General features: G+C 69.6%; 103 protein-coding genes and 2 pseudogenes. 64 read left to right on the plus strand and 41 right to left on the minus strand.

The window, feature by feature from the left end:
* Window positions 1-1,153: 1,153 nt before the first annotated feature.
* Both ACZ79I_RS00005 and ACZ79I_RS00010 read left to right on the plus strand, forming a co-directional pair.
* Window positions 1,154-1,858: a hypothetical protein gene (locus tag ACZ79I_RS00005; RefSeq protein WP_471492872.1), complete on the plus strand. Its 705-nt coding sequence runs from the start codon at window positions 1,154-1,156 to the stop codon at window positions 1,856-1,858.
* A complete protein-coding gene (locus ACZ79I_RS00010; RefSeq protein WP_471492874.1) occupies window positions 1,855-2,301 on the plus strand; it encodes a helix-turn-helix domain-containing protein in 447 nt (148 codons plus the stop codon). The genes ACZ79I_RS00005 and ACZ79I_RS00010 overlap by 4 nt, the downstream gene beginning before the upstream one ends.
* 219 nt (window positions 2,302-2,520) lie before the next feature.
* Here ACZ79I_RS00010 and ACZ79I_RS00015 read toward each other — a convergent pair whose 3' ends face one another.
* From ACZ79I_RS00015 to tpg (ACZ79I_RS00045), 7 genes are all read right to left on the minus strand, one after another.
* Entirely contained in the window at window positions 2,521-2,805 is a 285-nt protein-coding gene (locus tag ACZ79I_RS00015; protein WP_471492876.1) for an endonuclease domain-containing protein, read from the minus strand.
* A 678-nt stretch (window positions 2,806-3,483) separates the two neighbouring features.
* Window positions 3,484-3,855, minus strand: coding sequence for a toxin Doc (locus tag ACZ79I_RS00020; RefSeq protein ID WP_471492878.1), 372 nt, complete (start codon window positions 3,853-3,855; stop codon window positions 3,484-3,486).
* A gap of 2 nt (window positions 3,856-3,857) precedes the next feature.
* Window positions 3,858-4,109, minus strand: a complete 252-nt coding sequence (locus ACZ79I_RS00025) for a YlcI/YnfO family protein (RefSeq protein WP_471492880.1) — start codon at window positions 4,107-4,109, stop codon at window positions 3,858-3,860.
* 300 nt (window positions 4,110-4,409) lie between these two features.
* The gene (locus tag ACZ79I_RS00030; RefSeq protein ID WP_471493042.1) at window positions 4,410-4,619 is read right to left on the minus strand and encodes a hypothetical protein; all 210 of its coding nucleotides are present in this window, start codon (window positions 4,617-4,619) and stop codon (window positions 4,410-4,412) included.
* Between the two features lie 758 nt (window positions 4,620-5,377).
* Complete coding sequence (locus ACZ79I_RS00035) at window positions 5,378-5,776, minus strand: hypothetical protein (RefSeq protein ID WP_471492882.1); 399 nt, start codon at window positions 5,774-5,776, stop codon at window positions 5,378-5,380.
* Window positions 5,719-6,399, minus strand: a complete 681-nt coding sequence (locus tag ACZ79I_RS00040) for a hypothetical protein (RefSeq protein ID WP_471492884.1) — start codon at window positions 6,397-6,399, stop codon at window positions 5,719-5,721. The genes ACZ79I_RS00035 and ACZ79I_RS00040 overlap by 58 nt, the downstream gene beginning before the upstream one ends.
* A 153-nt stretch (window positions 6,400-6,552) precedes the next feature.
* Window positions 6,553-7,149, minus strand: a complete 597-nt coding sequence (gene tpg, locus ACZ79I_RS00045) for a telomere-protecting terminal protein Tpg (RefSeq protein WP_471492886.1) — start codon at window positions 7,147-7,149, stop codon at window positions 6,553-6,555.
* A 279-nt stretch (window positions 7,150-7,428) separates the two neighbouring features.
* Between tpg (ACZ79I_RS00045) and ACZ79I_RS00050 the strand changes: the two genes are divergently transcribed.
* Entirely contained in the window at window positions 7,429-7,734 is a 306-nt protein-coding gene (locus ACZ79I_RS00050; protein ID WP_471492888.1) for a hypothetical protein, read from the plus strand.
* Here the strand turns inward: ACZ79I_RS00050 and ACZ79I_RS00055 are convergent.
* Both ACZ79I_RS00055 and ACZ79I_RS00060 read right to left on the minus strand, forming a co-directional pair.
* Window positions 7,727-8,155 (minus strand): GNAT family N-acetyltransferase, encoded by a 429-nt coding sequence (locus ACZ79I_RS00055; protein WP_471492890.1) that lies wholly within the window; start codon window positions 8,153-8,155, stop codon window positions 7,727-7,729. The genes ACZ79I_RS00050 and ACZ79I_RS00055 overlap by 8 nt on opposite strands.
* A 99-nt stretch (window positions 8,156-8,254) precedes the next feature.
* Complete coding sequence (locus ACZ79I_RS00060; protein WP_471492892.1) at window positions 8,255-9,247, minus strand: hypothetical protein; 993 nt, start codon at window positions 9,245-9,247, stop codon at window positions 8,255-8,257.
* A 298-nt stretch (window positions 9,248-9,545) separates the two neighbouring features.
* On the opposite strand from ACZ79I_RS00060, the gene ACZ79I_RS00065 reads away from it, so the two are divergent.
* Window positions 9,546-9,815 (plus strand): hypothetical protein, encoded by a 270-nt coding sequence (locus ACZ79I_RS00065; protein WP_471492894.1) that lies wholly within the window; start codon window positions 9,546-9,548, stop codon window positions 9,813-9,815.
* A 71-nt stretch (window positions 9,816-9,886) separates the two neighbouring features.
* On the opposite strand, the gene ACZ79I_RS00070 is transcribed toward ACZ79I_RS00065, so the two are convergent.
* From ACZ79I_RS00070 to ACZ79I_RS00090, 5 genes are all read right to left on the minus strand, one after another.
* Window positions 9,887-10,183, minus strand: coding sequence for a hypothetical protein (locus tag ACZ79I_RS00070; protein ID WP_471492896.1), 297 nt, complete (start codon window positions 10,181-10,183; stop codon window positions 9,887-9,889).
* Between the two features lie 172 nt (window positions 10,184-10,355).
* Window positions 10,356-11,315 carry a helix-turn-helix domain-containing protein gene (locus tag ACZ79I_RS00075; protein WP_471492898.1) on the minus strand — a complete coding sequence of 320 codons (960 nt, stop codon included), beginning with the start codon at window positions 11,313-11,315 and terminating at the stop codon, window positions 10,356-10,358.
* Window positions 11,302-11,811: a hypothetical protein gene (locus tag ACZ79I_RS00080; RefSeq protein WP_471492900.1), complete on the minus strand. Its 510-nt coding sequence runs from the start codon at window positions 11,809-11,811 to the stop codon at window positions 11,302-11,304. The genes ACZ79I_RS00075 and ACZ79I_RS00080 overlap by 14 nt, the downstream gene beginning before the upstream one ends.
* An 888-nt stretch (window positions 11,812-12,699) precedes the next feature.
* Window positions 12,700-13,371 carry a hypothetical protein gene (locus ACZ79I_RS00085; RefSeq protein ID WP_471492902.1) on the minus strand — a complete coding sequence of 224 codons (672 nt, stop codon included), beginning with the start codon at window positions 13,369-13,371 and terminating at the stop codon, window positions 12,700-12,702.
* Complete coding sequence (locus tag ACZ79I_RS00090; RefSeq protein WP_471492903.1) at window positions 13,368-13,973, minus strand: sigma-70 family RNA polymerase sigma factor; 606 nt, start codon at window positions 13,971-13,973, stop codon at window positions 13,368-13,370. The genes ACZ79I_RS00085 and ACZ79I_RS00090 overlap by 4 nt, the downstream gene beginning before the upstream one ends.
* 490 nt (window positions 13,974-14,463) lie before the next feature.
* Between ACZ79I_RS00090 and ACZ79I_RS00095 the strand changes: the two genes are divergently transcribed.
* Entirely contained in the window at window positions 14,464-14,931 is a 468-nt protein-coding gene (locus ACZ79I_RS00095) for a hypothetical protein (RefSeq protein WP_471492905.1), read from the plus strand.
* Between the two features lie 99 nt (window positions 14,932-15,030).
* Window positions 15,031-16,332 (plus strand): ATP-binding protein, encoded by a 1,302-nt coding sequence (locus tag ACZ79I_RS00100; RefSeq protein WP_471492907.1) that lies wholly within the window; start codon window positions 15,031-15,033, stop codon window positions 16,330-16,332.
* Window positions 16,333-16,397: 65 nt separating this feature from the next.
* On the opposite strand, the gene ACZ79I_RS00105 is transcribed toward ACZ79I_RS00100, so the two are convergent.
* The 5 genes from ACZ79I_RS00105 to tap all read right to left on the minus strand — a co-directional run bounded on the left by ACZ79I_RS00105 (window position 16,398) and on the right by tap (window position 22,259).
* A complete protein-coding gene (locus ACZ79I_RS00105) occupies window positions 16,398-17,216 on the minus strand; it encodes a helix-turn-helix domain-containing protein (protein WP_471492908.1) in 819 nt (272 codons plus the stop codon).
* A 45-nt stretch (window positions 17,217-17,261) separates the two neighbouring features.
* The gene (locus tag ACZ79I_RS00110; RefSeq protein ID WP_471492910.1) at window positions 17,262-17,501 is read right to left on the minus strand and encodes a hypothetical protein; all 240 of its coding nucleotides are present in this window, start codon (window positions 17,499-17,501) and stop codon (window positions 17,262-17,264) included.
* A 957-nt stretch (window positions 17,502-18,458) separates the two neighbouring features.
* Window positions 18,459-19,304 (minus strand): hypothetical protein, encoded by an 846-nt coding sequence (locus ACZ79I_RS00115; RefSeq protein ID WP_471492912.1) that lies wholly within the window; start codon window positions 19,302-19,304, stop codon window positions 18,459-18,461.
* A gap of 201 nt (window positions 19,305-19,505) precedes the next feature.
* Window positions 19,506-20,063, minus strand: coding sequence for a telomere-protecting terminal protein Tpg (gene tpg, locus ACZ79I_RS00120; RefSeq protein WP_471492914.1), 558 nt, complete (start codon window positions 20,061-20,063; stop codon window positions 19,506-19,508).
* A gap of 6 nt (window positions 20,064-20,069) precedes the next feature.
* On the minus strand, window positions 20,070-22,259 hold the full coding sequence (gene tap, locus ACZ79I_RS00125; protein WP_471492915.1) for a telomere-associated protein Tap: 2,190 nt from the start codon (window positions 22,257-22,259) through the stop codon (window positions 20,070-20,072).
* A gap of 122 nt (window positions 22,260-22,381) precedes the next feature.
* Here tap and ACZ79I_RS00130 point away from each other — a divergent pair, with 122 nt between their 5' ends.
* A complete protein-coding gene (locus ACZ79I_RS00130) occupies window positions 22,382-24,211 on the plus strand; it encodes a zeta toxin family protein (RefSeq protein WP_471492917.1) in 1,830 nt (609 codons plus the stop codon).
* Here the strand turns inward: ACZ79I_RS00130 and ACZ79I_RS00135 are convergent.
* A complete protein-coding gene (locus ACZ79I_RS00135; protein WP_471492919.1) occupies window positions 24,181-24,453 on the minus strand; it encodes a hypothetical protein in 273 nt (90 codons plus the stop codon). The genes ACZ79I_RS00130 and ACZ79I_RS00135 overlap by 31 nt on opposite strands.
* Before the next feature lie 30 nt (window positions 24,454-24,483).
* Complete coding sequence (locus tag ACZ79I_RS00140) at window positions 24,484-25,428, minus strand: ETEC_3214 domain-containing protein (RefSeq protein ID WP_471492921.1); 945 nt, start codon at window positions 25,426-25,428, stop codon at window positions 24,484-24,486.
* A gap of 115 nt (window positions 25,429-25,543) precedes the next feature.
* Here ACZ79I_RS00140 and ACZ79I_RS00145 point away from each other — a divergent pair, with 115 nt between their 5' ends.
* The 5 genes from ACZ79I_RS00145 to ACZ79I_RS00165 all read left to right on the plus strand — a co-directional run bounded on the left by ACZ79I_RS00145 (window position 25,544) and on the right by ACZ79I_RS00165 (window position 31,668).
* Complete coding sequence (locus ACZ79I_RS00145) at window positions 25,544-28,219, plus strand: ATP/GTP-binding protein (protein WP_471493044.1); 2,676 nt, start codon at window positions 25,544-25,546, stop codon at window positions 28,217-28,219.
* Between the two features lie 58 nt (window positions 28,220-28,277).
* Window positions 28,278-28,640: a hypothetical protein gene (locus tag ACZ79I_RS00150; protein WP_471492922.1), complete on the plus strand. Its 363-nt coding sequence runs from the start codon at window positions 28,278-28,280 to the stop codon at window positions 28,638-28,640.
* Window positions 28,641-28,880: 240 nt separating this feature from the next.
* Window positions 28,881-29,459, plus strand: a complete 579-nt coding sequence (locus tag ACZ79I_RS00155; protein ID WP_471492924.1) for a hypothetical protein — start codon at window positions 28,881-28,883, stop codon at window positions 29,457-29,459.
* A 172-nt stretch (window positions 29,460-29,631) separates the two neighbouring features.
* Window positions 29,632-30,756, plus strand: a complete 1,125-nt coding sequence (locus tag ACZ79I_RS00160; RefSeq protein ID WP_471492926.1) for a helix-turn-helix domain-containing protein — start codon at window positions 29,632-29,634, stop codon at window positions 30,754-30,756.
* Between the two features lie 66 nt (window positions 30,757-30,822).
* On the plus strand, window positions 30,823-31,668 hold the full coding sequence (locus tag ACZ79I_RS00165; RefSeq protein ID WP_471492928.1) for a hypothetical protein: 846 nt from the start codon (window positions 30,823-30,825) through the stop codon (window positions 31,666-31,668).
* A 139-nt stretch (window positions 31,669-31,807) separates the two neighbouring features.
* Here ACZ79I_RS00165 and ACZ79I_RS00170 read toward each other — a convergent pair whose 3' ends face one another.
* From ACZ79I_RS00170 to ACZ79I_RS00180, 3 genes are all read right to left on the minus strand, one after another.
* Window positions 31,808-32,167, minus strand: a complete 360-nt coding sequence (locus ACZ79I_RS00170) for a DUF742 domain-containing protein (protein ID WP_471493046.1) — start codon at window positions 32,165-32,167, stop codon at window positions 31,808-31,810.
* 290 nt (window positions 32,168-32,457) lie between these two features.
* Window positions 32,458-32,940 carry an RNA polymerase sigma factor gene (locus ACZ79I_RS00175; RefSeq protein ID WP_471492930.1) on the minus strand — a complete coding sequence of 161 codons (483 nt, stop codon included), beginning with the start codon at window positions 32,938-32,940 and terminating at the stop codon, window positions 32,458-32,460.
* A 348-nt stretch (window positions 32,941-33,288) separates the two neighbouring features.
* Complete coding sequence (locus ACZ79I_RS00180) at window positions 33,289-33,783, minus strand: hypothetical protein (RefSeq protein ID WP_471492932.1); 495 nt, start codon at window positions 33,781-33,783, stop codon at window positions 33,289-33,291.
* Between the two features lie 197 nt (window positions 33,784-33,980).
* On the opposite strand from ACZ79I_RS00180, the gene ACZ79I_RS00185 reads away from it, so the two are divergent.
* Window positions 33,981-34,976 carry a hypothetical protein gene (locus tag ACZ79I_RS00185; RefSeq protein ID WP_471492933.1) on the plus strand — a complete coding sequence of 332 codons (996 nt, stop codon included), beginning with the start codon at window positions 33,981-33,983 and terminating at the stop codon, window positions 34,974-34,976.
* 183 nt (window positions 34,977-35,159) lie between these two features.
* On the opposite strand, the gene ACZ79I_RS00190 is transcribed toward ACZ79I_RS00185, so the two are convergent.
* The 6 genes from ACZ79I_RS00190 to ACZ79I_RS00215 all read right to left on the minus strand — a co-directional run bounded on the left by ACZ79I_RS00190 (window position 35,160) and on the right by ACZ79I_RS00215 (window position 41,288).
* Window positions 35,160-35,873, minus strand: coding sequence for a hypothetical protein (locus ACZ79I_RS00190; RefSeq protein WP_471492935.1), 714 nt, complete (start codon window positions 35,871-35,873; stop codon window positions 35,160-35,162).
* Window positions 35,873-36,442, minus strand: coding sequence for an RNA polymerase sigma factor (locus tag ACZ79I_RS00195; RefSeq protein WP_471492937.1), 570 nt, complete (start codon window positions 36,440-36,442; stop codon window positions 35,873-35,875). Before ACZ79I_RS00195 ends, ACZ79I_RS00190 begins: the two co-directional genes overlap by 1 nt.
* Window positions 36,439-36,663 carry a hypothetical protein gene (locus ACZ79I_RS00200; RefSeq protein ID WP_181139273.1) on the minus strand — a complete coding sequence of 75 codons (225 nt, stop codon included), beginning with the start codon at window positions 36,661-36,663 and terminating at the stop codon, window positions 36,439-36,441. The genes ACZ79I_RS00195 and ACZ79I_RS00200 overlap by 4 nt, the downstream gene beginning before the upstream one ends.
* Window positions 36,664-36,988: 325 nt before the next feature.
* Window positions 36,989-37,660, minus strand: coding sequence for a hypothetical protein (locus ACZ79I_RS00205; RefSeq protein ID WP_471492939.1), 672 nt, complete (start codon window positions 37,658-37,660; stop codon window positions 36,989-36,991).
* Window positions 37,661-37,971: 311 nt separating this feature from the next.
* Window positions 37,972-40,152: a hypothetical protein gene (locus tag ACZ79I_RS00210; protein ID WP_471492940.1), complete on the minus strand. Its 2,181-nt coding sequence runs from the start codon at window positions 40,150-40,152 to the stop codon at window positions 37,972-37,974.
* A gap of 836 nt (window positions 40,153-40,988) precedes the next feature.
* Entirely contained in the window at window positions 40,989-41,288 is a 300-nt protein-coding gene (locus ACZ79I_RS00215; RefSeq protein WP_093545984.1) for a helix-turn-helix domain-containing protein, read from the minus strand.
* 114 nt (window positions 41,289-41,402) lie between these two features.
* Here ACZ79I_RS00215 and ACZ79I_RS00220 point away from each other — a divergent pair, with 114 nt between their 5' ends.
* Together ACZ79I_RS00220 and ACZ79I_RS00225 are read left to right on the plus strand one after the other, a co-directional pair.
* The gene (locus ACZ79I_RS00220; protein WP_471492942.1) at window positions 41,403-42,053 is read left to right on the plus strand and encodes an HAD family hydrolase; all 651 of its coding nucleotides are present in this window, start codon (window positions 41,403-41,405) and stop codon (window positions 42,051-42,053) included.
* A gap of 4 nt (window positions 42,054-42,057) precedes the next feature.
* Window positions 42,058-42,897: an NAD(P)-dependent oxidoreductase gene (locus ACZ79I_RS00225; RefSeq protein WP_471492944.1), complete on the plus strand. Its 840-nt coding sequence runs from the start codon at window positions 42,058-42,060 to the stop codon at window positions 42,895-42,897.
* Between the two features lie 7 nt (window positions 42,898-42,904).
* Here ACZ79I_RS00225 and ACZ79I_RS00230 read toward each other — a convergent pair whose 3' ends face one another.
* The 3 genes from ACZ79I_RS00230 to ACZ79I_RS00240 form a co-directional block, all read right to left on the minus strand.
* Window positions 42,905-43,474 carry a phosphotransferase-like protein gene (locus ACZ79I_RS00230; RefSeq protein ID WP_471492945.1) on the minus strand — a complete coding sequence of 190 codons (570 nt, stop codon included), beginning with the start codon at window positions 43,472-43,474 and terminating at the stop codon, window positions 42,905-42,907.
* Window positions 43,471-44,508, minus strand: a complete 1,038-nt coding sequence (locus tag ACZ79I_RS00235; protein ID WP_471492947.1) for an AAA family ATPase — start codon at window positions 44,506-44,508, stop codon at window positions 43,471-43,473. The genes ACZ79I_RS00230 and ACZ79I_RS00235 overlap by 4 nt, the downstream gene beginning before the upstream one ends.
* Before the next feature lie 179 nt (window positions 44,509-44,687).
* The gene (locus ACZ79I_RS00240) at window positions 44,688-45,479 is read right to left on the minus strand and encodes a GntR family transcriptional regulator (RefSeq protein ID WP_471492949.1); all 792 of its coding nucleotides are present in this window, start codon (window positions 45,477-45,479) and stop codon (window positions 44,688-44,690) included.
* Between the two features lie 426 nt (window positions 45,480-45,905).
* On the opposite strand from ACZ79I_RS00240, the gene ACZ79I_RS00245 reads away from it, so the two are divergent.
* From ACZ79I_RS00245 to ACZ79I_RS00300, 12 genes are all read left to right on the plus strand, one after another.
* Complete coding sequence (locus ACZ79I_RS00245) at window positions 45,906-46,514, plus strand: hypothetical protein (RefSeq protein ID WP_471492950.1); 609 nt, start codon at window positions 45,906-45,908, stop codon at window positions 46,512-46,514.
* A 159-nt stretch (window positions 46,515-46,673) separates the two neighbouring features.
* A complete protein-coding gene (locus ACZ79I_RS00250; RefSeq protein ID WP_471492952.1) occupies window positions 46,674-46,850 on the plus strand; it encodes a hypothetical protein in 177 nt (58 codons plus the stop codon).
* A gap of 82 nt (window positions 46,851-46,932) precedes the next feature.
* Window positions 46,933-47,118 (plus strand): hypothetical protein, encoded by a 186-nt coding sequence (locus ACZ79I_RS00255; RefSeq protein ID WP_471492954.1) that lies wholly within the window; start codon window positions 46,933-46,935, stop codon window positions 47,116-47,118.
* Between the two features lie 154 nt (window positions 47,119-47,272).
* Window positions 47,273-47,587, plus strand: a complete 315-nt coding sequence (locus tag ACZ79I_RS00260; protein WP_471492956.1) for a WhiB family transcriptional regulator — start codon at window positions 47,273-47,275, stop codon at window positions 47,585-47,587.
* A gap of 109 nt (window positions 47,588-47,696) precedes the next feature.
* Window positions 47,697-48,056, plus strand: a complete 360-nt coding sequence (locus tag ACZ79I_RS00265; protein WP_466360201.1) for a hypothetical protein — start codon at window positions 47,697-47,699, stop codon at window positions 48,054-48,056.
* Between the two features lie 241 nt (window positions 48,057-48,297).
* Complete coding sequence (locus ACZ79I_RS00270; RefSeq protein ID WP_471492958.1) at window positions 48,298-50,013, plus strand: DUF2637 domain-containing protein; 1,716 nt, start codon at window positions 48,298-48,300, stop codon at window positions 50,011-50,013.
* A gap of 114 nt (window positions 50,014-50,127) precedes the next feature.
* The gene (locus ACZ79I_RS00275; RefSeq protein ID WP_467207220.1) at window positions 50,128-50,607 is read left to right on the plus strand and encodes a hypothetical protein; all 480 of its coding nucleotides are present in this window, start codon (window positions 50,128-50,130) and stop codon (window positions 50,605-50,607) included.
* Window positions 50,604-50,912 carry a hypothetical protein gene (locus tag ACZ79I_RS00280; protein WP_471492960.1) on the plus strand — a complete coding sequence of 103 codons (309 nt, stop codon included), beginning with the start codon at window positions 50,604-50,606 and terminating at the stop codon, window positions 50,910-50,912. Before ACZ79I_RS00275 ends, ACZ79I_RS00280 begins: the two co-directional genes overlap by 4 nt.
* 128 nt (window positions 50,913-51,040) lie before the next feature.
* Window positions 51,041-53,242: an ATP/GTP-binding protein gene (locus ACZ79I_RS00285; protein WP_471492962.1), complete on the plus strand. Its 2,202-nt coding sequence runs from the start codon at window positions 51,041-51,043 to the stop codon at window positions 53,240-53,242.
* A 21-nt stretch (window positions 53,243-53,263) separates the two neighbouring features.
* Window positions 53,264-53,683: a conjugal transfer protein TraB gene (locus tag ACZ79I_RS00290; RefSeq protein ID WP_398791694.1), complete on the plus strand. Its 420-nt coding sequence runs from the start codon at window positions 53,264-53,266 to the stop codon at window positions 53,681-53,683.
* Between the two features lie 82 nt (window positions 53,684-53,765).
* Window positions 53,766-55,910, plus strand: coding sequence for a chromosome segregation protein ParM (locus ACZ79I_RS00295; protein WP_471492964.1), 2,145 nt, complete (start codon window positions 53,766-53,768; stop codon window positions 55,908-55,910).
* A gap of 83 nt (window positions 55,911-55,993) precedes the next feature.
* Complete coding sequence (locus ACZ79I_RS00300) at window positions 55,994-56,182, plus strand: hypothetical protein (RefSeq protein ID WP_471492966.1); 189 nt, start codon at window positions 55,994-55,996, stop codon at window positions 56,180-56,182.
* Window position 56,183: 1 nt separating this feature from the next.
* Here the strand turns inward: ACZ79I_RS00300 and ACZ79I_RS00305 are convergent, their stop codons facing one another.
* Window positions 56,184-56,345, minus strand: a complete 162-nt coding sequence (locus tag ACZ79I_RS00305; RefSeq protein WP_171053419.1) for a hypothetical protein — start codon at window positions 56,343-56,345, stop codon at window positions 56,184-56,186.
* Between the two features lie 216 nt (window positions 56,346-56,561).
* Between ACZ79I_RS00305 and ACZ79I_RS00310 the strand changes: the two genes are divergently transcribed.
* From ACZ79I_RS00310 to mobF, 26 genes and pseudogenes are all read left to right on the plus strand, one after another.
* The gene (locus ACZ79I_RS00310; protein WP_383685903.1) at window positions 56,562-57,056 is read left to right on the plus strand and encodes a hypothetical protein; all 495 of its coding nucleotides are present in this window, start codon (window positions 56,562-56,564) and stop codon (window positions 57,054-57,056) included.
* A 41-nt stretch (window positions 57,057-57,097) separates the two neighbouring features.
* A complete protein-coding gene (locus tag ACZ79I_RS00315) occupies window positions 57,098-57,889 on the plus strand; it encodes a hypothetical protein (RefSeq protein ID WP_471492968.1) in 792 nt (263 codons plus the stop codon).
* A 49-nt stretch (window positions 57,890-57,938) separates the two neighbouring features.
* Complete coding sequence (locus ACZ79I_RS00320; RefSeq protein WP_471492970.1) at window positions 57,939-58,190, plus strand: hypothetical protein; 252 nt, start codon at window positions 57,939-57,941, stop codon at window positions 58,188-58,190.
* A 256-nt stretch (window positions 58,191-58,446) separates the two neighbouring features.
* Window positions 58,447-58,905, plus strand: a complete 459-nt coding sequence (locus ACZ79I_RS00325; RefSeq protein WP_471492972.1) for an RRQRL motif-containing zinc-binding protein — start codon at window positions 58,447-58,449, stop codon at window positions 58,903-58,905.
* A gap of 19 nt (window positions 58,906-58,924) precedes the next feature.
* Complete coding sequence (locus tag ACZ79I_RS00330) at window positions 58,925-59,170, plus strand: hypothetical protein (RefSeq protein WP_471492974.1); 246 nt, start codon at window positions 58,925-58,927, stop codon at window positions 59,168-59,170.
* Complete coding sequence (locus tag ACZ79I_RS00335; RefSeq protein WP_471492976.1) at window positions 59,167-59,457, plus strand: hypothetical protein; 291 nt, start codon at window positions 59,167-59,169, stop codon at window positions 59,455-59,457. The genes ACZ79I_RS00330 and ACZ79I_RS00335 overlap by 4 nt, the downstream gene beginning before the upstream one ends.
* A gap of 120 nt (window positions 59,458-59,577) precedes the next feature.
* Window positions 59,578-60,195, plus strand: coding sequence for a hypothetical protein (locus ACZ79I_RS00340; protein WP_471492978.1), 618 nt, complete (start codon window positions 59,578-59,580; stop codon window positions 60,193-60,195).
* Window positions 60,192-60,448, plus strand: a pseudogene (locus tag ACZ79I_RS00345) (hypothetical protein). Before ACZ79I_RS00340 ends, ACZ79I_RS00345 begins: the two are co-directional and overlap by 4 nt.
* Window positions 60,445-60,576, plus strand: coding sequence for a hypothetical protein (locus tag ACZ79I_RS00350; protein WP_471492979.1), 132 nt, complete (start codon window positions 60,445-60,447; stop codon window positions 60,574-60,576). The pseudogene ACZ79I_RS00345 and the gene ACZ79I_RS00350 overlap by 4 nt, the downstream one beginning before the upstream one ends.
* A gap of 3 nt (window positions 60,577-60,579) precedes the next feature.
* Window positions 60,580-61,152: a hypothetical protein gene (locus tag ACZ79I_RS00355; RefSeq protein ID WP_471492980.1), complete on the plus strand. Its 573-nt coding sequence runs from the start codon at window positions 60,580-60,582 to the stop codon at window positions 61,150-61,152.
* A gap of 112 nt (window positions 61,153-61,264) precedes the next feature.
* Window positions 61,265-61,645 (plus strand): hypothetical protein, encoded by a 381-nt coding sequence (locus ACZ79I_RS00360; RefSeq protein WP_471492982.1) that lies wholly within the window; start codon window positions 61,265-61,267, stop codon window positions 61,643-61,645.
* A gap of 40 nt (window positions 61,646-61,685) precedes the next feature.
* Complete coding sequence (locus ACZ79I_RS00365) at window positions 61,686-61,982, plus strand: hypothetical protein (RefSeq protein WP_471492984.1); 297 nt, start codon at window positions 61,686-61,688, stop codon at window positions 61,980-61,982.
* A gap of 89 nt (window positions 61,983-62,071) precedes the next feature.
* Window positions 62,072-62,752, plus strand: a complete 681-nt coding sequence (locus tag ACZ79I_RS00370) for a GGDEF domain-containing protein (RefSeq protein WP_471492986.1) — start codon at window positions 62,072-62,074, stop codon at window positions 62,750-62,752.
* Window positions 62,749-63,210: an ASCH domain-containing protein gene (locus tag ACZ79I_RS00375; RefSeq protein WP_471492988.1), complete on the plus strand. Its 462-nt coding sequence runs from the start codon at window positions 62,749-62,751 to the stop codon at window positions 63,208-63,210. Before ACZ79I_RS00370 ends, ACZ79I_RS00375 begins: the two co-directional genes overlap by 4 nt.
* Complete coding sequence (locus tag ACZ79I_RS00380) at window positions 63,207-63,731, plus strand: WhiB family transcriptional regulator (protein WP_471492990.1); 525 nt, start codon at window positions 63,207-63,209, stop codon at window positions 63,729-63,731. The genes ACZ79I_RS00375 and ACZ79I_RS00380 overlap by 4 nt, the downstream gene beginning before the upstream one ends.
* A gap of 11 nt (window positions 63,732-63,742) precedes the next feature.
* The gene (locus tag ACZ79I_RS00385) at window positions 63,743-64,612 is read left to right on the plus strand and encodes an Lsr2 family DNA-binding protein (RefSeq protein WP_471492992.1); all 870 of its coding nucleotides are present in this window, start codon (window positions 63,743-63,745) and stop codon (window positions 64,610-64,612) included.
* A gap of 3 nt (window positions 64,613-64,615) precedes the next feature.
* Window positions 64,616-65,170, plus strand: a complete 555-nt coding sequence (locus ACZ79I_RS00390) for a hypothetical protein (protein WP_471492994.1) — start codon at window positions 64,616-64,618, stop codon at window positions 65,168-65,170.
* Between the two features lie 11 nt (window positions 65,171-65,181).
* Window positions 65,182-65,661, plus strand: a complete 480-nt coding sequence (locus ACZ79I_RS00395) for a hypothetical protein (protein WP_471492996.1) — start codon at window positions 65,182-65,184, stop codon at window positions 65,659-65,661.
* Entirely contained in the window at window positions 65,658-66,773 is a 1,116-nt protein-coding gene (dnaN, locus tag ACZ79I_RS00400; protein WP_471492997.1) for a DNA polymerase III subunit beta, read from the plus strand. The genes ACZ79I_RS00395 and dnaN overlap by 4 nt, the downstream gene beginning before the upstream one ends.
* Window positions 66,774-66,795: 22 nt before the next feature.
* Complete coding sequence (locus tag ACZ79I_RS00405; RefSeq protein WP_365800635.1) at window positions 66,796-66,969, plus strand: hypothetical protein; 174 nt, start codon at window positions 66,796-66,798, stop codon at window positions 66,967-66,969.
* 38 nt (window positions 66,970-67,007) lie between these two features.
* Window positions 67,008-67,253, plus strand: coding sequence for a hypothetical protein (locus ACZ79I_RS00410; RefSeq protein WP_471492999.1), 246 nt, complete (start codon window positions 67,008-67,010; stop codon window positions 67,251-67,253).
* A gap of 81 nt (window positions 67,254-67,334) precedes the next feature.
* Entirely contained in the window at window positions 67,335-67,658 is a 324-nt protein-coding gene (locus tag ACZ79I_RS00415) for a hypothetical protein (RefSeq protein WP_471493001.1), read from the plus strand.
* Entirely contained in the window at window positions 67,655-68,134 is a 480-nt protein-coding gene (locus tag ACZ79I_RS00420) for a hypothetical protein (RefSeq protein ID WP_471493003.1), read from the plus strand. The genes ACZ79I_RS00415 and ACZ79I_RS00420 overlap by 4 nt, the downstream gene beginning before the upstream one ends.
* 264 nt (window positions 68,135-68,398) lie before the next feature.
* On the plus strand, window positions 68,399-69,133 hold the full coding sequence (locus ACZ79I_RS00425; protein WP_471493005.1) for a nucleotide-binding protein: 735 nt from the start codon (window positions 68,399-68,401) through the stop codon (window positions 69,131-69,133).
* Window positions 69,133-70,236: a ParB/RepB/Spo0J family partition protein gene (locus ACZ79I_RS00430; RefSeq protein WP_471493007.1), complete on the plus strand. Its 1,104-nt coding sequence runs from the start codon at window positions 69,133-69,135 to the stop codon at window positions 70,234-70,236. The genes ACZ79I_RS00425 and ACZ79I_RS00430 overlap by 1 nt, the downstream gene beginning before the upstream one ends.
* Window positions 70,237-70,867: 631 nt before the next feature.
* On the plus strand, window positions 70,868-72,811 hold the full coding sequence (mobF, locus tag ACZ79I_RS00435) for a MobF family relaxase (protein WP_471493009.1): 1,944 nt from the start codon (window positions 70,868-70,870) through the stop codon (window positions 72,809-72,811).
* Between the two features lie 115 nt (window positions 72,812-72,926).
* Here the strand turns inward: mobF and ACZ79I_RS00440 are convergent, their stop codons facing one another.
* Both ACZ79I_RS00440 and ACZ79I_RS00445 read right to left on the minus strand, forming a co-directional pair.
* Window positions 72,927-74,522, minus strand: coding sequence for a PIN domain-containing protein (locus ACZ79I_RS00440; RefSeq protein ID WP_471493011.1), 1,596 nt, complete (start codon window positions 74,520-74,522; stop codon window positions 72,927-72,929).
* Between the two features lie 111 nt (window positions 74,523-74,633).
* Window positions 74,634-75,068, minus strand: coding sequence for a hypothetical protein (locus ACZ79I_RS00445; RefSeq protein ID WP_471493013.1), 435 nt, complete (start codon window positions 75,066-75,068; stop codon window positions 74,634-74,636).
* An 830-nt stretch (window positions 75,069-75,898) separates the two neighbouring features.
* Between ACZ79I_RS00445 and ACZ79I_RS00450 the strand changes: the two genes are divergently transcribed.
* The 6 genes from ACZ79I_RS00450 to ACZ79I_RS00475 all read left to right on the plus strand — a co-directional run bounded on the left by ACZ79I_RS00450 (window position 75,899) and on the right by ACZ79I_RS00475 (window position 80,139).
* Complete coding sequence (locus ACZ79I_RS00450; RefSeq protein ID WP_471493015.1) at window positions 75,899-77,266, plus strand: replication-relaxation family protein; 1,368 nt, start codon at window positions 75,899-75,901, stop codon at window positions 77,264-77,266.
* Between the two features lie 90 nt (window positions 77,267-77,356).
* Window positions 77,357-77,629, plus strand: coding sequence for a hypothetical protein (locus ACZ79I_RS00455; protein ID WP_471493017.1), 273 nt, complete (start codon window positions 77,357-77,359; stop codon window positions 77,627-77,629).
* 163 nt (window positions 77,630-77,792) lie between these two features.
* Window positions 77,793-78,029: a hypothetical protein gene (locus ACZ79I_RS00460; RefSeq protein ID WP_471493019.1), complete on the plus strand. Its 237-nt coding sequence runs from the start codon at window positions 77,793-77,795 to the stop codon at window positions 78,027-78,029.
* Entirely contained in the window at window positions 78,026-78,613 is a 588-nt protein-coding gene (locus tag ACZ79I_RS00465; RefSeq protein ID WP_471493021.1) for an RNA polymerase sigma factor, read from the plus strand. Before ACZ79I_RS00460 ends, ACZ79I_RS00465 begins: the two co-directional genes overlap by 4 nt.
* Window positions 78,610-79,815, plus strand: a complete 1,206-nt coding sequence (locus ACZ79I_RS00470; protein ID WP_471493023.1) for a hypothetical protein — start codon at window positions 78,610-78,612, stop codon at window positions 79,813-79,815. The genes ACZ79I_RS00465 and ACZ79I_RS00470 overlap by 4 nt, the downstream gene beginning before the upstream one ends.
* A 153-nt stretch (window positions 79,816-79,968) precedes the next feature.
* Entirely contained in the window at window positions 79,969-80,139 is a 171-nt protein-coding gene (locus ACZ79I_RS00475) for a DUF6207 family protein (protein WP_471493025.1), read from the plus strand.
* 57 nt (window positions 80,140-80,196) lie between these two features.
* Here the strand turns inward: ACZ79I_RS00475 and ACZ79I_RS00480 are convergent, their stop codons facing one another.
* On the minus strand, window positions 80,197-81,405 hold the full coding sequence (locus ACZ79I_RS00480) for an ATP-dependent DNA ligase (RefSeq protein ID WP_471493027.1): 1,209 nt from the start codon (window positions 81,403-81,405) through the stop codon (window positions 80,197-80,199).
* A gap of 275 nt (window positions 81,406-81,680) precedes the next feature.
* Between ACZ79I_RS00480 and ACZ79I_RS00485 the strand changes: the two genes are divergently transcribed.
* From ACZ79I_RS00485 to ACZ79I_RS00500, 4 genes are all read left to right on the plus strand, one after another.
* Entirely contained in the window at window positions 81,681-82,256 is a 576-nt protein-coding gene (locus tag ACZ79I_RS00485; RefSeq protein WP_471493029.1) for an RNA polymerase sigma factor, read from the plus strand.
* Window positions 82,257-82,471: 215 nt separating this feature from the next.
* On the plus strand, window positions 82,472-82,684 hold the full coding sequence (locus ACZ79I_RS00490; protein WP_210978120.1) for a helix-turn-helix domain-containing protein: 213 nt from the start codon (window positions 82,472-82,474) through the stop codon (window positions 82,682-82,684).
* A gap of 233 nt (window positions 82,685-82,917) precedes the next feature.
* Window positions 82,918-83,751, plus strand: a complete 834-nt coding sequence (locus ACZ79I_RS00495) for a hypothetical protein (RefSeq protein WP_471493031.1) — start codon at window positions 82,918-82,920, stop codon at window positions 83,749-83,751.
* Window positions 83,752-83,890: 139 nt separating this feature from the next.
* Entirely contained in the window at window positions 83,891-85,036 is a 1,146-nt protein-coding gene (locus ACZ79I_RS00500; RefSeq protein ID WP_471493033.1) for a hypothetical protein, read from the plus strand.
* 342 nt (window positions 85,037-85,378) lie between these two features.
* On the opposite strand, the gene ACZ79I_RS00505 is transcribed toward ACZ79I_RS00500, so the two are convergent.
* Complete coding sequence (locus ACZ79I_RS00505; RefSeq protein WP_471493035.1) at window positions 85,379-85,561, minus strand: hypothetical protein; 183 nt, start codon at window positions 85,559-85,561, stop codon at window positions 85,379-85,381.
* Window positions 85,562-85,916: 355 nt separating this feature from the next.
* Here ACZ79I_RS00505 and ACZ79I_RS00510 point away from each other — a divergent pair, with 355 nt between their 5' ends.
* On the plus strand, window positions 85,917-86,444 hold the full coding sequence (locus ACZ79I_RS00510) for a hypothetical protein (protein WP_471493037.1): 528 nt from the start codon (window positions 85,917-85,919) through the stop codon (window positions 86,442-86,444).
* Between the two features lie 427 nt (window positions 86,445-86,871).
* Here the strand turns inward: ACZ79I_RS00510 and ACZ79I_RS00515 are convergent.
* The 3 genes and pseudogenes from ACZ79I_RS00515 to ACZ79I_RS00525 form a co-directional block, all read right to left on the minus strand.
* A pseudogene (locus tag ACZ79I_RS00515) lies at window positions 86,872-87,057 on the minus strand (hypothetical protein); the annotation flags it as partial.
* A 7-nt stretch (window positions 87,058-87,064) separates the two neighbouring features.
* Window positions 87,065-87,406, minus strand: a complete 342-nt coding sequence (locus ACZ79I_RS00520) for a PadR family transcriptional regulator (protein WP_471493038.1) — start codon at window positions 87,404-87,406, stop codon at window positions 87,065-87,067.
* An 87-nt stretch (window positions 87,407-87,493) separates the two neighbouring features.
* Window positions 87,494-90,016, minus strand: a complete 2,523-nt coding sequence (locus ACZ79I_RS00525; RefSeq protein ID WP_471493040.1) for a helicase associated domain-containing protein — start codon at window positions 90,014-90,016, stop codon at window positions 87,494-87,496.
* Window positions 90,017-90,704: the final 688 nt, after the last annotated feature.

The raw sequence follows: 90,704 nt of genomic DNA on the forward strand, positions 1-90,704 counted from the left end.
CACTCCCTCCGGGCTTCGCCCGGAGCAAGCGAACGGTTGCGCTGCGCGCAACCGTGGCGCAGCCGCTCCGCGAGTGCGCCACGCCACGCCACTGCGTGGCGTGGCGTCAACTCGCGGGCTGCGCCCGCGAGTTGCGCGCGAGCCGCTGCGCGCCACGCGCGGCCGGCCGCGCTGCGGCCGCCCCAGCCTGAGCCCGGAACGGGCCTCCGCTGCGCTCCAGCCCCAACCCACCCGGCCCGTAGGGGAGCTGAGGGGAAAGCGGCAGCAGTGAGAGAGGGGGAGGCGAGGGTGGGATGGGTGCGGAGTGAAATCCGGGAGGGCGAGGGGAAGTGACGGAGGGTCGAGGGATCGTGAACCCCCGAGGCGGGCCTACCCCGATCGAGCGATCCGGGACGATTCGCGTGCTTCACTTTGATGAGCTAGATAGGGTCTGGAACCGATAGGGCGCACCCCCTGCACGCATAACAAGCCCATCTATTTCTCCTTTGAATTTCAGGGTGAGTCAATCCGTATAGAGGTCGCTCAATTGACCTTGGCTGGACTAACCTTAAGCACAGAACGGAACCTCAGAAATGGGAAACTCAAAATTCGGCGTGCGGAGGTACCGGAGCCGAACGGCCCCCGGGCCGGGCGGCGGAACCCACCGATGGCACCAGCCATGCCCTTGCTGCTGCTTGTCCGTCACGGCCGACACCACCCGAGACTCAGAGCCGTTGATGCCGCCTACGGTCTGTGCGGGCCCACGGGCCCGCACGCGAAGCTGCCTCAGCTATAGCAGGTCCGGTTGGTGCCTGCAGGAAGACCTCAGCCACTTGATACTTACCGAGATCAAGAACCCGCAGGTCAGCGCGTTGCGGATTGCGAGATATGCACCGGCTGAAGGGACGTATCGCGGTCGATCTGTCTCGACTGAGGGGGCACATCACCCGCTCAATGTCAACTGGAGGCGACACGTTTCAAGTGTTCGTGTCAAGTGCAGGCGACATCTGGGACGGATGTGCCTGGCGGGTCGACCGCCGGGCGGGCAGGGGGGAGATCTGTTCCCCCTGGGGGGACACAACTTGCGCGGCATGTCGTGTCGGAGCGACATCGGTTTCAAGTGGAGCTGACATACTGCTGCGCGTCCGGAGATCAACAACATGGGAGCAGCCTCGTGTCGACTGAGCCGCAGCGCCGCCGTCCGAGCGCCAAGGGGGCGCCTCAGCCGAAGCTGCCGCTGGACGATCCCGCCGACGCCTGGGACCGGCCCCTACGGCCCGTCAAGGACCTGGACGACGTCGCACGGCAGTACCCAGGCCGGAAGCTCTCGCTGGGCGAGCAGCGCAAGCCGATGGAGTTCTACGGGACGCCGGAGCAGCCGAACGCATTCTCCATGGACAGCCTGGAGTTCTTCCTGGTCATCGCGCAGTTCTTCCGCGAGGCGCTGCCCCTGCGGCTGATCCTGCTGATGATCGCCTGCCAGAAGGCCGGCGGGCGGATCCCCCTGACCCAGGACGAGATGGCAACCGTCCTGGACGTGGCGCGTACGAAGGTGACCGAGGCCCTGGGCGAGATCATGTCCCACGGGATCGTCTTCCGGGTAAAGCGCGGGGTCTACCAGTTCAACCCGCCCTACAGCTACCGCGTAGCGGAGTTCATCCCGGGCACCGAGATCATGGAGCCCGAGTACATCAAGGTCGACCAGCACGTCACCCTCAAGCAGATCCGTGCGGACCAGAGCCTGCCCGAGTTGGTGCGCTTCCCTTCATTGGAGAAGATGAGGCAGGAGATCGAGCGGCTGCGTAAGGAACGGGCAGACGACCGCGCTCGCCGGCGCCAGGAGCGGGCGCAGCTGAAGGAGAAGGGGACCGAACAGTGAGCGGTCTGCATTTCGCCGCCGTCAACGCGGAAGGCGTCGTCGCCGATCTCGATCTGCTGCCCGCGGCCTACCGCGTGCTGCTGAAGCTGCGAGCCCACAGCGAGCCCGGCGGCCGTATCGAGATCGACCAGGGCACGATCGCCCAGATGCTCAACCTGAGCCGGACGGCCGTCAACGCGGCCCTGCGCGACCTGGACCTGGCGCAGCTGGTGAAGAAGCAGCGCGCCGGCGTCTATCAGCTCAACCCCATGCTCGCCGCCTACCTCTCCCCCGAGGACGCCATCGCGGCCGTCAAGGCGATGCCGAAGAACGAGCGCCTCAACGCCACCGACTTCGTCGACCGCTACCGCCGGGCCGTCACCGCCTACCAGGATCAGCTCGCAGAGAAGCGCCGGCGCCGGGAAGACGCCAAGCGCCGCCAGAACCTCAAAGCCGTCTCCTGACTCGGTCACCCGGCCCGGCCGGACCTGGTCCTACGGCGCTGCAGCCCACGGTGCAGCGCCGTTCGTGTGTCTGGTGTCGGTGTCGACACCAAAGATCCCTGTCAGGCGGGACAAAGGTCCCCGCGCGCAGGGACAACCTGGTGCGCGGCGTCACTTTCGTGTGAGGGCGGCGAGTGTCAGGTCCGGACGCACGGTTCCCATCCAGAGGAAAAGTACAGGTCAGGGCCGCCATAGCTTGTACGGCACGGAGAGGCCAAGCAAAGCAGCGGGCGGTTGTTGCCCGTAGTTCGCGTAGCGGCCGTCTCCAGGACAATCCAGCCCTTCGCGCTTGTTGCACGGGTGGCACAGGAACCCCCGGGCAAGGCCGGACTCGTGTTCGTGGTCCAGGACCAAGGAGTCAGAGCGTGTTCCGCCACGTCGACCAGACTGCGCAGATCGCACAGCGGGCTCGCTGCCAGTCAAACATGAGGGTGAGGGCATCCCACGGATGAAGTTGCCGCCCATCCGGTCCTGGGACAGGCCAGAACCAGCAGGCGGGTACGAGCTGATGGAGCCACCGATCTACCAGCGGTCGCGCCCACCGGACGAGTAGCTCCACGGCCTGGAGCTCGTCAGGGGGTGAGGTGGCGACGACATGCCGGCACTCCCTCGAGCGTTCCGTTGCGACAGGGGTACTTGCCACTACCGCGGCAGCGGCCCGCTCGGCGACGCTCAACGATGACCTGCGCCAAGAGGACCCGCTCGATCAGATTGGGCGTCATCGACTTCGCGAGCATGGTCGGCACGGTAGGCGGTCCCACTGACACCGCCGTGCAGCAGACGAGCACCCACGTTTGCTGCACGGCGGTGTCATGTGCAGCAACGGGCCTGCCACCCGTGCAGCGCCCTTGTGCCGCCTGGCCGGCGGGCGGGAATGTCAACGCTCTCCGGAGTCCAGAGCAGCACCTCAGCCGTTCACGAGTAGGGGTGCCGGTAAGAACTGCGTCACCGGCCGCCCCGGCATCGGCAAGTCCAGGCGCGCCGATGCCGTTTGCGGCTGGTGACGCAGTTCTTACCGGCACCCCGAGTAGCAGCTGGCCAACACCGCGCAACGGGCCCCGCTGCAACCGGCATGGCACTGTGCAGCACAAACAACGGCGCCCCGGACGAAGGAAGTCCGGGGCGCCGCGCAACCCAGTGAGATCAGATCCGCCAGGAGCGGATGCGGTCAGCCGCGTCGTAGCCATCGGCGCGGCCCGCGTCGATGTCGCGGGCAAGGTCGATCAGGGCGCCGTACGGCGGGTCGACGGCCTCGCCCGCGGCGTCCATGTACGCCGTGGCGATCGCGGCGCCGTACAGGGCGTTGCGGGCCGGGAGGGGGCGCAGCCGGATGATGGCGTGCATCAGGGCCGCGGCGCGCCAGGCGTTGTCGACGGCGACGCCGACCTGGGGGGTGTTCACCCGGTGGCGCGCGACGGCGGCCACGAGGTTGGAGAAGTCGTGGACCGAGGGGTGCTTCGGCAGCACTTCCGCCTGGCGCTCCAGCAGCCAGCGGATGTCGATGTGGAGCTCCATGGTCAGGCAGCAACCTGCCCAGAGGCGTCCAGCCGGGCGGGAGCGTCATCGGGGAACGCCGCGTCGAACGCGGCCGCGTTGCCGGCGACGAACGTGCGGAAGACCTCGGCGGCGCTGTCCAGACGCGGGTCGCGGACCGCGTTGAGTGCGGCCTCGGTGATGAGCGCGGTGACCGTGGTGCCCTCGGCTTCGGCACGCTCCTGCAACTGCGCGTGGAGCTCTTCGGGGACCCGGATTGTCACTGACTTCGACATGCTCCGACCGTACAGCAGGGCGTACAGCACTGGGAGGGATACGACGGAACCGCACCCGGACGAGGTCGCCTTCCCGCATCGCGCAGCCGGTGCCAATGACACAGATGAACAGTGACACAGATGGTGACGACGACCTGGGAAAACAGGAGGTTGATGACACAGATCGACGCCGATGACACAGATCCGCGGTCCCCGGCTGGACCCAGCTCGCGTGGTCGCCTGACAAGACGCCGGACCCAGGACCCAAGGACCCGGGTCCGTACGGCGCAGCTGGGTCCCGTCGGGCGGGTCCGGCCGGGGTCATTGGCCGGCCTGCGACAGGCCTTCCATGAGCTGGGTGACAACGTCCAGGATCGACTTCCCGAACGCGGTCGGCGCGATCAGCACCCCCAGCGTGACGCAGAGGACCACAGTCATCCTCTCGTCGACCCGGCTCCGGGCCTGCGTACGGCGGCGCAGCCGCACAACGACGATGATGGCGAGCAGCACCGCCACGTTGATGGTCACGATCACGTGCCCGGACCTCCCGTCAGGCCACAACTCCCCTGAGAACACCGCACGTTCACTCCGGTGTTCTTGTGTAGCGCGAAATGACCAAGTCCGCGCCGGGGATGACGGGGGTTGGCGGCAATGCGGCCCTCCTGGCTTGATTGCGCAGGTCAGGGGCGCGGTGGGTGCGGGTGAGCAAGGCCTGCGGGAGCGGGTGACCTGTGCCAGTGATCGTTGATCGATTGCCGCCGAAGGTGACGGATGTCCGTTTGTGTCAGTGAGAGATGACCGCGCAGGTCAGCGCGTTGAGGGGCGACCCGGCACCTAGGCAGCCCGCCAGCCGCACGCGCCGGATCCAGATGTCGCACGCACGTTTGAATCGGGTGCCGGTGCCTGATGTGCTCGCCATGCAGCGTCCTGAACTGGGCGATCGCCCCTCGATGGCACAAACGGCGGTCCGTCGGCCTTCGGTGGCACGCGATCAACGTGCGCTGGCACGAGACAGCGGGTGCGGACCGTGACGGCGGGGCGATCGGGCAGGGGTGCTCTGTCACGCGTAACGCTGTCACGCTGATCCGGCCCGGAGGGGGGTGCAGGCCCGCCCCCCACCCCGAGAATCGGACATTAGCGGGCATTCTTGCGGGTGCTGTCACGCTTCAACCCGGGAGCGTCACGGTGATGTTGGGGTACGTGACGGCAAACCCCATCACGTTCGGTGACCGTGACAGGATGCCGGGCAACGTCATGTGACAGGTCGCCTGGGCGCCTGCCCTCGGTCATCAGGGCCAGGTCGGGGGCCAGACGTGCGGGTCTTGGCACTGCCCGCAGGCGGCGCAGCCGACGGGGTCGTCCTCGCCCTCGCAGTACCGCGGTTCGCCGATCGGGGGCCGGCCGCCGACGTGGACCTGGCCGTCGGCGGTGAGCATCTCGTACCGGGTGCCGCACCAGGTCGACTCCACCCACACGGCGACGACCGTGTCCGGGCCGCCCGTCACGACGCGGCCCCCCGGGCGCAGACCGGTTCCGGCCTCGTGGGCGCGGGCGAGCAGCGCGTTGACTGCGAGCGCGGCCGCGGGGTCGGAGTCGGGCAGCCGGTTGACGGCGGCCCGCTCGTCCTCGCTCAGCCCGTCCAGGAGGCCGGTGCGGGCCAGGGTGCGCAGCAGGGCGTGGCGCCGCACCTCGGGGGCGAGGGCGGCGCGGCGGGCGGCTTCGGCTTCCTCCTCCTGGCGGCGCTTGTCCTCCTCCAGCGCTCAGCCCGTCCAGGAGGCCGGTGCGGGCCAGGGTGCGCAGCAGGGCGTGGCGCCGCACCTCGGGGGCGAGGGCGGCGCGGCGGGCGGCTTCGGCTTCCTCCTCCTGGCGGCGCTTGTCCTCCTCCAGCGCTCAGCCCGTCCAGGAGGCCGGTGCGGGCCAGGGTGCGCAGCAGGGCGTGGCGCCGCACCTCGGGGGCGAGGGCGGCGCGGCGGGCGGCTTCGGCTTCCTCCTCCTGGCGGCGCTTGTCCTCCTCCAGCTGCTTCACGCGTTCGCGTTCGGCGTCGGCGGCGAGCTCGTCCCGGACCACGGCGTCGGTGTCCGGGTCGTAGGCGCCGCCGGAGTCGGCGAGCAGCTGCACGATGCGCGTCCACTCTGCGACTTCGGCCCGGCCCCGCTCATTGCCGGCGAGGTCCTCGCGGTCGCGGTCCATGTGCTGCTGCAGTTCGGCTTCCTCGAGGGCGGCAGCCGCCTCCGGGCGGGTCATGCCGCGGGCACGCCGGCGGACCGAGCGGCGGCCGATCTTCGCCTGGTCGACTGGCTCGCGGGGCACGGCGGAGCGGCCGGCGGGGACGCGCGGCCGCCGGCGGGATCGGGGTGCGGGTGTGCTCACCGGAGCCTCCGGAAAAACGAACAGATAGATGGGTCCGCTGTGCGCGGGCGCAGCGGATGGCACAGGTTTATAGCAGTTCTGAATTCCGTGCTGCTAAAACGAGATGTTCACCCATTCGACGTCGGTGAAATCCGCTCGGAGGTGCTTCCGGGTGGTGCCGCCCTCCTGGAAATAGGAGTAGGTGATGGCCTCCGCAAGCAGCGGCTGGAGGTCTTTGTCCGTCGCTCCGGCCTCCTTCAGCTGGAGGATCTGGGCGGCGTGGGAAGGTGAGACGGCGGTGATGATGTCCTTCACCCGGCCCTCGTCAGAGGTCCCATCCGCGGTGAACCCGAAGTACGCCCGGCACGATATGACGAGCCCGCCCGAGGTGGCCGCGTGCTGCCGTGCCTGTGCCCTGACCTGCGGTTGCCACTGTTTCTCAGTCGCTTCCGTCAGGGCCGCCTGGAGGCGCTTGTGGGGCTTCTTGGAGGCGCCCGAGAGGTAGCGCTCGACTGTGCTGCGGGAGACGCCCAGAGTGGCGGCCAGGGCCTTGGTGGAGCCCTTGGCGCGCGTGCGAAGGAATTTCATCTGGGCTCGGGCGGATTTCGGCGCGGGGCGGGTGAACACGGCGCGTTCCGCGCGCTGTAGGGCGTCGAGGATCTTGGCCGTGGCCCGTCGCGGGGCGGGTGGCTGTGTGGCGTCGTCGGTCATGGCCGCATGGAAAGCGGCATTGCCTGTGGATGGAGTCCGGCTGCCGGGCGCCAGCGGTGGGGAAGGATGGCGGCAGCGACACGGAGGGGGCAGCGTGCGGCTGACGATCGACACCGAGACGGATGCCTATGAGCAGACGATTGCCGCGGTCCATGCCGCATACGGGCTGCGCCCCGTCACCCCGGCCAGCTCGCCGAACGCCCCGGACGTGGAGCCCCGGCCCGGTCCGCAGAATCTGAGAGCGACGCTGAAGGCTGGAGCGACCAGCTGCTGTTCCAGATGCTTGCCGCGCTGATGCCCGGGGCCCGGGCGGTGCTGCGCCGGATCACCGACCAGCAGTACTTCGCCGAACACCCGACAACCCCGATCCCGCAGTCCCGGATCGGCGGGGCCCTGACCAGTGCCAAGGCTGTGCAGCGCCGGATCGGACCGGACGGTTCAGGCCCTTTGCTCCAGCGGGACGAGCGAGCACGGCGCTACCGCGTCGACGACGTCCTCGTGGCCGGGCTCACGAGGGCCTTCGCCCTGGCCGACGTCCGTCCCGACCTGCTGCGCGGTGAACCTGCCGCACCACCGGTCACCTGACCCGGCCGCGCCACCGGTAGAAGAGCGTCTCGCCCGGTCCCGCACTGAGCTGAATCGGCACGCTGGCCAGCAGGGTGCCGACGTCGATCGTCTGCCCGGGGTGCAGCACGGTGAAGCCCTGGCGCATGTAGTACGGTCCGAGCTCGCGCGGCGTCTTGTACCCGCCGAACAGCAGCATGTAGTCCAGCTGCCAGTACAGCTGCACGCACCGCTTCAGCAGCGAGGAACCGATCCCGCGGCCTCGGGCTTCCTCGCTCACCGCGACCGCTTTGATCTTTGCGTACTTCAGCATCGACAGCAGGGCGTACTGCTCGTGGCCCGGCAGCCGGGTGACTGTGGAGATGACCGTGCCGGACGGAACACCCAGCAGCGCCCCAACGACGTGCCCGCCCGCGTCCTGGGCGACCAGCGGCAGCGACATCGCGGCCGCCGCCGACTGCAGGTCGGGGTGCTGGTAAGAACCGTGTCATCAGCCGCAAACGAGAGGTCCCGACCGCACCACCACTGCCGTTGCCGAGGCTCAATCCCGCGGGTCTCGGGTCGCCGCGCCGGTGAAGGAGACTACCGACAGGGAGAGCAAGATCCCTCCCACGAGGCTCCAGATCTCCCACGAGACGTCGAAGAGCATGAGCACAAGGGGGATCACGATGGCCAACACGGCGAATCCGGCGCTGGCTGCGATGTAGTCGCTACGCGACGGGTCGTAGTGGTGGCGGTCGACCGGTGCTGCGGGCGGGAGGGAGGCGTAATCGGAGATGTAGGCGGCGCTGGCCCTCGCCAACTGCGAGGCCTTGCGGCCAGCTGCAGCGCGAAACCCGGCGAATTCGTCGCTGTAGCTGAGAGAAGTGCCGCACTCAGGATCAATCATGTGCCATCCGGTGTCCCCGGCCGTCTCGTAGGTGTAGCGGATTTGGTCGGAGAGGTCCTGCCACTCCGGTAGGCCGGTCAGTTCGGCTAGTTCGGCAAGTCGAGGGAGGACGTCCCTGAGATGCGCATGACCGTCCCTCTCGGTCGGGATCGGGCGGGGGTCGAAGATCAGGACGAGCCGCCTCAGGTAGTCGGTGAGATCGATCCAGCACTCATCAGGACGCGCTCCGATCTTGGACGTCGTGGTAGGTAGATGCTTGTTGATCCCTGCCAGCAGCCAGTCAGCCCTCATCGAGTCATACGGGCGGGAATCTGCAGGGGCGACATCGATCGTGCGGACGAGTGCTTCAGCCTCAGCGGCCGCAGCCTTCAGTACTTTAACTTCCCGTATGTCTCGCCGGACGGGAAGTAAGCCCTTATTCCCCCCTTTGTCCAGTTGGTGGTGAAGCCTCGCCCATTTCTCCTCCCATGCCTTCTTATCGGCGCCCAGGTACCCGGCCACATCAACGACCGCATCCATGCGGGGCAGTTTCTGCGGGCTCACGACTCTGGAGATGACGGCCTCTGACCGGTGAAGTTTTTTCGCGAGTTCGGCGTTGCTCAGGTCGCCGACCAACCGCCGCAGCTCCCCGGCGAACTCGCGCAACGGAGCAGGTAAGCCCTCCAGAGGCTTGCGCGGTGCCCCCCGCCCTGCCGTCCGGCCATCTCCGCCGGTGTCTCCAGCGCCCCCCTGTCCTGGCATGGCGTCAGGTTATCGGGTAACTCGGGCGGTCGGAATACGGGCGTTCCCCCTGGTCCGAGGCCATTCGGAAAGAAATCTGCGGCCAGATGGCAGCCCATTGATGAAGCAGAAAGAAAGATCGGTTCCAACGGTGTCGACCCCCGGCTACAACGAAGTTAGGCCCCAAACCCACGGGACCCCGACTTGTGAGAGCAGGGACACCATGAAGATCAACCGCTTCGGACCAACCAACCGCTACCTGGACCTGATCGTCTTCCTCGCCGTACTGGCCACCGGCATCCTGCTGATCCTCCTCCACGTTCCGGTCGAGTCCCTGGCCGCCGTTTCCGCCGCCCTCTCCGCCCTCTACCGCATCTGGATCAGCGCGCGGCCCTCCTTGCCACCCCCCGACAGCACGGGGCCAGAGAACGGCATCCGACCCGCCCCGTCCGACCCGGCCGACACTACCGAGCTGAAGCAGCTCGTCGGCTAGGCCACCCTGAGGCGGCCGGGGCGAGCGACTGTCCTAGCCGCCTCGCTCGTTTGCGGCTGGTGACACGGTTCTTACCGGACCCCCAGGTCGCCAGCCGCTGCCGCCCGGACGAGCGGTTCGGTCAAGCGGGCGCCCGAGAGGGCGTCCAGCAGCCATGTCCCGCACCGCCCTTCGGCGAGCGCCTCAAGGTGGCCGGTCTCCAGGTTGTCGGCCGCCGTCTTCAGCAGGGAGGTGACCGTATGGGCCTCGTCTGGCAGCGCGTAGCGGATCCGCGCACCGTGCGGCCCGGGTAAGCCGTCGATCACCTTCTGCTTCGTCACCCGCGCCAGCCCGGTGGACGGCTGCTTCTTCTTCGTCTTCTTCGCCATCCCTGAGAGCTACCCCCGCCGCGCCGGCTGGCACCCCGACCAGCGACTGGCTCCAACAACCAACGCACGGATTCGGTCGTTCGTGTTCACGCGCGGACGCACCACGCAGTCGGCTTCGACTTCGACGAAGCCGACTGCGCCCGGGGCTTCGGCACCCTCGTGCGCGATCAGTTCACCGCAGGACCTGAATGATCGCAGTCGCGGTTGCTCCCATCGCGCTCATGACGCCCGCCAAGAGGATCAGCAGCCGCTTCATGTAGTCCGTGCTGATCGACGGTTCCACCGGAGTGACGGTGAGTGGGGGCGGCGTCTTGCGGTGCCGCAGATTCGCGATCTTGATGCGTGTCACCGTGTAGTGCCAGATCAGTGTCCGCTCCTGATCTACGCCGCATGCTCGCAGGAATATGGTGAGCCACTCGGTGGTGGGCAGCTCGTCCCCGTTGAGCACGTGGGCGAAGGTCGCACCGGAGATGGGATAGAACGGTCGGCTACGCCGTTCCAGGTCGCCTATCGTCAGGCCCTTGTCCGCGACCAGCTCGCGCATCACGGAGAGCACGTCCTGAGGGGTCGTACACAGCGCGAGCGCGGTGTGCACATGGTCGACCGTAAGGCTGCTGACCCGCTGGGCTTCGTCCGGGAGACGGGCGTCCATCTGCATGTGGGCGTCCATGAACTGCTGCACCAGGGTCAGCAGGCCGTCCGGCTGCGCCGGGGCGACATCCTCCGGGGCCGTGACGGGCTTGCGGATCGCCGCGCGCAGGCGGGGGTGGTGTACATCGGCCCGCTCTTCGGCGCCCTCGTCCTCGCCGGGATCAGCCTCCGCGGCACGCAGCTTGGCTTTGCCGGCGGCCTCCTCCGTCGCGGCACGTGCCACGGCGTTCTTGTGCAGGCGATGCCAGGGCGTGAGGTCGCCCGTGAAGCCGCAGCCGCGTACGAACGCCTCCACGACCCCCCACTTGGGCACGGTCTTCCCGGACGCCGCGGTCGACAGCGCGGCCGAGGAGTAGTGGGACTTGCCGGCCAGGTCCTTGTAGGTGAGGCCGCTGGAGCGGCGGAGCGCCCGCAGTTCGCGGGCGAGCTCCGCCACCTCCATCGGCGTTGTTGCCGGAATGTCCTTCTCAGGACGCGCCACGCGTGCCCCCGCGCTGGTGCCGTGCGGCGTTCCGGGCGTGGACGCGACGCGCGAACCGCTGAGCACCGCGATGCAGCTGACGGTGCCGTAGGTGCCGGGGCGTCGCCGCTCCCGGGAGCTGGAACATCTGAGGTGCGCCGGGAACAGCGCCGTGGCGGTGGCTGCGGGTGCAGCGCACGTATCCGGGACGGGCTCCGCCCACCCGTCCGTGTCCGGCGCCGAGTTCACGGTGGCGTGCACGCCCGTCCTGCCGGTGTCGGCCGTCGTAGGCGGCCGTACGCACTTCGTCGGGCGGCGCCTCGTTACGGGCTCGTACGACCTGCAGGAGGAGGTCACCGACGGTCCCCCCGACGAGGCCGCCGACCAAGGCGCTGATGGTGGGATCGCCGATGACGGCCTGCGTGGCGGCGCCGGCGGCGGCCCCCGCGCCGTTGGCGGTGAGCGCGGCGAGGATCAGTCGCCGTCGCTTCCTGGGGGTACGACTGGAAGGAGACATCACAACTCCCGGTTCGAGGACCTCGTGAGGCCCTGTGAGGAGGGGATGAGCGAGGGCGGCTCCTTTCGGAGGGCCCTTACTCGGTGCCCGCTCCGGCAGATCCGGAGCGGGCAGGGTGAGCGGCCTGAGTGCTCAAATCCGTATTCAGTTGGGACGAGCCTGGCCCGAGACCGAGAGGGGGAGCGCCAACTCCCGTACTCCCAGCGGTGACCCGACGGTCACCAGGACTTCCGCGCGCGAGACACAGTCTGCCCCACAGGGCTACCGATCTGATACTGACTGCACCCCAACCTCACCCCCCTTGTGAGCTCGTGAACAACGAGCCGTCACCGACACAGGCATGGTCAACACGGGCGTGAAAAACGGGGATCTGGTATAGCGCCAGGTCATTGACTGACCCAAACGTTCATACGGTTATGCCCGGTTTGGCCGACTTCATCAACGCGTAAGAGTGAGAAACAAAACTCTGCGAACAACCTCATGCCGGTCCATTTCTGCAGGTCAGAGTTATGATTTGGTTGTTGGAGTTCTTCAGCGGTGTCCCGCGACGACTCCTCACGGACCCCTCGGCGCGTAACCATGGGGACTGCGGTCAGCGCCAACTGACCGCAATAGGGAGACATCTCAAGGCCTGAGTGCTCCTGTGGGCCCCCTGTTTCGGCAGGGGGCCTAGAACGTGGCTGCGCTAGATAAGGCCTTTGCCCCGCTTCGCGACCGTCAGTGGTCATCTCTGAACAATCGGCGGTCGGGCTCTCTCGGTGGAGGAGCAGTTGTGATTGATGTCACCTGCGTGCGACATGTCCGCTCTGCGCACCCATGATCGTTTCCGCATAGCGCTGATCCTTTTCGTACCGAACCGGTCAGAAGCGTGCGGCCCTATGCATCGGGTCACCGGCGGGTGAAGTCGTGGAGCTGGTCGGCGAGGCGTTGGTCGGGGCGCTGGACGATGATGCAGGAGCCGGTCTTCGCGGTCGCGAGGCGGTCGACCTCCATCTCTAGTCCCCCGGTGGGGGCGCTGGCGCGGCTGGAGCCGGTCTTGCGGACGTACGACGCGACGGCCTCGAGGGTGGCGAGGAAGTCGCCGTCTGGGGCTTCGGATTCGAGGACGTCGTCGGTGACCTCGTGCAGCCAGTGCCGTGCCTCCCGCGTTTCGCCGAGGGCGAGATGGTGCAGATGCAGGCAGTAGGCGGCGGCGCGGTGGCCAGCGCCGGCTGCAAGCTGCCACCAGAACTGGGCGCTCTCGCGGTGGTCAGTCAGGTAGAGCAGGCACGCGAAGACAAGGGCACCGTCCACGTCCAGGTGGCGGTCGTCCTTGAGCGTCTCGGATTCCTGGGCGAGGCGGTCGACCTGGTCGGCAGCGTCGGGCTTGTTGAGGATCCAGCGGCACACCACGGACAGCCGTTGCCCGGCCTGGGCGGCGCGGACGGTGTCCGGGTGCGGCTTGGCAGCGACGGCGGCCGCGTCGACGGCGAGGCGGCGCAGGGCGGCGCCGACGTCGAAGCCGTCGCGGGGCCCGGTGGGGATGCGGGCGTCGGCCAGGAGCTCGTCGATGGCGGTCACTGTGCTGCCCCCTTCTTGTTCTTGCTGGGCGCCGCGGGCAGTCCGAGCCGGATGCGTAGGCGTTCTTTGCCCTTGCGGCCGTGGTAGTCGACGGTGCGGGTGTCCAGGCCCATGTAGCGGGCGATCCGCTTGGTGGAGTAGCCGAGCAGATGGCGCAGGACGATCACGGTGAACTGGCGGGTGGGCAGCTCCAGGATCGCCTCGTACAGGCCGCCGGCACGGCTGTTGAGCTCCAGCTGGCTGCGGACCGCTTCAAGGTTCTTGGCTATCGGACCGTTGATGAGGAACGCCGGCGGGCGTCCGTCCTCTTCGAGGCGGCGAGTGACGCCGCGGTGCAGCACGGCAAGTGTCTGCTGTTCGAGGTCGCCCTGCTGCAGCAGCTCGTCCCAGCCTCCGAGGATCTCCAGGAACACCTGGTGGACCACCTGTTCGGCGGTGCGCCGACTGCCGAGGTGGATCTCCGCGAAGTCGTGGAAGAACTCCTGATGCCCGAGGTAGAAGCCCTCGAAGTCGAGGGGCAGATCGGGGGGCGGGGCCTGGACGGGCTGGCCGTGGCCGCCGTCCTGGGGCGATACGTCAGTGGTGACGTCGCCGTTGCCCATGCGGTCCTCCAGGCGGTGAGCACCGGTCCTCTCCGTTGAGGCCGGCGGGTTCGGACGCGGGATAACTCGCCCGCGTGAGCGCCCCGTTGAGTCGGGCTCTCAGGCACCACCCTGTCGTTTTTCGGGTCACGAAACTCATGCGCCCCCCGAAAATCGTGACTGTGCGATCTTCTCCATAAACGGAACGTGATTGCGATGATGGCTTGTGTGTTCGAAATTGAGGTGTGACCTGCAGCGATGTAGGCAAGCGCGGAAGATCTCATTTCAAGCACCGTCGGACTCGTGGCACAGCTCACACGTCTTCGGTGATGCGTGGACATCTCGTGAAGCACAAGGGGTCACAGGTGGCCGTGTACGCGCAGAACCGATCTGCCGTCACCCGATGGAGGAAGACGGGTTGGTCTGCTCTACCTGGAGACGCAGAGGCGCTCTGGCGGGTGTGGGTCCCTGGTCAGTACGTTCCCGGGGGCTGGGCGACCGAGGGGAGACGATGACCGAGCGGGGCACGGCGCGGGCGCTGCGGATCGCGATGTGGGTGCTGATCGTCGTCGCCGTGCCGCTGTACCTGGTGTGGCTGGTCCAGGTGTCCTACCGGACCGGGCAGCGGCTTCCCGAAGGCGACACCAACCGGTGGGCGCCGGTGGTGCTGCTACCGCTGGCCGCCGTGGTGTTCTGCGTGATGGCCGGCTGGACCTGGTGGACGAGCATGGTGGCGCGCTCCGGCTCGCTGCTGCGGGAACGGTGGGCCCTGGCGGCCCTGACGTTCACCGCGGTGACGTCGGTGTTCTGTGACGTGGCAGCCGTCGACGACCCCTCGGTGTCCACCGGCCTGCTGAGCCTGGTGGTCACCGGGCTGGGCATGGTCGGGCTGTTCTTCATCCCGGCCGCCGTCTCTCGCCAGCTCCCCGACGTCGTCCGGCAGCGCGCCGCGCGACGCACCCGCCCCGGCCCGCAGTAGGGCGCCGAATAGCTCTTTTATCCGGCGCCGTCTCACCGTCCGGGGCATCTGGAAGTGCGAAGTGCGGAAACGGTGTGCGTGGGGAACAGCAGGAGCGCCATGCTGAGCGCCATGCCGAATCTCGCACATCCCCTCTTCAGCGCTCCCGTTGACGCTGTCGACACCAAGTTGGTCCGCGACTTCCTGGCCCTGGAGCTGGAGGAGAGCTTCACCGTGGACTATAAACGCGGCTTCGACGCAGCAGCCGAAACTGTCGCTGCGATGGCCAACACCTACGGCGGCATCATTCTCATTGGCGTCGATGCACGCCCGGCCGACAAAAACTTGCCCGGGGCGCTGGTGGGGGTCAAAGCGATCGACAAGGATCGGCTGGTCAGCAAGATGGCCACCACCTTCGATCCGCCTGGGTGGACACCCGAGGTCATCCCAGTGACTGTCGATGACAAGTTGCTCCTGGTGGTGCGCATCGACCCGAACACGGTGCCGCAGCCGCTCTTCCACCAAGGGGCGGTCAGGATCCGGCTGGATGGTCGAAACGCGACCGCCGACCGCCGCCTTGTCCAGGTGCTGTTCCAGCAGGCCGACGCCGCTCCGGCCCGCACATACTTCAGCGACCCACGCTTCGCCCCTGACAACCACGCGGCACCGCACGTTCGGGATGCATATCGCACCCTGCCGCCGGATCTAGTGATCCGCGCCGCAGCTTCTCACCCCCTGCGGCGGGACATGGTCCGCCTCCGCCTGCACGGCACCACGGTCGACGCCCTCATGCGGTCGTTGTGCGCGCCGGGATTCACCGGCACGCACGCGTTGCCGGAGCGGCTGCACATGTTCGCCCGGCGGGTGAACTCCCAGCAGTACCAGGAACCGTGGGCGATCGATCCCGAGCATGGCCACGCCTGGTTCGTTCGGCTCGCAGCTGGCCACGAAGCGCCTCCCTCCAAGCAGCACGACGCCCGCGTACGTCTGGAGTGCACGGCCAGCCTGGCCAACAATGGCACCAGCCTCGACGTTCTCTTCGATCTGCTGTTCTGGACCGGGGGCCAGAAAATCGCGGACGATCTGTGGGTACAAGGCTGCTACGAGGCAGTGCGCGCCCTGGCCCGCAACGCCCTGCCGGCCCTCACCGAGCGCCTGCTCGGAACGGCGCTGATGCCTACTCCGCCGATCGAGCTGCATATCGCTTCCGGCAAGCAGGACCAGCCGTCGCTGGACGCCACGCTCAATAGGGACTGTCTCGGCCACCGGACCGGCACCGGCAGCCTCCGCCGCGGCAGCGACTACCTGCCCGATGAGCTCGTGGCAACCGGCGATCTCCCGGAAGCGGTCACCGAGGCCCTGCGCAACATCGCCCTGGACTGGCGCTACCTCCATCCCCACATTCCCGTACTGGGCGACTGACCTCCCCGCACCCCGTCCGCGCGGCACGATGCGGTGCCGGGTGCTGCCGCCCGGCGCTGGTTACTTCACGGCGGTGAGGTTCCGCACGCGGGGCACCCGCGCCCCTGCTTGACGGCTGAGAGGCGGAACCGGCCGACCAGGCCGCAGGTCAGGCACTGGGCGGCCCACGGTGCGGTGACTGAGCGGGGGAAGGGTTCGGTCGGGCGGAGCCCGGCGCCGAGCATGATCTCGGTGGCTCGACGCAGGCTCTCCCACCCACGCCACCTCCTGCGTTCTTCGTCTTCGGCCGTCTTCTTGGCCCTAGCCTCCTCTTGCTCTTTCGCCTTGACCCGGTGATAGGCCTTGATCCAGATAGGGAAGCGGCGTTCTTTGACTTGGCAGGCGTACAGGTATGACCGCAACTGCTCGACACTGCTGGGCAGTTGTTGACGGTGGGAGATCCGGTATGCGGCGCTCCGGGACAAGAACGCGAACCGTTTTCGCGTCTCGTCTGCGTCCCGTACGGCGGCCACCCGGTCTTCCATGGCCTGCATGGAGGGGCGATCGTCCTCCTCCCAGGCTCTGGCCAACGCCCTGCCGAGTTCGTCCGGGGTGCTCACCATGCGCGGATGCGGAGCTTGGGTGAGAGGGCGGCGCTGCCGTCCAGGGGAGCGTGTGGCCTTCTCGTAGAGCCGATCTGCCTCCTCGGGGTCGAGCCCCAGCTTGGCGACGTATCCGTCGACGACGCACCTCTTGGGTGCGACAGCACCGGCTTCAGCCCGCTGAATGGTCGAGGTTGACTTTTCGATGGCATCGGCCGCCTGAGCCTGAGTGAGCCCGAGCGCGGCGCGGCTGCGACGCAGGGCACAGGCCAGCTGGCCCACCACGCTGTCGCTGTCCGGCACCTCCTTGAGGCGCCGGACCTTCCGAACGGTGGACATGTCGCGGGGTCAGGCGGGGGTGGCCTGCAGCTCCGCCCAGGCAGGGCGCAGGAGTGCGGTGAGCCTGCTGGTGGTGCACGCCCGCACTACAACAGCACCGAAGAGACCGGCGCAGCCAACGACGAGGACGGCGTCGGCCGGCTTCATCCCCTTGATGACCAGTACGGTCACGAAGAGGACCATGACCGTGATGATGACGGCCTCGGGGAGGTTCGGTCGTGGCCTCGGGCCGACGATTGAGTTCAACATGTCCATCTCCTGCACGAGTTGTACGTGGCCATGCCTGACGGCAAAGCGATTCTGGCTCCAACCAGGTTGTGCCGCTGGGCGGTTGGCTCGCCGGTCGCGGTGACGGAAATGCTGCCACCCTGCGACCGCACGTCACGACCGATCGCGGGATTTCATCCACGCGCATCTCACCCTCAAATTTGGTGGCCGATAGGCATATGCGGGGGCCGTAAGGCAGACCTTTGGCCAGAGGATCGGAACGCTCCGTGACGACGAAGGCGCCGACCAGGGTGGTTGCGGGTTCGCTCGCCAGTACCAATCCGGAAGCACGCCACAACTGCGCAGATGATCATGTAAACACCCAGACGTAAACCAGTTTGGGTTGCCCACGAAGCCTCGACGCTGGGAGCATCCGGCTACGCCCCTGCACCACATGGCTCCAACCAGGTTGATCAGGGACATCATGTGGGCCCTGGTTGGCTCCGGGCCCGCAGCAACGAGCCGACAGCACATGCTGTCGGCTCGTCGGCGTTTCCTGGCTCTCCGCTATGCCGTCCTTTGCTGGCCGGCCAGCTGACCGCGGCTGTCCTTCCGTAGGATGCGAAGCGCCTCGTTCCCGGCAGCTGGAATGCCGGGTGTGACTGAGCGCCTCACTTGGCCATTGAGCGCTCTGGTTGGCCGCCCTGGCACTCAGCTTCGACCCGCTCCGGCCCGGCCAGCCCGCGGCTCCGCGCCCTCACTGGTCGGTCTGCTCTCACCAGGTCGAGGGCGAAGATGCCGCGGGTCCACCAGGCAGGGTTCAGGCCCGGGTGGCAGCGACCAGCACCCCCACGACGGTAGCCATGAGCGTCATCGCAGTGAGGGCCCCTGCGAGCGGAGCGGACCATGCGGGGCGGTAGAGAAGCAGCGCGAGTACGCCAGTGCCGATGAGGACAGTGGCAACGACCAACAGCAGGATAAGGAGCAGGACAGTCAAACTCATGCCTGCTCGCCCCCCTTCCCCGGTCGCCACAGCCCAGCTGGCTGGCCCGGCTGCTGCTGCTCGCGGCGGCGTTGCTGTTCGGCGACCCAACGCCCCGTCTTGCGTCGTACGCGTTCCCCGAAGCGGACGGGATCTGCTGCACCGGCGTACAGCGCCGCATCCGCCCACGTAGCCACGGCAGGGTGGACCCATGCCATCACCACGGCCCCTTCCTCGGGAGCCAAGGACCTCAGCAGCGCGGTGAGGCGCTGGTCGGCAAGGTCGGTGCCCAGCGCCAGTGCCTGCGTATCAGGGCTGCCGGTAACAAGATCGTGCAAGGACAGGCCGTCGCCCATCGGGGTATCAAGAAGCAGAACTCTTGAGCGCTGGGCCCGGCGGCGCCACAGCGGCCTTAGCTGCCGGTGGATCGTCTGCGCCTCCACCCGCAGATAGCGAGCGAACGTGCGCCCAAGCACGCCCCGCTCGTCGGTGCGCAGGCGATCGCCCCAGTCTCCGACCACGGCGGTCGACACCGCCTCACGCCACAGGCCGGCCTGCGGCAGAGCCAGGGACGCGGCGAGCCGGTCAACCGCCTGGAATGTGCCTTCATCTGTGATTTCCGCGCACGCCCGGCCTGCCCAGTAGACCTCCGGGGGCATGGGGACGGTGATGGCGAGCGGCGGTTGCTCTGCGGGCAGCGGTGACCCAGGCGACAGGGTGCCGTCAAGGACGTAGCTGAAGCTGAGCTCCCCCTGGCCGATCACCCTGGCGTTGATGGCGACGCCACGGCGCCCCTCGGTGGTCCGCAGGGGGCGTGGAGACGAGTCGACCACCGACTCGAGGCTGGACGGGATGGTGTTCACAGGGTGTACCTCCGGCGATAGACAGCTTCACCCTTCGGTCTCCGCACCACCGGTGGGCCAGCAAAAAACTTGGGGATCATCGGTGTGATGCCGGTCACATCGCGTGAGGTCATGCTCGAGCTGGCCAACTACGGCGCTCCGACCGGCCAACCGTGGCGCTCAGTCACACCGGGGACGAGTGCGCTTGTGCGGGAGCCTGCGCTACAGCTCGATCTGGATGTGTTCCACGTCGGTGAACTCCACGCCCAGGCCCGCGGCCCGGGTGTTGTTGGCGCGGAAGTACATCCGTGCGAGGCCGTCGGCCGCGATCTGCTGGAGCTGCTGCTCGGTGGCGCCCTGCTCGCGGGCGGTGAACAGGCGGTCCGCGAACTCGGGCGGCAGGGCCTGGGTGATGTCGCGGATGCGGGCGTCGTCGGTGGTGCCCGGCGCGGCGGTGAACCCGAACCGCGCGCGGGTGGAGACGACCAGGCCGCCCGTGGACGCGGCCCGCTTCTTCGCCTTCGCGCGGATCTGCGGCTGCCACCGCTTTTTGACCTCACGCTCTATGCGGTCGCGCAGGTCGCGGCGGGGCCGCTTGAACTTGCCCGCGACGTACCGCTCCACGGTGCGCTGGGAGATCCCGAGAACCTCCGCAGCGGCCTTGGTGCCCTTGAGCTGCTTGACCAGGTACTTCATCTGCGCCTGGGCGCTCTGCGGGATGCGGCGGGTGAACGCCCCCTCCAGCGCGGCGTCCAGGCTGTCCCCGATCGAGTCGGCCATGACCTGCTACTCCCCTTCTCCGGCGCTCTGGTCGGTCTTGATGAGGTTGGCGAGGTTGAACACGGCGCCCGCCTCTTCGAACTGGGCTTCCGCCCACAGCACGGTCTGGGTGCCCTGGTGCTTGACCATGCCAGGCGAGACACCGAGCCGGAACGTGCCCGGCACCGGCTTGCCCTCGTCCGTGTACGGCAGGACGTCCAGCGGGGACGGGCCGGTGGAGGGGTAGACGATGCAGTCCGTGCCGATCGCGACGGGGTAGCGGCCGGTCGCGGCAGCGGTCTTGAGGATCTTGCGGTGCATCCCGATCCGGACAGTGGCTAGCACGGCGGCCCGGATGTCGGGGCGCCACGTCTCCCGCTTCAGCGCCGGCCACGGCTCGTAGTACGGCACCTGGCCCCGGCTGCGCTGCCGCAGCTTGCCGATGCCGCCCTTCGCCGTGGACTTGATCGCGTTCAGCAGCAGCGCCATCGTCGGGTCGACCTGCTTGTGCACGGCCATCGCGTCCAGGAACTCCTGGCCGCCCATCTTCGTGGTGACACCGAGGTCGGCCATCGTCTCCACGTACGCGTCGCGCAGCCGGTTGTACCAGGGGTCCAGGTAGCGGCCGGACTCCAGACGCACGAACGCCTCGATCGGCGCGACCTCGAACCCGAGCTCCTGGGCGTAGGCGACGGTGGGGGTGGCGTACCAGGCCGGGCCGGTCGGGCGGTCGCCCTTCGGCGTGAACGGCGAGGGCAGCAGGTCGCCGTCCAGGGTGCGCCCGTCGATCTGCACGCGGGACAGGTCGACGTGGCTCAGGTCGACCAGCCACGAGCCGGGCACCTTCGGGGCGAACGATGGGTTGCCGGTCAGGTGGGTGGGGGCGCCCAGGCCGACGGTGAGACCGTTGGTGGCCGCCGCGAACGCCATGTTGACGTCGATCGCGACCAGGTACGGCAGCATGCACTCGTCATCGGTCAGCGGCCGGCACCAGTCGTACGGCTCCTCCATCAGCATCTCCGCCGGAGTCCGCAGGTGGTGGCGCTCGAACTTCCCCTTCAAGAGCGGGTGCTCGTCCGGGACCTCGCACGCCACGTGCTCGTACACCGCCGTCAGGGCGTCCGCGTTAAAGGCCCGCTCGAACTCGCCGGTGGCCTCGTTCTTCTCCGCGCGGGTCGGCGGGCGAAGTGCGGTCATCAGCTCGAGGCCGGTCGTCGACGTGGTGCCGCGCGGCGTCATCACCCGTTGCGCGTACGTGCCCAGGTACCGGGCGAGGTCGGCCGGGTGCATGGACGGCAGCTGCGGGTCGTCCTTCTTGTCCCACTCCCGTGCGTCCAGCGCGTTCCACGACGGGATGCACAGCTGGACGCAGCGCCGCCTTGAGCCCTCCGGGTCGCGGAACACGCGCGCCCACGGTCCCAGTCCGCGCTGGGTGAGCTGGAGTTCGGCGCGCTGGAGCTGCTTGACCACCTTGTGGCTGTCCTTGAGCCGGCCCGCGCGCCGCTCCTCATCCGACAGTGTGGCGGGCAGGCCGTAGCGCTCCAGCGCGGCCGGGGTGAGGACCAGGATCGGGTCGGCATCACGGCCGTTGCGGTGCAGGCGGGCCTGACCGAGGCGAGCTTCGGTGATCGTCCAGTCGACCAGCGCGGGAAGTGACTTGGCGGGCACGTCCAGGACCAGGCCGCCGACGCAGTACGCCGACACCTGCCCGTCCTCGCAGTCGACCACGGCGAGCGGGCCGTTCTCGAAGCGCGGGTCCACGGTGGCCGCCGTGGTGGTCTTCTTCGCCGCCGCCTTCTTCGCGCCCGGGCGCCGCGACGTGGACGTCGGCCTGGTGGTGCTCGCCGCCGGTCGGGCGGGCGGTTTCGCGGCGGCCGGCGCCGACGGAGCGGGGACTGCCGGGGCGGGCTCGGCAGCGAACGTCTCCGGCACGGCAGGTTCTTCGGGCGCCTCGCTCTCGGGGGCGGGGAAGCGTTCGGCCAGCTTCTCCAGGAGCTTTGCGTAGGCGGCGCGCTGCGGCGGCCGCGGTTCGGTCCGGCCGGCCTCCCAGTTCCCGACCGCCTCACGGCGCGTGTCGAGAGCCTTCGCGACCTGGGCCTGGCTCAGCCCGGCAGCCTCGCGTAGACGCCTGCGCTCGGCAGGCGGCGGCAGGTCGTCTTGGGCGACCTGTTCCAGCAACGCGTCCACGTTGCTGAGCAGCTCGTTCTCAGTGGGCACAGAGCTCACCTCCACTAGACACCCTACACCAATCGCGCATTGGATCGCTCATTGATTCGCGCCTAGATCGCTCGTGATGTTAGGTTGATCGCGCAGCGCGGGGGCGGGAGACAGGAGGCGTGGTGCCAGGACGAGATGGGGGCTCGGTGGTGCTCTCCGAGCAGGAGAGCTTCGACGTGCTGCACCGCGTGATCCTCCCGTCTGCGACTCAGGACGCCGTCGCCCAGCGCCGGCCGGTCGTGGTCGTCGTCGCCGGGCAGCCAGGCGCTGGTAAGACGTGGATCGCCGACCTCGTCCAGGCGGTGCTGGACCGGCGCGGTGGCGCGGTGCGGGTCGGCCGGGACCTGTACAAGCCGGTCCACCGTCACTACGCCCACGCCCTGGCGGCCGACGTCCGTACGGCCGGAGCCCTGGTTCGCCCCGACACCGCGCGGTGGCAGGCCGCCGTCGAAGCCCACGTCCGCGAGATGGGCTTCGACGCCGTGGTGGAGTCGGCGCTCGCCGACCCGGACGACTTCCGCGACTCCTCCAGCGCCTACCGCGCGGCCGGCCACCGGATCGAGGTCGTCGCCGTGGCCACCTCCGAAGCCCTGAGCCAACTGGGCATCGTGGACCGCTTTCTCACCGAGGCCGCCGTCGGATGCGGCCGGTACGTGTCCTGGGAGAACCACGACAGCTGCGCGAAGAACCTGCTGAACACCCTGGCCGTCATCGAGGCCGAACAGCTCGCCGACCGCGTCACCGTCGTACGGCGCGACGGCACTCTGCTGTACGCCAACGAGCTCACGCCCGACGGCGACTGGCGTCGCCGTCCCGCGGCGGACCGGGCGGTGCGGGTGGAACGGGCACGGCCATGGACGGCCCCCGAGACTGCCGTCTTCCGACGTGAACTCGCCCGCACCGACCGGCGCGTGCACACCGAGCTGACCGAAGAGGACAGGCGCCTGGCTGTACAGCGCGACAGCGAACGCGCGGCCGCCTGGTCCGAGCCGGTCCGCCGCACCGCACAGCCCACCGCGGCGCCGCCCGGGGTCGCCTACCACCGGCTGTCCGCCGACGAACACCGCTGGATCTTCGACGAACTGATCACCCCGACCGTTTTGGCGAACGTCACGCCCCGGGACGATCCGCGCGCCGTGTACGTGATCGGCCAGCCCGGGGCGGGCAAGCTGCTGGCCGCCAGGATGGTCCGGCGCGCGATGCGGCCCGGCACGACCAAGCTGGTCGGCGACGACTTCAAGGCCGCACATCCGGACTACCGCCAGATGCTCCGTCAGGATCCCCGCGGCGCTGGCGCGGCCATCCGCACCGACTACAAAGCGTGGTTCGCTCAAGCGGAAGAGTACGTGCGCACGCGGCGCGGCGATCTGCTCATCGAGTCCGCCCCGGGCGGCGCGGACGATGTCCTCGACAGCGCCCTCGCCTGCTCCCGGGCCGGCTACCCGGTGGAGCTGGTGGTGCTGGCCGTGCGGGAAGCGGACAGCCGCCTGGCCACCGCCCTGCGCTACGCCCGGGCCCTGCAAGCCGGAATCACCGGACGGTTCACCACCCGCGCCGGGCACGACCGCTGCTACCGGGCCGTCGCCGACCTCACGGCGGCCGCCGAAACCCACCCGGCCATCACCGCGGTGACGGTGATCCGCCGCGACGGCCACGCCCTGCTGCGCCAGGAGCAGCCCGCCGCACCCGGCAGGGCCTCATGGGCGCTGGCCGCTGAACGGCAGCGCCCCTACACCGAGCAGGAAGCCACCCACTTCATCCAGCTCTACCAAGGACTGCGCAAGGCCCTGCCCCAGCACCGCGACGAACTGGACGACATCGCCGCCCTGGCCCGCCCCCTGATGCACGCCAGGTTCCAACGTCTGCGGATCGCCGCGCACCGCCCTGACATACGGCTGCTGCCCCTGCCGCGGACGGTCTACTACTCCAGCTCCCTCAGCCGCGCCGCGTAGAGCGCAGCAAGGCGGTCCTCCTCCTCCGCGTCGGCCTCCTCCAGACGCTGCAGGTCCTGGTAGGCGGCCGTACGGCCCGCCGTCAGCTGCGCAAGGCGCTCCTCATCGGGCACCGGGGCCCGCCGCTCGGCAGCGATCTGCTCGGTATACCAGTGCACTACCTCCCGCACGATGTCGGCCGCATGCTGGTCCTCGCCCCCGCCCAGGCCAGAGAAGTCGGGCTGATCCGGTGTACCGGGCATGGCAAACTCCTTTTGATCTCGATTGGGCGGTTATTGTCCCCGCCGCCTGAGAGCCTTCGCCCACCACGGTCTCCGGCCCTGCCGTCTCTTCTCCCAGTGGCGGTATCGCAGGGCCCCGCGCCAGGCCCGGATCCGTCGGTGAGCTCGGCCGATCCGGCTGTCGAGCACGTGATATTCGGGATCGGCCAGGCGGACCAGGTCCTGGTCGACGCCCAGGGAGAGACCAAAGAAGGTGCCCTCCTGAACTTCTTCGAACAGGGCGATGCCGCTGACGACTACCGTGTTGATCGGCGCGCTCGCCCGGTACGCCTCGCGGGGCTCGGGCAGGAGCAGGGTGTGACGGATGTCCGAGTCGTCGAACCAGTCGTCGGAGACGGGAAAGGCGTTGTATCCAAAGTCGTTCACGCCGACGTACCACGAGCGGTAGCCGCCGACGTTGCCGAACCAGTGCTCTTCGAAGTAGCCGTAGCGGCGGTTGCCGAGCCAGGCCCGATGGATGGCAGTGCTGTGGTCTGGGAGAGTCGCGAAGGTGCTCTTGCCCAGCCTGATCCGCGTCTTGCCAACTCGTATCCAGGGCCTGAACCACCAGCTGGTTGTGGTGATCCCGTACATCACCACAACGTCGTCCTCACACCAGGTGACCAGGTAGCAGAGCCTCGATAGGAGCCACGTCCGGACGGTGAGCTCGACTTTCCGCTCCCCGTCATCGGTTCCTTCGGGCCGCTCGTCCGGGGCGAGTCGCGTGGCGTGCATCGTCGACTGCCACCGCGGCTTGTCGAGCAGGGACTCGACATAGTCGTGCCGAACACCCGGGGTGATCTTGCGGAGGCGCGTGGTGACATAGCGCCGGCGGCCGACTGTGCGACGCCATCCCTCGGTCAGCGTTTTGGTGAGGGTCCAGCTGGCGACCAGGACTCCGGCCACCTGCCAGAGGTTGAGGGTGGTGCTGTACCAGGGCTCGGGATCGGGCTTCATCGCTGAAGGATGCCGTACGCCCGCGGCCTGGCGCCCCGGAGCAGGGCGGGCTCCCCAACCGGGGTGCGGCGGGCATAGGTTGGAGCCCGCAGGTGATCATCATTCGGGGGTGGGTGTGGCAGGCCGGGATTTGAGGGCCCTGTTCAGTACGAACGACCGCAATGTTGAGGCCGATGAGGCGTTCACGAATCGCGCCGCGCAGTGGGAGACGGTCGCCGCCGCGCTCACCGCCCACCTGCAGCACGTCGCCTCCGCCGCCTTCGACGCTGAGGACCTTGAGGCGCCGCGCACCAATGTGTTGGTCTTCCACGGCGTCGGTGGCATCGGCAAGACCACCTTGTCGAGGACGTTGGAGGCCGCGCTCGCCGACGCCGGACACCGCCCCTCCCAGTGGGGCGCGCCGGGCTGGCCGGCCGACCGGATCCTGCCCGTGCGGATCGACCTGGCCCGCTCGGCCGGCACCGACTTCGAGCAGATCGTGCTGACGATCCGGGCCGCGCTCACCAGGATCGGGCGGCCGCTGCCGGCCTTCGACCTGGCGCTGCGCCGCTACTGGGAGGCCAACCACCCCGGCGAGCCGCTGGAGGAGTACCTGCGCCGCGGCGGGCTCGGCTACCGGTTCGGGCATGCGCTGCCACAGCAGATGCAGTCCGCGCTCGCCGACGTCGCCCAGGCGCTCATGCTGCCCGGCACCGTCGGATCGGTCATCGGCCAGGTCACTGGTGCCCTCATCGGCGCGCTGCGCGAACACCGCCGGACCGTGAGGGCCCTGGCGGGCTGCGCCCGGCTGGCGGACCTTCTGGAGGCCGAACCCGACCTGGACGCCCTGTCCTTCTACCCGCACCTGCTGGCCTGGGAGCTCGCCCGTCTCCCCGACGGTAAGAAAGTCGTGCCGGTCGTCCTGCTCGACACGTTCGAGGACATCGGTGACCGCACCCGACGCGACTTGGAGCGGCTGATCCAGCGGACGGTGTGGCTGCTGCCGAACGCCTTCTGGGTGATCACCGGACGCTCCCGCCTGCAGTGGGCCGACCCGGCCCTGCAGGGCCAACTCGACTACACCGGCCCCGCCGCCTGGCCCGGCCTCGCCCACACCGCCGTGCCCGCCACCCGCACCCCCGGCCGACCCGTCACCGGACGGCAGGTGCTGGTCGGCGACTTCTCCCCCGAGGACTGCGACAACTACCTCGCCCGCCGCCTCACCCGCGACGGCCAACCCCTCATCAGCGAGCCCATCCGGCAGGTCATCACGGCCCGCTCGCACGGCCTGCCCCTGCACCTCGATCTGTCCGTCGCCCGGTTCCTGGAACTGCGCCGCACGGGACATGCCCCGCAGCCCGACGACTTCGACCACGACTTCCCCGCCCTGGTCGCCCGCACCCTGACCGACCTCACCCCGGACGAACGCCACGTCCTGCGCTCAGTCAGCCTGCTGGACGCCTTCGACGTGCCCCTCGCCGCCCGAGCCGCCGGCCTCTCCCACGAAGGCCCTGCCCTGCGGCTGACCGAGCGGCCCTTCGTCTACGACACCCCTTTCGGGCTGTGGCCGTTCCACCTCCATGGCCTGATTCGCTCCGCGGTCCGCACCGCCGACGACACCACCGACGACCGCTGGACCTTGACCGACTGGCAGCAGGCCGCCCAGCGCGCCTTCACCGCCCTCGGCGAGCAGCACCAGGCCGCCGACGGGCCGGGCCGACTCCTGTTGGTCGCCTGCCTGCGCCAGGGCCTGCGCCTGGCCCGGGATCACCGCCTGGACCTCGACTGGCTCACCCCTGCTGCCTGGACCTACGTCAGTGACTCGGTCTGGGAGCCTCTCGCCCCGCCCGAGTCCGGCAGCGCGGGCCTGGACACGGCCGCCGACGCCCTGGTTGAACTCCTCAGCGCGCTCGCCCGCCGCCAGCATCAACACCGCTCCCGCACCGCGAGCCGGCTCACCACGGTCGTCGACAGCCGTCTGCTGCCCGACGACCTGCAGCACATGGCCCTCTACTACCGGGCCAAGGCCCACCGCGACCTCGGTGACACCGCCGCCTCGCAGGCAGGCATGCGGATCGTCGCCGCCGGCGACACCCGCCTGGCCCCCGCAGCCCGCCGCGGCCTCGCCCACCTCGCCCGCGCGGCCGGTGACTTCCCCACCGCCCTGGCCACCGCGGCCGCCCTGGGCTGGGAAGGCCGCCACCACCGAATCGAGGGCGACGTCTGGTGGCCCCACGCCGAGATGGACCGTGCGGCCGCCGCGTACGGGGCAGCACGCGATGAAGCCGAACAGCACGGCGTCGCCGGTGAACGCGCCACCAGCCAGACACAGCGCGCACTCGCCCTCGCCTTCACCGATCCCGCGGCCGCCGCCGACGAACTTGCCCTCGCCGAGCAGCTGCTCGCCGGGCTCTCCCTACGCGCCACGACTCTCACCACCCAGATCGCCGCCATCGTTCGCGACGCCGGCCGCGACGACGCCGGCATCGACGACCGCGCCCAGGTCCTGCGCGCCGACATCCGCACCGCGGGCCTGTCGTACGCCGAACTCACCCTCGACCTCGCCCTCGCCTTTCACCACGTCGTGCGCGACGACCACGACCAGGCGGCCAGGGCGATCGCCCGGCTGCGCGAGAACACCCACAGCGGCGACTACGCGTACTACGGCGACATCGCCGCCTTCATGATCGACCACGTTCCCGCCGACACGTCCGGCACCCGGTGGATCGACGGCGAACCGGCCACCCACGAACGCTGGCACACCCTGGTCACCACCCGCCGCCGCCAACTCGGCATCTCGCAGCACCCCTGACCAGGCTCTGAGCGTATTCGGGTCAGAGATCTGGCCGCGACCGCTACAGTCGCCGGCCATGGCTCCCTTCACGGCCGAACGCGCCCTGGCCGCGCTCGGCCACCAGTGGCAGGACCGCGACACCGCCACCGTCGTCCCGGCTCGGATGCTCCTGGTCGCGTGCCTACGCCAGGGACTGCGCCTAGCCCACGACCACCACCTGGCCGACCCCGGCTGGCTCACCGACGCCGCCTTCGACTACACCGACGACTCCGTGTGGGAGCCCATCGCCCCGCCCGTCACCACTCACGTCGGCAGCGGTCCGGCCCCGGGGCCGCCGACGCCCTGGCCGAACGCCTCACCGCCGTCGCCCGCCGCCAGCACGAACACCGCGAACTCACCGCCGAACGCCTCACCGATGTCCTGGACACCGGCCTGCTGACCGGCGAACTCACCGACCTCGCCCTGTACTACCGGGCCAAGGCGTACAAGGACCTCGGCCTGACCGGCGCCGCCCTGGACGCTACCGCCAGGTCGCCGACGCCGGCGGCCGCCTCGCCCCGCGCGGCCGCCGCGGCCTGGCCAACCTCGCCAGGATTTCCGGCGACTTCCCCACCGCCCTCGCCGCCGTCCCCGCCCTGGGCTGGGAAGGCCGGCACCACCGCGTCCTGGCACACATCTGGTGGCCCCACGGCGACATGGACCGTACCCGCGCCGCCTTCGAGGACGCACGGACGGAAGCCGAACAGCACGACGCCCCGGCGAACAGGCCATCGCCCAGACCCACATCGCGCTAGCCGCCGCCTTCACCGACCCGGCCCGCGCCGACGACGAACTCGCCCTCGCCCGCCAGCTCCTGGCCCGCCTCGATCAGCGCGCCACCACCCTCCTGGCCGACGTCGCCGCCCTCGCACGCGACGCCGGCACTGACCGCGACATCCCCAGTCGCGTCACCGTGCTGCACACCAAGATCACGGTCGCCGGGTTCTCCTGGCTCACCCCGCTCCTGGAAACCGCCCTCGCCTTCCACCACGCCGTATGCGGCGCCGAGGACCACCTGGCCGCGGCCATAGGCCGGCTGCGCGAAGCGACCGCGAACGGCGACTTCGCCTATTACATCCCCATCGCCGCCGCGATGGGCGACCAGCCCCGGCCCGACGGACCCGCCATCCGCTGGCTCGATGGCGAAGGCAGCGTCCGCAACCGCTGGCGCGGCCTGGTCATCGCTCGCCGCACGCACCTGAACCTCCAGCGCCCATAGCCTGGGGTCACCATCGCGTGCCCAGAACTTGCGTAGGCGCCTACTTTCCGCATCCGGGCAAGTCCTCACCTTGAAAAACTTGCTCAGACCGCAAGCTTGCCCAGCTCGGTAAAGTTCTCGTTTGGAGCAAGTTTTCTTCCCTTGGGGTAACTCTTCGTGCCAGGATTGACGAGTGGATCTCAACGACCTGGCCCCGCAGGAGCTCCTGACACGAGGCCTGCAAGTCCTTAGCGACCTGCTCGGTCCTGACTGGGCTGTCACCATCCAGCCGCCCTCGCAGGAGGCCAGGAGCAGCAAGAACCTCGACGCGCTGGTGCAGGTGCAGTCGGAAGGCGACAGTGTGTTTACACAGCTGCTGATCGACCTGAAGAGCAACGTCACCCCCCGCATGGTCGAAGAACAGCTGCTGCCCAAGCTCGATCTGGTCCGGCAGGTGAACCACTACACGAACCCAGTCGTGATCACTCCCTGGATCGCGCCGCGCGTCCAGCTGATGCTGCGAGAGAACGGCATCGGATACATCGATCTGACCGGCAACACGTCTCTGCGCATCACCAGGCCGGCCATCGTCATCTACACCGAGGGCGACACGCGGCCGCCGCGATCAAGCCCCACACGGAACACCAAGGCGACCCTGGCCGGGCCGAAGGTGGGCCGTCTCGTGCGGCTTCTGGCCGATGTGGCCCCGCCCTACAGGGCGGGAGAACTCGCCGAGGCTGCCCACCTCAGCCTGCCCTACGTCTCCCGCCTTCTGGACACGCTCGAAGACCAGCTGCTAATCCGGCGCGACGGCCGGGTCATCACGGACGTGGACTGGCCGCAGCTGCTGCGGGCTCGCGCCGAACACCTCAACCTGCTCCGGCACAACCCCTACGTCGGAATGATCGCCCCGATGGGGATCCCCTCAGCACTCAACGGCCTGCACACGCTCGCGAAAGAGCACAACGAGCAGATCGTCATTACCGGCTCCTACGCTGCGCGCCTTATCGCCCCGATCGCTGTAGGCGGCCAGTTGATGGTCTACGTTCCCCCCGGACCGCACACCCCTGATGACATCGGGGACGAACTCGGGCTGCTACGGGTCGACAAGGGCGCCGATGTACTGCTGCTCCGGGCCCATGACAAGGTGGTCTTCGAGCGGACCGTGTGGGAGTCCGGACTGCACCGCGTAGCCCTGAGCCAGCTTGTCCTTGACTGCCTCTCCGGCCCGGGCCGGATGCCGGCAGAAGGCGAAGCCGTGCTGGAGCGCATGCAAGAAGACCCACATCTGTGGCGTTTGGAACAACTTCCCCTATGACCAGTGCAGTTGCGCCACTAGGATCAGCCTTCCTGGCAAGGTGATCCGGCGAAGACGAGGCGCGGCGTGTCAAAGATCCCCGAAGACGTGGAACGGGAAGAGCTGACCATAGCCGCACGGCGGGTCCTGCTCGACGGTCTCACCGCCCTGCACCCGCACCTGGACGCCATCACGGTGGTCGGGGCCCAAGCCGTCTACCTGCGCACCCCCGGGGCGGCCATACGCAACGCACCCTTCACGTCGGATGGTGACCTGAGCATCGACCCGATACTGCTCGAAGACGAGCCAGACCTCGAAAAGGCACTGCGCGGCGCCGGATTCGACTTGCTGTACGAGAACCAGCCCGGCCTGTGGGGACGTTCCGAGCAGGTGAGCGGGAAGAGCGTCGACATAGAGCTGGATCTGCTCGTCGCCGCAGAGCTGGCCGACGGCGGCCGGAGCGCCAGGCTCCACCCGCACGGAAAGATGTCCGCCCGCAAGACCCCGGGGCTGGAAGTCTGCGCCGTCGACCGCTCCCCGATGCTCATCACCAGCCTCGAAGAAGCCGACACACGCAGTATCAGCGTCAATGTGGCCGGCCCCGCTGCACTCCTGGTCGCCAAGGCATACAAAATCAGCGAACGCGTCGCCGCGGCCGCCGCCAAACCCGACCGGCTCACCAACAAAGATGCTGGTGACGTCTACCGCATCATGGCTGCCGTCCCCGCACGCCAGGTAGCCGAATCCTTCGCCACACTCGTCCAGGACCCGCGTATCGGCGCCACCGCAGCAGAGGGCCTCAAACGTCTCCAGGACCTCTTCGGCCGCCAAAGCGCACCGGGCGTCGACCTGGCCGTCGAAGCCCACGCCGGTGACATCCCAGAGGACACGATCCGCACCGTGGCCCCCGCCTACATCAGCCGCCTGACCTGAGAACACCGCAGTAGGAGGCCCGCAGCCCCGCTGACAGGGCGCTGCCAACAAGCGTTGCTCGAGCCCTCGAGCCAGATAGGCACCGGGCGAGGCAGGTAGCCGCCCGGCGGCCGAGGCCGCGCCTAGCGCCCGTGGCTGGCTATAGCTTGCGGAGCCCGCTGAGAACCCGTTCGAGCAGGCTCACGGCAGGGGCACTGCCGGCCTCGGCGGCCTGCGGCTGGTGAACAGCGACGATTCCTGCTTCCGCAAGATCAATTACCAGGATGCGGGCAACTCCAATGGGCACGTTGGTGAGCGCCGCGACTTCGGCGACCGACTTGGTCTCCCGGCACAGGTGGCAGATCCGCTGGTGTTCCGGCAGCATTCCCGCCCACTGGTGAGGTTCAGTAGCGGTGGAGACGAGCGCCTCGATGGCCAGGTAGTAACGCGGCCGTGTACGTCCGCCGGTCATCACGGACGGCGCGACGGCTGCTGCCGTGCCGGAGCGGGCGCCGTACACCTCTCTACCAGCTGATCCACCGCCTCGCAGGCTCTGCGGGCGAGGGCGGTCGCTGTGCTGGTGAAGCGGCCGGTTCGTCTCATGGCGCGCGTCTGCAGCGTCCGCGGCAGGGAATGCGGATGGCTGGCCCGCTACCGCTTCCCGGGCTGTGGCCCGTCTGCGGGCTTCGGCAGTGACCCGTTCGAGCGCAGCCGAAAGGGTCTCGGGTGCGGAATACCGTTCGACGAGCCGGTCGTAGGTGGCATCCTGATCGGCCGAGTTGGACGCGCCGATGGGTGTCGGATCCATCTTTATGCCTCCCTCTCCATCCGCATCGCGCTTCTCAGGGCCCGGCGCGCGTGAGCGAGGTTGGCGCTCGCCTGCGCTGGAGTGCACCCCAGGACTTCGGCGATCTCCGAAGGAGTCATGTCAACCAGTGTCAGCGTCATGACTTCCTGCTGCCGCCGGGGCAGAGCCGCGATCGCGGTTCCTGCAACCAGAGCGAGCTCCGCCGCGACAAGGTCCTGCGTCGATCCACGGTCAACGAGCTCCTTCTCTGGTAGCCCGGCTTGCTGATTCCCCGCCAGTTGGCAGGCCACCCGGAACGCGACCGTTCGGACCCAAGCCTGAGGGGCCTGCACCTTTCCCCAGTGCTGGACCAGCCTGGTCATCGCCTCGGCAGCCGCGTCTTGCGCAATCACCTCGGCGAAACCGCGGTGGGCGACCAGCATGGCGATCACCCGGGGATAGTGGCTCTCGAAGAAGGCCGTGAAGCTGTCGGGCTCACTGTCCACTCCGATCGCCTCTCCGGCCCGGGCGCGAGTCGCGCCCGCTCCTGCGTTTCACGACGACAATCAGCAGGACCAGTAAAGCTGAAGCGAGCGTGATCGTCGTCGAATTGGTAGTCACGTACAGGGTTCCGAGACCTCCCAGAACGGTGTTGATCACCAGCACTAAGCCGGCTGTTTCGCTGCGTTCTGACCCCACGGCCGGTTCGGGTACAGGATCCAGCTGCTCGGGGAGCTGCGGGTGGCTTTCCGTCATGCCTACCTAGAGCCAGCGGAGACCACTCACATGAAAAGTGAAGTGAGTCACATGATGGTGGAGGTTGTGCGTGGCAGGTGACCTGGGCTGACGGGCGACTACCTGATCGGCAAGGGCAAGTAGCCGGATTTCGAGGGGCTGGCCGACACGTGAGACGAGAACGGCGCCCCTGGGTAACCAGGGGCCCCGCGCCAGGGGGAAGAGCCGTAGTCGTCCGACCTGAACAGATGATGTGTCGCCGAAGAGATCCTCGACTTCTCCGGGGCCGGAAGGCCGGTAACGGGACGGACGTGAGTGTCGTAGACGAGGAACGCGACCACCTCACGGCCGATGTTGCTGACGTCGTTCCTCTTCCGCAGCCGCCAGTTCCCGCCCGGCAGGATGCCGCGCACCTGCGGCACGTCATGCCGCTCCACCCGCAGGAATCCGGGACGCTCCCTGGCGGGAACGAGCTGGCCGGCCTCTTCGTCCAGGACCAGGGCCACGCCGTCATCGCTCCAGGTCTCCACCCGCAGCTCCAGCTCGTCTTCCTCCGATTCGGTGGCGTCCGGGTAGGCGAAGTAGGCGTAGTAGCGCACGCGTTGAGTGTCCATCCCATGATGGTGACCCCATCGGCCTGACGACGGAGCGGATCTTGCCAGCCCTCGGGCACCGGCACCGCCCCGTGGGGGACGTCCGGCGTAGGCCCTGGCTTGCAGCAGGCCAGGGAAGGGCTGGAAACCGTCGCGTCACCTCAAGTCCAGGTGGGGAGATATGGGCGGTCGCATGCTCGGAGTAATCAGGGGGTTACGTGGGGTGGAAAGAAGCGTTCGGTGACGCCATGAAGGAACTGGAGGCGATACGACAGCAACTCGCACGTCTCGATCGTCTCGATGACCCGACTGTCGGGCTGACCGCACTGCACGGTGACGTCACGCAGAGCCGCCTGAAGATCCTCGAAAAGATCGAGGGTGGTGTCACCGGATTGCGGGAGGAGAACCGGGAGGTCCGTCGGCGTCAGGACCGGATGATCAGCGACCTGAACGACACCCGGGGCGAGCTTCGGGAACTGCTGGACCTGGTCGACGTCCTTCGTCCCCTCGCACTGGCCGCGGGCGAGAAGGCCGACGAGGGCGTGCAGATGCGTCCCGGGGAGACCGCGCCGCCGCCGGAGCCCGGGGCGGAGGCCGACTACGGCTTCAGCGGTCCCGCCGCAGTCCATCCGGCCGTCTTATCGGACACCGACACCCAGGAGGAAACCGTGGAGAACACTGAGCGCCAGCCCCAGCCCCAGCCACAGCCCGAGGCCGGGAGCCAGGAGCAGGACCTCGCTCTCAAGAACGCCATCGAGGCCGCTTACCAGGGCAAGGGCACTTCCCACGCCCAGCCTTCCGGTGCCGTACCACAGGCATCCGCCAGTGCGGAGGATCCGCAAGTCGGCCACGGTGTCCTTCTGCTGAAGGCCGCTGGTGTAGCCTCCGCGGAACTGATCGCGCACCGCGACACGTGGGAGTGGCTCGCCGCCCTGGCTGTCGACCACAGCCACTTCCGCACCCCGCCCGCTGTCGAGGACTTCAAGGAGGGCCGCGTCCGGACCCTCCTGTCCGGTCGCTCCCTCATCGCCCTGCTGATCGAGTTGTGGAACACCCGCTCCACGGCCACCCCGCTGGAGGGCGACTGGGCCATGGCCGTGACCTCCTACAACCGCATCGCGTCCGAACTCGCCGACGTCGCCGGACAAGGCGAGACCATTCGCATCGTCCTGGACGACGGCCTCCCCCATGAACCCCAGGAGGCTGGCGCCTGATCAGCGCTGCCTGCCCGGCGTGCCGCCACCCTGTTGCGCGCGGCCGACACGGGCACGCCGGGGTGACGTCCGTTCCCTGGGCGATCGGCCACCGGCCCCTATGACTGCCGCTCGAAGGGCTGCCCTAACACGCCGAGCCTGCCGTTTGGTGTCGTCTTGCGCGCCGCCTTCTCCACCGCCGGCTCAATGGCTTGCCAGTTCTCTGGGCAGGCGCGTGGTCTTGATAAAGGTGCTGAGCTCATTGCCCCAGGGGACGGCGCGGGCGAACCCTTCGGCCAGGTGAGTGCTGGGCCGTACGGGTTGGGGGAGATGACGGTCGCAGGTGAAGCCCAGCATGCGGGCCTGCGCCCGCCACAGGCGGGCGTCCGGGCTGACCCCGACGGCGGCGTGGTGAGCGGCGAGCAGGTGGGCGGCGAGGGGGTCCTCTCCGCCGGCAGCGAACCGCCACCAGTACAGGGCGCTTTCGCGCCGGTCGAGCGTGTAGAGCAGGCAGGCGAAGGTACGCGCGCCCCTGGGGTCGTAGTCTGCGGCGAAGTCGGCCAGGGAGTCGATGTCGTTGGAGCGCAGCACCAACTCGCACAGCCGTCGGACGTGATCGACTACAGCCGTCGGGCTGGCGGCCGGGTCCGGGCAAATAATCGGTGTGGGACGCCGACGCAGGCCGCGGCGCATGCGTGGCTGTGTCCCTGCCGGGCGGCTGGGCACGGGTGCCGCCGCAGGCTGCGGCCCCTGGGCGCGCTGAGGGGCGGGAGCCAGGACAGCGCGGGTGACTCGGGACGGTCGCGCGGCGTCCTGGGCGATGCGCACGGCGAGGCGTCGCATGAAGTCGTCGGTGTCGTGGTTGTCGTAGGTGCGGTGCAGGGCCTGCGCTTCGACGCGCAGGAGATCTTCCAGCATCAGGACTTCCCTTTCCCCAAATCCGGGAGACTGATGAGGCGGCTGAGGTTCTTCAGACCGAGGTGGACGTTGACTTTCGCGGCGCCTGCGGTGATGTCCAGGCGCGCGCCGATGTCAGCGAAGTCGAGTTCCGCAAGGTAGCGCAGGCGAACGCAGTTTGCCTGGAGAGGAGCGCGCTGTTCGAGTTCGGCCAGAGCGCGGTCCAGGCCGTCATGGCCACGTAGCAGCAGCAGGTCGTCTGCGGTGGGCACGTCGGCGTAGCTGAGTTCGCCGTAGCTGACCTCCCGGCCGATGGTGCGGGCACGGCGCCGGTAGAAGTCGGCGATCGCGTTCTCGAGTATGCGGTGGGCGAGCGCGATCGGGTTGGGATGTGCCAGGATCCGCTCCCATTTGCGGTACATCACCACCGCGGCGTCCATGAGCACCTCGTCCGCATCGTGCGGGTTGCGCGTGCGAGCGCCGGCGACCCTGATGAACTCGCTCTTGTGGCCGGTGAAGAACGCCTCGAAATCGGTCGGGAGTTCGGCGGGCTCGATCACGCCGAAGTCCTGCTCGTCAGGACTGGTCACAGCTCCTCCACGGCGGGCGGCGGAACAGCGGTCCCCGCAGTGGGGTGCAGTCCGGCGGGCAGGACGGGGGGTGGTGCGAAAACGCGTGCGCGGGAGCGGTGCTCGTCGCGAGCCAGCGAGGCGATGCGGACGACGCGTCGGACGACGGCGTCGAAGGCAACTGCGGTCATCCGGCAGGCGCCGGCCACCGCCAGCGCGTGCCAGGCCCAGTGAAGCCCCACAGACCCTCCTTCTGCTCAACTTGGCCCCCACCGCGTCATTGCTGAGCAGGGGGAGACCTCGCGGTCTCATCCCCTTCACCGCTGGGGAGACCTCCGGGAGTTAACTCTGCGGCACACGTTCTTGACGGAGCGCAACGATCCGCTTGTGACTCACCGTGTGACCTGCACCCACACATCGTGCTGTGATGGATGTCACGTTTACTGTTCATGTGTTCGCCAGGGCTCGCCACCCCAAGCCACCCACGCGCTACACGTGTTCGAACACAGTGACGGGGGCAGCTGAGCGGTCACCGCTCAGCTGCCCCCTTTCAGGCCCGCCCGGGCGTCAGTTCAGGCCCAGCTTGGCCAGGGCCGTGGTCCAATCGCTGGCGATGGCCTGCTGGACGGCGGCGAGAGTTACCTTCCCGCCGCAGACCGCGGTGTGCAGCTTCGTCTCCACCGGGTCCTTCTTGTTGTTGACGCCGCTGCCGGACTTGTGACCGGGGTCGGCGGGTTCCACCCACAGGTTGCGTTCGTCGTTGGGGTCGCCGCCGAGCTGCAACGAGATGAGATGGTCGTACTCGGCATCGCCCGGGCGGCCGGTGTAGCCGTAGGAGGCAGCGTTCAGCTTCTTCTCCTTGCTCGTGACGGAGACGGGCGGCCGGATGCCCTTGGTGTAGCCGCCCTTGCGGCAGATCGTCGACTTCAGGTTCGCCTGAGTGACAGCCGGAGAGACGGCTCCGGGCGTGCACTTCGGATCCGGAAGCGGCTCGCCGTTCTCGTACCGGTAGTGGCAGCTGCCCGCCGGCGGCTGCTGCTGAACGGCGTACGCCGCCTGGGGGCCGGCACCGACAGCGATCGCGGACCCGGGGGCGCCACCCGCACCTACGGCCGACGCCTGCGACGTCGGCGTCGCGCCCAGCGACCCGGCCGTGCCGTCGCCAGGCTTGGGCGAGCACCCGGTCAGCAACAGGCAGGCGAACAGGACAGACGGCGCGGCGTAGCGGGCGGAAGGCATGACGACCCCTCACGATCAGGTGGTGATTGAGTAGATGCTCCCCCACCGGGCCGCCGTCCTCACCCGGCACGGCCTGGTCGGCTCCATGGGTCATTGCTGGACGCCTTCGACCTCGACCTGGCCACCCGCACCGCAGCTCCCACGCGCGCTCGGTGACAAGCGCGCCGATCGCCGCTCCGAGGCCCATCGGCTCGCGCCCGTCGCGGCGCACCGTGCGGACCATCCGCGGCTTCGCCTTCGCTTTCTGGCCGCCGCCTTCGCGGCCCGCAGCGCGACCCGGGCCAGGTCCACGCCGGACGTCTCACCGCCGCTCACGCCTGCCCCCACGGGGTGTAGCCGAGGTCCAGGTGACCGAGGCCCGCGAGGCGCTGCACGGTCGCGACGAACGACCTCGTGAACAGGCGCTGCGCGGAGTGCTCGCCGTACCGGGCGATGTGGTCGTGGACGACCTGGTGGTCGACGGCGGCGCGGTTACGCCAGTCCAGCACCTGCTCGCGGGTCAGGTCCTCGAGGACCAACTCCTGGTCGTCGCCGACGTCCAAGGTCTCCGGGGCCGGGGCGGCGGCGGCCGGACGGGGCGCGGGCAGCACGACTGGGGCCACCGGCGCGGCCGGGGCGTCGTCCTCGGGCTGCGCGGCCGCGGCTTCGGCACGGGCCTGAGCTGCGGCGGCCTGCCGGGCGCGGACCTGCTCCCACTCGTACGCCTTCGCCCACGCCCTGGCCGTCACGTCCTGGTGCAGCTGCTGCTCGGTCGCCGTGCGGCGCTCGGTTTCGGAGGCCTGTGGCATGGCAGCGTCGACGGCGGCCGCGACCGCACGGCGCTGGTCGCGGCGGTCGGCCTGCTTCTCCTCGCAGCGTGGGCAGTCCTGCCCGGAGTCGAGCAGCACCCGGTCATCGCACCGCACGTCGCCGCACTGTTGACGCTGCGGCAGGCCGAGGCCGATCAGCCAGCCCACCGGGTCCTTGATCGGCCCGGCCAGCCGCATCTGGTCGGCCAGACGCCGGGCGAGCCGGTCGGCAAGGACCTGTGGTGCATCGGCGCGGCCGACGAACCCAACCACCCTGCCCAGCTCACTGCGGGCGGCGGCCTCCACCAGGCGACGGGTAGCCGGACGCTCCAGCCGCGCCCACACCAGGTCCACCGGAGCCAGGACGGCCCGCAGATCCTCCGGCGGCAGCGGCACCCTCCCCCGCTGCTGCCTGCCCTCACCGTCCACGACCCGCACCGGAGTACCGGCCACCGGCCCGCAGCCGGGCTTCTCACTGCTGATCGACGGGGACCTCTCCTGCTGTTCCCCGCAGAGCGGGCCGCCGTCCTCGCGCACGCACGCGCGGTCCGGCAGACCACCGGTCCCACCACGGCCTTCGCCGGAAAAGCCACCAGAGAGAGCGAGAGAACCACCAGGAGTAACCACAGAAGCGTGGAGAGCGTGGTGCTGTGCAGTTGCGGCGAGGTCTGCCGACTCGGCCATCCCGCCCTGTTCGACGCACTTCACCCCAGTCGTCACAAGGGTCTCGCCCGTCTCGCCGGAATCAAGATCTCCGGATGCAGTACCGGCGAGGTCTGAAAGCAGAGCCTTGGCGACCCGGCGGCCCTCCCGCACGGCCACGCCGGGGGCCTCGGCAACCGGCACCAGGCGCACCCGCGACTGCGCGTTCAGGCCCGAGCCGGTCTCCTTGCGCACCACGTCCGCGACGCCGTGCTCCTGGAGGCGCTTGAGCACCTTCGCCCCGGCCGCTGCCGTGCAGCCCAGCAGCCGCGCGACCGTCGCCGCCGGACGCCCGCGGCCGGTGTCCACCGACCCGGGACACAGCTGCAGCCAGCCCGCCGAACCCGTCGTCAGCACCATCAGGAGCAGCCCGAGCCGGTCCGTCGCCGCACCCCGGCCCGTACGACCGGCGAGCAGCCCGGCCGGGACCGGCTCCTTGTCCTTCGGCGCCCACCCCGGACCGAACAGCACCTCGCACAGGCTGAGCAGGACCGCCAGCTCCGAGCGGGACAGCGCCAGCGGGTGCCGCCGGTCGCCGGCCTTCTGCGCCCGGTACATCGGGATCACCCAGCACTCCAGGCCCGTCGCGTGCCCGAAGCTGTTGGTCGCGACGTTCGAGCCGAGGAACCCGGCAGCGCGCAGCTCGGGCAGCACGGTGTGCGCGACCGTGGACTGCGACACCCCCAGCCACCGACCGAGCTCCGCCGCCCAGATCGACGCCTGGTAGTCGTCGGCCACCTTCGACTTCGCCGTCAGCACCACCGACGCCAGCCGCGCGCCGTCCGACGCACCGGCCAGCGCTGGAGACGTCACCAGCGCACGCACCGCGGCGAACAGCCGGGCCCGCATCGACTTCGACAGCTGGAGCGGGTTGCCCAACTCCAGCGGCACGACCGGACCGGCCTGCACCGGAACCGACCGCAGCCGACGGCGCGACGCCTCACCGGCGAACTTCGTGCGTGGGCGCGGGAGCACGGCGACCGACGCCGCCACGGCGCTCATCGGCCCACCCGGACGGACGAGAAAGAGATCATCTTGGCAGCCTTGCGCGGACCGCCTGTGGACAGAGGCCGAGAACCGGCAAGAGCGCCGATCTCTCCCGTCGGGCGGGCAACGACTTCGAATCGCGTCCCGCCCCACGGGACGGGCCCCCGGAGCACCGCGGCGGCCGCCGCCGCCAGGAGGACAGGGGTTCCCCTCTCGGTATGGGTGCGCCGGACCGTGGGGCGTGTGACACTCCACCCCGAAGGATCTTCGCGATTAATGCCGCGAACAGGGCAAACGCGGCGTGCGATTCCCGTCACGCGGGAAGCATGGGGGGCTCGAACCGGTGTGAATCGGGCACGGTCGAGCTGACAAGGGGACACCAGGTCGGGCACTATGACGGGGACACCAACTTCCATATGCGAGTCGGACCGTCCCGCGCGAAACGGGAAGGGCCAGCGGGTGGATGCGGGTGGCAGCCCTCTCCGTGAGGAGCGGGCGCCGGACGATGAGGGCCTCCTTGGCCTTCTGTCGGACGGGTGATGCGGACAGCCCTCGGGCTGGTCGTGTGCGGTGATCTCCCTTCAGGGCGGTTGCTGTGTGGTTCCGACGGCCTGCGAAAGCCGACGGAACCGGGTACAGAAGCCCCTTTGCGAGAGGGGCGACTGCGGTAGTGCTGGTCCGTAAGGACCGGTTGTGTGAGATGAGCCAGCTCGAGGAGCTGGAGCCCAGAGCCGGGTGCGAACCGGAGACTGGGCGGCCGACACGGGTTGCGAATCCGTTCGGCGAGACGGGCCGCGTGGCCATGGTGGATTGCGAGTCCACCTCTTGGCGCGCGGCCGGTGGCGGCTACGTCACCCCGACCCCCTTGATTCCGAGGCCGGCGTCGGCATGCCTTCATCCGGCTTCGCGGCCTCGGGATACCGTTCCGCAAGCCGGTTGAGCAGGTGCAAGTAGACAGCGCGGTGCGGACGCCGGGGGTGGGTCTGCCCCAGTTCCCAACGAGCCACGGCAAGACGCTTCACGCCCACGGCCTCCGCGACCTCCTGCTGTGTGAGGCCGGCCGCAAGGCGCAGCTTCGCGCGCACAGCTGGCGGCGGCAGGACGTCGTCCACGAGGGCGTCGACCCGCTTCAAGCGGTCCGGGTCGGTCACGGCGCAGCCTTTCAAGATCGATGGTTCTCTGAAAGATACACGATGCGATCTCCGTCGGGGAGGGACCGTCACCGTGAGCTGCGTGCCACCGAGGGCCCGGTAGGGTCCGTTCCCGTGGCCCGCCTGGTGTTCTTCGATCTGGATGGCACGCTGGCCGACCGGCAGTCGGCGCTCAGCGACGCGCTGACTTGCCTGTGCCGCTCCCATGCGCTCTCCCCAGATGCCGAACAGTGGCTGCACGCTGCGCTGGCCGACCGCGCGACCGCTGGCGACTTCGCCCGGCTGCGCGAATCCTTCGGCCTGGAGGTGTCGGCCGCGGACCTGTGGCAGGAGTACGTCGACCTCATGGCGGCCGCCGTCAGTTGCCGCCCCGAGGTCCTCGAGGGCCTGGCCCGCCTGCGCGCGGCCGCGTGGACCATCGGCGTCATCACCAACGGGGCCGGCGACATCCAGCGCGCCAAGCTCGCCGGGACCGGCCTCGCTGACCTGGTCGACGGCGTCGCCGCCTCGGGCGACCTGGAGATCCGCAAGCCGGACCGGCGCCTCTTTGAGCTCGGGGCCACGCGGTGCGGCGTCAGCCTTGCGGATGGCGGCTGGATGGTCGGCGACAACCCCACCGGAGACATCGGTGGTGGCCACCAGGCCGGCCTGCGCACCATCTGGCTGCGCGGCCGCCCTTGGCCCGAGGGACTCCCCGCCGCGCACCACGTCGTCGACGACGTCACCGACGCCATCACCATCCTGCTCAACGAGACCTGGGAGTAGCACCGTGGACCAGCCGACCGTCGGCATCCTCCACCCCGGCAGCATGGGCGCCGCCGTCGCTGCCTGCGCCGCGACCAACGCGGCGGAGGTTCTGTGGTGCGAGGCCGGGCGCAGCACCGCGTCTGTGGAGCGCGCCACCCGGTTCGGCCTGACGCCCGTAGCCGAGCTGGCCGAGCTGATGGAACGCAGCGACATCGTCATCAGCCTCTGCCCGCCAGCCTTTGCCGAGGACCTGGCCCGCGACGTCGCCGGGCGCCGCTTCGCCGGGGTGTACGTGGAGGCGAACGCCATCAATCCCACGCGCGTGCAGCGAATCGCCGCGCTGCACGAACACGGCGCGACCGTCGTGGACGGTGGTGTCGTCGGCTCCCCGCCGGTCGGCGGCAAGACTCCGACCCTGTACCTGTCCGGCGCGGCCGCCGCGACCGAGCGCATCGAGGCGCTGTTCGCGGGCACCGCCGTCCGGACGGCGGTGCTGGGAACGGAGGTCGGGAAGGCATCCGCGCTGAAGCTGGCGTACGCGTCGTTCCAGAAGACCAGTCGGGTGCTGGTGGCGCTCGCGATCGGGATGGCGCGCGAGCACGGCGTCGACCAGGAACTCATCAAGGTCGCCTCCCGACGCACCGACTCGTACCTCGCGGAACCGGAGTACGTCGCGAAGACCGCGGCCCGCGCGTGGCGTTGGGGTCCGGAGCTGGAGGAGGCTGCCGACGCGCTCGAGGTCGCCGGCTTCCCGCAGGAGATGCTGCGCGCGGCCGCGTCCACGCTGGCACGGTGGTACGACGCCAAGGACGACGGCGAGCTCACGCTCACCGACGCCTTGGACCGACTCGCCCAGCCGTAGCCCGCACTCATGCCGTCGCCGCTCCCGCCCGCTGCGCCAGCAGCTGGTCGATGAGCCGTGCCGCGTCCTGCGGCGACGCCGCCGTGGTGTCCACGGTCAGGTCCCAGACCATGCCCGGGTGCGCGTCCAGGTCCTCGCGGGTCGCGTCCCACGCCGCCAGACGCGCCGCGGTGTCGCTGTCACCGCGCCCAGCCGACCGCTGCTCGGTCACCGCGCGCGGGCACCACAGCAGCACCACCGACCAGTCGGCCGGGTAGCCGTCGACCAGCGCCCGGATGCCGTCGACCTGACCGAGGTGCACCACGGGCAACCCGGCCGCGAACGCGGCGTCGACGCCGGGACGGTCGATCGCGTACGTGTTGCCGTACCGCGCGTTCGCGTAGACGACATCCCCCGCGGCCTCCAGCTCGAGCAGCTGCTCCGCCGTGCCCATCCGGTAGCCGTCCGACTTGCCCGTTCCGACCTTGAGCCGCGCGAACTGCGCATACCTGGAATCGAGTTCGCTGAGCGCGCCGGTGACGGTGTCCTTGCCCGAGGCCGGCGGGCCGTAGAGGATCACGCCTTGCTTCTCCGTCACGCGTACATCGCCCCCATCGCCTGCCGGGCCTGGTCCGCGAGCGTCACCGCGGTCCCCAGCCGGTTGTCGACGACCAGGTGCGGTACCGCCGGGCGCAGGTCGAGGTCGATCGTGGCCATGTACTCGTCCCACCGCTGGAGCTTCCACGCGTCCCGGGCCGCTGAGCGGAATCCGATGTACTCGCGCATCGACTCTTCGTCGCAGCGGACCCACACCGGGAAGACGTCGACACCCATCGAGCCCGCACGGTTGGCCAGGCGCTGCATCCAGTCCGAGTCAGTCATCTCGGAGATGAACGGCGCGGTCAACACCGTGGAGATGCCGCACTTGATGTTGGCCATGGCCGACTGCATCATGCAGTCGTACTCCACGGGTCGGACCTTCTCGCGGTAGAGCTCGGTGTGCCGGTCGTTCGCGTCACCGCCCAGCGCGACCAGGAGCCGCTCCACGAGCGGGCGGGTGAGCGGATCCTTGTCGAGCAGCGGCCAGCCGGTGAGCTGAACGAAGAAGCGGGCGAGCTCGGTCTTCCCGCTGCCGGCGAAGCCGCCGACCAGGATGAGCACGGGACGGTGAGGGTCACCGCCCGTGTGCCGGCGCTTCCAGGCGTCGATGATCCGCTGCTGCAAGTCGAAGTGGTCGGCTTTGTCCGAGCCCGGCGCGATGCGGTGGATGGCTCGCTCAACCGCCAAGACGTGCGAGCCGTTGAGGCGGTCGTCCATCGGCGTGAGCTTGAAAGACGTCTCCTCCCCCGGCAGCGCGGCACGGAAGCCAAGGTCCGGCTCAGTCGCGCGGTACAGCAGGCAGTAGGCGCGCCGGTAGTGCGGGCCGGGATAGACCTCCCCCTGCTCGTGCTGCCACAAGGTCTGGGGATTCGCGGCGGGAATGCCCTTGAGCTTGGCTCGCTCAGCGACTTCTCGGAGTCGTTCGCCAGCCTTTTCTAGGGTCAGGCCGTGGGCCTCGCGCTGCTCCCGCAGCCGGTCCGGCCTCCACCCGGTGCGCTGCTTCCCCACCCTCTGCCTTTCCGTCATCGTCATGGTTGCGAGCCTAGGGTTCGGGCTGCAAATCGCATGTATACGCGGATGTTGAAAACGCGTGAATGACAGTGCGTACGAACTTGGACAAGCCCCTGTGATGGTTCGCCCCGCCTGGCCCGAGTGTGATGGTCCTCACGACGTCAGTCGGTGGGAGGGACGCCATGACACGTGAGGTGCTGTCAGTTGTCGTCGTCACCATCTCCGTCGTCATCAGCGAGCCGAGCACTCGCATGGCGTCGGATGGAGTAGCCGATCTCGAATTCCTCGGCGCTCATCCTGGTGTCGTTCAGCTCGACGACCTCGCCGTTGGGGCTGGTCGTGACTCGCACGACGCGCAGGAGCGGAACGCCAACGTCGGCTGGGAGGTTCAACGCCTCCGCCTCTTCCGGCGAGGGCATGCGGGCGGAGACACCTTCGCTCCAGTGGAGGGGGCGGTGGCCCATCTCCTCCAGGCGGTCGTAGATGCCTCCGGGCCCCGTGTCGGCCTCTGCGAGTCGAGTTCCTCGAGCGAGTTCGGCCGGCAGGTAACTGGTGGCCAGTTGTTTCGGCTTCCTGCTCTCGGGGTCTCCCATCACGCGGTCGCGAACGAGGACTTCGGATCCGGTGGGGAGGCCCATGAGGGCAGCGAGATCGATCGGCACGATGCCCCAACGCAGGGTGGGCGGCTCCAAGGCCACCCACGGTTGGGCAGTCGGGTCGAAGTAGTAGCCGATCTCATCGCGGAAGACCTGGCGGGACCGGGTGATGCGCCGCTTCTCAGGGCGCTCTCGCACGATGGTCCCTCTGCGGCGCACCGCGACGACCAGACCCTCTTGCTCCAGAAGCGAGATGGCGCTTCGCACGGTCTGGTAGCCGGCGCCGTACTGGACTTGGAGCTCGGTGAGCATCGGCAGCTTGTCGCCCGGAATGTATCGCCCCTCGCCGATCTGCTGTCGCAGGTCAGCGGCGATGTCGCGATACGAGACGGGCATCGGAGCCACCTTTCAGAGTGCTGCGCGGATCTGATTCTAGGGCTAGCTCTATCAGGCGGCGATGCGCGAGCACAACCGATCGACATGAATAGAGCTATCGCTATTGACGCGATAGCCCGGCATGGTCTCTACTAGGCGATAGCGATAGCCCTAACGCTCCGTTGAGCGGGGGTTACGCCCCTCTGCACCACTGCAAGACCGCAGTAGTCGTCCGCCCCTCGGGGCGGCCGGGGTAGTCCTCAGCTCGCTGAGGACGCGAGAGCACCATCGAACTCCCCCGGAGCCTGACGGCCGCGATGACTGTGTGCACGTCGCAGCGCTGTGCGCTGTCTGTCCTACGGGACGCCGGCCTCGTGCCGTGCGGCCCGGAGGGCGGAGAGAGCATCGCGACCCGCGTCCCCGTCACTCCGTCCGTGAGGAGTTCCGATGTCTGCTTCGACCCTTGAGCGCACCGCCCGCCCCCGCCGGAGCCGGACCCGCTCCCGCACTGTCAACGCCCGCCCGGCGCTGGTCCTCTCCACCCTCAAGCCCCACCAGTACGACCTGCGGCCGGCCTGCGCGTCGTTGGTCTGCCCCGACTGCGAGACGTGGGTGCCGATCACCGGCCTCCAGACCAAGCAGCCCAAGGTCGTGCCGCACGACACCGGCCGTGCAGGCAAGGACGTGGGTGTCCGGTGCCGCCTGGGCAGCAACCGCCTGGTCACCATCAACGTCACGGCTAGGAAGTGGGAGGAGCGCCTGACGGACGGCAACTCGGAGACCGTCCACCGCCGTCGGACCACCGTGCGGCGCAAGCCCAAGGTCGCGGTCGCCCCGGCCGTCAGCCAGATCGCCGCGCAGAAGCAGACGTCGGCGGATGACGAGCGCAGCAACGACCGGCCCCTGTGGTTGCTGCGCAAGGAACAGTGGGCGGCGACCGAGTCCGCAGTCCGCGACGCCGACACCCGCCGCGCGCAGCTGCCCGACGGTGCCGCGCCGCTGGGAGCGCCGCCGGTACCGCTCAAGACGCTGCACCCCCAGCGCAGCGCGAGCTGACTCGCTTCGAACGAACGACCACGGCCCCGGCCACCCCGCGAAGGGGAGGCCGGGGCCGTGGCTGCTCGTACAAGCAGTCAGCTCCCCAAATGGGGAGTGATCGCGACAGCCCTTGGGATTGCGGCCCGGGAGCTGTCCAGGACCTGACTGGAGGACCTGATGCAGCACAGCATGACACGCACCACGGCGCGGCCGCGGGCCAGGATCATCGACGACATCGAGCGCGAGGACGACGCCAAGGGCTACGAGCCCGAGGACGCCGCCCGCGTCGAAGCCGCCCTGGTCCTCGTGCCCAGCATCGCCACGGTGCAGACCGGTTGGGCGGTGGCGGCATGACCGACGCCGAACGCGAGGCGCTCTCGCAGAAGAACCGGGAGCAGAACCGGCGCTCGGAGAACGAGCGAGCCGGGGACAACCGGTGAGCGCCCGCCTGACCGACGACCTGTTCGTCCGCTACATGAAGGCGTTCGAGGACTCCGCCAAGCACACCGCCGACTGCCCGGCCTGCCAGGGCGAGACGCCGTGCGCGGAGGGGGTGCCGATCCACGATCGGTTCGCCCGCCTCCAGGACGCCTACAACGCACGCCAGAGGCAGCAGCGCTGATCCCCCGGCCCTGCCCGTCGTCCCCGCGTCGTTCCGGCCGGGGCCGGCGGAGAGCGCCGGGAACTCCCGCCCGCTCCGGCCGTCCGCACACGCAATAGCCCCGGGGTGGCCGCCCCGGGGCTGTCTCCTGCATTGGACCTTCTGGGAGGCCCTGATGAATCGCGACTCCATCGTACGCACCAGCTACGCCCCCTCCGCCGACCTGCCGGTCAACACGAACTGGCGGGAGCGCAGCGCCTGCAAGGAGGAGGACCCCGAGCTGTTCTTCCCTATCGGCAACACCGGCCTGGCGCTGCTCCAGATCGAGGAAGCCAAGGTCGTCTGCCGCCGCTGCCCCGTGATGGAGACCTGCCTCCAGTGGGCGCTGGAGCACGGCGAGGACGCCGGCGTCTGGGGAGGCCTCAGCGAGGACGAACGCCGCTCCATGAAGCGCCGCGCCGCCCGCCAGCGCGCCCGCAATGCCTCCTGATCCGTTCTGGCGGTTGCCTGATCCGCCCGCACCGACCGCTGCACCACGGCGGCCGGGACGGGCGGTGAAGGGGAGCCGGACAGCCCGGACCACAGTCGAGGGAGGCCACATGGCCACGACGATGACCCCGCTCCAGCCCGGCACGGAAGCCGCCGCCCAGGCCGCCGCTTTCGCGATCTTCGGCAGCGACATCCCGCCGATCGGGCCGGAGGACTACAGCGGCAGCTGGCGCACCACCCTCCACGTCATCGCGGAGGAGTGGGTGGGCGAGGGCCGCTTCGAGCGGCACGCCGCCCGCACCGCGACCGCGCTCAACGAGCTGTTCGCCACGCAGGAGCGGTACGGCGTCGGCTCGCCCGAGACACGCGCCGACAGCGACAGGCTCCAGCCGCTGATCGACCGGTGCCGCCACTTCGGCATCACCACCGCCGACCTCATCCGGCACGGCGCACGGTTCCCCGAGAGCTGATTTCGTTCCCGCCCGGCGGGAGCGACAGACAGTTTCGGGCCCGCCCCGTAGCACTCCCCCGCACCGGCCGCCCGCCCCTCGGGAGGCCGGCCTTTCCGTGCGCCCGGAGCGGGTAGAGCCGGTGCCAGTTTCGTGATCAACCGCCCGCACCGGCCGCCGTTTCGGGAACGCACCCCCTGCGTTTCGGGAGCACCGGCCGCCGTTTCGAGCCCGCCCTGAACGACCCCTTCCGGAGGCCCCCATGACGATCACCGACATGCCGCAGACCGCGGCTCCCGACACCCCCGCTTCGCACCCGCCGGACCGCGCTTCGGACGCACCCGAGAAGGTTTCGGGTACGGCCCGGGGCGTTTCGAGCCCGGACAAGCGGAAGACGATCAAGCCCACTCGCGACCGGCTGATGACCGCCCTGTCCCTCGTCGCCGCGTTCGGCGGCACGCTGGTCGGCGTCATCGGCTTCGCGATGTCCTACAGCACCCTGGCCAAGGTCGCCCTGAGCTGGGGATTCAGCAAGGAACTGGCCCCCTGGTTCCCGGTCGGCGTCGACGCCAGCATCATCGCGTTCCTCGCGCTGGACCTGTACCTGATCCGCAAGGGCACGCCGTGGCCGCTCCTGCGGATGGCCGCGCACGCCATGACGGGCGCGACGATCTGGTTCAACGCCAGCTCACAGGGCCACATCGGCACCGACCCGGTGCAGGCTGCCAGCCACGGCGTCATGCCGATCCTGTTCGTGATCGGCGTGGAGGCCGCCCGCCGCCTGATCATCCAAAAGGCCAGGCTGGAGGCGGGAACGGTCACCGACCGGATCCCGCTGCACCGCTGGATCCTCTCCCCCATCGCCACGCCGCGGTTTTACCGTCGGATGCGGCTGCACAACGTCACCTCGTACCCGGAGATGATCCGGCGCCAGCAGGAGCTCATCGGCTACGAGCAGTGGCTCAAGCGCAAGTACGACGGCGACCTCGGCAAGGCCACCGAGGACGAACTGCTGCCGATGAAGATGGCCGCCCATGGTTACACCGTCGCGCAGGCCCTTGCGATGCCTGAGCAGCAGGAACGTGCTGCTGAGGCCCGCGCGGAGGAGGCGGAGCGCCGGCGCCTGGACGCGGAGACGCGCCGGGAGCTCGCGCGTAAGAAGGCCGAAGCCGACCGGCTGGAGGCGGAGGGCCAGCTCGAGGCCGTCCGCGCCCGGGTGGAGGGCGAGACCGGCCAGGCCCGCGCGCACGCCCGAGCCCAGGTCAGCGCCGCTGAGCGGGCCGCTGAGCTGGAGGAGGCCGCGCTGGAGACGGCCGTCATCGCTGAGGCCCGTGCCCGCGAGGCGGAGGCGGCGCGCAAGGAGGCCCAGGAGCGCGAGGCCAAGGCCGAAGCGGATCTCCGCGCGGCGGAGCTGGAGCGCCAGGCGGCGGAGAAGCGGAGGCTCGCGGCGGAGGCCGACCGGGTCGCTGCGGCGGAGGCTCAGGCCATCGAGACGGCGGAGATCGCGGAGGCCCGGCAGCGTGCTGCCGAAGCCGACCGGGTCGCCGCCGAAACGGAGCGGGCCGCTGCCGAAACCCGCCGCCGCGCCGCCGAAGCCGACCGGCTCACGGCGGAGGAGAACGAGCGCAAGGCGATTGGCGACGCGAACACGCAGGCGGCCCGCAAGCGTGAAGCCGAAACGGAGTACGCCGCTGCCGAAAGGCGGCTCGCCGCTGCCGAAGTCGAGCGGCGCGCCGCCGAAATCGAGGACGAGGCGAAGCTCACCCCGCGCGAGCGGGCGGCCCGCAAGGTCGCGCGCATGGCGTTCGCGGCCGGCGCGGTGTTCGTCGGCCTGGACGCCGACGGGATCCACCGCGAGCTGTGCCGGGTCGTCACAATCGCCGACGTGCAGCGCGAGTTCAACGTGTCGTCCACCGACACCGCCTCCAAGTACCGCCAGGAGGCCGTCGCGCTGCTCGCCGACGGCTACCGCCCCTGATCCACCGTCCGGCACACACCAGTGAGGGCCAGCCCATCGGAAGTGGGCTGGCCCTCGCTGCGACTGCCGGAAGCAGTCTCAGCCCCACCAGTACACCAGGAGGGAATCCCCGCCGTGAACAGCGAAAACGACCCGAACTACTCCCCTCTGCGCGACGTCGCGCAGAGCCCGGAGGCAACCGCCCGGTACCTGGCCGACGTTCAGCGGGTCCTGCTGGACATCGGCAAGAACCTGGAGACCCTCGCGCACGAGACCCGCGTGCACCTGCGCGACACGCACGTGGAGGGCGACCGCTGGTACCACGCCCGGCTGCGCGCGATGCCCGTGGAAAAGGCCCTCGGACAGGTCCTCAAGAACCTGAACAACCTCACCGAGGGCCTGGAAAAGAGCGCCTATAAGCGCCGCGCCCACGACGAGGCCGTGGTGAATACGGCCAAGGGAAGGAAGGAAAAGGAGCTGGAAAGGCAGCGGAAGAAGAACCCGCCGAGCCTCCAGGCCGCACCCAATCAGCCCCAGCAGGGTGCGCAGGGCCAGAATTCCGGGTATGGTGGTCCCACGTCGATTTACGACCTCGGTAAGAGGGAGTCGGCGTGACGCGCCCCCTCAGCAGCGCCGAACGCTCCATTCAAGGGCGGAACCGCTGGCTGCAGGACGAAGAGCGCAAGGCGATCGAAAGTCGCGGGGAAGTCGGCCGGATGGAATTCTGGCTCCGCGTTACTCGGTCCGAAATCACGAGGGAAATCAAGGCCGGACGCGGCGATGTCATCGCCGCTTTCACGCTGGTCTGCCGCCTCTTCAAGCTGGTCCTGGAGAAGCGGCAGGCGGGCGACCCGCGGCTGTTCGACCACCTCATGCAGTACGCGGACACCGTCCTGAAGCAGCACGGCCCGCGTAACTGACCGTCACCCACGAAGGCCCCGCCGGGCTCCGGCGGGGCCTCGCGCGCGTAGAGCGTGCACACGTGCACGTGCACGCGCGTGCACACGAGACCCCACCGTCTGTCAAGTCCCCTGGAAGGGAGGTGCCCGTGTCCGACGACCCCGACGACACCGGCGGCGGAACCCTGGTCCACGGCCCGTGGAGCGGCGATTCCACGTACTCGCTGCCGTCGACCCCGGATTTCATCGACACCATTCCACCGCCGGAAGACATTCCGGCCGCTCCCCCGGAGACCCCGGAGGAGACGACGATGGAACTGCCGCCGATTCCGGCCGCCCCGGACCCGTCCACGGCACTGCGTTCCGAAGGAATTGCCGCACCGGAAACCGGCGAAGACGAAAGCGAATACGAGGAAGGCGAATACGAACAGCCTCGTTCTCTCGCTGACCGTCTCGGTGACTGGTTGGAATTCCGCCTGGAAATGGCGCGGGCCAATCACGAAAGCGAAGCGCCTTTCCGTGAGGCCGAAATAGCACGGAAGGCGGCGCTGCTGGAGGGCCGCACCGCGCAGGAAGTCGCGATGATGGAGCAGAACGGAAAGCTCCACGCCGCGATGATGAAAGCGAAGGGCGACAAGGCGGCGGCGCGCGGAAAGGCGGATGCCGACCGCACGAAGTCGTCCGCTTCCGGCCTGGGGGCGGACAAGGGCCGCTCGAAGGCCGGCGGCGGGGGCGGGTCCTCGCGCGGCGGGGGCGGCAGCGGTGCCTCCCGCAACAACTCCGGCGCCGGGCCGAACCGGTCCGGATCCTCCCGCGGCTCCAACTCCGGCGGACCCGGCGGCCGTTCGGGGAACGGACCGACCGGGGGCGGCGGAGGCGGCAAGGGCGGCACGAAGGGCTCCCAGTCGGGCTCTGGCGGCCGCGCAGCCGGTTCCGGGCGCAGCGGTCCGTCCGGGGGGTCGAAAGGCTCTCAGACGGGCTCTGGCGGCTCCGGCCGGAACGGCAACTCCCGTGGTGACGGCGCCAGTCAGGCGTCCGGTGCCCGTGCCGAGCGGGCCCGCGGCCGCCAGGAGCGCGCCGGGGTCCGGCAGGCCGGGCGGCAGGAGCGGCGCACCGCCGGGCACGCCGCCGGTGTCGCGGACCGGAGCAAGGACCGCGACCAGGCCCGCGCCCAGCGGCAGCAGGCGTGGGAGGACCGTCGGGCCAGGAAGGCGGAGCGGGCGGAGGCACGGAAGGCGAAGCGGGAAGCCGCGGCGTCGGCCGACTCTGGCCGCACCACGCTGGGCAAGGCCATCGGTGAGGAAGCCCAGCGACGCTTCGACAAGCGGCGCGCCGACGCGAAGGCCGCCGCCGACGCGAAGGACGCCAAGGCGGCCGGCACCGAGAAGGTGGACCTGACCAAGGACAAGGACAAGGAGTCCAAGGCCAAGGGCACCGACGGCAAGGACGCCAAGTCCGCCAAGGACGCCCCCGACGGGGCCTCCAGCGCCGCGAAGGACGGCAAGGCGGGTGATACGCCGGACACCGACTCAACGGCCGGTGACGGGGCGTCTGACGGTGTGAAGAAGCGGCGGCGGTTCCGGCGCCGGCGCACCGGCGGCACGGGCCGGGCCGGACGACGCGGACGTACCCGCCGCACGGGTCGCACCGGTCGCACGGGTCGTAGTCGTACCGGTCGGCGTGGCCGTCCGGCGGACGGCCCGTTCGGCGAGGAGGACTCCACGCCGACGTGGGAGTGGCTTGGCCGTCCGGCCCGCTCGCCGCGCACGGACAGCAAGGGCGAGGACGACATCGTCGACGCGGACATCGTCCCGGACGGGCCCGCGGCCATGACGACCGGCGTGAGGGGCCTGCCGCCCGCGCCGGAGCGGCACACCGCACGGCCAGGCACCAGCCGGCCGACCAGCACGGAAGGGAGCAGCGTGAGCAGCTCGGAGGTCAGCAGGCCGTCCGGCGCGGGCGGCCTCGGAGCCCAGCACCGCACGGACATCACGTTCGGCGAGTACCTGATGGAGATGGCGAACATCGCCATCCAGGCCGCCTCCGACCAGGAGCGGGCCGAAGCCCTCGCGGAGGCCCTCGACAAGGTCTCCGATGCCCTGCGGGACATGGCGGCCGACCTGATCGGCGACCACAACGTCAGCACCGAGGTCACCGAGCTGATCTCGGACCTGGCCGACGCCGCGGCCCGGTTGAAGCAGCTGGCCGAACGGTGCGCGTCCGAGTGCGGGCTGGCCCTGGAGGCCGCCAAGCTCGCGGCCGCGATGGTCGCCCGCGTGTACGGCCAGGACATGGCCGCGAAGGAAGACGCGGGCCTGAAGTACACGTCGGCCGCCGCCCACCACGACTAGGAAGAGGGAGGAAACCCGCTGATGAGCAGCGATCTCGCGCCCCGCCCCAGCGGCGCGGCGCCTGCCGTGGCCGACGGTGACAACCGCTACAAGGCCGTCCAGGCCAAGCTCGATGCCCTCGGGCGCGCGCTCGATGATGCCGGGCTCGGCCTGGAGGAACTCGTGCGCAGCATCGCGAAGAACCGCAAGCGTGCCGAGGACGCGGCCCGCGACGTGGCCAACGCGGAACTGGACCCGAAGTTCGTGGAGCTGACCAGCAACGTCGGTGTCGCCCTCGGGGGCGCCGGGGTCCAGGTCAAGAAGCTGTCCGAGACCGCGCAGGAGACCGCTGACCTCACCTACGAGACCAAGCGGACCCACTCGAAGCTGTACGGCGCGCTGGACGACATCCGCTCCAACCGGCGGGAGAGGACGCCTAAGCCGGGCTTCTTCAACGACTGACCCCGCTCCCCCAACCCACCCCGCCACGGGCGGCCCCGCACACCGCGGGGCCGCCCGTGCTCATTCGCCGAAGGAGAAGCCGGTGACCACGCCGCGCAGTGTCGCGCTCGAACGCCTCGCCTACACCCTCGCCGCGCCCGTGCTGGCCGTGGCCCCCAACGTCTACCCCGACAGCCCCGTCAACCAGGTCGTGCAGCTCGCCGGCGCGGCCGGGCTCGGAGGCTGGTTCCTCGCCTACAAGAGCGATGAGCCCGGCGCCGGGCGCAAGATCCTGCGCTGGTCCCCGCTGGTCCTGGCCGCCGCCGTCGACGTCGCCGCCGGGCACACCACCGGCTTCGGCCCGTACTGGCTGGACGGGCTGCTCGCCGCCGGATGGGCGGCGGCCGGCTACCTGGTGATGCCGTTCTCCCGGCACACCCGCCGCCGTCACCGTCCCGCCGTCGCGGCCCCGGCCCCGCAGCTGGCGCCGGCCGAAGCGCCCGAGCTGTCCCCGGTCGTCCCGGACGACGGAGCCGACCTGCTCACCCGCGACGCGCGGCTGCTGTGGGAGCAGGCCGGGATGCCCGGCCGCACGCACATCGTCAAGGCCACCCGGCACACCGGCATGCAGCACGACATGACGATCCTGCTGCGCGCCTCGGAGACCGGACGGCCGATCACCGGCCTCACGGAGGCTGCGGTCGCCGCGCCGTTCGGCGTGCACTCCAGCGACGTGGTCCTGGCGGAGGTCGCCATCCAGCCCGGCCGCCAGGGCGGCCCCGGCTGGATGGAGGCCCGCATCACCCCCGACGCCAACCAGCGCCGCCGCAAGGCTCCCACCGACCAGGAGCGTTGGATGGACAAGGTCGGCTCGCCCAAGGGCGGCGCTCCCGGCTCCGAGCTGGTCCACAAGACCCGCGACGACGAACGCGGGGTCACGTTCTACCGGGCCAAGATGTCCGACTCCACCGAGACCCCGCGCATCGACCTCGCCAAGGTCTGCCGCGGACTGAAGCTGCCCGAGGACGACTCCTGCGTGTTCGTCCTCGTTGACGGCAGCGAGTTCCTGATCAGCGTGTTCGATGAGCCGCCGCTGTCGCAGATCTTCCGGGCGACCCGCGAGCTGCTCACCCCGGACGACAAGGGCATGTACGTGTGCGGGTACACCATCACCGGCCAGCCGGTGAAGACGATGGTGTACCAGCACGACAAGAACGCCCCGGCCCACGGCCTGACCCTCGGGGTGTCCCGGTCCGGCAAGACGCAGTTCTTCGCGATCCACATGGCCGCCCAGTCCCTGGACGGGGAGGTGGTGTGGCTGGGCACTGTCCGCAAGGACGAGAAGACGAGCGTGCTCGGTCGGTACATCGACCGGCAGGGCTCTAACGCGCTGTGGATGGCCCGCTCGCTGCGGGCGGCGAAGGCGCTGTGCGAGATCAGGGCGGAGATGCCCTGGCCGCACGACGGTCAGCCGCACGACTACAAGCCGGGCGACCCGCGCTGCCCTTACCGGCAGCTCAACGTCTACGGCGATGAGTTCATGACCGCGGCGCAGGACGCGGACTTCGGCGAGTTCATCCAGAAGGACGGCGAGGACCTCACGGTCACCGGCCTGAAGTACGGCATCGGCTTCAACCCGGCCGGGCAGTCGCCGTTCGCGCACAACGGGTTCTCCACCGAGATGAAGGACAACCTGCGCCAGAACTCGAGGCCGGTCATCTTCAACATGGGTTCGCCCGGCGCCACCCGCAAGGCGGCGGAGGGCACCATGGAGAACGCCTACGACGTGCCGACCATCCCGGCCCGCTACTCCCGCACCGAGGGTTCCGCGATCGAGCGGGCCATGCGCGGCGAGGCCGACCCGGAGAACGGCGTCAGCACGGGCGGCGTCGCGGTCATCGTCCTCGACAACGGCCGCGCCGTCCTGATGCGGTCGCTGTACGCGGACTTCGACACCGACCTGTCCGAGCTGTTCCCCGACGAGGTCAACCGGCTCACCGACCACGAGATCAGCGAGCTGGAGAAGCGCGGCCTGTGGTTCGACTGGAACGAGCCCGTGCGGCCCGGCGAGTTCTGGCCCGAGCCCGACGAGGACGACGACGGCGACGGCCGCTCCCGCCAGCGCGGCGGCGGAGGCGGAGGCGGCAAGGGTGGCGGGCGCGGCTCCAAGGGCGGCGGCCGCCGCTCCGAGCAGGTCGCCTCTCCCCGCCAGGCGCTGGAGGCCATCAAGAGCCTCACCGACGCCTGATCACACCCGCCCACCCATCACGGGGCCGGACCGCCCGAGTGCGGCCGGCCCCGCCCGACCCCTTGTGAAGGAGCACCACCACCGTGGCCCTGTCCATCTCCGCCGCCGTGCTGCTGGCCATCATCGTCTTCGTCCTGGTCAAGGGCGGCTACGTCCGCGTCGGCTCTGCGCTGGCCTGCATGCTGTTCGGCTTCACCCTCGCTGCGACCGGCCTGGCCCCGACCATCAACAGCGGCCTGGCCTCGCTCGCCGGACTGATCTCCAGCTTCTGAACTACGCCTCGGTCCACGGCGGGTCGGGCGTGTAGTTGAGCCCGTCGCAGAAGCGGCAGTCCCACTCCGACGGGATCTCCCACTTGTCGACCCAGAAGCCGACCTGCTTGCCGACGAAGTAGTTGTCCCCGCCGCACCACCCGCACTCGAAGACGAACTCCACCCGATTCCCTCCACCGCGCCTGTCGGATCGAGGATGCCCGGGGCACCGGTGCGGCGACTACCCACCCGTCAGCCCCAACTCACCTGCTGCACAACGCCGAAGGGCGCCGCCGGACACGACTCCGGCGACGCCCTTCGCCGTTGCGCGCGGCACTCCCCCACGCGCCCTCCCAGCCGTCACGGCTAGGAGGGCGCGCCTCTTGATCGGAGAACCCCGATGGACCCCCTGAACACCACCCAGTCCGGCATGCCTGAGTCCGAGGCCGCGGCCGAAGCCCGCCGTCTGCTCGATGAGTGGGCGGGCAAGCCCGTACGCCACCACCCCACCTCGTTCCGCGACGACACCGAGACGCCGGCCTTCGGCACCACCCCGCCCGTGCGGCAGGAGGACCACCGGATCGTCCCGGCCTGGGCGGCCGGGATCGCGGTGGCCTCCATCGGCGTCGGCGCCGGGATCACCGGCATCGGCTGCGGTGCCTGGCTCGTGCTCCAGGGCCTGTCCTCGGTCACGTTGAACGGCGTCCTCATGGTCACCCTGCCGTTCGCGGGCCTGGCCATGGCCGCCACCGCCATCGGCGGCGCGATCAGCAAGGCCCGCGCGGCCGTCACCAAGAACGTCTTCGAGGGTCCGGTCACCCACCACACCGAGATCCACAACAACAGCACCACGCGCGGGGCGTTCTTCGCCCGCACCCGCAACGAGATCCGCTGACCCGCCCACCACCGCCCTCCGGCAGAAGGAGCAGCCACGCCATGACCCACAGCGACAAGCCGATCAACGGCCAGGACAACTCGTCCTTCCTCGACCTGCTCAACCAGACGCCGCCCCCGCCGACGGCCCCCGAACTGGAGGGCAAGCCCGGCGCCAGGCGGCTCGCGCGGCTGCGCGCCGCGTGGAAGGAGTCGTGGGAGGCGGGCGGCTTCCTCTACCAGCGGTGGGAAGAGGTCTTCCAGGCCCGGCACGCCAGCTGGCACGAGGTCGCCAACTGGATCAAGGCCGCCGCGCTGTTCGGCGGGCTCAGCGTCATCGTGCTGATGCTGGACGCCGCCGGCGACATCACCTCCGCCACGCTCAAGGGCCTGTCCGCCGTCCCCGCCACCAGCGGCAGCGACGGCAGCGGCCTGTGGGGCACGGTCGACCACCCCATCCGGGTCTTCCTCGCCGACCAGGCCGCGCACCTGTCCGTCGCCCCGGCCGCTCTGTACGCGTTCTGGCAGCTGACCGGGCTGATCAGCCTGGTCGGCGGGTTCTTCGGCAACGCCGGCGCCCGCATCGCCTGGCTGCTGTTCGGGATCGGCAGCCTCTCCATGATCTGGTCCGCCGCCCCGGCCGGGGGCCGCGCCGCCGCCACCGGGCTCGCCGCCCTCATGTGGGCCCTGGTCAGCATGTTCGCCCTGCGCGGCCTGACGCTGCGGCCCGTCGTCCACAACCACCCGCCGCAGTACCAGTTCAACCCCGCGCTCCACCTGCACGCCACGATCCCCGCCCCGACCCCGGCGGGCGACGACCTCGGTCCCGACAACGTCCACCCGCTCCAGCGCTGACCAGCGCCGCCCCCGTCCCGCACCACCACCGAGCACCGAAGGGAACCTGATGAAGCCGCAGATGGAGGAGACCGAGTTCTGGGTCGGCACCTTCCACGGGAGCCACGACGGCACCAAGGCCAAGGTCACCGCGACCCGCGACGACACCCGCCCCGACCCGTACCTCTGGACGTGCACGTGCGGCGCGTCCCGCTCCTTCCCCACCGAGCACGGCGTGTTCGACACCGCCTGGCGGCACACCCACCCGCCCCGCTTCGACCGGCTGCGGTCGTGGGCCCGCCGCTTCCGCACCGCCCGCTGACCTGACGCCCTGCCTGGCCCTCGCCCGCCCCGCACCCGGGGCCGGGCGAGGACCGGACAGGCCGCCTGGCCGCACGTAGCGCCTCGCCGACACCAGCACGACGTTGGCGGGGCGCAGCGTTGTCCACCGACCCGTTGGAGGAACCGCTCGTGCTCATTCCCCGCCCGCGCCGCCGGATCGGCCGGCCCCGCCCGCAGCGTCCCGGCCCCCGCTACCCGCACCGCCCCGACCGGCTGCCCGGTGCCTGGAGCAGGTGATGCCGCGCCCGAGGAAGAAGCGCCGCCGCGAGGTGACCCGGGTGCCGCGCAGTGACGCGGCGCTGCCCGAGTACGACCGCAGCACGGTGCCCGAAGGCTTGGTTACCCGCAGGCAGTTACGGGAGATGGGCCTGAGCCCCGGCGGCAACGAGGGCCCAGTCGCGATCCTGCGCTGCAGGCTGTGCGCGACCCGCCCGCAGTGGTCCTGCCGTCACCCCACCCGCGGCTACCTGCTCCGCGTCGACCTGGCCAAGCCGAAGAGGACGCCGACGCTCGCCCAGGAGTGGGCCCTCGATCAGGCGATGGCAGCTCGGCAGACCTGTGGCCAGTGCAGGAGGCGGTTCTACATCTGCCTACCGCTGAAGACCTTGGGCTCGTGCCTGGAGTGCTTCGACGGCACGCCCGCGGACCCCGCCTCCTACATCACTCCCCCGGCCAAGCACCTGCTGGCCGCCTGATCCGAGAGGACCACCGCCCATGAGCACCGCCACCCTCGCCGCCTTCACCGAGCCCGACCGCCCCAAAAACCTGCTGATCAGGTTCATCACGGTCGGCGGCAGCTACGTGGACGTCACCGGCCCCGGCGAGCACTCGGACAAGAACCGCTGGAACTGCCACGGCTGCGGCGACTCCTCCGACCAGCCCGAGGAGGACTTCCTGTTCTGCATCCGGCCGGACGCCAACAGCCACGCCGCCAACTGCCGCGCCATCCCGCTGCGGTGACCGCCTGCCGTCTGCGCGGCGCCCTGCTGCTGGCCGCCGCCGTCCCGCTCGCCGCGGCGACGGCGGCCGCCGCGCTCAAGGCCGGCCACTGGCGGCTGTACGCCGACCGGCACCGCATCGAGATCACCGCCCGGCCCCGGCCGGACTGCCCGCGCTGTCACGGCGAGGGCGGCTGGTGGACCGGCGGCGCCTTCCCCGAGATGGAGGCGTGCGGCTGCTGGTCCGACCGGCGAGAGCTGCGCATCCGGCTCCTGCCCATCGCGGCCTGGGACGAGCCTCCGTTCTGAGCACCACCGCCCCCGGCCAGAGACCGGCCGGGGGCGAAGGCACCACGGGGCGTCCACAGCATTGGCAAGAGGCCGGACGCCCCACCCCACCCCGAATCCGAGATGAGGAGCACACCCAGCATGACCGATCGCATCCGCGCCATCGAGGGCCTGGCCCTGGTCGCCGCCCTGACGGCCGTCTTCGACGGAGTCCACGCACTGGGCGACCAGTTCGTGCAGCGGGAGCACGACGCCATGACCAAGGGCATGCACGGCTCCCACCTGGTCTACACGAACGACGGCTCCCCGGTGGAAGAGAACCCCTGGCGGCACGGCAAGGAAGGCCGTACCTGCACCGCCAGCGCCTACGGCCGCCGCTCGGTGAGCCGACACGTTGCCTCCTACTCGGCCGTGCAGCTCGCTTCCACCCTCGCCGTCACCCGCACCCTCGGCTACCGCGTCCCCGCCAGCGCGCTGCTCACCGGCGCCGCGATCAACGCGATCACCCACGGAATCCTGGACCGGCGCGAACCGCTGCTCTGGCTCGCGGAGAAGGCCGGGAAGGCTGGCTACATCAAGCACGCCACCGTCGTCCGCAAGGCTGGCGGCGAGGGCACCGCGTACCCCAAGGCCGTCCAGGACGTCTCCGGCCCCGGGACCGCGCTGATGGAGCTGGACCAGGCGGCGCACCGCGCGATCGGCGTGGCCGCCGCCCTCGTCACCACCTGGATCACCCTGCGCAAGGACGACCGCCGGTGACCCCCGCATGCGGCTGGGACCAGGCCATCTTCCGGTGCGGACGGTGCGGCACCGAGCACACCGCCACCACCGAGGACGACTACCTCAAGGCCGTCGGTGCGCACAGTGACGCCCACACCGTGTGGGACCGGCTCAACCCATCGAACGCGACGGCTTCGCTTTGATCCTGCGGACCATCCTGTCCGCGCCGGACCTCGCCGTGGAGTTCTTGGCCCTCGCCGACCGGCAGGCGACGGGAGGCGACGGCCGGTGAGCACCTCCGACATCTTCTTCGTCACCTACGCCAGCTTCGCCAGCGCGCTCGCCACCCCGTTCGTGATCGCCGCCGCCCGCCGAACCATCGCCCGCCTCCACGCCCAGGCCGACCAGAAGGAGCAGTAACCCATGGCACTCACCCTCTTCTCCCGCACCCGCACCGCAACCGAGTCGGAGTACACCCCGCAGCCGTGGTCGGAGATCGGCGAGACCTGGAAGCCCGAAGGCGTGATCGTCACCCAGCGCTTCCTCGGGCTGGCCGGTGCAGTCGTCCTCGTCTACACCGCCGACGCCGGGGTCAACGGCACCTACTACGTTGTCGCCTGCCTGGGCTGCTCGTTCCGCACCCGCTCCAAGGACCGCGACCACTACCTCTCCTCCGAGCAGGCGGGTGGGGAGATCGCCAACGCCCACGCCGCCCAGTGCCGGGCGCTGCCCCGGGACCTGCCGACCTGTCCCGCCGATGACACCGCCCGCGAGATCGTGCTCCAGCGGCTGAACGCGGAGCGCCGCTCGGACTACGACGAAACGGTCTACCTCACCGACTTCCACCTGGACCGCCTCGCCCTCCAACGCTCCACCGAGTGGATCGAGGAGGAGCTGCAGCGCCTCGCGGACGAGCAGCCGGAGTTCCTGACCGCCAAGCCGCGCACCTACGGCACCGGCACCGAGTTCACGATCCTCCGCTTCCCCAAGCGCTGACCGGACGCTCTCCGTACGGCCCCGCCGCACCCCCCAAGAGGGCGACGGCGGGGCCGTGCGGTGTCCGTCCGGTCAGCCGAGACCGGACGACCGGCCCTCCCCGGAGGTCACCGTGCCCCTCGCCCGCCGCTCCCTCATGGAAGCCGCCGCCGCCCGCTTCGGCTGGCGCCGCACCTACGGCGACACCACACAGGTCGACGCGCTGCTCACCGAACAGACCGAGACCGCCTACACCGACGCCGCCGACCACGCGGCCCTCGCCACCGCGAAGAACACCGATGCGCTGCACCTGCAGCCCTGCGTCCTGGATGTCCGCGGCCGCGTCCTCGGTGACGCCCTCTACCTCGAGGGCCTGCTGAGCAGTGCTCGTGCCAGGGGGCTGGCCCCCGAGCTCATCGAGCGCCTGGAGGACGCCGTCGACCACGGCCACGAACTCGCCGTGCTGCTCGCCGACACCGTTCGCATCACCGCCGCCCACACGACCGGCCGCTGAGCGCCGGGTCACGACCAGCGATGGAAGGAGATGGGCCGTCATGCCGCGTCGCTACTTCGAGGTTGACGTCCCGACCAAGCACAACGACCAGCCAGGGCAGCGCATCCACATCTTCGTCGGCCTGGCCGACGACCCCCTCGCTGCCCGCAACGCCGCGCACGACGCATACGACAAGGCGCGGCTGCTGCACCAGGCCGGGCAGGAGATCCCGTACGAGTTCGTCAGCGGTTGGGGTGCCCGAGGGCTGCGGCCCGACTGGGACCTCGACTGGAACAAGGCGACGGCCGCTCCCTGGGTGAACCCCCACGGCCTACTCGGCACGCGCCGCACGTTCTGAATCCGCCCCGGGACGGCCGCCAAAGGCCGGAAAACCAGTCGGTCGCCCCGGGCCACCCATCCCGTACATGACGAGAGGGAGAGACCAGTATGGCCTCCACCGTGCGCGTACAGGCCCCGACCGGGCAACGCGCCCTGATCATCACCACACTTGCCGTGCCGCTGACCGGCTGGACCGTGCACGCAGTCAGCATGCACCGCAAGCTGTCCGCCGCCCGCCGCGACCCGCTCACGGGTCTGCTCGGGCGCGACGGCTTCACCGCCAAGGCCCGGCAGATCACCGACCGGCACGGCGACCATGCCCTGGTCGGGATCGTGGACCTGGACCACTTCAAGCAGATCAATGACGGACCCGGCGGGCACGCCGCCGGCGACCGCGTCCTGGCCGCCACCGCCACCCGACTCACCACCTGGGCAGGCAGCCGCGGGGCGGTCGGCCGGCTCGGAGGTGACGAGTTCGCCTTCGCCGTGCGGATCGGACCCGCCCGCCGCGAGCTCCGTCTCGCCCAGCTCACCACGCTGCTCGCGCAGCCGGTTCAGGTCGACGACGGCGCCCTGGTCGACGTCGCCGCGTCGATCGGCGCCGCCTGCCCCGACGCCCTCGGCACCCGCGACCTGTCGCTGCTTCAGTGGGCCGCCGACGCCGCGATGTACGCGGGCAAGCACACCGGCCGCGCGGTCCTCGCCGACCGTTCCCACGCCACCGTGCCGTCCGTCAACGGCCGGCGCGACGGACGGCCGGGCACCGCGAGCCTCAAGGAGGCCGCATGAAAGCCCCCACCCTGTACGCCCCGGACTTCATCCGCGGCATCACCATCAAGCAGCCCTGGACCGCGTGCATCGTCCACGGCGACAAGCGCGTGGAGAACAGGCCCCGCGACTGGGCGCCGGGCTGGCGCCTGCTGCACGCCGGTGCGGAGAAGACCATGGACCGGGCCGCCCTGCGCGACCCGCTCGTGGCCCGCACGATCCGCGGCCACGAGCTGCACTTCAGCGCGGTCCTCGGTGTCGCCCGCATCACCGGCTCCCACACCGACGACGGCGACCCGTGCAGCCCGTGGGCACAGGCCCGCTGCTCCCACCTGGACCTGGATGACGTCCACGCCCTCCCGCTGCCCGTGCCCTGCGGCGGCGCGCTCGGGCCCTGGCGCGTCCCGCTGCCGGTGTTCGAGCAGGTCCTCCTTCAGCTCCCCGACCTTGCGCGCCTGTTCTCGGAGGCCAGTTCATGATCCGCAACCGCTCCGGCGTAGGCCATTACACCGACCACGGCGAGCCCGACCCGCGATTCCCCCAGCCTCAGAGTCCGACTCCCACCCAGTGCCAGCTCACCCCGGCCCTGTTCGACTTCGACTACGGCGACTGCAACCGCAAGGAGAAGGAGCTGTCGAAGGCGCGGCGGGCCTGCTCCGGCTGCCCCCTGGTCACCGACTGCCTCAAGTGGGCCCTCGTGAACGAGGACTTCACCGAGGTCGGGATCTGGGCGGCCACGACGCCCCGCCAGCGCAAGACGCTGCGCAAGCGCATGGTCGACCGCCTCGGGCCGGACTGGATCGACGTCCTCGCCTACCAGGACCGGGTCCGCCGTGAGCGGGCCGCCGCCGCCCGGCACACCCCGCTGACCGTGGACCAGGCCCGCATCGTCCGCCTGGACCGCGAGGTCAACGGACCGATGCCGCCCCACCGGCCGGTCACCCCCGCGCAGCAGGAGCACAACCGCACCCGGCTCATGGCCGGCCTCAAGGCCGCGTAGGGGGCGCAGCGATGTTCACCGACTGGAAGGAGGCCCTCGAAGCCGAGGGCCTCCCGCTTGACCCGACCACGACCGAGCAGGAAGCCGCCGCGGCCCGGGTCACCGCCCGCAACGCCGGCAGCAAGGAGGACCTGGTCCTCCTCCTCGAGGCGCTTGGCCTGCCCGGCGACGACGACACCGTCACCACACTCCTCCCCCTCCTCCCCAGCTCCGAAGGAGACCCCGACATGCCGCAGAAGACCGCCAACGCGTTCGAGGCGACGGCGCTGTCCATGTACTACGCCGACCACCCCGTTGCCGAGATCACCGAGGCGACGGGCCTGACCGAGGACGAGATCACCGCCTTGGTCGCCGCCACGGAGGCCACGATCGACGCGTCCGAGCAGACCGGCAGCGGTGACGGCGACACGGCCGCCGGGAAGTCCGTGGAGGTCGTGGAGGCGGGCGTCGACGTGTCGGTGGAGCAACTGCTCGCGTGGGCCGAAGCCCACCCGGCGGCAGGCATCCGCGACAAGGCCGCCCGGGTACGCAGCGACCTCGCCGAACTCACCGCCCGGCACGCCACCGACGACGCGCAACGCAAGGCGGAGGAGGGGGTCGCCACCCTCAAGTCCCAGCTGGAGCAGGCGCAGGAGGAGCTGAAGGCCATCAAGGCCGGCACCCTCCCCACCACCACGAGCCCCGACGCGACTCCGGCGAAGGTCGCGCCCACCCCGATCCGCCCGAGCCTGGGCACCGGGCGGACCAAAGAGGAGCTGGCCGCCATCCGGGCCTGGGCGCGCAGCAAGGGCTACAAGGTCGCGAGCGCGGGCGTGGTTAAGAAGTCGATCACCGACGAGTACGACGCCGCCCACCAGGCCCCGGCCGCGAAGGCGAGCTGACCCATGGCCGACGACGCGATAGCCCTGGACGGCTTCCTGGACGAAGAGAAGGTGCCCGGCCTCCACGGGTCGACAGCACGCTTCCGTATCTTCGTCAGCCCGACGGACGAGCGCGCGGACGAGATGGTCCTGCCCTGCACGGTGACCGACCCGGCCATGGCGGCCGCCGTGCTGCACGACCTGGTCCCCGGCGACATGCTGCGCGTCACCGGCTACGTCCGGGCGCCCCGCACCCCGGACGAGCCGATATGGCTGGACGTCACCACGCTCGAACTCCTGCAGGAGGCGCCCGCCCCGTCACCGGAAGGCATCGGCGACGGGGAACTCGACTTCCTCACTGCCGACGCCGGGGACATCTACCAGCGGACCGGAATCAGCGTCCACGTCGCCGACTGCGGGCTGTTCGAACGCCAAGGCACGTATCTCCTCTGGCACGACGGCGACGTGGCGGTCACGAGCGTGTGGTCCCACACCGGCGCCTGGGTCGGCGAGACCGGCGACGCGGACCGGATCGGCGACCTGATCGCCGACTACGAGCGTCGCCCGGCCGACGGCTGACCGGAGACGCCGTGCCGATCCGGCCCGAGAACGTGCTCCGCTACCCGGCCAACTGGCCGGCCATCTCCCTGGCCATCAAGGAGAGGGCCGGGTGGCGGTGCGAGTGCCTCGGGGAATGCGGCCGGGGCACACACCCCGGCCGCTGCCCCAACGTCCACGAGGGCGAGGCGTACGGCACCGGCAGCATCGTCTGCCTCACCACCGCCCACCTCGATCACACCCCCGAGAACTGCGACCCCGCGAATCTGCGCGCGATGTGCCAGGGATGCCACCTGCACCTGGACGCCGGACACCACGCCGTCACCCGCGCCACGACCCGCGCCCACGCCCTCGCCGACGCCGGGCTTCTCGCCGTCGACGTCGGCGCGGCTGCCACCCCGGTCATGCCGCCCACCCGGCCGCAGACCGCGCGCACCGCCCCGGCCCCGGACGCCGAACAGCTCCCCCTCCTGCTGGACCTTCCCGAACACCCCGAAGGGACCCGCCCGTGAAGCTCACCATCGAACAGGCCCACCTCGCCGCCGCCGTCGGCTACGCGGCCCGCAGCCTCCCCGCCCGCCGGCCGGTCCCCGTCCTGGCCGGCATCCTCCTGGACGCCCAGGAGGAGCGGCTGCGGCTCAGCGCCTTCGACTACGAGGTGTCCGCCGACACCGCCGTCCCCGCCACCGTCACCGAGAACGGCCGCGCCCTGGTCTCCGGCAGGCTGCTGTCCGACATCGTGGGCACCGTCCGCGGCGACGTGCACCTCGAACTCACCGGCCCCCGCATGGTGCTCAAGGCCGGGTCCGCCCGCTTCACCCTGCCCACCCTGCCCCTGGAGGAGTACCCGGCGCTCCCCGACCCGGGCGCCGCCGCCGGTACCCTCGCCGGTCCCGCCTTCGCCGAAGCAGTCGCCCAGGTCGCGTGCGCGGTCAGCAAGGAAGAGTCCCTTCCCACCCTGACCGGCATCGGCCTGCGCCACGACAGCGAGACCGGCACCCTCACCCTCTACGCCACCGACCGCTACCGGTTCGCGGTGCGCACCGTGCCGTGGAAGGACGCCGACCTGGCCGACTCCACCGCCGTGATCCCCGCCAAGGCACTCACCGACGCCACCAAGGCCGCCGCCGACGACACCACCGTCGACCTCGCCCTGCCTCACGCCAACTCGGGCCTGTTCAGCCTGCGCAGCGAGCACCACACCACCACGATCCGCGCCCTGGAGGGCGAACTCCCCAAGTACCAGACGCTCTTCCCGGACGAGTTCGCGCACGAGGCCACCGTGGAGATCGCTGCCCTCAAGGCCGCCGCCCAGCGCGTCGCCCTGGTCTCCACCAGGGAGGCCCCGATCAAGCTGACCTTCACCGCCGACAACACCCTCGTCCTGGAAGGCGGCACCAGTGACGACGCCCAGGCCGTCGACAACGTCTCCACCAGCCTCGAAGGCGGCGAGCTCAGCATCGCCTTCAACCCCTCGTACCTGATCGACGGCCTCAACGCGATCGATGCCGAGTCCGTCCACTTCCAGTTCGTCTCCGCTACCAAGCCCGCCGTGATGCGCGGCGCCGGAAGCGACGACCAGGCCCTGCGCTACCTCCTCATGCCGGTCCGCCTCAGCAGCTGACCCCAGAACTGGAGGCGTCCCGATGCCCGACACACCGCGCACCGTCCTGGAGCGCTTCCCCGCCGGCGGCCCCCGCGGCTCCTGGCCCGCAGAGGAGTACGCCGCACAGCAGCGCTCCCAGGGCCAGCCCGCCCAGGTCGTCATGGACCTCCCCTCGGACACCTTCCTCGTGGTGACCGACACCCCCACCGACTGATCCGACCCCAACCGCCCCTGCACACAGGAAGGCCACCCATGGCCCGCATCAAAATCGCGATCGACCCGCTCCACGCCGACGGCACCGTCTGCACCCACGCGATCAAGCCGTCCGGCAAGCCCCGCGACCCCGAGTCCGGCTGCACCGGCCGCAAGAGCTACCAGGTCGTGTGCAGCGAGCACGGCAACGTTGGCGACCCCCACGGCCTGCGCGTCCTCGCCGAACCCGCCCAGACCGCGCACCGCGACGAACACAAGAAGGCCCCCGCGGCTGCCACTGCCTGACCCCCGCTCAACCCCGCAGCGCCCGGGGCGGCCGTCGACCTCGAGTCCGGCCGCCCCGGCGCCCCACCCGGAAGGACATCCGTGCCTCAGCCCACCATCGTCGTCCTGTGCGGCTCCACCGCCTACTGGGACAAGCTCGCCGAAGCCAACCTGTACGAGACCGCAGCCGGCCGCGTCGTCCTCGCCCCCGGATGCAACCTCAAGGAACCCCACCCACTGTGGGCCGACCAGCAGCAGGCCGACCGGCTCAAGCGGGTCCTGGACACCCTCCACCTGCGGAAGATCGACATGGCGGACGAGGTCTTGGTCGTCAACCCCGACGGCTACATTGGCGACAGCACCGCCCGCGAGATCGACTACGCGCGCAGCCTCGGCAAGCCCATCCGGTACACGGAGCAGCCGTGACCGACTCCCCGGAGACACCCATGGACCCGGCCGCCCCGTTCACGCCGCTGCCACCGGTAGCCGACGCCCACACCGCCCTCGTCTGCGACGAACCCGCCTGGCCGTACCGGTCGGCGTGGGCGGCCGGCGGGGGCATCGCCCACCTACGGGTGTGGTGGGCCGGAGAGCACGGGCACGTCGCGATCGTCACCGAGACTGGCCTGGGAGCCTCCACCACCAACAGGGCGGGGGAGATCTGGGACGAGCTCACCGCCCGCTTCCCCGGCCCCCTGGTCCTGCTGGAACACTGGCCCGCCGGAGACGGCGACGACCACGACCGCCTCGATCAGGTCGGCCTGGTCGGCCTGGTCGGCCGGCGCCCGACCTGGCGCCGGATCTGGCCCACCGCCCCCGCCAACCCCGACCATCACCTCTGCCAGGCCTGGATGCAGGCGTACGGACACGACCTGCTCGCCGTCTCCCAGCCCACCGCATAGACGACACCCCACAAAGAGGCCCTGCCCCCAACCGGTTCAAACCGGGCGGGGGCAGAGCCTTTTTTGCGTTTTTGTCCCTGTGCTTCAAAACCGGGTTTTGAAGCACAGGGGGATACCGACGCCTGACGCGTTCTCAAAACCGGGTTTTGACGCGCCCGGTCGACGCGTGCTGTGGAGCGACGCGCGACTCATGCCATGCTGTCCCGGTCCGCTAGTACCGACCCTCCGGGCCGGGAAGCACACGGAACCCACGGAGTACCACTCATGGCACGGATCACCGCGCTCATCAACCGCAAAGGCGGGGTCGGTAAATCGACTCTCACCGTCAACACTGCGGCCATCACCGCCAACGTCCTTGGCGCCTCCCCTGAAGGCGAACCCGACTACGTGGCCGCCGTCTCCGCCGACCCCCAGGGCTCTGCCACCTGGTGGTCCGAACGAGTCGGCGACAACCTGCCTTTCTCCTTCATCCAGACCAAGTCCCGCGCAGACCTCGACTTCTTCCCCGAGCTGAAGAAGTCCCGCAAGGTCAAGCACGCATTCATCGACACCCCCGGATGGATGGACCTGCCCGAGGACGAGAAACAGCACGCCGGCGACCCCTTCGGCAACAGTGCTGCCGCCGACGCCATGCGCGCCGTCCTCGCCATCGCCGACGACATCATCGTCCCCGTCGAACCCGAGCCGCTGGGCTTCATGCCCACCCGCGACACCATCGAGGAAGTCGTCAAACCGCTCGGGCTGCCCTACTGGGTCGTCATCAACAACTGGGACCCCCGCGACGGCGAAGCCGACCTCGATCAGACCAAGGACTTCGTCCAGGCCCAAGGGTGGAAGCTCGCCAACACCGTGATCAGGCACTACAAGGTCCACACCCGCGCGGCTCTGGAAGGCACCGTCGTCACCCAGTACAAGAAGAACCGGGTGGCCATGGAGGCCCGCGAGGACTTCTACCAGCTTGCAGTCGAGATCGGCGCCGGTAAGAAGGGCGGCCGCTGATGGCGACGAAGAAGAAGGCCTGGACCGATCTACTCGGCACGGGGAGTACCTCAGACACAGCCGGGGACACCGGAGCGGCTGATGGCGGGCCCAAGGAGCCGCCAGCCACCGTGCTGATGCACACCATCGTCAGCAACCCGGAGAACCCACGGCCGGACGAGGACTACACCGACGCCGACCCCGAATTCCGGGAGCTGAAAGCCACGCTGAAGGAGATCGGCCAGCTCCAGCCGCTCGCCGTGGTCTCACGGAGCGTGTATGAGCGGGCCAAGCCGCACGTGGTGGAGCAGCTCAAGCCGAAGGACCGAGCAACCTTCCGCAAGGCCGAATGGGTTGTTGTCACCGGCAACCGGCGCCTGGCCGCCGCCCGGCAACTCGGCTGGACCCGTATCGACATCCGCGTCCAAGACCAGCTCGGGGACGAGGACGGACGTATCGACGACGCGGTCGTCATCGAGAACATCCACCGCAAGAACATTGCGCCCATAAGGGAAGCCGAGTTCCTCAAGCGGATGGTGGCCAAGCACGGGTCGCAGGAGAAGGTCGCTGAACGCATCGGCAAGACACAGGTGTACGTGTCGCAGCGGCTGTCCCTGTTGAACCTCGCCCCCGACATCCAGGACCAGGTCGACACCGGCGAGCTGAAACTCAAGGACGCCCGGCTGCTCGCCAGCCAGACTGAGGATCCTGCAGAGCAACGGGCACGAGTCGCCGAAATCAAGCGGAAGGCGACTGAGCCGAAGCCCCCGCGGAAGCGGAGGACGGTTCAAAACCCGGTTTTGGACGAAGAGCAGGCAGAGAGCGACACGTCGAACGCGTCGCCTGCGGACGGCCAACCAGTCCTGACCACGGACGAGGTGGAACCGGCAGCCACGAAGCATGAGCAGCTGGACAACGTGGCCGTTCAGCCGTCCGTTCCCGGGCAGGCCAGCCCTGCCGAAACGACGACTGGCGGCAGGGAGCAACAGCCCAAGCTATTTCCCTACAAGGACGGAGTGGAAGCGGCGCAGTACCTGATCCTCAAGATGCCGCCGGACGAGTTCACCAAGATGCTGGACCTGCTCATTCGGCATAGAGACGACCAGGCCGTTTCTGCCGGTTGACCGAGCCTCAGCGAGGGGCCGCGCTCTGCCGACCACGAGGGCCGGTTTCCCAACTTTGGGAAACCGGCCCTCCGGCGTTCACGCCCGCCCTGCTGCTCCTGGAACTCCTTGCTCTTCACGCCGTAGAACGTGGGCTTCGCAGGCCGGACCGTGGACTGCTCCAGCGTGTCGGCGAGCGGGGCGAACGTCTCGCTGCGCCGGACGACGTTGAGGAACTTGCCCAGTGCCTCCTTGTCCTCCCACAGCTCCGACACGGTGCTGAAGATCAACGACTTCAGGCGCTCCAACTCGGTCCCGGCCTCGTGCGCTGCCACGGCTGCCCCTCCTGGTCATCGGAAACGATCAGCCAACCAAGCTGCGCTCGTGGCCCGCAAGACCGCCTTCGGCCAGGGACCGGTGGGACGTCGTGTGCGCGTTTGTCGGGTGCCCTGTGGCGTGGATCGGGGTGTTGGTGAAGTCCGACCGGGGTGTTGGTGAAGTCCGACCGGAGAGCGTTGACACTCGTGTGTCGGCCGGAGCTGCTTCCCGCCTGGCGGGCACCTGAGAAGAAAGTTCGGCTGCTGCTCCCGCCTGGCGGGACGCAACGCTGATCGGGCTTTTCTTGCAGGTCAGGGCCGTGTGGCGTGTCTGTATGACGATGGATATCGCGCTGATCACCGCCGGGCAGATGTACCGCTACTACTTGCGCCAGGTCGTCTTCGGCGACAGTCGGCGCCCGGCGCGCACGCCGCTCGCCAAGGCTCAGGAGGAGGCCGGTGTCCCGGTCGGCCGATGGATGGGCCGCGGACTCGCCGCCCTCGGGCTGGCCGCGGGGGACATCGTCACCGAGGCGCAGCTGCGGAACCTGTTCGGGGAGAGAGGCCGGCACCCGCACGCGGATCTGATCGAGGCCGACCTGCTGGCCGCGGGCAAGTCGCCGAAGTCCGCGTGGAAGGCCGGCGCTCTCGGTCGCCGGGTGAAGGTCACGGGCTTCGACCTCGTCTTCCGTCCGCAGCCGACGATCTACCTGCTGTGGGCGCTGGGTGATGACGAGACCCGGCGGGTGATCGAGGCCGCGCACGAGCGGGCGATCGAGCGGGCGCTGGAGTGGATCGAGGACCAGGTGGCGGTGATCCGCTTCGGCAAGGACGGCGTCTACCAGGTCCGGCCACCCGGCGGTCTGGTCGCCGCCCGCTTCCGCCACTACGAGGCCCGGTCGGGAATGCCGCTGCTCCATGACCATCTGCTGCTGTCGGTGAAGGGGCAGCGCCTGGACGGGACGTGGGGATCGGTCCACTCGGAGGTCATGTTCGAGAACACCGTCGCCGCGTCCGCGCTCTACAACGAGATCGTGATGGCTGAGGTGTGCGAGGCGCTGGGGCTGGCCTCCGAGCCGCGCATCGTCACCGCCGGGCGCCGCCCGGTGATGGAGATCGCCGGGGTGCCGCACGAGCTGATCCGCTGGACCTCGCGGCGCAGCGACCAGATAGCCGCCTGCCGGGCCGACCTGGAGCACGAGTACGTCACCGCCGTCGTCGACGACGGCAACCTGAAGTTCGCGCCCGAGGTCTCCGAGAAGGCCCGCGCCAAGCTGAACGCGATAGCGGCGAAGAAGACTCGCCCGCCCAAGCAGCAGACCCGGCCGCTTGCGCAGCTGCGCGCGTGGTGGAAGACGAGCGCGATCCTCACCTCCGGGGTGACCGTCAACGTCATCGACTCCCTCCTCGAGCGCGCCCGCGCCTCAGCCCGGGCGATCCGGGCCCGGGTCGCCGCCGTGGTCGATGTCGCCCTGGCGGCCGTCGACGTCACCGCGATGGTGTTCGTGATGAACAAGGACGGCTACTTCCACCGGCGGCAGCTGCTTGCCGAAGCCCGCCGTCACCTCGCCCTCGTCCTGCGCGGCCGCCGCCGCGCACCGGGCCTGGACGAGAAGATCGTGGACGCCGCCATCGCCACGCACTGCCTGGACATCAGCGAGCCGAAGACACTGCGCGGCCGCATGCCGGCCTACCGCTTCTACACCGCCCGCTGGTCCCTGGCCGACCCGCCCACCCGCCGCCCACCGGGCGCCGGACCCGACCGCCAGCCACCAGCCGGCCCCGGCGACCCGGATATGCCGCGCCTGCCCCTGGAGCCGGGGGAGTGGGACATCCCGCGCGTCCCGCTGCTCTACCAGCGTGCGGTCATCGCCTCCACCGTTCTCAACGCCCGGCTGCGTACCGCGCGCCGCACCGGCCGCGCCCTGTACGACGACGTCGTGGCGCACCAGCAGGCGGCGATGCCCGAGCAACTCCTCATCCCGTTCCCGGACGGCGACGAAGACGCCGACTCCGAGCCCCGGCCGGCACTCGACATGACGGCGCTGCGGGCCCTGAAGAAGTCCCGCACGGACGTAGAAGCGCTCGATCTCACTGCCGAGCGGCTACGTCAGCTCCAAGATGCCTTCACCGCGGCGGCCGACCGCGCCCGCGCCACCATGGACCGCTACGCGCACCGGGACGATGCCGACGGCGCGCATTCGGTGCGCGAGGACGACCAGCAGGTGCACCGCCTGCAGCAGCCGGACCCGCGCCGCGGGCCAGAGGCTGGCCGATGAGCCCGTACGGTTGCGTAGCGAGGAATATGGACGTAGGGCTCCTGTTCCGTGTTACCCCCGAGCCGGGACGGGAGCTCACCCAACCCAGTCAGGTGCGGCCGGCCGCACCGCCCGATCACTCGCTTGTGGTGTCACCGTCTGCTTGTGGTTCCTCCGCCTTGGGCTCGGGAGCCTCTGGGGCATCCAAGACCTGTGCCTGCTCATCGCTTTTCTCGACTCCTTGCTCACGAACGCTTGGGCGGTACGCGGCGGGCATATCGATCTTGGGGAGTGAGGTGGCGATGTCGAGTTTGGGGAGCGAGGCCGCGATCTGCTGGACGTGACGTAGTGCGGGACTATTGATCGCGGCCTGCAGAGCGGCACGGTTGGCTTCCATCTGCCGGGCGAGCTGCTGCGCAGGTCCGTTGAACAGCTTTGCCTGGTCGGCAGCGATCTTCCGTGCGAGCTGCTGGGCGGGACCATTGATCAGTTTTGCCTGATCGGCAGCCATCTGACGGGCAAGACGCTGTAGGGGGCCATTGATGAGCGCTGCCTGTTGGGCGGCGGCTTGCTGGGCGAGGCGAGTGGTGGCCAGGTCAAGCTTCGCGAGGGAGGGCGCAATCTGGTCGGCGACTGCGCGCTCCACCGGAGTCGGAGTTGTAAGGAGGCTCCGTTTGGCGGCTGCGGCGACGTCGGCAACGCGCCGCTTGAGGCTCTTGAGGATCTCCATGCATGATTCGTCGCCGTCGTCTGGCGATGCTGGTTCGTCCGATGCGAGCAGGGTTGGGGTTTCGTCGTCGCGCGTGGAGAACAGAATCTTGATTTCCCAGAGGGAGGCGACGTTCCCGGCCAGAGTCTCTGTCTCGTCGACGGCAAGGCCGTACAGCAGCCATCGGGCTTTGGCCGTGTACCAGACATCGCTTTCGATCTCGTGGCCCGTGACCTCCGTGACGCTGAGCAGTTCAACCTCGGGATCTTCGCACCACGCGTACCATTCCTCGGGCGCGCCGTCGTCGCTCAGCCCAGCGAACCCGGAGAGCGTGCTGAGGTTCCTCGCCGCCTGGGCGACTCCCGCCCGAACTGACGGTGACCTCAGCAACTCGGTTGCAGTGGCTTCTGCGTCCTTCCCGGACACTTCCTTGGTGAACTGGGAGACCACGTCGTTGAAGTCCTTGAGGTGGGTGAGCCGGCCCTCAAGACCGCGGACGTCTTCGTTCATCGGGAACGGGTAGGTGGTTCCGTCGCCGAAGTCGCTGGTGTTGTTCGTGACGAAGTGGACGTGCTCGTCCGGGTTCTGCTTGAGGAATTCCAGGATGGAGAACCAGATCGCCGCATCGCGGCCCCCCACGGAGTGATCGTCAGCGCGCTTCGCTGGCGGAAGGGCCATCGCCTCCCGCTGGAAGCCCTTGCGGATGGCCTCGTTACTGGTCTCGATCACCTCGAAGATCTCGCCATAGACCTCTCGCCAGTGCTCCAGAAGCCGTTCCAGGTCCATCGGCTCCAGTGAGCTTTCCAGATCCCAGGGAAGGAAGTCGCGCAGCTTGGCCAGCGTGTTCACGACCGCCTGGTGCTTCACGGGATAGAGATGTGCTTGGTGGGCGGCCATTTCTTCCAGGACCATCCACGGCACAGCGACCCTGTGGTGCCGTGACTGACGCAGCTTCCGGATGATGTCCGCACGCGGGCCTTCGGGCGGCAGAAGGTTCACGGAATTCGTATCAAAGATGATCATTGGGCCTCCCCGCGTCATTGAGGAGGCAGTATCTCAACCGGCAGCAGAGCCGGATTGCTATGGATGCGCACCGACCGCACCCGATGCGCATCCATCCGCACAGTGGTGCCGCTACCGGTGCCAAGCCACCACGGAGGCCACCGCCGCTCGGGCCCGCTCCACCTCCTCATCGCGCAGCGCCTGCAGAGCCCGGACGACGTCCTTCGGCGCGTCGGCGAGGACCTGGCCGACGAAGTGCGCAATGGTGCGGGCGATCCCCGGCGCGGCAGCCGCGGGAGCGTGCGTGGCCCACGCGCGGATCGCCATCAGGTAGATGACGCCGACCTCGTCCAGGACGAAGGAGTCGGCGCAGGGGTCGGTGTCGTCGGACAGCGCGGTCACGGGGAAGACGATCAGTTCCGCGATGCCCGGCAGCAGCCCCGACAGCTGCTCCACCTCGGGCGCGAGCCGCGCGGCCTGGACGTCGTCTCCGCTCTCCACCGCCAGGATGTAGTCGAAGCCCAGCTGGACCAGGTGCGGGGGCAGCGAGGGAACGATGGGGGACATGGGCAGCTCCTGACGTACGGTCGCCGTGCCGATCACGACGACTTCTCCAGCAGGGTCCGACCGCCGGCCTGTGGACAGAGGCCGGAGATCTCTCCCCTCGTCAAACCGGGATGTACTAGGACTGCATGGGTTGAACCGGGCCCCTTGTCGAGTCTGGTCGGCCCGACCATCACCCCTTGTCGAGTTGTGGTCGGGCCGACCACGGACCCCTTGTCCGATCGTGGTCGGGCCGCCAGGAGCGGGTGTTTCTCCTTGACCAACTTCGCTACCGGCTGCCGTCAGGTCGCGGACAAGGGGTGGGTGTTCACGATGGCCGCCACGCGCCCGCAGGAGGGGCATGCAGCGGCCACCGAGCCATCGGGGTTGATTCCCTCGCGCGGGTGTGCCACCGGCCGTCACCGGGCCGGTGGAGGACGCCACGATGCAAGGGAGAGACCTGGGATGACGACCGAACACAGGCGCCCGCCGTACCCTGACCGCGCCGCCGACCGTGGAGCCGCGCGCCTCGAGCTGGGAGGGCTGGTCGGATGGGCAAGCCGCCGCGGTCTCCTGCCGCCGGCGCTTGCGATCCCACTGCCGTACCCACTTCCGTGCCCGGCACGAGCGCGGACCGCATTTCCCCAGCACACCACGGCTTTCCGGCGCCTCGGGACGTCGTCACAACCCTCTTCTCTCCTCCTCTCACTGACCAAGTCCTGGGAAATAGGTGGGGGTGGGGTGTCAGTGGTGGAGGCGACCATCGGGTTCACGGCGCGCCGGATGCCCTCTGCGGCCGGGCGGGGCCGGCGCCCGGCCGGTAGCCGGACGCGGACGACGGGAGGGCAGGGCTGATGGCGGGCAAGCGCAAGACGAACGAGGCGGGATCGACGAACAACCTGCGCGCCGATGTGCTGCGCGTGCTCGGGGTGCTCAAGGCCGCCACGGCAGACCAGATCCAGCGCCTGTCCTCACCGCACCTGACGTACCGGCACACCCTCAAGAAGACGCCCGCCGCACGGAAGGAGGCGCGCACCGCCTCCCATCGAGGCGCGCTCAACGACCTGCGCAGGCACGGCCTGGCCGTCGACGGCGGCCGCACCCGAGTGGGAGAGGAGGTGCGCCTGCTCACCAAGGACGGGCTGGCCGCTGCCGGACTCGAGTTGGACCGAGGGCCGGAGGAGGTGGGCGGCATGCCCAAGAGCGCGGGCCGCTCCGGCGCATCGCACGCGATGACGGTCAACGAGACGGTCATCGCGATGATCCGTCCGAAGCCTGACCTTCACCTGGTGGCCGGTGAGCCGGCCGAAGCCGTCGCGGCCGCCCAGGCCTGTGTCGACGCGCCCGACGGGATCGGCAGCATCACCTCCTACGCCACCGAGGTCGCCCTCCCGACGACAGGCACGTGGAAGAACCCCGGCGTGGGATGCGCATGGGCCGACCTCGTCCTCATCGCCCCGGAGGTGGGGCTGCCGCTGCTGTTCATCGAGGCCGACAACTGCACCGAGGAAGCCCCGGTCATCGCCTTGAAGTTCGACAAGTACATGCGCCACTTCCACCGCAAGGCCAAGGACACCGACGGCCAGGACAAGCCGATGTGGCGCACCCGCTGGTCCGCCCCCGAGCCCCAGTGGGGCGACGCGACGCACCCGCCGGTCCTGCTCGTCTTCAACCAGGTCGGCCGGCGGCCCGCGCTGAGCCAGATGAAGAAGGTCGCCGCCCTCACCCGCGAGCACTGGCAGGGCCAAGAGGCCGACGGCTTCCACCTCTACAACGGGAAGATGCCGATCGTGGCGACCACGCTGGAGCTGCTGCGCGAGCACGGACCGGCCGGGCCCGCCTTCTGGCGCTTCGGCCGCGCGGATCTACAGAACCTGTGGGACGCGGTCGGCAACCCCCGCCGGGACGCCGCCCTCGCCCGCCGCGCTGAAGAGGCGCGACGCCGTCTCGCGCGGGAAGCAGCCGAACGCGAGGCTCAGCGTCCGGTGTGCGCCGACTGCGGGGCCAAGTTCACCGACGACCGGTGGAAGGCCAGCATCGCGGTCGACTGGGGCCGCGGGGACAGCCACCCGCACCTGTGCGACGACTGCAAGGCCCGGGCGCTCGAGGCGGAGCGACGGGCCGAACAGGCCGAACGCGAGAGCCAGGAGCAGGAGCTCCAGGAGCAGGCGGCAGCGCAGGCATCGAAGGCCGGCGGCTGGCTCGGGCGCTGGCGCAGCTGACCCGGGCAAGACCTCCCGGCAGCCCGAGGGCTTGCCCAGGACCGCCTGGGCAAGCCCTCGTTGTCGGTGGCGGCTGCGAGGCTGGAGGGCATGGACAGCGACGATGAGCAGCTGTTGCGCGGCCGGATCTACGGCACCGACCACGACCACCCCGGCCCGCGGCCGGGACGCAGCTACGCCGAACTGGTCGGCGGGCCGCTGGACGGACTGCTGCTCGACATCACCGGCTGGAGGCCGGAGGAGATCGACGACGGTGTCTCCCTCCTCACGGAGCTCGGGCAGTTCGGCCCCGGCGGGCGGGCGCTGTACGACCCGCGCCCCGGCGATCCTGCTCGCTGGGACTGGAACGGCGACAGCCCATGACGGGTCGCACCAACGCGGCTCTGGAGGCTGCCTGACGTGTCGGCCCAGTGGTCCTCCTCTGCCTGTGACGCAGAGCACACCCTCAACTTCGGTCACACAGGTACCCGTTCGCGCTCCGTCGCGGGACGTACAGGTCGAAGCTGTTGTCGACGAAGGAGTCGCGGTGTTGGAGGAAGAGTTCCCGGTCCTGGTGACAGGGCGGCTGACGGGCCTGGCGGCCACGGTGGTGCAGGTCCGAGGTGCGGTGTCGCTGGAACGGGAGAAACGCCGCACCATGACCGACCTCGCGGAGTGTCTGACAGGCAGCGGGCAGGCCAGCCGGGTCACGCACCGCGACGCGTCCGGGGGCGAGTGGACGATCACCCTCGGTCCGGCGGTCAGCGGGAACGGTGGCTGGTGACAGACGAAGCCGGTCAAGAGGCAGAAGGCCGTACGGACCCCCGTGCGGCCTTCTACCGCACGCATCACCCCAAGCTGGTCGGATACATCCGCCGGCGGATCGGCGATCAGGGTGAGGCCGAGGCACTCGCCCAGGAGACCTGGATCGCGTTCCTGCGCCGCTTCGACTACTACCAGCAGGTGTACGACAACCCCGTCGGCCCCTTGTTCGTCATCGCCCGGCGAAAGGTCGCCGACTGGCGCCAGGGACAGCAGAAGGCCCCCGACCTGCCGGGCGACGACGGCCTAGGCGAGCGCCTGGCCCAGATCGCACAGGACCGGGCGGACGCGATCGGTCTGGCCGGTCTGCGCATCGATCTGAGCCGAGCGGTCGCCCGGCTCACCCCACGCCAGCGCGAAGCTCTGCAATTGCGCTACGTCGACGGTCTGGACCGCCGGGCCGTTGCCGAGCTGATGGGCATCACCGTCGACGGAGTGAAGAAACTGATTAGCACCGCTGTCAGGACGCTCCACACGGCGCAGGACCTGGCCGCATACCTGCCGCCCACGACCACCAGCCGCACGCACAGGGAGGTGCGCAAGTGACCCGCGCGGACAACCGCCCCGACCCCATCGAAGACATGCTCGCCGCCCTGCGCGAGGACGACCCCACCTACACCGACGCCGAACTCGATGCTGGCTTCAGCGCACTCCTCACCGACCTCGAACATCTCACGCCCGAGCGTGCCCGGGAAGCCGACGTCCTAGCCACTGAGGCAGAACTCGGCAGCGACGCCTACGCACTCGGACTCGAATACCTCGAGCGCGGTGAGCTGGAGCGCGCCACGCGTTGGCTGCGTATCGCCGCCAGCCACGGCGTGTTCGCCGCCCAGCAGCAGCTGGACGACGCTCGAGAACTGCACCGCACAGTCGACTCGCTCAGCGCTAAGCCGGTCCGGCCACGTCTCCGTTCCGGGGAACGGCTGGCCGACCTGCTGGACTGTTCCAGCTGGCTCGACACACCGGATCTGTCCGCAGCGTCCGGGCTGCCCGCGGCCGCATCCCGGCTGGCGGAGGTCCTCGAGGCGGAACTCCGGCTCGCCAAGGCACGTCAGGAAGCCGATCGCATCCTTGCCGATGCCCGCCGCGCCGCCGCGCAGATTGCGGCAGACGCCCAGCGAGCCGCACGACCTGATGCCGAGGTGACAGCTCCCGGTCACTCCCGCACCAGGCACGTGTGGAGCTGGAGCGCTGACCTTGAATATGTGCCGGTGGCCCGTTTGGTGTCTGCTCCTCTCCGCTGCCGCGACGTGGACATCATGCTGGTGACTGGCACACCTGACACTGCGGCTGAGGTGAAGTGCTTCTCCACCGCCCGCTGGCTGCGGCCTCACGCCCTCCAGGAGACTCAGCTGTCGTTCAAGATCGGCAGCTTTCAACTGGGCAGCGTCCACCACAGCACAGTCATTGCCCGAGAACAGAGCCACGTGCAGCTGGCTGGCAGCCGACGCGCTCTGCTGAACCTGATCGGACGTGAAGCTACCGAGGCGTACGAACAAGCCGTGGAAGAGAACAATCCGAGCTGCCTGCAGTGCCATTTCAGCGCCGATCCCCAGCTGGCGCCGCGGCTCATGGTCTGGGCTCAGACCGCCTCTCCAGATACAGCAGCCGACGCCCGCAAGATCCTCGCCGACCTCGTGACCCCCTCCACCGGCGGTCTCCTGGTGCCAATCAGCGTCCGTGACCTTGCGCCGCCGGTTCCAACAACTGCGTCGGAGCGGGGGAATCTGGTTCCTGGCTGTCCGTGACAAGTTCAACGACGGCGGCGACGCCGGTTGCGCTGGTACGGGTCGCTCCATCCCATCGGACCGCCACTCGGGCGGGTGAAGACAGGGCAGGGGCGGAACCCTCCCGGGCGCCCGGGCGTAGTGCCGTACATGGACCCGATCAATGAGGTGCACGTGAGTGAGCCGGGCCTGGTCGTCGTCGACGTCGCGGCCGCCGACGACGCCACCGCCCTGGCCTTCCAGCAGCTGCTCGCCGACCGGTGGGCGACAGCGACAGCGCAGCACACGACCCGCGACGCGGGCGAGCCCGGCGTACGGCTGCGCTGCTACCTGGATCTGCGCTAGCCCACCGGCCCGGCCACGTCGCCAGCCGACGCCGCGCGGGAGGTCAGCGCAGCCGCATCACGCTGACGACCGCGTGCCGGGTCGTGCCCGCCACGACCTCCACCACCACATCGCCGACGGCGGGCGTGTAGGAGTGGTCGCGTCCCGCGAGGTGGTGTAAGCGATCACACGCTTCTCCCTCCGGTACCCGGCTCGCGGTGATCTCCCCGCCGGCGCGGCACGCGGAGTGGCCTGGTCAGGCGCCGGGAGTGGCCCAGCCGGCCGAAGTACTTGGCGTAACCTGCGAGTTCCGGTCCATTGATCGCCTACACCACCGGGCGGGACGCCATCGTAGGAGTCGCCGGCCTTCGTGAACGCCCGCCCGGCCTGGGGGACAAGGCGCGGGCCGACGACGGAGGCGAGCGCCGTGGTCAGCCGCTGGGACAGCGCCACGCGTCCGTCGGGCAGCCGCACGGCGAGGGCCTTCGGATGCCGGGCCGTGCCGGTGAAGCCGACCACGGTGGCGTCGACTGTGTCCGCGTGCCTCACCTTCGACCACACACGGCCAGCCTTGTAGGACGACCGGAGCGGCTTGGCTACGATGCCCTCCACACCGGTGCCTTCGAGCGTCTCGTACCAGAGCAGGGTCTCCTCCAGGTCCGTGGTCGACCACACCGGCACGATCGGCGCACCGACGTCGGCGAGCACGTCCAGGAGGACCTGGCGGCGCTCCACGTACGGACGCGGCCGAAGGTCAGGGAAGCCCGCCGCAGGGTGGGCCAGGATGTCGAACGCCACGTACGTCGCCGGGTGTTGGTCGGCGAGCTCCCTCGCGCGGCGGGGGCGGGACAGTGCGCGGGACTGCGCCGCACCGAAGCTGATCCGCGCGGTGCCGTCAGCAGCGGCGACATACACGACAGCCTCACCGTTCAAGATCACGCCGGGCGGCAGGCTCATGGCGGCCACGGCCAGGTCCATCCAGAGCGCGGTGACGTCGCGGCCGGTCCGCGACTGCAGGCGGACACCGTCCTCGGTGCGCCACAGCACGGTTCTATGGCCGTCGACCTTGATTTCGTACGCCCACGGGCCCGTCGGCAGCTGCGGAACCGGCCGCGCCAGGGCGACGTCTACGGGCCACTCCACAAGAACAGCCTGCGCCCGCAGGGCATCGGCCGCCCGCTGAAAGTGGGCCCGGGCGGCGCGGCCTGCCGAGAACGCCGCGCCGCCGCAGTTCGAAAAAATCTTGATGCGGACGGGCAGCGCTTTTGGCCCCTCGTTCGACTCCATGGCGTGAACACTCTTCTGGGGCGCTGGACAGGCGGGCTGTGGATGGTCCTATCGCAGCCCAGGTTCTGGTTGGGGATCTGTCTCGTTGCCGTCCTTGTGGGCATGTCAGCTCTGGTGGCGGAATGGCAGCGGAGAGCAACCCTGATCGCCCTGGTGCGCAACGCGCCCGCCGGGACGGTGGTGGTGCAGGAACGAGGACGAGGGGGGCCTGCTATGCGGGTGCAGGTAGGAGAAGTCACAGACCACGAAGGGGGACCGGTGTGAGTCAAGGAGGGATGCGGCTCCCCCCGGAGACGAGGCGGCAGATCGCAGCGTTATGGGAGCGGGAAGCCGAGTGGCTGGTGCGCTATGCCATGGTCCGGACCGGAGAGGACCAGTCCGCAGCCGAGGACCTCGTGCAGACAGCGTTCCTCGCCGCCGCGGTCCAGTGGAACTCACTCGTCGACCGCACCGATGACGAGCGCCGCAACTGGCTGCGCAGCGTGGTTCACCACAAGTGGGTCGACGGCATCCGCCGCTCGCGCAAACTGGAGAGTCTCGACACGGAGGAGCGAGAAAGGTACGCCGGTCGGGGACCCGATCTCGTGGACGTGGTCCTTGCCCGTGCTGACCTCGAGCGCTGCTTGGAGGTGATCCGCAACCTTCCAGAACGACGCCGCCAGATCGCCGTGTTGTTCTTCATCGAGCAGTACTCCGCGGCCCGGATCGCCTACCTACTGGACCTGCAGCCGTCCGGAGTCCGCAAGCACATATCCAAGGCTCGTGCCGCGCTACGTGAGGCTGTTAAGCCAGTAGGCACTGGAGAAGCCGAGGCACTCCCGCCACGAGAACAAAAGGAGGAGCAGGCATGACGGACAACGAGCGGAGCCGCTCCATCGACACCGACACTCTGTTCGGTCACCTGATGGACCAGACGGCGGGAGTCGTAGGAGTCGACCGGGAGAGCCTGGCACGGCGCAAGGAGCAGCTTCTCCACATGCTGGGCGAGCCCGCCGATGACACTCCTGCCCCATGGGAGGACACCCCGGCGCCCCCGTCACCGAGCAGGCCGGCCAGGCAGCGCCCCCTGAATGAGGTTGCGTTCCTGACTGTCGCGGAAGTCGCTTCCGTCATGCGCGTCTCCAAGATGACGGTCTACCGGCTGGTCCACAGCGGCCACCTCCCTGCCATTCGTGTTGGCCGAGCTTTCCGGGTCCCGGAGCAAGCGGTCCACGAGTACCTGCGCGAGAGCTACCTGGGCGTGGAGGTCGGCGGCGAACGACCGAGCGACGGTGCGTAGACCCAGCCCCATGCCCCGTCGCAGACTGGGCGGGGCCTGGCAGAAAAGTGTCTGCCAGGCCCCGCGTTGTTCTCGGGACGCCGCACCTCCTGCGCACAGCGCCGTCCCGTGCCGTTCTCGTGTGGGTCAGCCCACCACCGTGCGTTGACCCGTCGGCTCCCCGAGAAATCCACTGCCGCTCGGGTCGGTTGACCTGCCACCATCAGGCAGGAGCTCATTCAGGCAAGGGAACGATGGCCAACTTCCGATTCGGATCGAACGACTACACCGTCAACATCCGGGCGCAGCAGCACGTCAACTTCTTCCAAGGCTGGGACGTACACCGTCTCGCCCTGACCTTTGAGGTGACTGCCCACGGCGACTTCACCGTGGACGCGCCGTTCCTTGTCTCCGGCGCCCTGTGGACGCACGAGACACCAGGCCCCGCGAGCTGGATCGGCGTCCTTCACACACCGCGGCCGGTCGGGCTGAAGTCCTTCGCCACGAGCCTCACGCTCGAGACGAGCGTGACCGACCAGCAACTGCGCGGACTGGAAAAGACGCGGGCGGGTAACGACCTGGCCCTGCGCGCCGAACTCTCCCTGACCGCACTGGCAGAGACGAGGCACTGGCCCGTCGCCGACGACCAGGAGATCATCCGCGTCCCGCATGCGACGTGGAGCAACGCTCTCACCCAGCTCGATGCCGGCGCCTTCGTCGATGTCCTCATCCCGGTCACCACCGTGGAGGCCCGGGCCACCGCCGCGCGACGGATCCGCGAGGCGAAGACCGCGATCCGTGACGGACGGTACGAGCATGCCGTTGCCCTCGCCCGAGCGGCCCTCGATCCCGTACGCGAGGCCTGTAACACCCGGAGGGTCCACGACCAGGCGGTGCAGAAGAAGGCCGGGGAACGGGACCAGGAGGAGCGCTGGGCGATGCTCGCCCAGAGCGCCTACGCGCTGTTCAGCGGCGCACCGCACGACGATTCCGGCACCACCGAGAACTTCACCTGGACCCGCGCCGACGCCATCGCGGCCGTCGCGACCGCCGCCAGCCTGCTCGCCCGGCTGGAAGACCTGCCGTAGGGCCCCAGGACGCACGAGGCTCCAGCCCGGCTCCGCTTGGCTGGTCCAGTGCCACCAGTCCGGCGGCGCCCCCAGCTGGTCGATACCGACGGCACCCGCTACCCCCACTCCTGCCTGACCGGCGTGTTGGAGGCCGATGATGACCCGAAGCCTGTTCGACCTCGCCCGGAAGATGACGCCGGAAAAGGTCAGCCGTGAGTTCCGCGACTTCAGCGGAGCCCACGCATACGCTGCCGCGCGCCGCCTCATGGACGAGACGTTCACCGACTTTCCCGACGTCGACCACAGCTTCGTCCGCGAGTTCCAGACCGCAGGCTTCTCCGCTCGCGTCTTCGAGCTTGCACTCTTCGCCGCCCTGCGCGAACAGGGCAAGGAACTGGACCGCACCAGCCCCGCACCGGACTTCCTGACGACCGGCGCCACTCCTGTGGCCATCGAAGCGACGACCACCAACCCGCCCCAGGGCAAGAAGGACGACGACGAAGACATCGCCGCTGCAGTACGTCGGCTCATCCCCGACGACATGGAGGAAGCCCAAGCGGTGTTCACCATGCAGATCGGCAAAGCCCTGCGCCGCAAGCTCGAACACCGCGATGCGCAGGGCCACGCCTACTGGGAGAAGCCGCACGTCAACGGCATCCCCTTCGTGATCGCCGTGCAGTCCTTCCATAGCCCCAGTGCCCTGATCCACACCACGAGCTCTCTGGCGACCTACCTCTACGGGATCCGGGACATCCCCACCCGCGACGACCACGGCTCGCTCGTGCTGAACTCCCAAGTCGTCACAGAACACCGACACAAGCACAAGACCATCCCGAGCGGCCTGTTCGCCCAGCCCGAAGCCGAGCACCTGGCCGCCGTGATCTTCACCAACAGCGCCACCGTGTCGAAGTTCGCGCGCATGGGAACCGAACGCGGCTACGGGCCGGAAGACGTGGCCATAGCCCGCGTCGGCCTTGAGTACGACCCTGACCCGAACGCGTCCGTGCCCGTGCCCTTCGGCTACGTCATCGGCGATTACGGGCCACAGGACCACGAGACCTTCAGCGAGGGCTTCCACGTACTGCATAATCCGTGGACCCGCACGCCCCTCTCAGACGGCGCCCTGGAGGGCTTCACCCAGCACCGCCTGCAGCCAGATGGCAGGACGCTCACCACCATCTGCCATCCCGACTATTTCCTCTCCCGGACCTGGATCTTGCAAGGCGAAAACGGCGGAAACCCCGTGCAGACAGCCCGCCGCCGTGTCCAGCAATACCTGTCAGGCCCGGGAGGCGCTCGATGAGCTTGTCCCACCCGCGCCCGGCCCTGTTCCTCGTGGGAGGCTGCTAGCCATGTCCGACTTGCCCTCGCCCGAAGAGATCGAAGCCGCTCGCACGCCCGCCGGCGGTTGGAAGCGCGACCAGCTCGCCGCCTGAGGTGTCCCGTGGCCCCCGCCCAAGGGGTGGAAGGACGAGCTGACCGAGCGCTGGCAGGCCGCACGCCAGGATGGGGCACCATCGTCCCCGCCCGCCCGCCCGCCCGCCCGCCCGGTCCCGGCCGACTTCGCACAGGAGGTGCTCGACTTCGGCTGACCCGACGACAGCGAGGCTGGACAGGATCACCTGCCCGGCCCCGCTGTCCGCTGTCAGCGCGACTGGATCCAGAGGCTGCCGTACGCGACGACGGCGCCGCCGACCGCGGTTGCGGCCCCTCGGATCAGATGCAGGCCGGCCTCGTTGCGGAGCCGCCGCGCGCGCTTGGCCCACCGGGTCCTCGGTGGGAGGGGTTCCGGGTCCGGGCTGTTGCCCGTACGCTCGCGCTTGGACATGAGCTTCTCCTTCGTCGGGGACGTTCGGTCTTCTGCAGACGGCTCCCTGCCCACCAGGGGGCCGTCGCCGTTTCCGGCGGCAGGCGTGCCGTTGTCCACCCATTGAGATTTTTGGGGTCTCGTGGGGTGAACGAGAACCAACAAAAGCACCTCGAAACCCGCTCTGACCAGCGAAAACAGTGGATTGGCGAAAGAAGTCCATCTGTGTCAACGAGACGCCTACGCGGTTCTACGTAGGTCCTTGTAGGTCTTTGTGACATCAACGTGTGTAATCCCGGGCTTACCTGGGGTGTCATGCCGAGGATTCATGAGGAATCGTGTGTCGAACTGGGTTGGAGCGTGGCAGAGTTGGCGGATGCCTCAGATGCTGCGGATGCCCAGCAAAGCCGACCTGCCTGATGGGACCAGGCGCGAGTTTGTAGCCGAGCTGTTCATCTACTTCAAGGAAGCAGGGCGTCCTACACCCGCCCGCATCGCAGCGACGACCAGCTCTATGCAGGATCCGCTTCCTGTAAGCCGGGAAACCATCCGCCGGCTCCTCAAGGGCGAGACGATCAGCACGTGGGAGAGAGTTGACGCGGTCCTGCGCGCCCTGTGCGAGATCGGTGGGATGGACCCTGACCGCAGGCGCTGGCCGGAGTCGAACAACTGGCAGGATGACGATCCGACCACCTGCAGGGAGCGCCTGCGCCAGTTGTTGGACGACGACATCGATGGCGTCGAACCGGAGAATGCCCCGGCTCCTGTCCCGCCCGCGCGATCCAGCTCGGGGTGGGGCGGCAGCCGTACGCAACCCCCGCAGGATGATCCATGGGCCACCACGTCCAAGCAGGCCCCGACTGCGCCAGCCAATGGCGGCTACCCCGACGAACCGCCTTTCTAGGCGCGTGCATCTGCGGTGGCTCCTGTTGCCTGGGACCTCATTGGACACGCTGCCGGCGCGTCCCGAAGCGAAGGGTCCAGGCGCAGGACGGTCCGCCGCGCAGGATCACGCGCAGTAGCCAGGCCACCCGCGTGCGCAGAGGCCGTTCGCCGAGGTCGACCCACTCTGCCATCCACTCTTCGCACCAGCGGTCGCGGGCGTCCGCGGGCAGGATGTGAGCGAGGGCTTCGAACAGAGGCCGTGCCCGCTGCAGACGCCGCTGGCCCGTGCGGTCCTCTGCGCCGTGCGTGGGTTCTTCCCCGGCACTGTCGGTGGATTCCTCAGCTGGGGGCGGTATCTGCCCGAGCGACCGGCGGATGCCCGAGGTGTGCCCGCGCACGATGTCCCGCCCAGAGTCAGGGGTGCTGGCGCTGGGACCTGTGTCGCCCCGACCCAGGTCCTCCACCCAGTAGAGCTGCCGATGGCCGCGGGCGTCGAGGCTTTCGGTGATCTTCTGGGCTTCGTCCCGGGTGGCGTACCGACCGACCCGGTACCGGTTGCCGTTGTCGTCCTGGCGGATCACTAACCACGGGAGGGAGACCGTTCCGCTGGCCTCGTTGCTGGCGCCGTGCATCTCAGTGTCAACTCCCCAGGCCGTCAGCAGGGCGGAGGCGTGCAGAGGTGGCGCCCCCTTGGTAGGCGGCAGCGAGAGCGACGCGGGCGGCTTCGGCACCACTTGGGGTGAAGCGGTAGTAGCGGCGGCGGGGCCGGGGCGGATCGGTCTTCTCGATCTCGCCCTGGTCTTCCCAGAAGGACTCAAGCCAGCCCGCGTTCTCCAGGCGGGCGAGTATGGGATGGATGGTGCCGGTGGGAAGGCCTGCTGCTTGGGAGAGCTCGAGACCGTAACGGGCCTCGGCAGGGCTCTCCAGCAGGGTCCGCAGCACCAGTTGAGTCTGGAGCGTCATGCGCGGCGTCTTTGCCATGCAAGAACTCTAGTATGGGAGCGACCTGCGCCACAGCAGAACACGGCATCTGCCTCAGGCAGATGCCGCGCCCCGAACTATCGCCGCCTACGCCCACCGCATCCCGATCGCGGACAGCTGCTCCACCCGCTCCGGAGCCAACGTCGCGGCCCGGGAACGCTGGTTGCCGATCCAGGCGCCCAGCTTCAGCTCCCGCTCCTCCTGGTCCTCGCCGCTGCCGCCCTTCCCATCGCCGCCGACGACGATCCGTTCGACGTGCTTCCTCGGCACCCGAAGGTGTCCCTCGCGCTCGTAGAACTGCTGGGCGGCCTCGTAGTTCATCGCCCACTTGTCGGCCTGCGTACGACGCGGCTGGGGCTTCTCATCCTCGGCTGCGGGCTCGACCCCGAGGACCTGCTCGCACATCCACTGCTGCACGGTCGTGAGCCTGTCCCAGCCGAGCCGCACCGACCGCACCCACCGCCCCAGATCCTCGCCCTGGCGTACGACGTCACCCGGCTCCATCGGGAGCGCACCGCCCTCCTCCAGATGCAGCCGGGTGAGGTGGAATGCCCGTTGCCACTCCACCGGCCAGGCCGGGCACCACGACGGGTCGATGTCCTCCAGCTGCTCGCGCCGCTCGTCCGACAAGGCGCCGGCCGACGACGGAACAGGCAGTCCCTCGGCACGCCGCTGCTCGATCTCGGCAGCCTTCCGCGCGGCGGCCCGCGCGTTCTTCAGAAAGATCCCCACCTTCGCGCCCTTGTACGTGGCGTCCAGCGGGGCCAGCAGGTGCCCGCTTTCCTCAGCCCACCCGCGCGCCGCGGCTAGGCCCTCCTCCCACGCGACGTCGTAGTGCGACCACACCATGCCGAGCCGCCCCAGCTGCTCGACACGCTCTTCGTCCAGCGTCCCGCGGGCGTAGGACCTCCGGTTGTCGGCGATCCATTGCCCCAGCGGGAAATTGGCGAGCGAGGCCGGCCACGCCTCAGCCTGAGCCTCCTCACCGGTCGGCACCCGGTACGTGAACGGCACCTTGAGGTCGCCCACTTCGCGGGCGTAGATGACGGCGGCCTCGATGCCACGCCGCCAGTGCTCGTGCTCCGGGTCGAGGACCCGCAGGTTGATGAACAGAGCCAGCTGCGCCGGGTCACGCGGCGTGGAGAACTTCAGCAAGGCCTTCGCGGGCCCCGAGGCGCCGCCCTCGCCCGCACCCTTTGCCTTGGCCTTCTCGCCCTTCTGGACGGGCTTGTAGCGGCTCGGAGCCTGCTGCTGCGCCAAGGCCTCCACGATGCGGGCGTCATGCGCCCTGAGAGCCTCCAAGAGCTTCGCCAACCCGCCATACGCCCGGGAGGTGAGCATGTTGTCCGCCGTCTCCCCGGGCCCCAGCAGCACCGGCACCACAAGGCTGGCCATCTTGCCCTCGCCCGGCTGCATGCGCAGCGCGCGGCCCACGGCCTGGACCAGGTCCGGCATCGACCCGCGCACGTCCGCGAAGTACACGGAGTCACAATTTCGGGTATCTACGCCCTCGCCCAACACCTTCACCGAGCTCAGGAAGCCCTTCTCCACCACCGTGCCGTCCGTGGCGATCCCGTCGGCGAACTCCCCGAGAACCCGCCGCCGGTGGTTCGGCTTGTGGTCACCGCACAACCAGTCCGCCCAGATCGTCTTGGGGTACAGCTCCGGATCCGCGTCATGCAGCTGCGCCGCGACGTCAGGAAGGCCGGCCGCGAACGCCTCAGCCTCGCGGATCTGATGGTGGAACGAGAGCGTACGGCGGAACCCCTCCTCCGAGGCCGCCTTCACCAGAGCCGTCTGCAGCGCGGCGAGCCGGGCCCCACGCACCTGCTCCGAGCGCCCGTCCGCACCGAGCAGCACGGCCGCCTGGAGCTGAGTGTCGGTGACGTCCACACACACCACCTGGTACGGCGCACAGATTTCCCTGTCGATCGCCTCCGACAACGTCAGGGTGAAACACCTGCTGCCGAACGGGCCGTCCGGGTCGTCTTCCATGCTGGCCACTAGCTCGCCCGGAGCGCCCTGCTCGGAGTCCTCGTCCAGCTGCCACAGCCGCGGCGTGGCCGTCATGTACAGGCGACGCAGGGACGGGATCTTCTGGTTGTTGTGGACGACCGCCCACGGCTTACCGATCCGGCCGGAACAGCGGTGGGCTTCGTCCACGATGATCAGGTCCCAACCAGGAAGGCCGGCCTCGTGGGCGCGCTCCAGCGTGCCAAGCCCCAGGCTGGCGTACGTGGCGAACACAGTCACCTTCTCGAACGGCCGCACCCACGAGACCAGCTCGTCCACGTCCGTGGTGTTGGGGAAGGTCACCTGGTCCCCGCGCAGGGACGACACCCCGATCATCGGGCCCGTGCGGCCGCCCGCGCGCCAGGAGGACTCGGTCTGGGCGAGCAAGTCCAGGGAGGGCACGAGCACCAGGACCCGGCCCGCGTGGAGCTCCTCAGCGGCTCGGGTGGCCACGAGGCTCTTGCCGGATCCGGTCGCCATGATCACCTGAGTTCGGAGGCCACCCTCCGGCACAAGAGATCTTGCAGGCAATTCGAGGGCGCGCAGTACCGCGTCCACGGCTTCTCGCTGGTGGGGGCGGAGTTCCATTGCTGCCATTCCGATCTGCCTTCTCCTGTAGGACAGTGGGGGTTCCTACGTGGCAGGAAATGGGAAACCTGCACGTAGACGGTGTGCGAGCGGCTACGGTGAAGCCACCGGGACCGGATCGCCGGGACTGATCTGACGAGAGGAAGCCTGATCCAAAAGGCCCGAACCCTCTCACTGGTGCTGCTAGCTGAGTCCAGAGTCTATCTCGTGCTTCAAAATGAAGCAGCAAGAACCGTGAAAATCCCCGAACGTGGCTCGATCCTGTCAGTCTGGCCCTATCGGAGCCCGGAAATCAGCCTGACGGGAGGTCAGTCAATCGTGATTCCAGACCCCGCCCCGGCCCTGTCCTTTCAGGCTTGCATGACCCTCCGTCACCTCTCCCCGCGCTCCCTGATTCCGGCCCGCACCTGTCCCACTCACCGCCTCCCCCTCTCTGCTGCCACTTTTCCCCACAGCCCCCCTACGGGCGGGGAGGGTTGGGGCTGGAGCGGAGCGGAGGCCCTGATCCGGGCTCAGGCTGGGGCGGCCGCTGCGCGGCCGGCCGCGCGTGGCGCGCAGCGGCCCGCGCGCAACTCGCGGGCGCAGCCCGCGAGTTGACGCCGTGCCACGCAGTGGCACGGCTCGCGCTCCCGCGGAGCGGGAGCGCAACGGTTGCGCGCAGCGCAACCGTTCGCTTGCTCCGGGCGAAGCCCGGAGG

Source organism: Streptomyces sp. PSU-S4-23, from assembly GCF_055632315.1.

Bases quoted from the DNA above. Each gene is read 5' to 3' on its own strand.
- ACZ79I_RS00015 (WP_471492876.1), bottom strand. From the start codon at position 2,805: ATGGGCGGCAACTTCATCCGTGGGATGCCCTCACCCTCATGTTTGACT.
- ACZ79I_RS00020 (WP_471492878.1), bottom strand. From the start codon at position 3,855: ATGGAGCTCCACATCGACATCCGCTGGCTGCTGGAGCGCCAGGCGGAA.
- ACZ79I_RS00025 (WP_471492880.1), bottom strand. From the start codon at position 4,109: ATGTCGAAGTCAGTGACAATCCGGGTCCCCGAAGAGCTCCACGCGCAG.
- tpg (WP_471492886.1), bottom strand. From the start codon at position 7,149: ATGACCGACGACGCCACACAGCCACCCGCCCCGCGACGGGCCACGGCC.
- ACZ79I_RS00050 (WP_471492888.1), top strand. From the start codon at position 7,429: ATGCTTGCCGCGCTGATGCCCGGGGCCCGGGCGGTGCTGCGCCGGATC.
- ACZ79I_RS00055 (WP_471492890.1), bottom strand. From the start codon at position 8,155: ATGTCGCTGCCGCTGGTCGCCCAGGACGCGGGCGGGCACGTCGTTGGG.
- ACZ79I_RS00065 (WP_471492894.1), top strand. From the start codon at position 9,546: ATGAAGATCAACCGCTTCGGACCAACCAACCGCTACCTGGACCTGATC.
- ACZ79I_RS00070 (WP_471492896.1), bottom strand. From the start codon at position 10,183: ATGGCGAAGAAGACGAAGAAGAAGCAGCCGTCCACCGGGCTGGCGCGG.
- ACZ79I_RS00080 (WP_471492900.1), bottom strand. From the start codon at position 11,811: ATGTCTCCTTCCAGTCGTACCCCCAGGAAGCGACGGCGACTGATCCTC.
- ACZ79I_RS00090 (WP_471492903.1), bottom strand. From the start codon at position 13,973: ATGGGCAACGGCGACGTCACCACTGACGTATCGCCCCAGGACGGCGGC.
- ACZ79I_RS00095 (WP_471492905.1), top strand. From the start codon at position 14,464: ATGACCGAGCGGGGCACGGCGCGGGCGCTGCGGATCGCGATGTGGGTG.
- ACZ79I_RS00100 (WP_471492907.1), top strand. From the start codon at position 15,031: ATGCTGAGCGCCATGCCGAATCTCGCACATCCCCTCTTCAGCGCTCCC.
- ACZ79I_RS00110 (WP_471492910.1), bottom strand. From the start codon at position 17,501: ATGTTGAACTCAATCGTCGGCCCGAGGCCACGACCGAACCTCCCCGAG.
- tpg (WP_471492914.1), bottom strand. From the start codon at position 20,063: ATGGCCGACTCGATCGGGGACAGCCTGGACGCCGCGCTGGAGGGGGCG.
- ACZ79I_RS00135 (WP_471492919.1), bottom strand. From the start codon at position 24,453: ATGCCCGGTACACCGGATCAGCCCGACTTCTCTGGCCTGGGCGGGGGC.
- ACZ79I_RS00140 (WP_471492921.1), bottom strand. From the start codon at position 25,428: ATGAAGCCCGATCCCGAGCCCTGGTACAGCACCACCCTCAACCTCTGG.
- ACZ79I_RS00150 (WP_471492922.1), top strand. From the start codon at position 28,278: ATGGCTCCCTTCACGGCCGAACGCGCCCTGGCCGCGCTCGGCCACCAG.
- ACZ79I_RS00180 (WP_471492932.1), bottom strand. From the start codon at position 33,783: ATGGACACTCAACGCGTGCGCTACTACGCCTACTTCGCCTACCCGGAC.
- ACZ79I_RS00190 (WP_471492935.1), bottom strand. From the start codon at position 35,873: ATGCTGGAAGATCTCCTGCGCGTCGAAGCGCAGGCCCTGCACCGCACC.
- ACZ79I_RS00205 (WP_471492939.1), bottom strand. From the start codon at position 37,660: ATGCCTTCCGCCCGCTACGCCGCGCCGTCTGTCCTGTTCGCCTGCCTG.
- ACZ79I_RS00210 (WP_471492940.1), bottom strand. From the start codon at position 40,152: ATGAGCGCCGTGGCGGCGTCGGTCGCCGTGCTCCCGCGCCCACGCACG.
- ACZ79I_RS00235 (WP_471492947.1), bottom strand. From the start codon at position 44,508: ATGACGATGACGGAAAGGCAGAGGGTGGGGAAGCAGCGCACCGGGTGG.
- ACZ79I_RS00240 (WP_471492949.1), bottom strand. From the start codon at position 45,479: ATGCCCGTCTCGTATCGCGACATCGCCGCTGACCTGCGACAGCAGATC.
- ACZ79I_RS00245 (WP_471492950.1), top strand. From the start codon at position 45,906: ATGTCTGCTTCGACCCTTGAGCGCACCGCCCGCCCCCGCCGGAGCCGG.
- ACZ79I_RS00250 (WP_471492952.1), top strand. From the start codon at position 46,674: ATGCAGCACAGCATGACACGCACCACGGCGCGGCCGCGGGCCAGGATC.
- ACZ79I_RS00260 (WP_471492956.1), top strand. From the start codon at position 47,273: ATGAATCGCGACTCCATCGTACGCACCAGCTACGCCCCCTCCGCCGAC.
- ACZ79I_RS00265 (WP_466360201.1), top strand. From the start codon at position 47,697: ATGGCCACGACGATGACCCCGCTCCAGCCCGGCACGGAAGCCGCCGCC.
- ACZ79I_RS00270 (WP_471492958.1), top strand. From the start codon at position 48,298: ATGACGATCACCGACATGCCGCAGACCGCGGCTCCCGACACCCCCGCT.
- ACZ79I_RS00290 (WP_398791694.1), top strand. From the start codon at position 53,264: ATGAGCAGCGATCTCGCGCCCCGCCCCAGCGGCGCGGCGCCTGCCGTG.
- ACZ79I_RS00310 (WP_383685903.1), top strand. From the start codon at position 56,562: ATGGACCCCCTGAACACCACCCAGTCCGGCATGCCTGAGTCCGAGGCC.
- ACZ79I_RS00315 (WP_471492968.1), top strand. From the start codon at position 57,098: ATGACCCACAGCGACAAGCCGATCAACGGCCAGGACAACTCGTCCTTC.
- ACZ79I_RS00320 (WP_471492970.1), top strand. From the start codon at position 57,939: ATGAAGCCGCAGATGGAGGAGACCGAGTTCTGGGTCGGCACCTTCCAC.
- ACZ79I_RS00325 (WP_471492972.1), top strand. From the start codon at position 58,447: ATGCCGCGCCCGAGGAAGAAGCGCCGCCGCGAGGTGACCCGGGTGCCG.
- ACZ79I_RS00330 (WP_471492974.1), top strand. From the start codon at position 58,925: ATGAGCACCGCCACCCTCGCCGCCTTCACCGAGCCCGACCGCCCCAAA.
- ACZ79I_RS00340 (WP_471492978.1), top strand. From the start codon at position 59,578: ATGACCGATCGCATCCGCGCCATCGAGGGCCTGGCCCTGGTCGCCGCC.
- ACZ79I_RS00355 (WP_471492980.1), top strand. From the start codon at position 60,580: ATGGCACTCACCCTCTTCTCCCGCACCCGCACCGCAACCGAGTCGGAG.
- ACZ79I_RS00365 (WP_471492984.1), top strand. From the start codon at position 61,686: ATGCCGCGTCGCTACTTCGAGGTTGACGTCCCGACCAAGCACAACGAC.
- ACZ79I_RS00370 (WP_471492986.1), top strand. From the start codon at position 62,072: ATGGCCTCCACCGTGCGCGTACAGGCCCCGACCGGGCAACGCGCCCTG.
- ACZ79I_RS00375 (WP_471492988.1), top strand. From the start codon at position 62,749: ATGAAAGCCCCCACCCTGTACGCCCCGGACTTCATCCGCGGCATCACC.
- ACZ79I_RS00380 (WP_471492990.1), top strand. From the start codon at position 63,207: ATGATCCGCAACCGCTCCGGCGTAGGCCATTACACCGACCACGGCGAG.
- ACZ79I_RS00385 (WP_471492992.1), top strand. From the start codon at position 63,743: ATGTTCACCGACTGGAAGGAGGCCCTCGAAGCCGAGGGCCTCCCGCTT.
- ACZ79I_RS00390 (WP_471492994.1), top strand. From the start codon at position 64,616: ATGGCCGACGACGCGATAGCCCTGGACGGCTTCCTGGACGAAGAGAAG.
- ACZ79I_RS00405 (WP_365800635.1), top strand. From the start codon at position 66,796: ATGCCCGACACACCGCGCACCGTCCTGGAGCGCTTCCCCGCCGGCGGC.
- ACZ79I_RS00410 (WP_471492999.1), top strand. From the start codon at position 67,008: ATGGCCCGCATCAAAATCGCGATCGACCCGCTCCACGCCGACGGCACC.
- ACZ79I_RS00425 (WP_471493005.1), top strand. From the start codon at position 68,399: ATGGCACGGATCACCGCGCTCATCAACCGCAAAGGCGGGGTCGGTAAA.
- ACZ79I_RS00430 (WP_471493007.1), top strand. From the start codon at position 69,133: ATGGCGACGAAGAAGAAGGCCTGGACCGATCTACTCGGCACGGGGAGT.
- mobF (WP_471493009.1), top strand. From the start codon at position 70,868: ATGACGATGGATATCGCGCTGATCACCGCCGGGCAGATGTACCGCTAC.
- ACZ79I_RS00440 (WP_471493011.1), bottom strand. From the start codon at position 74,522: ATGATCATCTTTGATACGAATTCCGTGAACCTTCTGCCGCCCGAAGGC.
- ACZ79I_RS00445 (WP_471493013.1), bottom strand. From the start codon at position 75,068: ATGTCCCCCATCGTTCCCTCGCTGCCCCCGCACCTGGTCCAGCTGGGC.
- ACZ79I_RS00450 (WP_471493015.1), top strand. From the start codon at position 75,899: ATGGCGGGCAAGCGCAAGACGAACGAGGCGGGATCGACGAACAACCTG.
- ACZ79I_RS00455 (WP_471493017.1), top strand. From the start codon at position 77,357: ATGGACAGCGACGATGAGCAGCTGTTGCGCGGCCGGATCTACGGCACC.
- ACZ79I_RS00480 (WP_471493027.1), bottom strand. From the start codon at position 81,405: ATGGAGTCGAACGAGGGGCCAAAAGCGCTGCCCGTCCGCATCAAGATT.
- ACZ79I_RS00485 (WP_471493029.1), top strand. From the start codon at position 81,681: ATGCGGCTCCCCCCGGAGACGAGGCGGCAGATCGCAGCGTTATGGGAG.
- ACZ79I_RS00495 (WP_471493031.1), top strand. From the start codon at position 82,918: ATGGCCAACTTCCGATTCGGATCGAACGACTACACCGTCAACATCCGG.
- ACZ79I_RS00500 (WP_471493033.1), top strand. From the start codon at position 83,891: ATGACCCGAAGCCTGTTCGACCTCGCCCGGAAGATGACGCCGGAAAAG.
- ACZ79I_RS00505 (WP_471493035.1), bottom strand. From the start codon at position 85,561: ATGTCCAAGCGCGAGCGTACGGGCAACAGCCCGGACCCGGAACCCCTC.
- ACZ79I_RS00510 (WP_471493037.1), top strand. From the start codon at position 85,917: ATGCCTCAGATGCTGCGGATGCCCAGCAAAGCCGACCTGCCTGATGGG.
- ACZ79I_RS00520 (WP_471493038.1), bottom strand. From the start codon at position 87,406: ATGGCAAAGACGCCGCGCATGACGCTCCAGACTCAACTGGTGCTGCGG.
- ACZ79I_RS00525 (WP_471493040.1), bottom strand. From the start codon at position 90,016: ATGGCAGCAATGGAACTCCGCCCCCACCAGCGAGAAGCCGTGGACGCG.